General features: G+C 66.5%; 107 protein-coding genes (2 of these 107 cut by a window edge). 46 read left to right on the top strand and 61 right to left on the bottom strand.

The window, feature by feature from the left end:
• Together BSY239_RS16080 and BSY239_RS16075 are read right to left on the bottom strand one after the other, a co-directional pair.
• Window positions 1-365 carry the 5' end (the start) of an extracellular catalytic domain type 1 short-chain-length polyhydroxyalkanoate depolymerase gene (locus BSY239_RS16080; protein ID WP_069047681.1) on the bottom strand. The gene continues 760 nt to the left of window position 1, outside the view, so 365 of the gene's 1,125 nt are visible here — the first part of the coding sequence; its start codon is at window positions 363-365; its stop codon lies off the left edge, out of view.
• Window positions 366-378: 13 nt separating this feature from the next.
• Window positions 379-1,200 (bottom strand): alpha/beta fold hydrolase, encoded by an 822-nt coding sequence (locus BSY239_RS16075; RefSeq protein WP_069047680.1) that lies wholly within the window; start codon window positions 1,198-1,200, stop codon window positions 379-381.
• A gap of 157 nt (window positions 1,201-1,357) precedes the next feature.
• Between BSY239_RS16075 and BSY239_RS16070 the strand changes: the two genes are divergently transcribed.
• Window positions 1,358-2,044: a cupin domain-containing protein gene (locus tag BSY239_RS16070; protein ID WP_069047679.1), complete on the top strand. Its 687-nt coding sequence runs from the start codon at window positions 1,358-1,360 to the stop codon at window positions 2,042-2,044.
• Here BSY239_RS16070 and BSY239_RS16065 read toward each other — a convergent pair whose 3' ends face one another.
• Both BSY239_RS16065 and BSY239_RS16060 read right to left on the bottom strand, forming a co-directional pair.
• Window positions 2,045-4,555 carry an ABC transporter permease gene (locus tag BSY239_RS16065; protein WP_069047678.1) on the bottom strand — a complete coding sequence of 837 codons (2,511 nt, stop codon included), beginning with the start codon at window positions 4,553-4,555 and terminating at the stop codon, window positions 2,045-2,047.
• A complete protein-coding gene (locus BSY239_RS16060) occupies window positions 4,539-5,237 on the bottom strand; it encodes an ABC transporter ATP-binding protein (RefSeq protein WP_069047677.1) in 699 nt (232 codons plus the stop codon). The genes BSY239_RS16065 and BSY239_RS16060 overlap by 17 nt, the downstream gene beginning before the upstream one ends.
• Window positions 5,238-5,535: 298 nt before the next feature.
• Between BSY239_RS16060 and BSY239_RS16055 the strand changes: the two genes are divergently transcribed.
• The 4 genes from BSY239_RS16055 to BSY239_RS16040 are packed head-to-tail and all read left to right on the top strand — an operon-like array spanning window position 5,536 to window position 10,032.
• Window positions 5,536-6,486 (top strand): ABC transporter substrate-binding protein, encoded by a 951-nt coding sequence (locus tag BSY239_RS16055; RefSeq protein WP_069047676.1) that lies wholly within the window; start codon window positions 5,536-5,538, stop codon window positions 6,484-6,486.
• Complete coding sequence (locus BSY239_RS16050) at window positions 6,483-9,134, top strand: PAS domain S-box protein (protein WP_069047675.1); 2,652 nt, start codon at window positions 6,483-6,485, stop codon at window positions 9,132-9,134. The genes BSY239_RS16055 and BSY239_RS16050 overlap by 4 nt, the downstream gene beginning before the upstream one ends.
• A complete protein-coding gene (locus BSY239_RS16045) occupies window positions 9,131-9,562 on the top strand; it encodes a response regulator (RefSeq protein ID WP_069047674.1) in 432 nt (143 codons plus the stop codon). The genes BSY239_RS16050 and BSY239_RS16045 overlap by 4 nt, the downstream gene beginning before the upstream one ends.
• Before the next feature lie 17 nt (window positions 9,563-9,579).
• Window positions 9,580-10,032: a universal stress protein gene (locus BSY239_RS16040; protein ID WP_069047673.1), complete on the top strand. Its 453-nt coding sequence runs from the start codon at window positions 9,580-9,582 to the stop codon at window positions 10,030-10,032.
• 45 nt (window positions 10,033-10,077) lie between these two features.
• On the opposite strand, the gene BSY239_RS16035 is transcribed toward BSY239_RS16040, so the two are convergent.
• The 5 genes from BSY239_RS16035 to BSY239_RS16015 all read right to left on the bottom strand — a co-directional run bounded on the left by BSY239_RS16035 (window position 10,078) and on the right by BSY239_RS16015 (window position 16,875).
• The gene (locus BSY239_RS16035; protein WP_069047672.1) at window positions 10,078-11,565 is read right to left on the bottom strand and encodes a sensor histidine kinase; all 1,488 of its coding nucleotides are present in this window, start codon (window positions 11,563-11,565) and stop codon (window positions 10,078-10,080) included.
• Window positions 11,562-12,590 (bottom strand): sensor histidine kinase, encoded by a 1,029-nt coding sequence (locus BSY239_RS16030; RefSeq protein WP_069047671.1) that lies wholly within the window; start codon window positions 12,588-12,590, stop codon window positions 11,562-11,564. The genes BSY239_RS16035 and BSY239_RS16030 overlap by 4 nt, the downstream gene beginning before the upstream one ends.
• Window positions 12,591-12,737: 147 nt before the next feature.
• Window positions 12,738-14,318: a methyl-accepting chemotaxis protein gene (locus BSY239_RS16025; RefSeq protein ID WP_069047670.1), complete on the bottom strand. Its 1,581-nt coding sequence runs from the start codon at window positions 14,316-14,318 to the stop codon at window positions 12,738-12,740.
• A 190-nt stretch (window positions 14,319-14,508) separates the two neighbouring features.
• On the bottom strand, window positions 14,509-15,906 hold the full coding sequence (locus BSY239_RS16020; protein ID WP_156775506.1) for a hypothetical protein: 1,398 nt from the start codon (window positions 15,904-15,906) through the stop codon (window positions 14,509-14,511).
• A gap of 75 nt (window positions 15,907-15,981) precedes the next feature.
• Window positions 15,982-16,875: a YihY/virulence factor BrkB family protein gene (locus tag BSY239_RS16015; RefSeq protein WP_069049036.1), complete on the bottom strand. Its 894-nt coding sequence runs from the start codon at window positions 16,873-16,875 to the stop codon at window positions 15,982-15,984.
• 208 nt (window positions 16,876-17,083) lie between these two features.
• Here BSY239_RS16015 and BSY239_RS16010 point away from each other — a divergent pair, with 208 nt between their 5' ends.
• Window positions 17,084-17,767 carry a hypothetical protein gene (locus BSY239_RS16010; protein ID WP_069047668.1) on the top strand — a complete coding sequence of 228 codons (684 nt, stop codon included), beginning with the start codon at window positions 17,084-17,086 and terminating at the stop codon, window positions 17,765-17,767.
• A 97-nt stretch (window positions 17,768-17,864) separates the two neighbouring features.
• Here BSY239_RS16010 and BSY239_RS23015 read toward each other — a convergent pair whose 3' ends face one another.
• Window positions 17,865-19,415: a methyl-accepting chemotaxis protein gene (locus tag BSY239_RS23015; protein ID WP_269465944.1), complete on the bottom strand. Its 1,551-nt coding sequence runs from the start codon at window positions 19,413-19,415 to the stop codon at window positions 17,865-17,867.
• 290 nt (window positions 19,416-19,705) lie between these two features.
• On the opposite strand from BSY239_RS23015, the gene BSY239_RS16000 reads away from it, so the two are divergent.
• The gene (locus tag BSY239_RS16000; RefSeq protein ID WP_069047666.1) at window positions 19,706-22,012 is read left to right on the top strand and encodes an MHYT domain-containing protein; all 2,307 of its coding nucleotides are present in this window, start codon (window positions 19,706-19,708) and stop codon (window positions 22,010-22,012) included.
• A gap of 258 nt (window positions 22,013-22,270) precedes the next feature.
• Here the strand turns inward: BSY239_RS16000 and BSY239_RS15995 are convergent, their stop codons facing one another.
• From BSY239_RS15995 to BSY239_RS15960, 8 genes are all read right to left on the bottom strand, one after another.
• Window positions 22,271-24,526 (bottom strand): ATP-binding protein, encoded by a 2,256-nt coding sequence (locus tag BSY239_RS15995; RefSeq protein ID WP_069047665.1) that lies wholly within the window; start codon window positions 24,524-24,526, stop codon window positions 22,271-22,273.
• Window positions 24,523-25,029 carry a hypothetical protein gene (locus BSY239_RS15990; protein ID WP_069047664.1) on the bottom strand — a complete coding sequence of 169 codons (507 nt, stop codon included), beginning with the start codon at window positions 25,027-25,029 and terminating at the stop codon, window positions 24,523-24,525. Before BSY239_RS15990 ends, BSY239_RS15995 begins: the two co-directional genes overlap by 4 nt.
• Window positions 25,030-25,068: 39 nt before the next feature.
• A complete protein-coding gene (locus BSY239_RS15985) occupies window positions 25,069-26,160 on the bottom strand; it encodes a protein-glutamate methylesterase/protein-glutamine glutaminase (RefSeq protein WP_069047663.1) in 1,092 nt (363 codons plus the stop codon).
• 30 nt (window positions 26,161-26,190) lie between these two features.
• Complete coding sequence (cheD, locus tag BSY239_RS15980) at window positions 26,191-26,820, bottom strand: chemoreceptor glutamine deamidase CheD (RefSeq protein WP_069047662.1); 630 nt, start codon at window positions 26,818-26,820, stop codon at window positions 26,191-26,193.
• Between the two features lie 9 nt (window positions 26,821-26,829).
• Window positions 26,830-27,720: a CheR family methyltransferase gene (locus tag BSY239_RS15975; RefSeq protein WP_069047661.1), complete on the bottom strand. Its 891-nt coding sequence runs from the start codon at window positions 27,718-27,720 to the stop codon at window positions 26,830-26,832.
• Between the two features lie 61 nt (window positions 27,721-27,781).
• Window positions 27,782-29,905 carry a chemotaxis protein CheA gene (locus BSY239_RS15970; protein ID WP_069047660.1) on the bottom strand — a complete coding sequence of 708 codons (2,124 nt, stop codon included), beginning with the start codon at window positions 29,903-29,905 and terminating at the stop codon, window positions 27,782-27,784.
• A gap of 40 nt (window positions 29,906-29,945) precedes the next feature.
• On the bottom strand, window positions 29,946-30,308 hold the full coding sequence (locus BSY239_RS15965; RefSeq protein WP_069047659.1) for a response regulator: 363 nt from the start codon (window positions 30,306-30,308) through the stop codon (window positions 29,946-29,948).
• A 66-nt stretch (window positions 30,309-30,374) separates the two neighbouring features.
• Window positions 30,375-30,839: a hypothetical protein gene (locus tag BSY239_RS15960; protein ID WP_236944086.1), complete on the bottom strand. Its 465-nt coding sequence runs from the start codon at window positions 30,837-30,839 to the stop codon at window positions 30,375-30,377.
• 159 nt (window positions 30,840-30,998) lie between these two features.
• Between BSY239_RS15960 and BSY239_RS15955 the strand changes: the two genes are divergently transcribed.
• The 4 genes from BSY239_RS15955 (at window position 30,999) to BSY239_RS15940 (ending at window position 35,470) form a co-directional block, all read left to right on the top strand.
• Window positions 30,999-32,138: a hybrid sensor histidine kinase/response regulator gene (locus tag BSY239_RS15955; protein ID WP_069047658.1), complete on the top strand. Its 1,140-nt coding sequence runs from the start codon at window positions 30,999-31,001 to the stop codon at window positions 32,136-32,138.
• A complete protein-coding gene (locus tag BSY239_RS15950) occupies window positions 32,116-32,745 on the top strand; it encodes a response regulator (protein ID WP_069047657.1) in 630 nt (209 codons plus the stop codon). The genes BSY239_RS15955 and BSY239_RS15950 overlap by 23 nt, the downstream gene beginning before the upstream one ends.
• A gap of 233 nt (window positions 32,746-32,978) precedes the next feature.
• Window positions 32,979-33,701, top strand: a complete 723-nt coding sequence (locus tag BSY239_RS15945; RefSeq protein ID WP_069047656.1) for a PEP-CTERM sorting domain-containing protein — start codon at window positions 32,979-32,981, stop codon at window positions 33,699-33,701.
• A 188-nt stretch (window positions 33,702-33,889) separates the two neighbouring features.
• Complete coding sequence (locus tag BSY239_RS15940) at window positions 33,890-35,470, top strand: MFS transporter (RefSeq protein ID WP_069047655.1); 1,581 nt, start codon at window positions 33,890-33,892, stop codon at window positions 35,468-35,470.
• Window positions 35,471-35,482: 12 nt separating this feature from the next.
• Here the strand turns inward: BSY239_RS15940 and BSY239_RS15935 are convergent, their stop codons facing one another.
• Complete coding sequence (locus tag BSY239_RS15935; protein WP_069047654.1) at window positions 35,483-35,878, bottom strand: VOC family protein; 396 nt, start codon at window positions 35,876-35,878, stop codon at window positions 35,483-35,485.
• A gap of 144 nt (window positions 35,879-36,022) precedes the next feature.
• On the opposite strand from BSY239_RS15935, the gene BSY239_RS15930 reads away from it, so the two are divergent.
• Entirely contained in the window at window positions 36,023-36,457 is a 435-nt protein-coding gene (locus BSY239_RS15930) for a hypothetical protein (RefSeq protein ID WP_069047653.1), read from the top strand.
• A 6-nt stretch (window positions 36,458-36,463) separates the two neighbouring features.
• The gene (locus tag BSY239_RS15925) at window positions 36,464-37,210 is read left to right on the top strand and encodes a sulfite exporter TauE/SafE family protein (RefSeq protein ID WP_069047652.1); all 747 of its coding nucleotides are present in this window, start codon (window positions 36,464-36,466) and stop codon (window positions 37,208-37,210) included.
• Between the two features lie 7 nt (window positions 37,211-37,217).
• Here BSY239_RS15925 and BSY239_RS15920 read toward each other — a convergent pair whose 3' ends face one another.
• From BSY239_RS15920 to fliF, 15 genes are all read right to left on the bottom strand, one after another.
• Entirely contained in the window at window positions 37,218-40,070 is a 2,853-nt protein-coding gene (locus BSY239_RS15920; RefSeq protein WP_069047651.1) for a toll/interleukin-1 receptor domain-containing protein, read from the bottom strand.
• A gap of 51 nt (window positions 40,071-40,121) precedes the next feature.
• Entirely contained in the window at window positions 40,122-41,684 is a 1,563-nt protein-coding gene (locus BSY239_RS15915; RefSeq protein ID WP_069047650.1) for a methyl-accepting chemotaxis protein, read from the bottom strand.
• A gap of 117 nt (window positions 41,685-41,801) precedes the next feature.
• Window positions 41,802-42,569, bottom strand: coding sequence for a flagellar biosynthetic protein FliR (gene fliR, locus BSY239_RS15910; protein WP_069047649.1), 768 nt, complete (start codon window positions 42,567-42,569; stop codon window positions 41,802-41,804).
• 120 nt (window positions 42,570-42,689) lie between these two features.
• Complete coding sequence (gene fliQ / locus BSY239_RS15905; protein ID WP_069047648.1) at window positions 42,690-42,959, bottom strand: flagellar biosynthesis protein FliQ; 270 nt, start codon at window positions 42,957-42,959, stop codon at window positions 42,690-42,692.
• Window positions 42,960-43,068: 109 nt separating this feature from the next.
• Window positions 43,069-43,866, bottom strand: a complete 798-nt coding sequence (fliP, locus tag BSY239_RS15900) for a flagellar type III secretion system pore protein FliP (protein ID WP_083240013.1) — start codon at window positions 43,864-43,866, stop codon at window positions 43,069-43,071.
• On the bottom strand, window positions 43,853-44,209 hold the full coding sequence (locus BSY239_RS15895; RefSeq protein ID WP_156775505.1) for a FliO/MopB family protein: 357 nt from the start codon (window positions 44,207-44,209) through the stop codon (window positions 43,853-43,855). Before BSY239_RS15895 ends, fliP begins: the two co-directional genes overlap by 14 nt.
• A 3-nt stretch (window positions 44,210-44,212) precedes the next feature.
• Window positions 44,213-44,641: a flagellar motor switch protein FliN gene (gene fliN / locus BSY239_RS15890; RefSeq protein WP_069047646.1), complete on the bottom strand. Its 429-nt coding sequence runs from the start codon at window positions 44,639-44,641 to the stop codon at window positions 44,213-44,215.
• Entirely contained in the window at window positions 44,631-45,635 is a 1,005-nt protein-coding gene (fliM, locus tag BSY239_RS15885; protein ID WP_069047645.1) for a flagellar motor switch protein FliM, read from the bottom strand. The genes fliN and fliM overlap by 11 nt, the downstream gene beginning before the upstream one ends.
• Window positions 45,636-45,650: 15 nt before the next feature.
• On the bottom strand, window positions 45,651-46,226 hold the full coding sequence (locus BSY239_RS15880) for a flagellar basal body-associated FliL family protein (protein WP_069049033.1): 576 nt from the start codon (window positions 46,224-46,226) through the stop codon (window positions 45,651-45,653).
• Between the two features lie 134 nt (window positions 46,227-46,360).
• Window positions 46,361-47,659, bottom strand: coding sequence for a flagellar hook-length control protein FliK (locus BSY239_RS15875; RefSeq protein WP_069047644.1), 1,299 nt, complete (start codon window positions 47,657-47,659; stop codon window positions 46,361-46,363).
• A complete protein-coding gene (fliJ, locus tag BSY239_RS15870) occupies window positions 47,656-48,129 on the bottom strand; it encodes a flagellar export protein FliJ (RefSeq protein ID WP_069047643.1) in 474 nt (157 codons plus the stop codon). Before fliJ ends, BSY239_RS15875 begins: the two co-directional genes overlap by 4 nt.
• Window positions 48,126-49,601: a flagellar protein export ATPase FliI gene (gene fliI, locus BSY239_RS15865; RefSeq protein WP_069049032.1), complete on the bottom strand. Its 1,476-nt coding sequence runs from the start codon at window positions 49,599-49,601 to the stop codon at window positions 48,126-48,128. Before fliI ends, fliJ begins: the two co-directional genes overlap by 4 nt.
• Window positions 49,594-50,289, bottom strand: coding sequence for a FliH/SctL family protein (locus tag BSY239_RS15860; RefSeq protein ID WP_069047642.1), 696 nt, complete (start codon window positions 50,287-50,289; stop codon window positions 49,594-49,596). Before BSY239_RS15860 ends, fliI begins: the two co-directional genes overlap by 8 nt.
• Window positions 50,290-50,308: 19 nt before the next feature.
• The gene (gene fliG / locus BSY239_RS15855) at window positions 50,309-51,307 is read right to left on the bottom strand and encodes a flagellar motor switch protein FliG (RefSeq protein WP_069047641.1); all 999 of its coding nucleotides are present in this window, start codon (window positions 51,305-51,307) and stop codon (window positions 50,309-50,311) included.
• Window positions 51,308-51,468: 161 nt separating this feature from the next.
• Entirely contained in the window at window positions 51,469-53,148 is a 1,680-nt protein-coding gene (fliF, locus tag BSY239_RS15850) for a flagellar basal-body MS-ring/collar protein FliF (protein WP_069049031.1), read from the bottom strand.
• A 183-nt stretch (window positions 53,149-53,331) separates the two neighbouring features.
• Here fliF and fliE point away from each other — a divergent pair, with 183 nt between their 5' ends.
• Window positions 53,332-53,646: a flagellar hook-basal body complex protein FliE gene (fliE, locus tag BSY239_RS15845; protein WP_069047640.1), complete on the top strand. Its 315-nt coding sequence runs from the start codon at window positions 53,332-53,334 to the stop codon at window positions 53,644-53,646.
• Window positions 53,647-53,658: 12 nt separating this feature from the next.
• Here the strand turns inward: fliE and BSY239_RS15840 are convergent, their stop codons facing one another.
• The 8 genes from BSY239_RS15840 to BSY239_RS15805 form a co-directional block, all read right to left on the bottom strand.
• Window positions 53,659-53,961, bottom strand: a complete 303-nt coding sequence (locus tag BSY239_RS15840) for a flagellar protein FliT (protein WP_069047639.1) — start codon at window positions 53,959-53,961, stop codon at window positions 53,659-53,661.
• Window position 53,962: 1 nt separating this feature from the next.
• Window positions 53,963-54,373: a flagellar export chaperone FliS gene (gene fliS / locus BSY239_RS15835; protein WP_069047638.1), complete on the bottom strand. Its 411-nt coding sequence runs from the start codon at window positions 54,371-54,373 to the stop codon at window positions 53,963-53,965.
• Window positions 54,374-54,492: 119 nt separating this feature from the next.
• Complete coding sequence (locus tag BSY239_RS15830; protein ID WP_069047637.1) at window positions 54,493-55,689, bottom strand: flagellin; 1,197 nt, start codon at window positions 55,687-55,689, stop codon at window positions 54,493-54,495.
• A 198-nt stretch (window positions 55,690-55,887) separates the two neighbouring features.
• Complete coding sequence (locus BSY239_RS15825) at window positions 55,888-57,036, bottom strand: flagellin (RefSeq protein WP_069047636.1); 1,149 nt, start codon at window positions 57,034-57,036, stop codon at window positions 55,888-55,890.
• A 237-nt stretch (window positions 57,037-57,273) separates the two neighbouring features.
• The gene (locus tag BSY239_RS15820) at window positions 57,274-58,428 is read right to left on the bottom strand and encodes a flagellin (RefSeq protein WP_069047635.1); all 1,155 of its coding nucleotides are present in this window, start codon (window positions 58,426-58,428) and stop codon (window positions 57,274-57,276) included.
• 35 nt (window positions 58,429-58,463) lie between these two features.
• Window positions 58,464-59,648 (bottom strand): flagellin, encoded by a 1,185-nt coding sequence (locus tag BSY239_RS15815; protein ID WP_069047634.1) that lies wholly within the window; start codon window positions 59,646-59,648, stop codon window positions 58,464-58,466.
• Between the two features lie 201 nt (window positions 59,649-59,849).
• Window positions 59,850-61,259 carry a flagellar filament capping protein FliD gene (gene fliD / locus BSY239_RS15810; RefSeq protein ID WP_069047633.1) on the bottom strand — a complete coding sequence of 470 codons (1,410 nt, stop codon included), beginning with the start codon at window positions 61,257-61,259 and terminating at the stop codon, window positions 59,850-59,852.
• Window positions 61,260-61,424: 165 nt separating this feature from the next.
• Window positions 61,425-62,612 (bottom strand): flagellin, encoded by a 1,188-nt coding sequence (locus BSY239_RS15805; protein ID WP_069047632.1) that lies wholly within the window; start codon window positions 62,610-62,612, stop codon window positions 61,425-61,427.
• A 478-nt stretch (window positions 62,613-63,090) separates the two neighbouring features.
• Between BSY239_RS15805 and flhD the strand changes: the two genes are divergently transcribed.
• The 12 genes from flhD to BSY239_RS15745 all read left to right on the top strand — a co-directional run bounded on the left by flhD (window position 63,091) and on the right by BSY239_RS15745 (window position 74,452).
• A complete protein-coding gene (gene flhD / locus BSY239_RS15800) occupies window positions 63,091-63,426 on the top strand; it encodes a flagellar transcriptional regulator FlhD (protein WP_056268595.1) in 336 nt (111 codons plus the stop codon).
• Between the two features lie 47 nt (window positions 63,427-63,473).
• Window positions 63,474-64,010 carry a flagellar transcriptional regulator FlhC gene (gene flhC / locus BSY239_RS15795; protein WP_069047631.1) on the top strand — a complete coding sequence of 179 codons (537 nt, stop codon included), beginning with the start codon at window positions 63,474-63,476 and terminating at the stop codon, window positions 64,008-64,010.
• 154 nt (window positions 64,011-64,164) lie between these two features.
• Window positions 64,165-65,025 carry a flagellar motor stator protein MotA gene (gene motA / locus BSY239_RS15790; protein ID WP_069047630.1) on the top strand — a complete coding sequence of 287 codons (861 nt, stop codon included), beginning with the start codon at window positions 64,165-64,167 and terminating at the stop codon, window positions 65,023-65,025.
• Between the two features lie 147 nt (window positions 65,026-65,172).
• Window positions 65,173-66,171, top strand: a complete 999-nt coding sequence (motB, locus tag BSY239_RS15785) for a flagellar motor protein MotB (protein ID WP_069047629.1) — start codon at window positions 65,173-65,175, stop codon at window positions 66,169-66,171.
• A 48-nt stretch (window positions 66,172-66,219) separates the two neighbouring features.
• The gene (gene cheY, locus BSY239_RS15780) at window positions 66,220-66,606 is read left to right on the top strand and encodes a chemotaxis response regulator CheY (RefSeq protein ID WP_069047628.1); all 387 of its coding nucleotides are present in this window, start codon (window positions 66,220-66,222) and stop codon (window positions 66,604-66,606) included.
• Between the two features lie 12 nt (window positions 66,607-66,618).
• The gene (locus BSY239_RS15775) at window positions 66,619-67,230 is read left to right on the top strand and encodes a protein phosphatase CheZ (protein ID WP_069047627.1); all 612 of its coding nucleotides are present in this window, start codon (window positions 66,619-66,621) and stop codon (window positions 67,228-67,230) included.
• Window positions 67,231-67,468: 238 nt separating this feature from the next.
• Window positions 67,469-68,626, top strand: coding sequence for an EscU/YscU/HrcU family type III secretion system export apparatus switch protein (locus tag BSY239_RS15770; protein WP_069047626.1), 1,158 nt, complete (start codon window positions 67,469-67,471; stop codon window positions 68,624-68,626).
• Window positions 68,623-70,698 (top strand): flagellar biosynthesis protein FlhA, encoded by a 2,076-nt coding sequence (gene flhA, locus BSY239_RS15765; protein ID WP_069047625.1) that lies wholly within the window; start codon window positions 68,623-68,625, stop codon window positions 70,696-70,698. Before BSY239_RS15770 ends, flhA begins: the two co-directional genes overlap by 4 nt.
• Window positions 70,695-72,227, top strand: coding sequence for a flagellar biosynthesis protein FlhF (gene flhF / locus BSY239_RS15760; RefSeq protein ID WP_069047624.1), 1,533 nt, complete (start codon window positions 70,695-70,697; stop codon window positions 72,225-72,227). Before flhA ends, flhF begins: the two co-directional genes overlap by 4 nt.
• Window positions 72,220-72,993, top strand: a complete 774-nt coding sequence (locus tag BSY239_RS15755) for a hypothetical protein (RefSeq protein ID WP_069047623.1) — start codon at window positions 72,220-72,222, stop codon at window positions 72,991-72,993. The genes flhF and BSY239_RS15755 overlap by 8 nt, the downstream gene beginning before the upstream one ends.
• A gap of 2 nt (window positions 72,994-72,995) precedes the next feature.
• Window positions 72,996-73,712, top strand: a complete 717-nt coding sequence (locus BSY239_RS15750; RefSeq protein ID WP_069047622.1) for an RNA polymerase sigma factor FliA — start codon at window positions 72,996-72,998, stop codon at window positions 73,710-73,712.
• A 110-nt stretch (window positions 73,713-73,822) separates the two neighbouring features.
• Window positions 73,823-74,452 carry a DUF6891 domain-containing protein gene (locus BSY239_RS15745; RefSeq protein ID WP_069047621.1) on the top strand — a complete coding sequence of 210 codons (630 nt, stop codon included), beginning with the start codon at window positions 73,823-73,825 and terminating at the stop codon, window positions 74,450-74,452.
• A 4-nt stretch (window positions 74,453-74,456) separates the two neighbouring features.
• Here the strand turns inward: BSY239_RS15745 and BSY239_RS15740 are convergent, their stop codons facing one another.
• The 4 genes from BSY239_RS15740 to BSY239_RS15725 form a co-directional block, all read right to left on the bottom strand.
• On the bottom strand, window positions 74,457-74,915 hold the full coding sequence (locus BSY239_RS15740; RefSeq protein WP_236944085.1) for a CHRD domain-containing protein: 459 nt from the start codon (window positions 74,913-74,915) through the stop codon (window positions 74,457-74,459).
• 108 nt (window positions 74,916-75,023) lie between these two features.
• Window positions 75,024-75,443, bottom strand: a complete 420-nt coding sequence (locus BSY239_RS15735) for a VOC family protein (RefSeq protein ID WP_069047620.1) — start codon at window positions 75,441-75,443, stop codon at window positions 75,024-75,026.
• Window positions 75,444-75,475: 32 nt separating this feature from the next.
• Entirely contained in the window at window positions 75,476-76,228 is a 753-nt protein-coding gene (locus BSY239_RS15730; protein WP_069047619.1) for a YoaK family protein, read from the bottom strand.
• Between the two features lie 34 nt (window positions 76,229-76,262).
• Window positions 76,263-76,934, bottom strand: a complete 672-nt coding sequence (locus tag BSY239_RS15725; RefSeq protein WP_069047618.1) for a FadR/GntR family transcriptional regulator — start codon at window positions 76,932-76,934, stop codon at window positions 76,263-76,265.
• Window positions 76,935-77,091: 157 nt separating this feature from the next.
• Here BSY239_RS15725 and BSY239_RS15720 point away from each other — a divergent pair, with 157 nt between their 5' ends.
• The 7 genes from BSY239_RS15720 to BSY239_RS15690 all read left to right on the top strand — a co-directional run bounded on the left by BSY239_RS15720 (window position 77,092) and on the right by BSY239_RS15690 (window position 83,848).
• Window positions 77,092-77,964 (top strand): fumarylacetoacetate hydrolase family protein, encoded by an 873-nt coding sequence (locus BSY239_RS15720; protein WP_069047617.1) that lies wholly within the window; start codon window positions 77,092-77,094, stop codon window positions 77,962-77,964.
• 28 nt (window positions 77,965-77,992) lie between these two features.
• Entirely contained in the window at window positions 77,993-78,967 is a 975-nt protein-coding gene (locus BSY239_RS15715; RefSeq protein WP_069047616.1) for a tripartite tricarboxylate transporter substrate binding protein, read from the top strand.
• Window positions 78,968-79,170: 203 nt separating this feature from the next.
• Window positions 79,171-79,932 carry an ABC transporter ATP-binding protein gene (locus BSY239_RS15710; RefSeq protein WP_069047615.1) on the top strand — a complete coding sequence of 254 codons (762 nt, stop codon included), beginning with the start codon at window positions 79,171-79,173 and terminating at the stop codon, window positions 79,930-79,932.
• A gap of 61 nt (window positions 79,933-79,993) precedes the next feature.
• Window positions 79,994-80,698, top strand: coding sequence for an ABC transporter ATP-binding protein (locus tag BSY239_RS15705; RefSeq protein WP_069047614.1), 705 nt, complete (start codon window positions 79,994-79,996; stop codon window positions 80,696-80,698).
• A gap of 28 nt (window positions 80,699-80,726) precedes the next feature.
• Complete coding sequence (locus tag BSY239_RS15700; protein ID WP_069047613.1) at window positions 80,727-81,962, top strand: ABC transporter substrate-binding protein; 1,236 nt, start codon at window positions 80,727-80,729, stop codon at window positions 81,960-81,962.
• A 72-nt stretch (window positions 81,963-82,034) separates the two neighbouring features.
• Entirely contained in the window at window positions 82,035-82,922 is an 888-nt protein-coding gene (locus tag BSY239_RS15695; protein ID WP_069047612.1) for a branched-chain amino acid ABC transporter permease, read from the top strand.
• On the top strand, window positions 82,922-83,848 hold the full coding sequence (locus BSY239_RS15690; RefSeq protein WP_069047611.1) for a branched-chain amino acid ABC transporter permease: 927 nt from the start codon (window positions 82,922-82,924) through the stop codon (window positions 83,846-83,848). Before BSY239_RS15695 ends, BSY239_RS15690 begins: the two co-directional genes overlap by 1 nt.
• 66 nt (window positions 83,849-83,914) lie before the next feature.
• On the opposite strand, the gene BSY239_RS15685 is transcribed toward BSY239_RS15690, so the two are convergent.
• The 4 genes from BSY239_RS15685 to flgA all read right to left on the bottom strand — a co-directional run bounded on the left by BSY239_RS15685 (window position 83,915) and on the right by flgA (window position 85,868).
• Window positions 83,915-84,133 carry a (2Fe-2S)-binding protein gene (locus BSY239_RS15685; protein ID WP_069047610.1) on the bottom strand — a complete coding sequence of 73 codons (219 nt, stop codon included), beginning with the start codon at window positions 84,131-84,133 and terminating at the stop codon, window positions 83,915-83,917.
• A 155-nt stretch (window positions 84,134-84,288) separates the two neighbouring features.
• The gene (locus tag BSY239_RS15680) at window positions 84,289-84,657 is read right to left on the bottom strand and encodes a hypothetical protein (protein WP_069047609.1); all 369 of its coding nucleotides are present in this window, start codon (window positions 84,655-84,657) and stop codon (window positions 84,289-84,291) included.
• Window positions 84,658-84,683: 26 nt separating this feature from the next.
• The gene (gene flgM / locus BSY239_RS15675) at window positions 84,684-85,007 is read right to left on the bottom strand and encodes a flagellar biosynthesis anti-sigma factor FlgM (protein ID WP_069047608.1); all 324 of its coding nucleotides are present in this window, start codon (window positions 85,005-85,007) and stop codon (window positions 84,684-84,686) included.
• A gap of 126 nt (window positions 85,008-85,133) precedes the next feature.
• Window positions 85,134-85,868: a flagellar basal body P-ring formation chaperone FlgA gene (gene flgA, locus BSY239_RS15670; protein ID WP_069047607.1), complete on the bottom strand. Its 735-nt coding sequence runs from the start codon at window positions 85,866-85,868 to the stop codon at window positions 85,134-85,136.
• Window positions 85,869-86,044: 176 nt separating this feature from the next.
• On the opposite strand from flgA, the gene flgB reads away from it, so the two are divergent.
• The 13 genes from flgB (at window position 86,045) to queC (ending at window position 98,418) form a co-directional block, all read left to right on the top strand.
• A complete protein-coding gene (flgB, locus tag BSY239_RS15665) occupies window positions 86,045-86,446 on the top strand; it encodes a flagellar basal body rod protein FlgB (RefSeq protein WP_069049029.1) in 402 nt (133 codons plus the stop codon).
• A gap of 17 nt (window positions 86,447-86,463) precedes the next feature.
• Window positions 86,464-86,868: a flagellar basal body rod protein FlgC gene (flgC, locus tag BSY239_RS15660; RefSeq protein ID WP_069047606.1), complete on the top strand. Its 405-nt coding sequence runs from the start codon at window positions 86,464-86,466 to the stop codon at window positions 86,866-86,868.
• Window positions 86,869-86,894: 26 nt separating this feature from the next.
• The gene (locus BSY239_RS15655; RefSeq protein WP_069047605.1) at window positions 86,895-87,557 is read left to right on the top strand and encodes a flagellar hook assembly protein FlgD; all 663 of its coding nucleotides are present in this window, start codon (window positions 86,895-86,897) and stop codon (window positions 87,555-87,557) included.
• A gap of 56 nt (window positions 87,558-87,613) precedes the next feature.
• The gene (flgE, locus tag BSY239_RS15650) at window positions 87,614-88,834 is read left to right on the top strand and encodes a flagellar hook protein FlgE (RefSeq protein ID WP_069047604.1); all 1,221 of its coding nucleotides are present in this window, start codon (window positions 87,614-87,616) and stop codon (window positions 88,832-88,834) included.
• A 32-nt stretch (window positions 88,835-88,866) separates the two neighbouring features.
• The gene (flgF, locus tag BSY239_RS15645) at window positions 88,867-89,604 is read left to right on the top strand and encodes a flagellar basal-body rod protein FlgF (protein ID WP_069047603.1); all 738 of its coding nucleotides are present in this window, start codon (window positions 88,867-88,869) and stop codon (window positions 89,602-89,604) included.
• A 17-nt stretch (window positions 89,605-89,621) separates the two neighbouring features.
• The gene (flgG, locus tag BSY239_RS15640; RefSeq protein WP_069047602.1) at window positions 89,622-90,404 is read left to right on the top strand and encodes a flagellar basal-body rod protein FlgG; all 783 of its coding nucleotides are present in this window, start codon (window positions 89,622-89,624) and stop codon (window positions 90,402-90,404) included.
• A gap of 20 nt (window positions 90,405-90,424) precedes the next feature.
• Window positions 90,425-91,114 carry a flagellar basal body L-ring protein FlgH gene (locus BSY239_RS15635; RefSeq protein ID WP_069049028.1) on the top strand — a complete coding sequence of 230 codons (690 nt, stop codon included), beginning with the start codon at window positions 90,425-90,427 and terminating at the stop codon, window positions 91,112-91,114.
• Window positions 91,115-91,126: 12 nt separating this feature from the next.
• Window positions 91,127-92,284: a flagellar basal body P-ring protein FlgI gene (locus tag BSY239_RS15630; protein ID WP_069047601.1), complete on the top strand. Its 1,158-nt coding sequence runs from the start codon at window positions 91,127-91,129 to the stop codon at window positions 92,282-92,284.
• A gap of 1 nt (window position 92,285) precedes the next feature.
• Entirely contained in the window at window positions 92,286-93,155 is an 870-nt protein-coding gene (gene flgJ, locus BSY239_RS15625) for a flagellar assembly peptidoglycan hydrolase FlgJ (protein WP_069047600.1), read from the top strand.
• Between the two features lie 10 nt (window positions 93,156-93,165).
• A complete protein-coding gene (flgK, locus tag BSY239_RS15620) occupies window positions 93,166-95,085 on the top strand; it encodes a flagellar hook-associated protein FlgK (protein ID WP_069047599.1) in 1,920 nt (639 codons plus the stop codon).
• A 33-nt stretch (window positions 95,086-95,118) separates the two neighbouring features.
• Window positions 95,119-96,339, top strand: coding sequence for a flagellar hook-associated protein FlgL (flgL, locus tag BSY239_RS15615; protein ID WP_069047598.1), 1,221 nt, complete (start codon window positions 95,119-95,121; stop codon window positions 96,337-96,339).
• 13 nt (window positions 96,340-96,352) lie between these two features.
• Window positions 96,353-97,594: an HDOD domain-containing protein gene (locus BSY239_RS15610; protein ID WP_069047597.1), complete on the top strand. Its 1,242-nt coding sequence runs from the start codon at window positions 96,353-96,355 to the stop codon at window positions 97,592-97,594.
• 86 nt (window positions 97,595-97,680) lie between these two features.
• Entirely contained in the window at window positions 97,681-98,418 is a 738-nt protein-coding gene (gene queC / locus BSY239_RS15605) for a 7-cyano-7-deazaguanine synthase QueC (RefSeq protein ID WP_069047596.1), read from the top strand.
• Here the strand turns inward: queC and BSY239_RS15600 are convergent.
• The 11 genes from BSY239_RS15600 to gspI form a co-directional block, all read right to left on the bottom strand.
• Entirely contained in the window at window positions 98,391-100,169 is a 1,779-nt protein-coding gene (locus BSY239_RS15600) for an ABC transporter ATP-binding protein/permease (RefSeq protein WP_069047595.1), read from the bottom strand. The genes queC and BSY239_RS15600 overlap by 28 nt on opposite strands.
• Window positions 100,170-100,189: 20 nt before the next feature.
• Window positions 100,190-101,086 carry a 5'-nucleotidase gene (locus tag BSY239_RS15595; RefSeq protein ID WP_069047594.1) on the bottom strand — a complete coding sequence of 299 codons (897 nt, stop codon included), beginning with the start codon at window positions 101,084-101,086 and terminating at the stop codon, window positions 100,190-100,192.
• A gap of 2 nt (window positions 101,087-101,088) precedes the next feature.
• Complete coding sequence (gene gspF / locus BSY239_RS15590; RefSeq protein ID WP_069047593.1) at window positions 101,089-102,318, bottom strand: type II secretion system inner membrane protein GspF; 1,230 nt, start codon at window positions 102,316-102,318, stop codon at window positions 101,089-101,091.
• Window positions 102,319-102,415: 97 nt separating this feature from the next.
• Window positions 102,416-103,858 carry a type II secretion system ATPase GspE gene (gspE, locus tag BSY239_RS15585; RefSeq protein ID WP_069047592.1) on the bottom strand — a complete coding sequence of 481 codons (1,443 nt, stop codon included), beginning with the start codon at window positions 103,856-103,858 and terminating at the stop codon, window positions 102,416-102,418.
• Between the two features lie 10 nt (window positions 103,859-103,868).
• Window positions 103,869-106,049: a type II secretion system secretin GspD gene (gene gspD, locus BSY239_RS15580; RefSeq protein ID WP_069047591.1), complete on the bottom strand. Its 2,181-nt coding sequence runs from the start codon at window positions 106,047-106,049 to the stop codon at window positions 103,869-103,871.
• A 43-nt stretch (window positions 106,050-106,092) separates the two neighbouring features.
• Window positions 106,093-106,887, bottom strand: a complete 795-nt coding sequence (gspN, locus tag BSY239_RS15575) for a type II secretion system protein N (protein ID WP_069047590.1) — start codon at window positions 106,885-106,887, stop codon at window positions 106,093-106,095.
• Between the two features lie 3 nt (window positions 106,888-106,890).
• Window positions 106,891-107,436, bottom strand: coding sequence for a type II secretion system protein GspM (gene gspM, locus BSY239_RS15570; RefSeq protein ID WP_069047589.1), 546 nt, complete (start codon window positions 107,434-107,436; stop codon window positions 106,891-106,893).
• A gap of 4 nt (window positions 107,437-107,440) precedes the next feature.
• The gene (gene gspL / locus BSY239_RS15565) at window positions 107,441-108,793 is read right to left on the bottom strand and encodes a type II secretion system protein GspL (RefSeq protein WP_083240012.1); all 1,353 of its coding nucleotides are present in this window, start codon (window positions 108,791-108,793) and stop codon (window positions 107,441-107,443) included.
• 70 nt (window positions 108,794-108,863) lie between these two features.
• A complete protein-coding gene (gene gspK, locus BSY239_RS15560) occupies window positions 108,864-109,850 on the bottom strand; it encodes a type II secretion system minor pseudopilin GspK (protein ID WP_236944084.1) in 987 nt (328 codons plus the stop codon).
• An 83-nt stretch (window positions 109,851-109,933) separates the two neighbouring features.
• Entirely contained in the window at window positions 109,934-110,632 is a 699-nt protein-coding gene (locus tag BSY239_RS15555) for a PulJ/GspJ family protein (RefSeq protein ID WP_069047588.1), read from the bottom strand.
• Window positions 110,632-110,760 carry the 3' end of a type II secretion system minor pseudopilin GspI gene (gene gspI / locus BSY239_RS15550; protein ID WP_069047587.1) on the bottom strand. It continues 240 nt past the right edge of the window, so 129 of the gene's 369 nt are visible here — the last part of the coding sequence; its start codon lies off the right edge, out of view — the gene reads right to left on this strand; the stop codon is at window positions 110,632-110,634. The genes BSY239_RS15555 and gspI overlap by 1 nt, the downstream gene beginning before the upstream one ends.

The raw sequence follows: 110,760 nt of genomic DNA, 5'->3' as shown, positions 1-110,760 counted from the left end.
AGGCGGTCTTGCTCGGGGTAGAGAACCAGAAAGCGCTCGCGTCTGGCCAGCGCGTTCATGCGGGTGCTTTGCGCAAAACCCGCCGCATCCTGGCCGCAGCCGTGCAGCATGACCAGCAGCGGCAGGCGCTCGCCGGCTTGCAACGCGGGCGGCCGGTAAAGACGGTAGCGGCGCGCGCCGCCGGGGCCGATCGCCATGCCGCTGAGCCAGTCGCCCGGTGTGGCCGGTGGCTGCTTCGGGGTGGCCGCGCGTTTCACGGCGGTTTTGACGGCGCGCGTCTGCGCACGGCGCGTGTTGCGCGTGAGCGTGGCCAGGTTGCGGTTGAACAGCTTCAACCAGCTGGACGCTGCCGTGCGCTGGGCCATGGCGTGAAGCCTCTCAGGCTTTCAGAAACGCCAGCAGGTCCTTGGCCAGGCGCTGCTTGTGGCTGACGAACAGGCCGTGCGGTGCGCCTTCGTATTCGATGAGCTGCGACCCGGCGATGCCCGCAGCCGCGAGGCGGCTCGATGCCGCGATCGGCACCGTTTTGTCGTCGGTGCCGTGGATCAGCAGCGTGGGCACCGTGAACGCGGCGAGGTCGGGGCGGAAGTCGGTGCTGGAGAACGCGCGCATGCTGGCCACGGTGGGGCGCAGGCCGGCCTGCATGGCGGTGTTGTGCGCCCAGCGCAGGGTCTCGTCGCTCACGCGGCTGTCGGGGGAGGCGTGGCTGAAGAAGTCACGGAAGAAGCCGGTGAAGAATTTGGCGCGGTCGTCCCCCAGGGCCTTGGCGGTCTTGTCGAAGGCGGAGGCTTCCGCGCCCGTGGGGTTGTCGGGGGTCTTCAGGCGAAACGGCAGCACCGACGAAATCAGCGCGGTGCGCGCCACGTGCTTGCCGTTGTGGCGCGACATGTAGCGCGCCACCTCGCCGCCGCCCATGGAAAAGCCCACCAGCGTGACGTCTTCCAGCTTGAGCTGCTCCATCACCTCCCACAGGTCGTCGGCCAGGGTGTCGTAGTCGTAACCGTTCCAGGGTTGTGACGAGCGGCCGAACCCGCGCCGGTCGTACGAGATGACGCGGTGGCCGGCCTCGACCAGCGACATGGCGAGATCGTCCCAGCTGTCGGCGCTCAAAGGCCAGCCGTGGATCAGCACGACGGGACTGCCCTCGCCCCAGTCCTTGAGGTAGAGCGAGGTCTGGTCGGCGGTGGTGATGCAGTTCATGGAATCTTTGGAACTTGAAAACGAAAGCTTCCAGTGTCCGAAACGCCCCGGTCCGTGTCTGTTCGACACCGCACGAAGCCGTGGTGGCGACAAAGGCCCACACGTGCAGGGCCGTCGCTGCCGTGCTGCAATCCCCCCTGGCAACAGACTTTTGGCCATGAACCTCAACAACGACTTTTCCCTGCGCGCCACCGACCGGGCAGACACGGCCATCTGGCAGCCCTCGCCCTTGCCGGGGGTGGAGCGCCGCCTGCTCGACCGCGTGGGCAACGAGGTGGCACGTGCCACCAGCGTGGTGCGTTATGCACCCGGCTCGCGCTTTGATGCGCACACCCACGGCGGCGGCGAGGAAATCCTGGTGCTCGAGGGTGTGTTTTCGGACGAGACCGGCGACCACCCGGCCGGCACCTACCTGCGCAACCCACCCGGCACGCGCCACGCGCCGTTTTCGGTGCCCGGCTGCGTGTTGCTGGTGAAGCTGTGGCAGTTCGCCGCCGACGACCTCACGCCCGTGCGCATCAACACGCTCACCGAACCCTGGCGTCAGGGTCTGGTGCCGGGACTCACAGTGATGCCGCTGCACGAGCACGACGGCGTGAGCACGGCGCTGGTGCGCTGGGCGCCCCACACACAGTTCAACCCGCACCGCCATCCCGGTGGTGAAGAGATCTTTGTGCTGGAAGGTGTGTTTCGCGACGAGCACGGCACCTACCCGCGCCACAGCTGGCTGCGCAACCCGCGCTGGAGCCAGCACACGCCCTTCACCGGCCCCGAGGGCGCGTTGATCTGGGTGAAGGTGGGCCACCTGGGCGCCACCTTCCTGGAGCCTGCGTTCGCCGCTTGATCAGGTGCCGCTGCGCAGCAGCATGGCCGGGTTCAGCCGCATCTGCGCGAGCAGGTAGCGCGCACCCAGCCCCAGGCTCACACCGCTGACCCCCAGCGCGGTGAGCGCGCCGGTCCAGTACAGGCCCATGGGGTCCAGGTCGAGCCGCCAGCGCAGCAGGCCGGTGGCCAGCGCGCTGCCGGCCAGCATGGCAAAACCGGCGGTCACCACCGCGAGCAGCAGGTATTCCCAATACAGCACACGCCGCAGACTGGTCAGGCGCGCACCGACGGCGTGCATCACCGTGGCCTCAAACACCTGGCGCGCGCGGCTGCTGGCCACCACGCTGGCGAGCACCAGCAGGCTGGCCGCCAGGCACACGCCGGCGATCACCGCCAGACCCGTGCTGGCGCGGCCCATGAGCGCACGCGTCTCGCGCAGCAGCGACTCGGTGCGCACGGTGGCGATGTTGGGCGCGGCGGCGGCCAGCTGGTCTTGAGCGGCCAGGGCCTGGTCGGCGGGCAGCCAGGCGGCGCCCACGTGGCGCGTGATGTAGGGGTCGAGCACACCGTCGCTGAAGATGCCTTCCAGCCACAGGCGCGCCTGCATCCGCTGCTGGCTGTAAATGGCGGCGAGCTCGGCCTGCACCGGTGCGCCCAGGATCTCGAAGGTCAGTTGGTCGCCCACCTTCAGGCCCAGCTGGTCGGCCTCGCGGTCTTCCATGGCCACCAGTGGAGCGCCGCTGTGGTCGGCCGGCCACCAGGCGCCGTTGCGGATCACCACGTCGTCGATGTTGCCGGCGCGGCTGCTGAACTTCTGCTCGTCGCGCGCTTCGCGCACGCGCTCACCATCGCTGCTGTCGCGCAGCACTTCGCCGTTCACCTCGATCACACGGCCCAGCACCAGCGGGGCCGTGGTGACCTCGCGCAAGCCAGGCTGCGCTTCGAGCGTGTCCTGCAGCAACGGGATCTGCTCGGTCTGCACGTCGTAGAACACCATGGCCGGCGCGTTGGCGGGCACGGTTTCGTTCACCGTGCGCAAGAGCGAGGTGACCACCAGCGTGCAGGCCACCAGCAGCGTGAGCGCGGCACCCAGCGAGAGCAGGGCCGCGCGCAAGGGTGAGTCGCTGCGCTGCAGGCCGGCCATGGCCAGGCGCAGTTCAAACGGCATCGTGGCCCCGGGCCGGTGGAGCTGGCGGCGCGCCAGGCCACGCAGCAGGCGCGTCACGCCTTCGAGCAGCACCAGCAGCAACACCGTGGCCACCACAAAAGCGAAGCCGAAACGTGCGTCGGGCACGCTGGCCACCACCAGCACACCCACCACCGCAGCCACACCGCCGGTGAGCCACCACACGCGTCGGGGCGTCTTGAGCGTGTTGCCGTCGATGCCGCGAAACAGCGCGGCCGGCGATACCGAGAGTGCGCGGCCCAGCGCGGGCAGCGCAAACGTGAGCGCGGTCAACACACCGAAGCTCAGGCCCACCAGCGAGGGCAGCCACAGGCTGGCCACCAGCGGCGCCAGCGGCAGCTGCTGCGCGGCGGCCAGCGTGCCGCCCAGGGCGAGCGCGTTGCCGATGAGCACACCACCCAGGCTGGAGAGCAGCGCCAGCATCAGGATCTGCAACAGCACCAGCGCGGCCAGCCGGCCGTCGCGCAGGCCCACGGCGCGCAGCGTGGCCAGCGTGCCGAGCTTGCCTTGCAGGTAGGCCTGCACGCTGTTGAACACACCAAGTCCGCCAATGAACAGCGCGGAGAAACCGATGAGCAGCAGCCCCGAGCCGATCTGGCCCAGCACCTCGGCCATGCGGTCGCTGCGTTCTTCAAACGTGCGCACCTCGGCCTGCAGGTCGGGCCAGGCGGCGATGAAGGCGTCGCGCCACGCGGCGGCGGGCTGTGGCGTGCGAACGCGGTAGTGGTACTCCACGCGGCTGAGCGGCTGCACCAGGCCGGTGGCGGCCAGCGCCCCGTCGGCCACCAGCACCGGGGCACCACCCCAGTCGGCGCGCAGGCTGCGGTCGGGCTGGCGCACCACAAGGGCGCGCACCTGCAGGCGCAGGTTGCCCACCTCCACCGTGTCGCCGGGTTGAAGGTTCAGGCGTTGGGCGAGCGTGGCGTCCAGGGCCGCGCCCCACACACCGTTGCGCTCCAGCAGCGCCGCGGTCAAGTCACCCGCGGGGGCCAGTTGCACCGTGCCGTACAGCGGGTAACGCGCGTCGGCGCTCTGCAGCTCGATGAGCTGGGCCCGGCCATCGGACGTGCGCAGCATGGTGCGCAGCTCCACCAGGCGCGACACATCGGCGCGCCCGTTCATCCAGGCCAGCACGTCGGGGGGGAGTGGCGCGGTCTGCTCCACCTCCACATCGCCACCGAACAGCAGGCGCGCGTCGTTCACGAGCGCGCCAGCCACCTGGCGGTAGAGGCCGCCACCGGCCGTGACCAGCGCCACGCCCAGCACCAGGCAGGCGCAGAAGATCCACAGGTGTCGGCCGCTGGCGCGCAGGTCGCGCCAGGCCAGACTAAACAGAAACGGCATCGGGGGCCCGCACGGTGGTGTTGACTTCGTTCAGGTGGCCATCGTGCAGGCGCAGCACGCGGTCGCAGCGCGTGGCGAAGTCGGGGTCGTGCGTCACCAGCACCAGCGTGGTGCCGGCCTCGGTGTTGAGTTCAAACAGCAGTTCGCGGATGGCTTCGCCGGTGTGGTCGTCGAGGTTGCCGGTGGGCTCGTCGGCGAGCAGCAGGCGCGGGCGGTGCACCAGCGCGCGGGCAATGGCCACGCGCTGTTGTTCGCCGCCCGAGAGCTGGCTCGGGTAGTGGCCCTGCCTCTCGCCCAGACCCACGCGCTGGAGCAGTGCGGCCGCGCGCTCGTGCGCGTCCGGGCGGTTGGCCATCTGCAGCGGCAGGGCGACGTTGTCCAGCGCGCTCAGGCTGGGCAGCAGGTGGAACGACTGGAACACGATGCCGATGCGGTCGCGGCGCAGGTCGGCCAGGGCATCGGCGTCCATGCCGCCCAACTCGGTGCCGTCGATGGCCACCCGCCCGCTGGCCGGGCGCTCCAGGCCCGAGAGCAGCAGCAACAAGGAGGTTTTGCCCGAACCCGACGGCCCGGTGATGGCCACGCGTTCACCGGCGGCCACCGAGAGGTTCACCGCGCGCAACACGTCGATGCGTGCGGCGCCCAGCTGGTAGTGCATGGACAGGTCTGAAATTTCAATCATGCGGGGTGAGTTCACGTTCAAGGGCAAAGGTTCAGTATGCCGAGCGGGATGCCAGGCCGCGTGGATGTGGACTTTTTGCGCGCCGAATGGGCCTGTGTTGTGGTCGCCTGACGCGAACGCGACCACAGGCCCCTACACTGGGTACGGTATCTGCAACAGAATGTTGCGGGTGTTCCTGTGCTTGCAGGCGGACCGACAACACGTGCTTATGAAACATGGCGCAAGCCCTTCGAGGGCGGGTGGACAAGGGAGGGGTGATCTGCCGGGCAGATGGTTGCGCCGTGGCTGGCGAGTGCTGATGGCGGCCATGCTGCTGTCGCTGGCGGCCTGTGGTGAGTCGGTCGTACCGCCCATCACGGTGGGCATGAACCCCTGGGTCGGTTACGACCCGCTGGTGCTGGCGCGCGACCGTGGCCTGGCCGATGCAAAACAGCTGCGGGTGGTGGAACTGGCGTCGGCATCCGAAACGCTGCGCCACCTGCGCAATGGCCTGCTCGACGCGGCCACGCTCACGCTCGATGAAACCCTGCGTCTGGTTGACAGCGGTGTGCCGGTGCGCATCGTGGCGGTGCTGGACGAGTCCACCGGCGGCGATGCGGTGCTGGCGGCGCCGCGCATCACCTCGGCGGCACAGCTCAAGGGTGAATTCGTCGCGGTGGAAGACTCGGCCGTGGGCGCCCTGCTGCTGCAACGCACCTTGCAGAAAGCCGGTCTGACACGCGCCGACGTGAAGGTGACCAACATCGAAGTCGCCCGCCATCTCGAGGCGCTGCTGTCGGGCCAGGCCGCGGCGGCCGTGACCTACGAGCCTCTGGCGGGCGCGATCGAAGCCGCCGGCTTTCGTCGGATCTTCGACAGCCGCGAACTCCCGGGCGAGATCCTGGATGTGCTGGTGGTGCGCACCGACGTGCTGGAGCAGCGCCCCGAAGCGGTGGACGCTTTGCTGCGAGCCTGGTACGCCGGCCTGGACCTGTTCACGCGCGACTTGCCCGGCGCAGCGGAGTTGCTGTCGCGGGGCACCGACCTGTCGCCGGCTGCCTACCAGGCGGTGTTGGGGGGACTGGCATTTCAATCCGCCGGCGCTTGCGCGCAAGAACTGCAGGGCGACCCACCACCGCTGGTGGAAAAAGCCTTGATCGTTGCCGGCGCCCTGCAGTCGATCGGGCTGCTCCAGCGCACGCCACGCTGGCAAGAACTCATCGACGGCGCGCCCATGCAGCGCCTGCAGGCGGGCGGCAAAGCGCCATGAAGTCGCTGTTTTCCCGCATGACCTTGCCCGGGCGTTTGCTGGCGCCCCTGGTGCTGGTGCTGTTCGCTCTGACCGCGTCCGTCATCAGCCACGTGGTGCAGGTGGGCAATCTGGACGTGCAGGTGATTGACCAGGAGACCCGGCGCCTGCGCGAGCGCATGAGTGTCGAGCAAAGCCGCCTGGACTCCTCGGCTGCCGTGGACAACCCGACGCTGTTGCGCCGCCTGGTCGGAGGACTTGGCCTGTACAGCGGCATGCGCCACATCTACCTGCTCGATCGCGACAGTCTGGTGGAAGCTTCGCTGGTGCGGTCGGACATCGGCCTGGCCTTCGGCGAGGTACTGCGCCAGCGTGCCGACCTCGCCGAGGTCAACAACGTCGTGTTCAGCGACCTCTCGAATGTGGCCATCCGGATCCTGCACCTGCCGTCCTCGCAGCAGTTGGTGGGCATTGCCCCCCTCACCACAGGCCGGCGCCTCGTCACCGTGGTCGACCTGAGCCTGCCGCGGGCGGTGCGCCTGGCCGACCTGCGAGAAGACGCGTTGCGCGAAAGCCTGACGCTGCTGGGTGTGGCCGCGTTGTTGGCCCTGCTGATGCACCTGGTGTGGTTTCGTCGGGCCCAGCACCTCGCGTCGACCCTGCAGCGCATGGGCAACGGCGAACTGCAGGCGCGCGTGGCACTGCAAGGGCGCGACGAACTCGCCATGATCGGCAGTGAGGCCGACCGCATGGCCGAGCGGCTGCAGGCCGGTCAAGGCCAGCTCCGGCACCTGGTGGACCTGGTCGATCGCTCGCCCGTGGTGGTGGTCGAATGGAACAACGAGCCCGGTTGGCCGATGAGCTATGTGAGCGAGTCGGTGGACCAGTGGGGTTACCAGCCTGCCGACCTCTTGCGCGGTGATCGGCACTACGCAGGCCTGATCCACCCCGACGACATCGAGCGCGTGAAGCTGGAGGCGGCCCGTTATTTCAAGGACGGCCCCGACGAGCACCGCCAGGAATACCGGTTGCGCTGCGCCGACGGAAGCTGGGTCTGGGTGGACGACCGCACCACGCTGAGCCGCGATGCACAGGGCACCATCACCAGCATCAGTGGCGTCTTGCTTGACATCACGGTGCAGAAAGAGGCGCAGCTCGCGCAGCAGGAACAGGCCGAGTTCCTGCGCCTGTTCTACGAGCTGCCTTTCATCGGCATGGCCATTTCGGCGCCAGGCTCCACGCGCTGGGTGCAGGTCAACAGCCAGCTCTGCACGATCCTGGGCTATTCGCGCGAAGAGCTGCTGCGCATGACCTGGTCCGAGATGACGCCCCAGCCCGACCTGGACCGCAACCTCGCCCTGCGCGACGCGATGCTGACCAACGGGACCGACAACTACATGATGCAGAAGCGTTTCGTGCGCAAGGACGGCAGCTTCGTGCACACCGAGCTCGACGTGCGCGCAGTGCGCAACCCCGACGGCACGCTCAAGCACCTGTTCGCGACCGTCAAGGACATCACCGAGCGGCTGCAGGCCGACGCCGCGATCGGCAAACAAAAAGACCTGCTGGAGCTGGCCGAGTCCATGGCGGGGCTGGGCAGCTGGGAGTACGACACCCAGAGCCACAGCATCTGGTGGTCGCGCCAGATGTACCGCAACACGGGGCGCGACGAAGCGCTGGGGCCACCGTCCGATCTCGCCGCCTACCTCGCCTACATCCACCCCGACGACCAGAAGCGGGTGGACCTTTTCATGCGTGCCATCCCCCACGACACGTCCATGAGCACCGCCGAGTTCCGCCGCCACCCCGACCTGGGACCCCTGCGCTGGTTTCGCGGCAGCGTGCAGAGCCGGCCCATGGCCACTGCCGGGTTCTACAGTTACAGCGGGACCTTGCTGGACATCACCCAGCTCAAGCAGGCGCAGGCCACGCTGGAACAGACCAACGCCGCGCTGGAGCAACGCGTGAACGAACGCACCGCCCAGCTGCGCGGTCTCAACGAGGAACTCGAAGCTTTCTCGTACACCGTGTCGCACGACCTCAAGGCGCCGCTGCGCGGGATCGATGGCTACAGCCAGCTGCTCGAAGAAGAGCACAGCAGCCTGCTCAACGAAGAAGGTCGCCAGTTTCTGACGCGCATCCGCCGCGGCGTGCGGCAGATGGGCGACCTGATTTCCGGGCTGCTCGACTATTCGCGCATGGAGCGCCGCGCCATGGAGCACCAGCGGGTGGACGTGCCCGCGTTGGTGGCCCAGGTGATCGAAGGCCACAGCGCCGATATTGAAACCACCCGGGTGCGCCTGAGCCTGCAGTTGGAGCCCATGGAGTTGCGGCTCGACCGCGAGGGCATGGCCGTGGTGCTGCGCAACCTCGTTGGCAACGCCATCAAGTTCAGCCGCACCCGGGCGCAGCCCGAGGTGGAAATCGGTTCCCGCACCGAAGGCGAGCGGCGCATGCTCTGGGTGCGTGACAACGGCGTGGGTTTCGACATGAAATACCACGACCGCATCTTCGGCATCTTTCAGCGCCTGCAGCGCGCCGAGGACTACCAGGGCACCGGCCTGGGTCTGGCGCTGGTGGCCAAAGCCGTGCAACGCATGGGTGGACGCGTGTGGGCCGAGAGCCAGCCCGGACAAGGCGCCACCTTTTTTCTGGAGTTCCCGTCATGAACAAGCCCTCCACCATGCCGCCGATCCTGCTGGTTGAAGACAACCCGATGGACCTGGACCTCACGCTGCGCGCCTTCAACAAAAAGAAGTTCTCCAACACCATCCAGATCGCGCGCGATGGTGAAGAAGCGCTGGCCTACTTTCCACGGTGGGAAGCGGGCGAGCCCCTGCCCGCCGTCATACTGCTGGACATCAACCTGCCCAAGGTCAATGGTCTGGAGGTGCTGCAAAAACTCAAGAGCCACTCCGAGTTCCGGCGCATTCCGGTGGTGGTGCTCACGTCGTCGCGCGAGAATTCCGACCTCAAGACCGCTTACGACCTGGGCGTGAACTCCTACATCGAGAAGCCGGTCAGCTTCAGCAAGTTCATTGAAGTGGCCGAGCACATCGAACTCTACTGGTGCCTGCTCAACGAGCGGCCCGTCTGACAACCAAGGAATTCGCTATGATCAAGATCCTCATCCCCGTCGACGGCTCGGCCCAGTCCATGCACGCGGCCTACCACGCCATGCGCCTGGTCAGCTCGGGCCTGAAGGCGCGCTTCGTGGTGGCCAACGTGCAGGAAGGCCCCAACCTCTACGAGCTCGTGGTCGCCCACGACCCCGACGTGTTGCACGAAGTGAGCGACGCCGCCGGCCACGACCTGGTGCGCCCCGCCGTGGCGCTGTTCACCTCGGCCAGCCAATTGGTGGAAGAAGCCGTGGCCAGCGGCGACCCCGCGCACACCTTGCTGGAAATGGTGGAGAGCCACGACTGCGACGCCGTGATCATGAGCGCCCACGGCAGCGGCGAGGGCGAACGCGGCCTGGGCTCGGTCGCGCAGCATGTGGTGCAGCACTGCGCTGTGCCCGTGACGATCGTGCGGCCGGCGCGTGCGGAGGCGTCTGAGGAGGCCTGAATTCGATCTCTGTTGTCGGTCGAGGCTGGGAAGGACCGTCCGTCCTCAACCCTGAAGCGTGAAGAAAAAGGTCGAACCTTCGCCCGGGACCGATTCGGCCCAGGCGCGGCCGCCGTGGCGCGCCACGATGCGTTTGACGATGCTCAGGCCGATGCCCGAGCCGCTGAACTCGTTGTGGTTGTGCAACCGGTTGAAGGGGGCGAACAGCCGTTCGGCGAACTTCATGTCGAAGCCGCAGCCTTCGTCCCGCACGAAGAACGCCGGGCCCTCTTCGTGCATGAAGCCGCCCACCTCGATGTGGGTGGTCTCCTTCCTGGCGCTGAACTTCCAGGCATTGCGCATCAGGTTGTCGAGCACACAACGCACCAGGGTGGGGTCCGCCAGCGCCGTCAGGTCCGGGGCAACGGTGATCACGGCCCGTCTGTCGGGCTCGGACGCCATGAGCAACTCGCCGAGCTCGCTGGCCATCTGGCTGATGTCGACCTCGGTCACGCTCATGGCCGAGCGCGACAGGCGCGACATTTCCAGCAGGGCATCGATGAGGGCACCCATGCGCGTGGCCGAGGCGCCCATGGTCTTGAGCAGCTTGACGCCCGGCGCACCCAGCCCGTCGGCATAGTCTTCGATCATCACCGTGCTCAGCCCGGCGATGGCGCGGATGGGTGCCCGCAGGTCGTGGGCCGCGGAGTAGGTGAAGGTCTCCAGCTCGCTCAGGCTCTGTTGCAGCTCGCTGGTGCGCTCGCCCACCTGCAGCTCCAGGCTGTCGTTGAGCTGGCCCATCTGGATCTCGGCGGTCTTGCGCTGGGTGATGTTCTGCACGATGCCGCTCAGCCGCTGACCGGGCAGCGGGCTGGCGTCGATCTTGATCCATCGGTCGCCATGCGCGTCCTTACCCACCCGGAACTCTTCGCTGAACTTGTGCAGAGGCGCGGTGGACGCGTCCATCTGCGCAGCCATCGCGGGCCGGTCCGCCTCGTTCATGCTGGAGAGGAATTCCGCGAACGTGAGTGCGCAGTTGTTCGGTTGGCCCATCAGGCTTGCCGAGCCGGGTGAGAGGCGCACCTGGCCGCTGGTGCAGTCGAATTCGACCGTGCCCATGTGGGCGGCGTCCAGCGCCTGCTGCAGAAGGCGCTGGCTCTCGGCCAGGGCTTCTTCAGCCAAATGCCGCTCCAGAGCCATCTGGATGGTGGCGTGCAGCTCGCGTTCGGAAAACGGCTTGATGAGGTAGCCGTAGGGGCGCGTCTTGCGTGCGCGATCCAGCGTGGAATCTTCCGAATAGGCGGTGAGGTAGATCACCGGCACCGGGCTGGTTTCGTGGATGCGCGCGGCCACATCGATGCCATCCATGCCGCCTTCGATGTGGATGTCCATCAGGATCAGGTCGGGCCGGGTCTTGGACACCAACTGCAGCGTCTCCTTGCCCGAGACGGCGACATCGGGCACGTGGTAGCCCATCTGGGTGAGGCGCTGCTGCAAGTTGAAAGCGACGATGGCTTCATCTTCGACGATCAGGATGTGTGCCGTGGCGTTCATGGTTTGTCGCCCATGCGGAAGGTGAGGGTGAACCGGGTGGGGTGGCTGCGCTGCACCTCCAACTGGCCGTGCAACTGCCGCGTCAGCAGGTTCACCAGTTGCAGGCCCAGCGACTCGGACCTGGCCAGGTCCATGCCGGGGGGGATGCCCTGGCCGTCGTCGCTGATGGAGAGGTGGACCACCTGGTCGGCATCCTGGTGGATCTCCACCACGACCGAGCCGACCTGATCGTTGGGAAAGCCGTGCTTGAGCGCATTGCTCACGAGCTCGTTGACGATCAGGCCGCAGGGAATGGCCTCGTTGATCGGCAGCTTCACATCGCGCGCCTGGATGTCGATGCGCACCTGCCGCGACCGCGCGCCGTACGACTCGGTGAGCCGCGGCAGCAGCTCGCCCAGAAAGCGCTGGAAGTCGACCTGGGCGAAGTTTTGCGACTGGTAGAGCGTCTGGTGGATCAGCGACATGGAGCGGATGCGGTTCTGGCTGTCGCGCAGAAGATCGACCATGTCGGTGTCGCTGATCTTGAGGGCCTGCAGGTCCAGCAGGCTGTGGATCACCTGCAGGTTGTTTTTCACGCGGTGGTGCACTTCCTTGAGCAGCAGGTCTTTCTGCTGCAGCGCGTCCTGGATGCGTTTTTCACTTTGTTTGCGCTCGCTCAGGTCCAGGATCACCGACAGGATCATCGGACCCTCGCCCGTCTCCACCGGGTTGATGCCGATCTCCACCGGAAATTCACTGCCGTCCTTGCGCAGGCCGCTGAGATCTCGACCGGCGCCCATCGGTCGCGCGCTGGGCTCCGACAGGAAGCCGCCCCGGTAGCCGGGGTGCCTGTGGCGGTAGCGCGAAGGAATGAGCGTCTCGACCTTCTGGCCGATCAGTTCTTCGCTCTGGTAGCCGAAGGTCGTTTCCGCCAGATCGTTCATGCGGATGATGTCACCTTCCCTGTTGACCACGATCATGGCCACCGGAATGCGGTTGAAGGCCTGTCCCAGGTACTCGTCCAGCGCGATGCGTTGGGTCGTCATCGGTGCCTTCTCCTGTGCGAGGAAGCCCGTTGGCAGAAGGCTTCGCTTCGTTGTTGTCGGTGCGGCCAGTGTACGCTAGCGAACATATGAAAAGGCGTGATCAAGTCGACGCGGCTTGCGCTCAAACCTCAATTGGCGAACCCGTGTTCAGGCGGCCTGCTTGCGGTTGTCGAGGCGGAAAATCTTCACTGCGTCGTTCATCACGCGCGCCTGCGCCTGCAGCGAGCTGGCCGCAGCCGACAGCTCCTCCACCATGGCCGAGTTCTGCTGCGTCACCGAGTCGAGTTGACCCACCGCCTGGTTGATCTGCGCCAGGCCCATCGACTGCTCGTGCGTGGCACCGGTGATTTCGGCGATCAGGCCGTTGACCTGTTCCACCGAGCCCACCACGTTGGCCATGGTCTGCCCGGCGCTGTGCACCAGCTGGCTGCCGTGCGTGACCTTGTCGGCCGACTCGTCGATCAGCACCTTGATCTCCTTGGCGGCGCTCAGCGTGCGCTGGGCCAGGCTTCGCACCTCGCCGGCCACCACGGCAAAGCCGCGGCCCTGTTCGCCCGCGCGGGCAGCTTCCACCGCCGCATTCAAGGCCAGGATGTTGGTCTGGAAAGCGATGCCGTCGATCACGCCGATGATCTCGCCGATGCGCCGCGACGACTTGCTGATGTCGTCCATGGTGGCCACCACCTGGTTCATGGCTTCGTTGCCTTCGCGCGCCACGGTGGCCGAGCGCTGCGACAGCACCGAGGCTTCGCGCGACGAGTTCGCGCTTTGCTGCACGGTGCTGGTGAGCTGCTCCATCGAGGCGGCCGTTTCTTCCAGGCTGCTGGCCTGCGATTCGGTGCGCGAGGACAGGTCGGAGTTGCCGGCGGCGATCTCGTTGGACGCCACCTGCACACCTTCCACCTCGTGGCGCACGTCGGACACCACCGCCTGCAGGTTCACATTGAGCTGGTTCAGCGCGCGGCTGAGTTCACCGAACTCGCCACGGCTCTCGCCCTTGAAACGCGCCGACAGGTCGCCCGCCGCCATCTGGTTGGCAAAGGCGATCGATTGTGTGAGCCGGTTCAGGATCTGGCTGCGCAGGCTCAGCGCGGCGAAGGTGGCGATCGTCAGCAGCAATGCGCCCGCGCCCACATGGGCCACAGTGCCCTGCGCGGCGGCGTATTCACCGATCACCAGGCCCACTGCGGCCAGGCCGACGGAGGAAATGGCGATGCGTTTGCCCAGGGTGAGCTGCGCCATGCGCTGCAGCCGGCCGAGCAGGCCTGTGCTCACCACTCGGCCCTGGTGCAGGGCGATGCTGGCGTGGCCCGATGCGGCTTCGCTGCGCATGCGGGCATAGAGCGCCTCGGCGTCCTTCACCTGATCGCGCGTGGGTTTGGTGCGCACCGACATGTAACCCACCGCCTGGCCGTTTTCCATCACGGGCGTGGCGTTGGCCACCACCCAGTAGTGGTCGCCGTTCTTGCGGCGGTTCTTCACCAGCGCCGACCACGGCTTGCCACTGGCCAGCGTGGCCCACATGTCGCGAAACGCCTCGGTGGGCATGTCGGGGTGGCGCACGAGGTTGTGCGGTTGTCCGATGAGTTCCTCGCGGTCAAAACCGCTGACCGCGACAAAGGCGGGGTTGCAGTAGGTGATGCGGCTTTGCAGATCGGTCGTCGAGACGAGGGTCACGCCCTCGGGGATGACGAACTCCTGGTGGGTGACGGGCAGGTTGGTGCGCATGGGGCTCTCGCTGGTGGGTTGACGACAGGGCACCAAGCACGTCGAGCGCCTGTGTTCGGTACCGTACAAATGAAGTATCGGCAATACCCACAAACAATGAAGGGCTGATATTGGTGGTCTTTCCGGCCCAATACCACCCCATGCACCGGGCGACCGGACGGTTTTGCGAGGCCGCCGCGGTCGGGGGACTTCAGCCCGCGTAGCCCGCGGGCAGGAAGTTCAGGCGGCCGGTGGTGGTGGCGAAGTGCACCACCACCGCCTTGTCCGCCGGCAGCAGGCCCATGCCGCGTGGTCTCAGCGAATTCAGCAGTTCCAGGCAGTCCTCCTGGCAGTTGGACCGCATGAGTTGCAGGATGGCCTCTCGCAGACCAGCGCTGCGCACTTGCACGCCACCCGCCTGGGTGGCCTTGCACAGCAGGGCGACGATGGCGCCGCAGTAGGTTTGCTCGTAGGGCGTGGCGTACAGGTACCTGGCCACCTCGGTGCCCACTTCTTTGGGCGCGCCCTTGAGCCGCATGAACTCGCCCAGGGCTCCGCGGATGAAGTCTTGGGAGAACCAGAGGTGGCGCTTGGCATTGGCCTCGATGGCCAGTCGCATGGGACGGCTGAACTCACCCCGGGGGCCCAGCGCCGTGAGCGACCGGTTGCGTTGAAGGCTGTCTTCGAAGTTGTGCCGGAACGCATCGCTGCACAGCGCAACGCCGGGAAGCTCCAGGGTCTGCAGGGTGGAGTTCTCCGCCATGGCGTGGGTCACGCATTGCATGCAGAAGGCGGCAAAGGGGAGGTTGCCCGGTGTCGCGACCTGGAAGTTGAGCTGGGTGAGACCGGTGCGGTTGGTCCTGAACATCTCGAACAGGATGACCGGGTTGCCCGGCGAGGGGTGTCCGGCGGCGCCCAGCGAGCCTGGTGCGGTGTTGCAGTGCAGGTCCAGCGACGTGATGCGGGGGTTGGCCAACAGCGTGGCGGTGATGGCGGCGTAGTTCAGCGGCGCACCCAGGCTTCGCAAGATGGCGCTTTCGAGCTTGCGCCAGTGGGCCAGCGCTGGCAGAACGCGGTCCATCTCCAGCGCCTGCGGCATCTGGTCGTATTCATGGGACCAGGTGAATTCTTCGATCGTGGGCGCGTCGGCGACGAAGTTGACGTGCGCGTCGGCAAAGCGGCAGTTCACGAAGCCCAGTTCCGTGAGCTCGCAGCCCGGGGCGGTAAGGGTGGCCTGGAGCTTGGCGCAAGCCGGGGCCGTCAGCACCGCCTGGGTGACGGTGAAAGACGACACGCAGGGCACCTGGTTGATGTGTTCGGCAAAGAACTCGAACAGGCCGTCGGGCAAGGGCGGCATGTCGTCCTCGGCGTCGTAGGCGCCGCTGAGCACCACATTGCTTTCGCCGGTCACGCCGATGAGGTCCAGCAGGAGGGCCGGTTCGTTGGCCAGCACCAGCTTGCGTTCGAGCGAACGGTATTTTTTGGTGTCGGGTTCCTGGCCGTCCAGAAAGTCCTGCACCGTCTGACCTTGCAGAAATTCCGATTGGGGGTTGCGCACCATGGCGCGGCGGTTGTGGACGGGGTGGGCGGTGTCGGTGGAGCGTTTCACGGCGGCCTTCGGGTGGTTGGGGCCCCGTTGGACTCGCGTGGACATGGCACCGGTTCCGCCCCCCGGCGATCGCGCCTAGGTTGGTGAATGGGGCGGGTTCCGGGGCATGGGCTGCGGCGCCCAGCCCTTGAGCGAGCCGTGCCGGTGGGCATAGACGCTGGTGAATTCGGCACCCAGCAGGAACACCTGCGCCGAGTAGTACACCCACAGCAGCAGCACCACGATGGACGCCGCCGCGCCGAACACCGAGGCCACGCCGCTGCGCCCGATGTACTGGCCGATCAGTTCCTTGCCCACCGTGAACAAGAGCGCGGTGATGGCCGCGCCCAGCCACACATCGCGCCAGGCCACGGGCACGCGTGGCATCCACTTGTAGATCATGGCGAACACGGTGGTGACGAAGAGGTAGCTCAAGCAGAAGTTGATCAGGTCGGCAATGAGCGCCAGCGCACCCAGCCACGGCGCCCACCACTTGCCCAGCGCCGCCATGGCCGCACTCAGCACCAGCGAGACCATGAGCAGAAAGCCGATGCCCAGCACCATGCTGGTGGACAGCAGACGCACTTTCAGAAAGCGCAGAAAGCCGCCGGTTTCGGGGTGGGGGGGAGCGCGCCAGATGCGATCCATGGCGTCCTGCAGCTCGGCAAACACGGTGGTGGCGCCCGCGACCACCACCACGATGCCCACCAGCGTCCCCCAGATGCCCGCCTCGGGGCGGTCCAGGCCTTTGAGCAGGGAGTCCACCGCCACCGCGCTGTCGGTGCCCACCAGCTGGGTCAGCTGGGCCAGGATCTCGCCGCGCGCGGCCGGCTCACCAAACAGCAGGCCGGCCACCGAGATCACGATCAGCAGCAGCGGCGCGATGGAAAAGAGGGTGTAGAACGCCAGCGCCGCTCCCATGCTGGGCGCGTAGTCGTCCAGCCAGGCGTTGATGGTGTCTCGGATCAGGGCCCATGCGGTGTTCAGCATGGTGTGGGGCGCGGGAAGAGGTGCATGCAGCGCATTTTCGTGGCCCATCAGCCTCTGGATGTGTTCGCTGGCGCACGGTGGGGCGCCTGTGCCGGTGTGTTTGCCGAAAAGAAGACGCCAGTCGGCCTCAAGTTCGCGCGAGGCGAGCCGATAGAGAGCCAAGAACACCGGGCATGTTTCCGCCCGGTGGCCCTTTGAGAGGTCCGCCATGATCAACATCTCCACCACCAGCCCCGTGTCCTGGCCCACGCCGCCGTCCGCCGCCGTGGCGCCGGTGGCGGCCACGCCGCCGATCCAGCCGGTGCAGTCGGGTGGGCGTGAAGCACAGCACGATCTGGAATCCCGGCGCGAGGCGCGCCGAACGCGCGCCCAGGCGGATGACGAGGCCAGCCCGGCAGCACCGCAGCGCGCTTCCGACGCCGAGCCGAAGGCCAGCGCGCAGGTCCGTCAGGAAGCGGCGGCGCAGCGCGCCGAGCAGGCGATCAAGAAGGCCGAGGCCGACAAGGCCAGCCACCGCAAGGCCATGGACCGTTTGCAGGAGGTGCTGGCCAGCATGTGGGCGGCCAGCGCCGCGGTGGTCGACCAGGCCCTGGGGCTGGAGCCCAAAGCCGAGCCCCTGCCCGGCAACCAGAGCGACACTGCGCCCGACCTGTCGGCCGTGGCGGCGTCCACCATCTCACGCCGTTTGTTGCCCAGTGCCAAAGTGCCCGGGTCGCCCGAGCAGGCCGAAGCAGACAACATGCCCTGGCCGGTGATGCCGCAAGCCGCGGAAGAATCTGCGGCCGAGGTCGCACCTCAGGTGCCTGGCGGCGAAGTGATTGCCTACGACGAGAACGGCCAGAACAGCCTGGCACCGCTGGAGGTGGGCACGCTGCTCAGCGAGAAAGTCTAAAACTGCTGGGGCGCCGACCGATTCGCCGCCGGGCCGCCCCAAGACGAATCAGCCCCCTTGGGGGGCAGCGACCCGCGCAGCGGCGGAGCGTGGGGCTTCAGCCTTTCAACTTGAACACCGCGACGGCGCTCACCAGATCGGCCGCCTGCGTGCTCAGGCCCGTGGCGGCTGCCGCCATCTGCTCCACCAGCGCGGCGTTCTGCTGGGTGGCCTGGTCCATCTGGGTCACGGCTTCGCCCACCTGACCGACACCGGCGCTTTGTTCGGCGCTGGCGTTGCTGATCTCTTCCATGATCGAGGTCACGCGGCGGATCGCCGCCACCACCTCGGTCATGGTCACGCCGGCGCGGTCCACCAGGGCGGTGCCCTGGCCCACGCGCTCGGCGCTGGTGGAGATCAGGCTCTTGATCTGCTTGGCTGCCTCGGCGCTGCGCTGCGCGAGGTTGCGCACCTCGCCGGCCACCACCGCAAATCCGCGGCCTTGTTCTCCCGCGCGGGCCGCTTCCACCGCTGCGTTGAGCGCGAGGATGTTGGTCTGGAAAGCGATGCCGTCGATGACACCGATGATCTCGGCGATCTTCTGGCTGCTGTCGTTGATGTCCTTCATGGTCGAGACCACCTGGTTCACCACGTCGCCGCCCTGCGTGGCCAGGGTCGATGCCGACTGCGCCAGTTGGTTGGCGGTGCGGGCGTTGTCGGCGTTCTGCCGCACGGTGGAGCCCAGCTCCTCCATCGAGGCCGAGGTCTGCTCCAGCGCGCTGGCCTGGCTCTCGGTGCGGCCCGAAAGGTCCGAGTTGCCCGAAGCGATCTCCGAGCTGGCGTTGGACACACCTTCGGCTCCCATCCGGACCCGGCTCACCGATTGCGCCAGCCGCTGGGTCATGGTGTTCAGGGCGGCCATCGCACTGGTGGTGTCACCTTGCTTCAGGTCAATCGTCACACTCAGATCGCCTTGCGCCACCGATTCGGCCACGCGCTTGAGCTGGTCCGGGTCGGCGCCGAGTTGTCGTGTCACCTGGCCGAGGTACCAGGTCATGCCCAGCAAGCCTGCGGCCACCACCAGCACCGCGCCGATGACCACGTCGCGGTCCAGCTCCGAGAACTCCTTGACCTCGCCCACGCGGAACTTCAGCCGCTCACCTTGTCGCTGTTTCTCCAGCGCCAGCGGCGCCAGCAGCGCATTGCGTGCGGGAATCGTCTTGTCCACCAGGAACACAAAGGCTTCTTCCTTTCTGCCTTCCTGGATCAGCGCCACGTTGGCCGAACCCTGTTTCCAGAACTCGTCCATCAGACCGGGCAGCGGAGCGAAGGCCTTGCGCCCGTCTTCGTCGATCATGCCGCTGCCGAACGCCTCGAGCTTCTCCATCAGCAGTTTCTTCTTGGCGGTCACGTCGTCCAGCGTGGCCTGCAGCTCCTGCGGGTTGCGCGCGAGGATGGCGTGGCGCACCTGCAGCGAGGCACGGGTGACGTTGAGTTCCAGCTCGGCGATCAGCTCGAGCTGTGGCACGTTGGTCTTGCTGATGCGGTCGGCCGCGGCCATGACCTTGTCCATCATGAACCAGACCGTGAGGGACACGAGGATCAGCAAGCCGATCAGGGTCGTGTTGATGAGCAAGAGACGTCTTGCAAGCGTCATGCGACCGGACATGGTGGCTCCTTGGTGGGGGGGTCCGGGGTTTCGCCCGGTCGGCGACTTTCTCGATCGCCTGACCGGATCATCCCGCGTGGGTGGAGCTTGAAACCCCTTATGAATCGGGGGTTTTGGGGCTTGTTCGCGGGTTTCACCGGCTTCCCGAGATTTCGACCCGTCGCGCGCCAACTTGATGGTGTGAGGCGATTTGTATGTTCGGTATCGAACATATGACTGTGTGAACTTGTTCCTCAAGTTCAACGCGGATCGAGTCGAGGTACAGACAACACTGGCCAGCCATTGCGCTCATGACCGATTCCCTTCCGCTCCCGGACGATGTTTCCCTGTTGTTGCTGGGTCATCACGAACCCGCCTTGGTGGTGCTGTCGGTGGGACTGGCCGTGCTGGCCGGGGTGGCCGCCATGGTGGTGTCGTCGCAGGCCGACCGCTTTCGAGGCGTGTCCGCCTTGTGCATGGTGCTGGCCGGTGGCCTGGCGCTGGGTTCGGGCGTTTGGGCCATGCACTTCGTGGGCATCCTCGCGCTCGACCTGTGCCGTGCGGCGGGCTACAGGGTGGACATCACCCTCCTGTCCATGGTGCCCAGCGTGCTGGCTTCGTCGCTGGCGCTGTGGTTGCTCATGCTCAAGCGACAAAGCACCACCACGCTCTGGCTCGGCGGGGGGCTGTTCGGCCTTGGCGTGGGGGCCATGCACTACACCGGCATGTTCGCCCTGGAGGGCATGGACGGCCTGCACTTCGATCCCGTGATGGTGGCGGTGTCGGTGGTCGTGGCGGTGCTGCTGGCCGTGTGGGCACTCTGGGTGCGTCAGGCCTTGCAGCGTTGGCGCCCGGAGCTCTCCGCGGCATGGCGCAATGCGCTCTCGGGCGTGCTCATGGGTCTGGCGGTTTCCGCCATGCACTACTGCGGCATGGCTGCGGTGCACTTCACCGGCACCCCGCCATCAGGCGATGCCTCGCAGGCGGGCTCGCCGTGGTTGATGGCCGGCATCGCCGTCACCGTGGCCGCGATCTCGCTTCTGGTGGTGCTGCTGTCCATGGTGATCCGCCTGCGCGGCCTGACCGCCCGACTCCAGTACATGCAGTCGGTGGTGGCCAGCTCGCACGACGCGATCGTCACCAAGACCACCGAGGGTGTGGTCCTGACCTGGAACCAGGGTGCCACCGAGATCTTTGGCTATTCGTCCGACGACATGGTGGGGCAGCCCATCACCCGCCTGTTCAAGCCGGAGGACCTGCACACGGAGAAAGACCTGCTCCAGCGCGTGCTGGCGGGTGAATCGGTGCCCAATGCCGAGGTCGTTCGCCTGCGCAAGGACGGCAGCGAAGTCCACCTGTCGGTGACGGTCTCGCCGATCCGCGACGAGGCCGGGCGCATCGTGGGTGCGTCCAAGCTGGCACAGGACATCTCGGACCGCAAGGCCGTGGCCGACCTGCAGCTGGCCAGGTTGCAAGCCGAGAAGGTGGCCGAGGCGCGGCGCACTTTTCTGGCCAACATGAGCCACGAGGTGCGCACGCCCATGAACGCCATCCTGGGCTTCATCACGGTGTTGCTCGACGGCCCGCTGCAGCCGGAGCAGCGTGAGCAATTGCAGGTGGTCGAAAGCTCCGCCCGGTCGCTGTTGCGCCTGCTCAACGAGATCCTGGACACCGCCAAGCTCGACAAGGGCCTGGTGGAGTTCGAGATCTGCCCCTTCAGCGTTGACGCGCTGGTGCGGGAGTTGACGCTGGTGCACGGCGCGTCGGCCCAGGCCCAGGGCATCGAGCTGCAGGTGACGGTGCAACCCGGGGTGGCGCCGTTTTTCGAGGGCGATGGTTTTCGCATCCGACAGGTGCTGGGCAACTTGCTGGGCAATGCCATCAAGTTCACCCCCTGCGGTCACGTGAAGCTGGACATCTCGTCCGAGCGGGGCGGGCTGCTGTTCAAGGTCATCGACACCGGCGTGGGCATGCCCGCGGCCTACCTCGACCAGATCTTCGAGCCGTTCAGCCAGGTCGATTCCTCCACCACGCGACGCTTTGGTGGCACGGGCCTGGGTACCACCATCTGCAAGAAGCTGGTCGATCTCATGGGAGGCACCATCACCGTGGTCAGCGAACTGCATCAGGGCAGCACCTTCACCGTGTGGCTGCCGCTGGCGGTGGCCCACATCGAGGAACTGGTGTCGCCGGTTCTGGCCCGCGAGGTCGCCTTGCCCCGACTCAACATCCTGATTGCCGACGACGTGCTGTTGAACATCGAGGTGCTGCGGTTGATGCTGGGCAAGGCGCACCGGGTGGTCTGCGTGGGCTCGGGCGCCCAGGCGGTGCAGGCAACGGCTGAGGAGCGTTTCGATGTGGTGCTCATGGACGTGCAGATGCCCGAGGTCGACGGCCTGGAGGCGACCCGGCGCATCCGCCTTCAGGAGCGGGCCGCAGGACAGCGGCCGGTGCCCATCATCGCGCTGACCGCCAGCGCGCAGAACCAGGACGTCGTGGCCACGGCCGCCGCGGGCATGAACGGCTTCGTCACCAAGTCGTCCCGGCTGCCGGTGTTGCTGGAGGAAGTTTCCCGCGTGCTGGCGCTTGAGCAGACCGAGCCCGCGGCGGTTTGCTGATCTCGACCCGGTGAACTGCAAAGAACCGTTGTGCCGCTCCGTGCCGCGCGCCGGTCGCGGTTGTCCGCCCCGGGAATGAACCTCGGCAGCTCCGTCTGCCCTTCTCTGTGGGTCAACGGGACAAACTTCCTGACCATTCCTGACCAGCAGCCCGGGTCTGCAGTGCCTGCGGGCGTTGGGTGACCTGGAGCGCGTGGCCCGGCAAACCCGATCCCTGGCCTAGGCCAGGGCGCCCACCTTGCTGGCGCGCGCCGGAGGTCAGGCCTGCTCGGCCGTCGCGAACTGCTGCAGGGCCAGCTGCGTGCGGGTCATGTCGGCCAGCAGCTGGGTGCCCAGCTCGCGGCGCAAGGCGGCGTTGTCTTCCGGGGCCAGGCGCTCGATCTGGGCCGAGGTCCGCACCAGCGCTCGAAAGCCCAGCAGCATGGCCGTGCCCTTGAGCTTGTGCGCGTCGTAGGCGATCTGATCCGCGTCTCCTGCCGCCAGTGAGGCCAGCAGCACGTGCACGCTGCCCTCGGGCGGCTCGAACAGGGTGGACAGCAGTTCGTCCATGGTGTCGGCCGGCATCATCGCCACGATCTCGGTGTACGACTCCGTGTCGATCAGCCCGGCCGCGCTGGCATTGAGCTCTTCCGGTTCGGGTGCCGCCAGCTCGGCGCCTGGCGCCGGGTCGCTTGCCGGGGCGGTCGCGGCATCGAGCAGACCGCAGCGCTGCAAGGCTCGCTGCAGGTCTTGTGCCTGCAGGGGTTTGCTGGCGAATTCGCTGACGCCCACATCCAGCGCCTTTTTGCGCGTGTCGTTCACCACGTCGGCGGTGACCAGCACGACCTTGATGTCCTTGTTGGGACCCTCAAGAGCGCGAATGGCCTCGGTGGTGGCCATGCCGTCGAGCACCGGCATGTGGTAGTCGAGCAGCACCACGTCGAAGCTCTGGCGCTCCAGCAGCTGCAGGGCTTCCTGGCCGTTTTCGCAGAACACCGCCTCATGGCCCATGCGCTCCAGCAGGATGTGCATGTACTTGAGGTTGATCGGGTGGTCTTCGGCCACCAGCACGCGCAGCCGGCGCGTGTGGCCCGGCTGGTCGCTGACGTGCTCTGCCTGCGCGGGCGCGACGGTCTCGGGCAGGATCAGGTGCACGGTGAACAGCGAGCCCTGGCCCGGTTCGCTGTGGACCTCGATGCTGCCGCCCATCATGTTGGCGAGGTTACGCGAAATCTCCAGCCCCAGCCCGCTGCCGCCGATGCGCCGGCGCACCGAGTTGTCGGCCTGGTAGAAGCGGGTGAAGAGCTGGGCGACGGTGGCCCGGTCCATGCCCATGCCGGTGTCCTGCACGGTGATGCACACACCGGCCGGTGTGTTGTCCAGTCGGGACAGTCGGGCCGTGACGCTGCCCTGGCTGGTGAACTTGACGGCATTGCCCAGCAGGTTGAAGAGGATCTGGCGCACGCGCGTGGGATCGGCCATCACCCACTCGGGCAGATCGTGCGCGGTGTCGACCTGCATCGTGAGGCCCTTCTCGCGCGCCGCGGCCCGCATCAGGCCTTCAACCTCCTGCACCAGCGAACGCAGGCGCACCGGTTCGGGCGCCAGGCGCAGCGTGCCGGACTCCATGGTCGACACGTCGAGGATGTCGTTGAGCACACCCAGCAGGTGTTGCGCCGAGTCGCGCGCGGTCTGCACGTAGTCGCGCTGCTGGCCCGAGAGCCGCGTTTCGTCGAGCAGGTTGAGCATGCCCAGCACACCCTGGAACGGTGTGCGGATTTCGTGGCTCATGTTGGCGAGGAACACGCTCTTGCCGTGGTTGGCGGCCTCGGCCTCGTCCCTGGCCACGGCGAGTTCGCGCGAGATGGCTTGCAGATTTTCGTACTGCACGACCTGGCGGCGCAGGTGACGCACCAGCAGCGCCACGAACAACAACAGCACACCCGCCTGCACGCCGGCCAGGGCAATCACCAGGCGGCCCTGCTCGCGCAGCTGGATGTTGCGTTCGTCCACAAAACGTGCGGTGGCCCGGTTGGCCTCGCGTGTGAGTTCGCCCAGCGCCGGCTCCGTCTGTTCGATGGTCTGAATCAAGGCCAGCCGCGTGGAGCGCTGTGCCAGCAATCCGGCGGGGTCGGCAAAGACCGGGTCGGCGTCGGTCACGAAGGCGTTCACCAGCCGGATGGCTTCGAGATAGGCCGGCGTGGTGTTGAGCAAGTCGCTGCGCGGCATGTCGGTCACCAGCGCGATGCGGCTCACAAACACGTCGTATCGTTCGACCAGGAAATCGGGCTCGACCGTGGATTCGGGGTCGAGCGAGCTGTGCATCGCGTAAGCAAGGTGACCGAGTTCACGCTCGAGCTGGTAGGACTGCCACATGATCGAGTCGATCTGGTTGACCGCCACGTCCTGCATCAGGTTGAACTGCTTCCACTGGATGTAGCTCAGCGGGGTCAGGGTCACCAGCAGCGCCGCACCGATCGCGGCCACCCAGTGCCCCACACGCCAGCTTCCCAGGCCGGTGGGTCTGGTGTTCATTTCACGTCCAGTGCCTTGAGCTGCCAGATCGAGCGCTCGTAGTAGACCGACGTGCGCAGCTCAGCGGCGTTGTCAAACGGATAGACCACGAACAAAGGGCCCTTGCTGCGCACGGGAATGGGCTTGTCGTCGATCAGGCGCGCCATGAGCACACCGTGCTTGTTCACGTCCTCGACCGGAATGTTGATCGCGTAGTCGTTGATCGCCACCGCGCTCACGGTGGCGCCGCTGGCTTTCACCGCGGCGAGAACGTCGGCCAGCAGCGGGCCGGTGAACTTGACCGGCTTGTCGTACCAGGGTGTGCGGGTGGTGAAGCTGTGCTGGGGCAGCTTCTCGATCATGGCCATGTCGAACACGGCGAGTTCACCCTTGTTGGAGGCGCCGATCTTGCCGCTGACGCTGAGCACGGTGCGGCCCTTGGGCATCTCCAGGCTCTGGGCAAAAACCAGGGGGGTGGCCGCGGCCAAAGCCAGCAGCAAGGTGAAGCAACGACGCGTGTTCATGGTGGTGTGTCCTGAAGACGTTTGGGGAGATTGGGGAGGTCAGATGCGGTGGCGCACGCCAGCGGGTGCGCTGGCCAGGCGGTTGAGCACGGCCGAGGCGATCTGTGTCAGCGGCAGGATCTCGTGCGCGGCTCCGTACTGGATGGCCATGCGCGGCATGCCGAAGACGACGCAGCTGGCTTCGTCCTGCACGTAGTTGTAGCTGCCGGCATCTTTCATCTCGCGCATGGCCTGCGCGCCGTCGGCGCCCATGCCGGTGAGCATGATGCCCAGCGCGTTGGGGCCCAGCACGCGTGCGGCCGACTTGAACAGCACTTCCACCGAAGGACGGTGCCGGTTCACGGGTTCGGTGTCTTCCACCACGGCCACGTAGTTGGAGCCGCTGCGGTCGATGCGGAAGTGGTGGCCTCCGGGGGCGATGTAGGCGTGGCCGGGCAGGATGCGCTCGCCGTGCCGCGCTTCCTGCACGCGGATGCGGCACAGCGTGTTGAGCCGGTTGGCAAAGCTGGTGGTGAAGCCCGGCGGCATGTGCTGGGTGATCACGATGGCAGGCGCGTCGGCCGGCATGGGCATGAGCACCTCGCGGATGGCTTCCGTGCCGCCGGTGGAGGCGCCGATGCAGATGATCTTTTCGGTGGACACCCGCGGCAGCGCCGCGCGCGGTGGCTCCGCAGCGCCGCCACCAGCTGGGGCAGAGCCGGCACCCGACGCGGGCGGCAGGCGCTTGACGTGAGCGCCCGCCGCCACGCGGATCTTGTCCACGATGTCGCCGGCGAGCTCCTGCAAACCACTGCTCACGCCGATGCGCGGCTTGGCCACGAAATCGACCGCGCCCATCTCGAGTGCGCGCAGCGTGGTTTCAGCGCCCTGTTCGGTGAGGGTGGAGACCATCACCACGGGCATGGGCCGCAGGCGCATCAGGCGCGAGAGGAATTCCAGCCCGTCCATGCGCGGCATCTCCACGTCCAGCGTGATCACGTCGGGGTTGGTTTCGCGGATCATCTCGCGCGCCACCAGCGGATCGGCCGCAGCACCCACGCAAGTCATGTCGGCCTGGCGGTTGATGATTTCGGTGAGCAGGCTGCGCACGAGGGCGGAATCGTCCACCACGACCACTTTGATCTTTGCCATGGTCCTCTCCTTGTCTTCTTGTCGCTTGTTTCAGAACAGGTCCACCGAGCCGCCGGTGATCGCCTTGGCGACCACGGACGCGCTGCTCTTGCGTTCCTGTGTTTCCAGTGTTTCGGGGTGCGAATGGGCCAGCCGCTTGACCATGGCCTTGCCGGTGGCCGGGAAGTAGCAGACCTTGCGCGGGTGGATGTCCAGCACGTCCTTGGAGATCACCGCGATGCGTTCGGTCTGCAAATAATCCAGCACGAACTGCGTGTTGCGCTCGCCCACGTTCATGGTGGTGAAGGTGTGCATCACCTGACCACCACCGAACACCTTGGCCTGCATGGTCTCGCGCCGGGCGCCGAGCTTCATCATTTCGTTGATCAGCAGCTCCATGGCGAACGAGCCGTAGCGCCCGCCCGCGTCCATGCCCCCGTCGGGCAGCATGAAGTGGTTCATGCCGCCCACGCGGACACGCGGGTCGTAGATGCAGGCGGCGATGCAGGAGCCCAGCACGGTCATCACCAACATGTCGTCGGCGGTCACGAAGTACTCGCCGGGCAGCACCTTCACCGCGTCCTGGTGGAAGTGGTGGTCGTGGTAGAAAAAACTCGCCTCCCCAGCCTTGCGCTTGCTGGCCTTGAGCTGGTCGAGTTTTGAGAGGGGGGCTGCGATCATGCCGTTGCCTTACAGGCGCTCGTACACGGTCTTGCCACGCAGGGCAAACAGGTTGCGGGCGTCGCTGAAGTTCTCGGCGTGGCCCACGAACAGCATGCCGCCGGGTTTCATCACACGGTGGATGCGCTCGAGCACCTGGCGCTGCGTGGCGGCGTCGAAATAGATCATCACGTTGCGGCAGAACACCACGTCGAACGGTTCACGAAACGGCAGATCGTGGATCAGGTTCACGGTCTGAAAGCTCATGTTCTTCTGCAGCTCGGGTTTCACCCGCATGAAGCCTTCGTTGCTGCCCTTGCCGCGCATGAAGAAGCGCTGCATGCGTTCCGGGCTCAGGCCCTTGGTGCCGTCGGCCTTGTACACACCGCGTTGTGCGGTGGCCAGCACCTTGGTGTCGATGTCGCTGTTGACGATCTCGAACGAGCCGCTGGCACCCAGGCCCTCGGTGGCGGTGATCGCGATGGAATACGGCTCTTCGCCGGTGGAGGCGGCCGAGCACCAGATGCGCCAGTTCTGCGAACGTTTGGCGGCAAACATCTGCGCCAGGATCTCGAAGTGGTGTTGCTCCCGGAAGAACGCGGTGAGGTTGGTGGTCAGCGCGTTGATGAACTCCTGCCACTCGGCGCCGTCGTGGTGTTCGAGCCAGTCCAGGTAGGTCTTGAAGCTGTCATGGCCGGTTTCGCGCAGGCGGCGCGAGACGCGGCTGTAGACCATGGCGTGTTTGCCGTCGTGCAGGCTGATGCCGGCCTTCTTGTAGATCAGCGCCTTGATGCGCGAGAAGTCGGCGTCGGACCAGACGAACTCACGGCCCTCGGCCAGCGGGCCGTCGTCGGACGCGGGCGTCCTGGGGGGCGGCACCGGACGCGCAACGCGTTGGGGGGAAGGGCTTTGCTGCAGCATCGGGTGTCCTGACCGGTTGGGGACTGGGGCGCGCCAGGCGCGCTGATTGTCTTGAAAGGCTTCAGTGCCGCGAGCGGCGCACGAGGCTGGAGGTGTCCAGGATCAGCGAGACCTTGCCGTCGCCGAGGATGGTGGCGCCCGATACGTTGGGCACGCGCCGGTAGTTCGATTCCAGGTTCTTGATCACCACCTGCTGCTGGCCGAGCAACTCGTCGACCATGAGCGCCACGCGCTGGCCGTCGGCTTCCACCACGACCATGATCGGGCTGGCGCCGCTGTGCTCGAAGCGCGGCACCTGGAACACACGTTCCAGCTCGATCACCGGCATGAACTCGTCGCGCACCTTGACCACCTGGGCGCCTTGCGCCAGCGTGTTGATGTCGGTCGGCTTGATCTGGAAGGATTCGATGACGCTGGACAGCGGCAGGATGTAGACCTCGTCGCTCACCCGCACCGACATGCCGTCCATGATGGCCAGGGTGAGTGGCAAGCGCACCGAGACGCGCATGCCGTAGCCTTCGGCGGAATCGATCTCCACCGTGCCGTTGAGCGCGGCGATGTTTTTCTTGACCACGTCCATGCCCACACCGCGACCGGACACATCGGTCACCTGGTCGGCGGTGGAGAAGCCGGGGGCGAAGATGAGGCCCCAGACCTCGGCATCGGTCATCGAGTCGGGCGCGTCAATGCCTTTCTCGCGCGCCTTGCTCAGCAGCTTGTCGCGGTTGAGGCCTTTGCCGTCGTCGCGCACTTCGATCAGGATGGAGCCGCCTTCGTGTGTGGCCGACAGCGTGATGGTGCCGTGCTCGGACTTGCCCTTGGCGCGGCGCTCGTCGGGCATTTCAATGCCGTGGTCGCAGCTGTTGCGGATCAGGTGGGTCAGCGGGTCGGTGATCTTCTCCACCAGGCCCTTGTCGAGTTCGGTGGCTTCGCCGTGCGTGACCAGCTCGACCTTTTTGCCCAGCTTGGTGGCGAGGTCGCGCAACATGCGCGGGAAACGGTTGAACACCACCGACATCGGGATCATGCGGATCGACATCACCGCTTCCTGCAGGTCGCGGGTGTTGCGGTCGAGGTCGGCCAGACCCGCCAGCAGCGGCTGGTTGGCGCCGTCGTCGAGCTCTCGGCTCTTCTGCGCCAGCATGGCCTGGGTGATCACGAGTTCGCCCACCAGGTTGATCAGCTGGTCGACCTTGCTGACCGAGACGCGCAGCGTGCTCGACTCCATGGCAGCAGGTGCGGCGGCGCGGGCGTCGGCCTTGGGCGCTGCCGCGGCTTTGGTGGTGTGTTCGGGCGCGTTGACCACCGCCTGGGCAGCGGCCACGGCATGGGCGGGCACGCCGGGTGCGCCGTCGAAAAAGCCGAAGTCCTGACCGGCGGCCGGCACGGGCGCGGCCGGTTCTTCCTCGGCGGCGGCGGGAGCCAGATCCACGATGCGGATCTCTTCCTTGCTCACATGGAAGGTGAACAGGTCCATCAGGTCGGCATCGGACGAGGTGGTGGTGGCGCGGTAAACGCGCTTGTTGGCCTGGTCGCAGGGCAGGGCTTCGATGGTGCCCAGGCCGGGGATGTCGCGGAAGAGTTCGGCCACACCCTCGGCTTGTGCCACGTTGTCCACCGGGCCGATGTGGATTTCCAGTTCGCGGGTGGCCTTGACCACGGGCTTGTTGATCACGCGTGCCGGGGCGGCGGCGGGGGCCTCCACCACAGGGGCGGCCACCACCGGTGCGGGAGCGGCTTCGGCAACGGGGGCCGCGGCCTCTTCACCGTTGGCCAGCGTGTAGATGCGGGCGACCAGGTCGCCGGTGGCGGGGGTGTCATTGCCGCGGCCCTGGTGGTGGGCAAGTTGCAGGCGCAGCGCGTCGCTGGATTCGAGCAGCACGTCCACCATGGCGGCGGTGGGGTTGAGTTCGTGGCGGCGCAGCTTGTCCAGCAGCGACTCCATCTGGTGCGTGAGTTCGGCCACGTCGGCAAAGCCGAAGGTGGCGGCACCGCCCTTGATCGAGTGGGCGCAGCGGAAGATCGCGTTGAGCTCTTCGTCGTCGGCTTTTTCCACGTCCAGTGCGAGCAGCATCTGCTCCATCTGGTCGAGGTTTTCGCCCGCTTCCTCAAAGAAGATCTGGTAGAACTGACTCAGGTCAATGTCGTTGGCCAGGCTTTGACCTTCGTTCATCATTTCACCCATGTGGGGTCTCCTTGGCTGCTGGTGAGCGGCGCGCGATTGTTTAACGAATGACTTTTTGGATGACTTCGATCAACCGGGCGGGATCGAAGGGTTTGACCAACCAGCCGGTGGCGCCCGCGCTGCGGCCGGCCTGCTTCATCTGGTCGCTGGACTCGGTGGTCAGGATCAGGATGGGCGTGGTCTTGAATTTGGGGTGCTCGCGCAGCTTGCGCGTGAGGCTCAGCCCGTCCATGTTGGGCATGTTCTGGTCGGTCAGCACCAGGTCGATGCTGTGGGTCTGCGCTTTGTCGAAAGCATCCTGCCCGTCCACCGCCTCGACCACGTGGTAGCCCGCTCCGGTGAGGGTGAACGCCACCATTTTTCGCATGGAAGCCGAATCGTCGACGGCAAGAATGGATCGCATGGCTAACTCCGTGTTTCAGTCAAATATCGGCAGATACCGGGGGGTCTTGAATCGGGGCCTGTTTGCTCAGAACAGGTCGATGGAGCCGGCGTCCATCTCGCTCTGTGTCACCGGGCTGGGACGCTCGGGCATGGGGTCCAGGCCCAGCGGTATCTCGCCCTCTTCGGGCTCCATGGCCTCTTCGGCCAGGCGCCAGGCGCAGCTCTGCAGCACCTTGCTGGTGTGCACGATCAACTGGGTCGCCATGTCGTGGAACTGGAGTTCGGTCACGGCCTGGTGCAGGTTGGTGCGGATGGGGCCCAATTCTTCCTGGTGTTCCTCGGGCAATGTGCCCAGGGCCGCGTTGGTCGCGCCGAAGCGCTCCATGAGGTTGGCGGTGGCGTGGTCCAGCAGGCCTTCCAGGCGCTGCAGGTCGGTCACGGCCATGAGCAGTGCGTCCTGAAGGTTGGCCACCAGATTCACGGGCAGGGAGACGCACGGCGGGGCATGCTGCATCGTCAGGTGGTCCATGGAGTTGCTCGTGTAGGGCATGTGGAATAGGGTGGGCAGTACAATTTTCGAGGTCTGTAAGAAGCTGTATCGGCAGATAACGGGCCAAATTCAGCGCCATTTCCCGGGTTGCCCGGCTGCCGCTGCCGACCATCGGCCAGCGCAGACCGGCCCACCACCTTCCCAACATTCCAAACAGGCATGTCCGAGAACCTCGACAAACCCCCGGTTCACATCCTGCATCTGGAAGACTCGCGGGTCGACCACGCGCTGGTGAAGTTCGCCCTGCAGCGCAGCAAGCTGCCCAGCGAGGTGGTGCTGGTCGACACGATTGATGATTTCAAGCGCGAACTGCTCACCGGTCGTTTCGACGTGGTGCTGGCCGACTACCACCTGCCCGGCTTCACCGGCATGGACGCCTGGGACGTGGTGCGCGAGATGAACATCGAGATTCCGTTTGTCATCCTCTCGGGCGCCATCGGCGAGACGGCGGCGGTGGACGCGATGCACCGTGGCGTGAGTGATTACTTGCTCAAGGACAGCATGCACCGGCTCTCGCACGTGATCGAACGTGCGATCGAGGTCTCGCAGACCCGACGCGAACGCGCGCGCGCCGCCGAAGAGCTGGCCGAGTCGCGCCGCCGTCTGGCCGAGCTGGCCGAGCACCTGCAGACCAGCATCGAACAGGAACGCGCCGACATCGCCCGCGAGATCCACGACGACATCGGTGGCGCACTGGCCGCCGTGAAGCTCGACCTGGCCTGGGTCGGTCGGCACGAAACCGACCCCGACGTGCTCCAGCACGTGGGCACCGCCATGGAAATGCTGCAGCACGCCCTGGGCGCGAGCCAGCGCATCATGATGAACCTGCGCCCGCCCATCCTCGACCAGGGCCTGGTGGCCGCCGTGCAGTGGCTGGCCGGCGGCTTCGAGCGCCGCAGCGGCCTGCGGGTGACCATCCGCCGGTCGTCCGACCAGATCGATGTGCCCATGGACGTGCAGCTGGTGGCCTACCGCACGGCGCAGGAAGCCCTCACCAACATTGCCAAACACACCCGGGCCACCGCGGTCGAGATCGACCTGAGCGACGGCGAAGGCGTGTTGACGCTGGAAGTCACCGACAACGGCCAGGGCATGGGCCCGGACGCCTTGCGCAAGACCAAATCGTTCGGGCTGCTGGGCCTGCGTGAGCGTGCCGCCAAGGTGGACGGCTGGCTCGACGTGAGCACTTCTCCCCGGGGCACATCGGTCATTCTGTCGGTGCCCCTGACATCACCCAACAAACCGGACAGCGCGGTGAAAGCCGCCGAGGAAGCCCATGATCAAGGTGATTTTGTGTGACGACCACGCGGTGGTGCGACGCGGGATCCGCGACACCATCTCGGAGGCCACCGACATCCAGGTGGTGGGCGAAGCGGGCAGCTACCCCGAACTGCGCGAAGCCATGCGCAAGACCGAGTGCGACGTGCTCGTGCTCGACCTCAACATGCCCGGGCGCGGCGGGCTGGAGGTGCTGGCCGCGCTGAAGGAAGAGGGCTCCACCGCGAAGACGCTGGTGGTGTCCATGTACCCGGAAGACCAGTACGCCATCCGCTGCCTGCGGGCGGGGGCACGCGGTTACCTCAACAAGGCGGGCGAGCCGGCCGAGCTGGTGGCCGCCATCCGCACCGTGATGCAGGGCCGCAAGTACGTGACGGCCGAGGTGGCGCAGATGCTGGTGGACAACCTGCACGCGCCCGAGAGCGAAGAGCTGCACGCCAGCCTGTCGGAGCGCGAACTGCAGACCCTGCAGAAGATCGCCTCGGGCAAGAAGCTCTCGGACATCGCCGAAGAACTCATGCTCAGCCCCAAGACGGTGAGCGTGTACCGCGCCCGCGTGCTGGAAAAACTGCACCTGGCCAACAACGCGGAATTGACCGTGTACGCCATTCGAAATGGCATTGTCTGAAGGCTTGCGGGGCTGTTGGGCAATTGAATGTGCGCCAACGCACATTAATCGATGTCGGGAAACTTGACACTTCTGACAAAATTGAACCGGGCAATTCCGGCCCAATTTGTCAAGTCGTTGGTACATAGAAGGATTCGGTGTCTGGCACGCTAACTGCGTACGGTGGTACCAGTCGGGGGAATTTGATATCCAGAAACCCCCTGACCTTCTCCCAAATCCAACGGAACAACCCCATGATCAAACTTTCCAAAATCGCTGCTGCTGCAGTTCTGGCCCTGTCTTTCGGCGGCGCCCACGCGCTTGTGATCGACAGCTTCACCGTGCCCCAAGGCATGGAGATCAGCGACAAACTCACCGACGGCAACACGGTTTCCGCTGCGCAGGTCGGCGGTGGCGACATCCTGGGCAGCTTCCGTGATGTGTACGTTTCCAAGCAAGGCAACGTGGCAGCCGATCCGAACGCTGGCGTCAGCGCCAACGTCTTCTTGGGTGGTGACGGCGGCACGCTGAGCTACAACGAACAGTCGGGCCAGAACGGCTTTGGCACCGTGCGTTGGGACGGCATCAGCACCGGCGGCGCCATCGACATCGATGGCCTGGGCGGCCTGGACCTGACGGCTTTCGGCACTTCGTTCAAAGTGGACCTGATCCGTGCCGACGCCGGTCTGCCCCTGACGTTCTTCGTCTGGAGCGACGTGATGAACGACAACGTGTACAGCATGTCCTCGCTGATGCTCACGGCCACCGGTGCCGGCAGCTACATCTTCAACTTCTCCGATTTCATCGGTGCCAATTTCGCAGATGTCGGTGCCCTGGAGTTGCAGATCAATGGTGGACAGATGGGTGATCTGGACGCCCAGGTCGACATGGTCAGCGTTGTTCCAGAACCCGGTACCCTGGCATTGGCCGGTATTGCCCTGTTGGGTCTGGGCGCGATTCGCCGCCGCAAGTCCTGATTCCCTGGATTGCAATTCAAGATTGCAATCCGGTTGAATTGAAAAGCAGCCTTCGGGCTGCTTTTTTATTGCCGGTCGAATTTCAATCGGCCAGACAGGCAGATATTCTTTCCTTGATTCATAAGGGATTCGACACCTGAATGCCGCCAGCGCGACAAAAGCGGCTGTTGGCTGGGGAATAATGGCCCATGACCACCGCCTCCTCCATCTGGAGCCCCCTGCGCCAACCCGCCTTTCGCGGTTTGTGGATTTGCGGCGCCATCTTCTTCATTGGCGCCGGCATGCAGACCATGGCGGCGGCCTGGCTCATGGTGGAGCTCACCGGTTCGTCGTTTCTGGCCGCACTGGTGCAAACGGCGGTGTTCCTGCCCATGTTCCTGCTGGCCTTGCCCGCCGGGGTGCTGGCCGACACCACCGACCGCCGGCGCCTGATCTCGGGCGCGCTCATCGCCCAGGTCGCGGCTTGCGCTTTGTTGGCGGCGCTGGTGCTGGGCGGCTGGGGCGGGCCGGGTTCGGTGCTGTTTCTGGTGTTTGTGTGCGGTTGCTGCACGGCGGTGCTCACGCCGGCGTGGAATTCCTCGGTGGTCGACCCGGTGCCGCGCGAGGAGTGGCCGCAAGCCATCACCGCCATCGGCATCGCCTACAACGCCGCGCGCGCCATCGGCCCCACGCTGGCCGGTTTGCTGTTCGCGCGGCTGGGCGCGGGCTGGGTGTTCGTGGTCACGGTGTTCACCACGCTGGTGATGTGGGAGTCCATCCGCCGCTGGCCGCCGCGCGCGCACCCGCCGTCGAGCCTGCCGCCCGAGCGCCTGTGGGGCGGCACGCTGAGCGGCCTGCGCTTTGCTTGGCACTCGCGCATCATCCTGGCGCAGCTGGTGCGGGTCATGGCGTTCAGCGCAGCCGGCTCGGCGCTGTGGGCACTGCTGCCGGTGATCGCGCAGCGCCAGCTGGGCACCGGCGCCGAAGGCTTTGGTCTGCTCATGGGTTGCCTGGGCACGGGTGCGGTGGCCTCCGGTCTGGTCATTGGCCGGCTGCGTGCGCGCTTTGCGCTGGACGCCATCGTGTCGCTCAGCTGCGCGGTGTTTGCCGTGGTCATGCTGCTGGCCGCGTGGGTGCGGGTGCCCTGGGTGGTCTACATCGCCATGGCCTTTGGTGGTGCCGCCTGGATGGCCACCATGTCCACCTTCAACACCGCCACCCAGGCCAGCGCGCCGCCCTGGGTGCGCTCGCGGGCCGTGGCGCTGCACATCGTCTCGGCGCTCGGCGCGTTCGCCATCGGCTCGGCCTTCTGGGGCGCGGTGTCCGACATCGCCGGCCTCACCGCCGCGCTGGTGGCCGCGGGCGTGGTGATGGCTGCCGGCCTGCTGCTGGTGCGGCCGTTTCCGCTGCGCATGGGTGGGCTGCACGAGGTGACGCAGGGCACGCCGTGGGACGAGCTGTTTGTGGTGGACGAACCCAGCCCGGCGGCCGGCCCGGTGGCGGTGGAAGTGGGCTACCGCATCCGGCCCGGGGTGGACCAGGCGTTTCTGGACACCATCGCCCGCATGAAAGCGCCGCGCCGGCGCGACGGCGCGAGCTTCTGGCGCGTCTACCGCGACCTGGGCGAGCCTTCGCGCTACGTGGAGCGCTTCATCGTCGCTTCGTGGGCCGACTACCTGCACCAGCGCGCCCGCGCCACCGTGGCCGACCGCGCGCTGGAAACCGAGATCCGCGCGTTTCTCGCCGAGGGCGAGAGCGCGACCATGTCGCACTACATCGCGGAGCGCTGAGACCGTGTGGCTTCAGCGCGTCGCGTCCGGTGCCAGGTCTTCGTGCAGGCAGAGGTAATTGCCTTCGGTGTCCTTGAACCAGGCCGCCTTCTCCGAGCCCAGCACACACACGTGGTCGATCGTCTTCAGGCCCGGAAAGTCGTAGTTCTCGAAGACCACACCCGCGCGCTGGAGTTCGGCGATGCTGGCGGCGATGTCGGCCACCTGGAAACTGATCGCCGTGTGGTCGGCCCGGGTGCCCTCGGGCTTGGGGAACAGGGCCAGCGTGCTGCCCCCCACCGCATAGACGAACTTGCCGTCGGGCTTGAGGCCACCGGGCTGGAGGCCGAGGCAGCCCTCGTAGAAGGCGCGGGCGCGTGCCATGTCGATGACAGGCAGCATGGTCGTGACGGATGCATGGGTCAACATGTGCAGTCCTTTCACCCGGCTCGACCGGTGTGGGGGCCGGGTCTGCGAGCATAGGCCGAACGCTTGGGCGTGGCCAGTTCCGCAGCGGCCAGAATGCGCCCTGTGCCCATCCCGTTGTTCAACCCCGTTTCTGAAAGACCGACGATGTACCGACGATCCTTGCTCGCCCCGTTGCTGCTCGCACTGGCGTTCACCTTGTCCGCCTGCGGCAAAGCCGATCCTCAGGCCCAGCTGGAAGCCGCGGTGCAGAAGCTGCAGGACAACCTGGAAGCCAAGGACACCAGCGCCGTGATCGACCAGCTCGATGCCGGTTTCCAGGCGCAGGACGGTCTGGATCGCGATTGGGCGCGCAAGACCATGACGCTCATGTTCCTGCGTTATGCCAGCGTCAAGGTGATCGCGGTCACGCGCAAGAGCAGCATCGACCCGACTGCGCCGCAGTCCGGCCTCACCCAGGCGCAGGTGCTGGTCACCGGTGCGCAAGGTTTGATTCCGGAGCGGGCCGAGCCCTACAGCGTGAAGCTGGAATGGCGGTATGTCTCGGACGACTGGAAGCTCACACGTCTGTCCTGGGACTGAAAAAGCATGACGCCCGAACTCTGGTTGTTGGTGGTCGGTGCGGCCGTGGCCGGTTTTGTGCAGGGTCTCTCGGGTTTTGCCTTCAGCATGGTGGCCATGTCGTTCTGGGTCTGGGGCATCGACCCGCGCGTGGCCGCGGTGCTGGCGGTGTTCGGCTCGCTCACCGGACAACTGGTGGCGGTGTTCACCACCCGGCGCGGTTTTCGCTGGCCGGCGCTGTGGCCGTTTCTGGCCGGCGGCGCGGTGGGTGTGCCCATCGGCGTGGCGGTGTTGCCGCACCTCAACGCCGATCTCTTCAAACTGATCCTGGGCAGCGTGCTGGTGGTGTGGTGCCCGGCCATGTTGCTGTCGTCCCAACTGCCGCGCATCACACGCGGCGGGCGCCTGGCCGATGGCGTGGCCGGCGCGGCGGGCGGTTTCATGGGCGGCATCGGGGGCTTCACCGGCGTGGTGCCCACGCTGTGGTGCACATTGCGCGGCATGGAGAAAGACCGCCAGCGCGCCATCGTGCAGAACTTCAACCTCGCGGCCTTGTCGGCCACCATGCTTGGCTATGTGGCCACCGGTGCGGTCACACGCGACATCTGGCCCCTCCTGCCGGTGGTGGCCGTGGCGCTGCTGGTGCCGGTGCTGCTCGGTGCGAAGCTCTATGTGGGTTTGAGCGAGGCGGCGTTTCGCAAGCTGGTGCTGTCCCTGCTGGCGCTTTCGGGCGTGGCCATGCTGGTGGCGGCGGTGCCGCGTCTGCTGGCGTAGGGCCGGTTCAGCGGCTTTCGCCGACCACCTCCCCGGGTTCCGCCACACCCGGGCAGGTGGGTCGGTATGGCTGGTTGCCCAGGTAGGCGCTCCAGGCAGTTGGCCCCAGGTTCAACGACACGCGTTCGCAGGCGCGCGCCACCAGGTCGGCGGGGCGCAGCAACCACACGCGGGTGCGCCCATCGCTCTCGGCGGTGGCGAGGTAGCGGCTGCCGGGACTGAAGACCAGATCGCTCACCGCGGCCAGGCCTTCGAGGCGGCCGGTCTCGGCGCCAGTGGCCAGGTTCCACAGCCGCACCGTGTTGCCGGTGCCCACCGCGAGTTGCTGGTTGTCGGAGCTGAATGCGCAGGCCGGTGCGCCGCCGGTGTGGTCCACCTGCAGCAGCACCTGGCCGTCGGTGGTGTCGCGCACGGCGATGCCGCCGCCGCGGTGCTGGCTGGCCACGCGCCGGGCGTCGGGGCTGAAGCCGCAGGGGTTGATGAAGAAGCCGGAGCGGTCCCTGTCGAGTGCGAAGTCGGCCACGGGTTCCGCGGCCGGCGGCTGCCAGCGCAGCACGCGCCAGGTCTGGCCCGCGCGGCTCACCGGGCCGGGCACACCGGCCAGCACCGATGCCCCCTGCGTGCCCACCGCCAGATAACCCGGCGGCACTTCACCGGGCGTCTTCAGCCGCACGGGCGCGGCCTGCGAACCGCTCCACCACCACACGCCACCGCCTTGAAGCGCCATGGCGAGCGACTGTCCGTCGGGCCCGAGGGCCAGCGCCGACGGTTGTCCGTCAAAGCCGATCTCGCGCACCAGCGCGCCGGTGGCGGTGTCGAGCAGCTGCACTCGCTGGCCGCTCGCCACAGCCAGCACACGGCCGTCGGCGCTGTGGGCCGCCAGACTTGCCTGCGCGGGCAGGGCGCGGCTGGCGCTGGCGGCGGCATCGGATGGGCGGTCCAGCGGCCAGCTGCGCAGCGCCTTGCCGCTCACCGCCTGCAACTGCGTCTCGTCGCTCGTGAAAGCCAGGGTCTTGCGCGCCAGCACCCCGGCCACGTCCAGCACGTCGCTGCCGCCCTGGTCGAGTCGCCACAACCGCACCACCGGACCGCCGGCGCTGGTGCCGGTGGTGGCCAGGGTCCGGCCGTCCGGGCCGAAGGCCAGCACGTCGCGGTCGCGGTGTTCCAGTTGCGCCAGCTCGCGGTCGCGCACGAGGTCGCGCACCTGCAGCCGGTTGTCGCCGGCGCGCCCCACGGCCAGGCGGGCCTGCGGACCGACGGCCATGGCGGAGAAGGGCGGCTCGCCCGCCAGCACGCTGCGCGTCTGGCCCACCGGCCACATTTCCAGACCACCGACCTCGAGGTTGGCCACGAGGTGGCTGCCGTCGGCGCTGAACAGGATCTGCCAGACCTCGCGCTGCGCCGGCTCCAGCGCGACCGGCCGCAGGCCGAGGGCGGGTTGGCGTTCCAGCGCCCACAACTGCACCCGACCGGCGATCAGCAACGCGAGCCAGCGCCCGTCGGGGCTCAGCGCGATGCCACTGGCGTGGGGCAGCTGCGCCACCACGGGCAAGGCGGTGTCGGTGAGGTCGACCACCTGGGTGTGGTCGGGCGTGCTCTGGTTGGTCTTGGCGTCGTAGCGGTCGTAAGACGCCACCAGCACGCGGGCCTGCGCATCCACCGCGAACGCCGTGGCATCGCCGGTGGGGTGTGGCACGGAAGCCCGGGTCTCAAGGCTCAGCGCGTCGCGCACATCGAGTCGACCCCGTTCGCCCAGGTCGGAGCGTGTCACGACAAAGCGCCCGCCGGGCGCGAAGGCCAGGGCTGCGATGGAGGGGGCCGTGATCTCCACAGCAGGGTGCACAGGTTCACCCGCCGCGTTCCAGTGGTCCAGCCGCAGGCCACCGCTGACCAGCAGCACGCTGCCGTCGCCGGGCAGCGCGAGCGCGCGTTCGCCCCGGGGCTCCATGAAGCCCTGGCGCACGGGCCACTGGAGTGGCAGCAAGGCCAGCGCGCGCCGCAGGGCACGGTCGGTCTGCAGGGCCTGCGTGCCCAGGGTGTCGAGCTGGCGCGCCGACTCCGCCGCCAGCAGCAGGCTGCGCTCCAGCGAGGCACCCGGCATGCCCAGCGCCGATTGCTCACGAACCAGGTCGGCATCGGCGGCCAGGCGGCCGGCAATGGCCAGCGTCTGCTGTTGCGCGGCGTTGCGGCGTTCGACGAAGGTGGCCACACCCAGCACGGCCACCACCACCAGGGCCGCACCCGCCGCGCCCAGCACGGTGAGGCGGCGCCGGTCGGCGCTGCGCCGGCTCTGCAGGATGAAGCGTGTCTGCAAGGCGGTGGGGTGCGGGGTCTGCGCCGCGCCCTCGGCCAGCCATCGTTCGGCCGCGGCGAGTGCCGCGCCGCGCAGGGTCAGGCTGGTGTCTTCGCCGCGGCTTTGCCAGTCCACCGCGCGCAGCAGCAGCTGGGTGTGGGCCTGTACGTGCGCCAGATCGGTGTCCACCGCCTGCACCAGCAGGCTCATCGCCGCCTCGAAGTCGTCCTGCTCGCGGCAGTACACCCAGTTCAGACGCGCCAGCGCCTCGGGCACCTCGCTGGCCACCACGTCGCGGCACACCACCGGGATCAGGCGCTTGCCTTGCGCCACGGCGTGTTCGAGCTCCTCGCGGCACACGCGCGAGGCCAGCGAATCCGGCGAGAGCACGAAGGCAAAGGCCTGCGCCGCATCGATGGCGCCGCGGATTTCCTGCATCCATTCGGCAGTGGGCGGGATGCCCTCCCAGTCGACCCAGGTCTGGCGCTCGCGCGCCGCCAGCGCCGCGTGCATGCGCCGCACCGGCCCGATGTCCTTGCGGGAGTACGAGATGAAGACCTCGCTCATGCCGGCATGATCGGCGCGCGGCGCGGCGCGATCAAGTCCCGGCTGCGGTTGTCAGCCCGTCGGCGACATCCCCAGGCGCGGTTCGCGGTTGAGCTTGAAGACAGCGACGGCCTGCACCAGCTGCAGGGCCTGCGTCCTCAGGCTTTCGGCGGCCGCGGCACTTTCTTCGACCAGCGCGGCGTTCTGCTGCGTGACCTTGTCCATCTGGCTGATCGCCTCACCCACCTGGCCCACGCCCGAGCTCTGTTCGCTGGTGGCGCTGCTGATCTCGCCCACCAGGTCGGACACGCGCCGGATCGCGCTCACCACGCCCTGCATGGTGGTGCCGGCCTGATCGGCCAGCGCGGTGCCGCTGGCGACACGCTCCACGCTGGTGTCGATCAAGCCCTTGATTTCCTTGGCGGCTTGGGCGCTGCGCTGCGCGAGGTTGCGCACCTCGGCCGCCACCACGGCGAAGCCACGGCCCTGTTCGCCTGCCCGCGCCGCCTCCACCGCCGCATTCAGCGCAAGGATGTTGGTCTGGAAGGCAATGCCGTCGATCACGCCGATGATGTCGGCGATCTTCTTCGAGCTGTCGTTGATGCCCTTCATGGTTTCCACAACCTTGCCCACCACGTCGCCGCCCTCGACCGCGACCTGGGACGCGTTCAGCGCGAGTTCGTTGGCCTTGTTCGCGTGGTCGGCGGTCTGGCGCACGGTGGTGCCCAGTTCCTCCATCGACGCGGCGGTTTCCTCCAGTGCCGAGGCCTGCTGCTCGGTGCGGGTGGAGAGGTCGGTGTTGCCCTGCGCGATCTGCGCGCTGGCGTCCGAGACCAGCGCTGCGTTGTCCTGCACGTGGCTCACGGTCTGGCTGATGCGCTGCTGCATGGTGCGCATGGCACCCAGCAACTGGCGTGTGTCGTCGTTGCCCACCAAAGCGATCGGCACGGTGAGGTTGCCATCGGCCAGGTGGCCCGCCGCGGTGACGGCCTGGCCCATCGGGATGGACATCAGGTGCGCCACCCACAAGGCGCCGATCACCAGCGCGACCGTGGCCGCGAGCACCGCGATGGTGATTGTCCACAGCGATTGCGCAACGCTGGACGCCGCCGCCTCGGAGATGGTGGCACCGTCTTCCTCGATCATTCCGGAGAGTTTTTCCAGCTCGTCTTCCAGCTGGGCAAAGGTCTTGTTCAGCGCGGGTGTCTGGGCTTCGGCCTGGTCCACGCCCTGCGACGCGCCGCCGACCACCGCCTGGGCGGCCTGCACGTAGAGCTTCACCACCGGCAGGGTGCTGTCGAGCGCCTTTTGCGCGTCGGCGTCGATGCCGGATTCAGAGATCTTCTTCAGTGCCGCGTCGAGTGTGGTGACGTGGTCGTCCAGGTCGGTGCGCGCCGCGTTGATGGTGGCGGCGTCGCCTTTCATCACCGCGAGCAGTGCGCGCTGTGCGTCGCCGCGCAGGGCATCGTGCATCATGTCCGCGAGCTGTGCGGCCTGCAGCGCCTGGCTGGAGAGAGCCGAGGCTTCGACCTTGGTGGCCATGGACGAGACGGCCAGCAGGCCAATGCCACCGGCGGAGGACACCAGCGCGGCGCCAGCCAGGCCGAGGCAAAGGATCTGGGTGCGAAGTTTCATGGGAGTCTCCAGAAAAACGGACAGCGCGGCGGAGGTGCTGGCGGCCCTGGTCCTGAAGGTTTCGACGCGTGGCCGGGCTTGTGAAGCACTGACTGACCGGCGGCGGGCGAAGACGCGTCAGCCGCCCGTGAAGATCTCGGTGGCCAGCTTCATGAGCGCGGCCACCGGCGTATCCAGCATGGGCAGGGTGAAGGCGATGCCCACCAGGCCGGCAGACAGCGTGAGCGGGAAGCCGATGGCAAAGGCGTTCATCTGCGGCGCGATGCGCGAGACGAAACCCAGCACGATGTTGACAAACAGCAGCATGCCGATCATGGGCAGGGCAATCCACAGGCCGTAGCGGAACACCACGGAGCCGAGTTCGTGCAGCTGCATGCGGTTGACCGAATCGAGCGCGCCGCCGCCCACGGGGAAGGTGTTGAAGCTGGCGATCACCGCTTGCAGCAGCATGAGGTGGCCGCCCATCACCACGAACAGCAGCATGGTGGTGTTGCCGAAGAAGCGGCCCACGGTGCTGGACTGCGCGTTGGTGGTGGGGTCGAAGAAGCCGGCGAAGTTCAGGCCCATCTGCAGGCCGATGATCTCGCCCGCGAGCTCCACCGCCGAGAACACGATGCGCACCGCCAGACCGATGGCGATGCCCACCACCACCTGCTGCATGACCACCGAAAACGCCTGCGGGTCGTTGAGCGCCACCATGGGTTGATCGCCCAGCCCCGCCTGTGCGCACACAGCCACGATGAAAGCCAGCGCCACGCGCGTGCGCAGCGGCACCGAGCGCGACGAGAAGATGGGCGCACTGGAAAAAACCGCGAGGATGCGCAGGAAAGGCCAGAACACCGGCGAGACCAGCGCCATCACCTGCGCTTCGGTGAACGTGGGCATGCCTGCTCAGTCTTTCCGGAGCGAAATGTCCAACCCAGTGGCACCGAGGAACCGGCTCTGCCGGGCCTCAGGTGCCGCCCCCTTGAGGGGGTCGCGCGCAGCGCGGCGGGGGTGTTCCATCTAGATGGCGTAGTTGGGGATCGACAAGATCGTGCTGCGGATGAACTCGACCATGGTGGTCATCATCCACGGCCCGGCGATGGCGAACACCGCGATGGCCGCGATCAGCTTGGGCACAAAGGCCAGCGTGGCCTCGTTGATCTGCGTGATGGCCTGGAACAGGCTCACCACCAGACCCACCGCGAGCACCGTGGCCAGCACGGGCGCGGCCACCATGAGCAGCATGAAGAGCGCGTTCTGCGCCATCGTGAGAGCGGCTTGCGGATCCATCAGGCAACCTTTTCCGAAAGAGGGCGGCGGGACGCCGCCGGGCCGCTCCCAAGGCGGCCCAGCCCCCTCGGGGGGCAGCGACCCGTGCAGCGGTGGAGCGTGGGGGCCTTCATTGCGCAAATGAAGCTGCGAGGGAGCCGATGAGCAGGTTCCAGCCATCGGCCAGCACGAAGAGCATCAGCTTGAACGGCAGCGCCACCAGCACCGGCGACAGCATCATCATGCCCAGCGACATGAGCACGCTGGCCACCACCATGTCGATCACCAGGAAGGGGATGAAGATCATGAAGCCGATCTGGAACGCGGTCTTGAGCTCGCTGGTCACGAATGCCGGCACCAGCACACGAAACGGCGCCGTCTCGGCGGTCACCTCGTTCGGCAGCTTGGCCAGCTTGGCGAAGAGTTCAAAGTCGGACTGGCGCGTTTGCTTGAGCATGAAAGCGCGCATGGGCGCCTGGCCGCGATCGAGTGCCTGGTCAAAGGTGATGGCATTGCGCGAGTAAGGTTCGTAGGCGTCGGCGTACACCTTGTCCAGCGTCGGGCCCATCACGAACAACGTGAGGAACAGCGACAGGCCAACGATCACCTGGTTGGGCGGGGCCGACTGGGTGCCCAGCGCCTGGCGCAGGAGCGAAAGCACGATCACGATGCGGGTGAAACCCGTCATGAGCAGCAGCACGGCCGGCAGGAACGAGAGCGCGGTGAAGAACAGCAGGGTCTGGATCGGCACCGAGTAGCTGGTGCTGCCACTGCCCTGGCCAATCATCAGCGGCAGCGAGGGGCCGGCGGCGGCGGGGGCGGAAGGCGGCGTGGGCAGTGGCAGGGCCTGGGCCCACGCGCCGACGGCGCACAGCGCCAGCGCACCAAAGACGAGACCGCCCTTGATCCAAGGGTTAACGGGGCGCATTCGGGGCTTTCATGAGTTGCGACAAACGCGCGGCGAAGCCGGTGGCGGGCGCAGAGGGATCGGCAGGCACGACAGGCAACTCGGCGGGCAAGGGCATCTGGTGCAGCGCGGTCACGCTGCCCGCGGCCACGCCCAGCACCAGGCAGACGCGCTCGGCGCCTTCGCCCACCTGCACCGTGACCACGCGTTGCTGCGGGCCCAGCGACAGGCTGGAGAGCACGTGCAGCGCCGGGCCGCTGTGGCCGGCAATGCCCGGCAGGCGGCGGCGCGCCCACTTCAGGGCGAAGGCCAGGCCCACCATCAAGGCGAGCAACAGCAGCGCGGGCATTGCGTTTTGCAACATGGATCAGGTCCTGCTCACACGCTTCATGCGCTCGGACGGGGTCACGATATCGGTCAACCGGATGCCGAACTTGTCGTTCACCACCACCACCTCGCCCTGGGCGATCAGGTAGCCGTTGACCAGGACGTCCATGGGTTCACCGGCGAGCGCATCCAGTTCAACGATGGAGCCTTGGGCGAGCTGGAGGATGTACTTGATCGGCACGCGGGTGCGGCCGAGTTCCACCGACAGCTGCACCGGGATGTCCAGCACCATCTGGATGTCGTGCATCGGGTTGCCGCTGACATTGCCGGCGCCCGCCGGCACGGTTGTGGCGGTGGCGTCGAACACGTGCGGGCCGTCGCTGGCGCCGCCGCTGGTGACCGCCTGCTCTTCCAGGGCCTGCGCCCAGTCGTCGGCGATGGATTCTTGTGAAGGGGTGTCAGTGGACATGGTTTTCTCCGAGCCAGTTCGTATCGATTCCGCGCAGATTGCGCTCCACGCGAAGTGCGTATTTGCCTTTGTGGGTGCCGTATTGGCCTTCAAAGATCGGCACCCCGTCCACATGCGCCTGGATGGTGGGGTTGCGATCGAGTTCGATGAAGTCGCCGATCTGCATGGCCAGCAGTTGCTCCACCGTGGCATCGGTCTGCGCGAGCTCGGCGACCATGGTCACCTCGGCGGCCTGGATTTCGTGGCTGAGCAGCTTGACCCAGCGGCGGTCGACCTCGATGGCGTCGCCCTGCACGCTGGAATACAGCACGTCGCGAATGGGTTCCAGCGTGGCATAGGGAATGCAGATGTGCAGCGATCCGGTGATGTCGCCGATCTCCAGCGTGAAGCTGGTGGAGACCACGATCTCGCTGGGTGTGGCGATGGTGGCGAACTGGGGTTGCATTTCCGAGCGCTGGTAGGACAGCTCGATCGGGTACACGCCGCGCCAGGCTTTTTTGTACTCCTCGGCCACCACGTCCACCAGGCGGTTGATCACGCGCTGTTCGGTGGGTGAGAAGTCGCGGCCTTCAATGCGGGTGTGGAACTTGCCGTTGCCGCCAAACAGACTGTCGATCACGCCGAACAGCAGCGTAGGTTCGCACACCACCAGACCGTTGCCGCGCAGCGGGCGGATGGCCATGATGTTGAAGTTGGTCGGCACCACGAGTTCGCGCAGGAAGGCGCTGTACTTCTGCACCTGCACCGAGCCCACCGAGATCTCGGGGCTGCGGCGGATGAAGTTGAACAGGCCCAGTCGCAGGTTGCGCGAGAAGCGTTCGTTGACGATCTCCATGGTGGGCATGCGCCCACGCACGATGCGCTCCTGGCTCTGCAGGTTGTAGTCGCGCACCGCACCGGTGGGCGCCTCTTCCTTGGCGAGCTTCTGGCTCTCGCCCGTGACGCCTTCGAGCAGGGCGTCAATCTCTTCCTGGGACAGAAATGCGTCAGCCATGGTGGTGTGTCCGGATCACTGAACGATGAGGCTGGAGAACAGCACGGCCTGCACCGGGTTGGGTGCCGCCTTGGGCTTTTTCTTCTTGGGCGCGCCGGTTTCTGCGGCGGCCGGCTCGGGCATCTCGTAGCCCATCTCGTGGGAGACCGCCGCGATGATGTCCTTGGCCAGTTTGGCTTTGCCCTGCACCTGCAGCATCTCGTCGGCGGTGCGCTGCGAGATCAGCAGCAGCACCTGGCTTCGGATGCTGGGCATGTAGATCTTCACATCGGCTTCGGTCTTGGCGTCCTGAAGCTGCAGGGTGAGGCCGAGTTGAATGAACCGTGTGCCACCGGGGTCCGCCAGGTTGACCACCATGTTCTCCAGCGGCATGAAGACCGGCGCGGTCTTGGGGTCCTTGGCCACGTGGGCCGCCGGCTCGTCGTCGGCGAACTCGTCGTCTTCGGCGGTGTTTTTCTTGAGCACGAACAACGCGCCAGCACCGGCGATCAGCGCCAGCACCACCACACCGACGATGATGAACAGCAGCTTCTTGCTTTTCTTCGGCTTCTCGGCGGGAGCAGCGGTGGCGGTGGCGGCGGCAGCAGACATGGTCATCCTTCAAAGGGCCCCCGCTGGGAGGAGGGCGTCACACGCGGGAAACGTGTGGGGTTTGAAGAATTATTGGGCGGGGGGGTGGGGGCCGGTCGCCGGATAAGCGCCTGAAAAGGCGCTTATTCAACTGTTCAGGCGAACACGTCCAGCGGCTGGCTGCCGTCGGCGCGAGGGCTGATCTGGGCTTGTCTGGCTGGCGTTGCTGCTGATGCGTTGGTCGCTTGTGCCACTCCCCGAACACCGTTCTGCCGCGGTGCGTCGTTGTCACCGCGCGATCCACTTTGACCGTGCGAACCCACCGACACACCACCCAGCTGGATGCCGCTCTTGTTCAGCAGGTCGCCCAGCGACTCGCCCGCGTTCTCGCGCAGCGAGGCGCGCGCTTCGGCGTTGTCGGTCTTGAACGCCACCTGAACTTCCTGCCCCTTCATCGAGAGCTGGATGTCGATGGCTTGTTCGCCCGCTTCGCCGCCCACGCTCAGGCTGGCGTGGCGCAGGTGCTGGGTGCCCCAGTGGGTGACGGTGGGCTCCTCGGTGGCATTCGCGTCGGCGAAGGGGTTGCCGGCCTGGCCGTCGGCCTGGTCAAAGGCGCTGGTGTCCGAGCCCGTGTTGTCCGAGCCCATGTGGGCGTCGCCCGCCGTGGCGCCGGGCAGGGCGTTCGTTCCATCGGCCGTTCGGTGGCTCGCAGTCGATGAGCCATTCAGGCCCAGGCCATCGGTGTTGACATCGCGCAACTCGCTGGGGGCCAGCGGCACGCCAGGCGTGAGACCAAAACGCTCGTTGAGCGCGACGGTGCTGCGCACCTGTGCGCCATGGTTCGCCGCTTGCTGGATCGCCACGGTTTCGGTGCTGGCCAGGGAGGCCTGGCGCCAGGGCGTTCCGGTTGTGGATGTGAATGCAGTCGACACGCCTTCGGAGGCTCGCGTGGGCACGTAGGGCGCACCGGGGCGCACCGCGTTGGCCGGCAGCGCGACCTGGCCCTTGGGGGCTGTCTCCAGCGGCGTCGGCTCCACCGGGGTCATGTCGGCGATATCGATCGTGCCTTCGCTGGCGGTGCCTGTGGCGCGCTCGGTGGCGGCAGCAGCGACAGTAGCGGCAGCAGGGGCTGGCAGCGCTGGGCCTTCGGTGCTGGTGGGCCGGCCCATGGCGTCCTTGCCGCTGCCGGGCAAGCCCCAACCCAGCAGCGCAGCAAAGGGGTTGTCGGTGCCGTCGGGTGATCTGGTGTCGCTGACGGGCGTCTCAGCCGGCGCCGCGCTGCTGAGCGTGGCGGCTTCCGGCAGCACCTGCGCGCTGGCCAGCAAGCCGAGCAGGCTGGCGAACATGTCTTCGCCCTCGGTTTTGTCCTTGGGCGTGCGTGCGTTGGCCTGCGCCGGTTTGGTGGAGCTCTCCACCGGCTTGGGGGCGCTGGCGGTGGCGGTGGTGCTGCTCATGTGCGAAGGCCTTCCTGTTGCGCCCGCGCCAGGCTCTGGCGCAGGTGGATGGCCAGCGCCATCTCGTCTGTGTTTTTCTGGTCCTGGCGCTGCACGCGGTGCTGCACCGCCATCTGCTTGCGTTCGGTGAATTTGCGCAGGCCGGCCACGTCGCGTTCGCACACGTGCACCTGGCCCTGGCAGCGTTCGATGATTTCCAGGCGCTCGCGCAACACGCCGCGCTGGAAGTCCAGCGCGTGGTCGATCTTGGCCATGAACTGGCGGTGGTGCATGAGCAGCGCACCGTCCACACCGGTGGCGCTGCGCACGGCCCAGCGCTGCTCGGCCTCCTGCGCGTAGGACTGCAGCTGGTCCATCTGGTCCTGGGCGATCTGCAGCTCGCGCTGCATCTGGCCCAGTGCGCCCAGCGCCTCGTCGCGGCGCTTCTCGGCGATTTCAACGACCTTGTTGAGCGTCTGGATCGTGGTCATGCCTGTTTGCCTTCATAGGGATTGTGGTGGGGGCGGGACTGGCGCTGGGCGTTGCCGGGTTTGTCTTCCTGCAAGGCGGTCTGCAGCTGCTGCAGGCTCTCGGGCAGGGTGGCGGCTTCGTTCATGTCCTGCATCAAGAAGCGCTGCAGGGCCGGGTACAAGACGATGGCGCGGTCGGTCTCCGGGTCGCTGCCGGGCACGTAGGCACCGAGCTGGATCAGGTCGCGGCTCTTGATGTAGCGTGAGTAGGCGCCGCGGAACTTGCGCGCCAGCTCCAGGTGGACGGCGCCGGCCACGTTGTGCATCACGCGCGAGGCTGAGGCTTCCACGTCGATGGCCGGGAAGTGGCCCGACTCGGCGAGCGAGCGCGACAGCACGATGTGGCCGTCCAGGATGGCGCGCGCCGCGTCCGCAATCGGGTCCTGCTGGTCGTCGCCCTCGGAGAGCACGGTGTAGAAGGCGGTGATCGAGCCGACGCCGTTCAGGCCGTTGCCGCTGCGCTCCACCAGTTGCGGCAGCTTGGCAAAACACGAGGGCGGGTAGCCTTTGGTGGCGGGGGGCTCGCCGATGGCCAGCGCAATCTCGCGCTGCGCCATGGCGTAGCGGGTGAGCGAGTCCATGAGCAGCAGCACGTCGAGGCCGTCGTCGCGAAAGCGCTCGGCAATCGCCGTGGCATAGGCCGCGCCCTGCATGCGCACCAGCGGCGGTGCGTCGGCGGGTGCTGCCACCACCACCGAGCGCTTGCGGCCCTCCACGCCCAGGATGTCTTCAATGAATTCCTTCACCTCGCGCCCGCGTTCGCCAATGAGGCCCACCACGATCACGTCGGCTTTGGTGTAGCGCGCCATCATGCCCAGCAGCACGCTCTTGCCCACGCCGGAGCCGGCGAAAAGGCCGATGCGTTGGCCGCGGCCCACGGTGAGCAGCGCGTTGATCGCGCGCACGCCGGTGTCCAGCGGTGTGCGAACCGGGTCGCGGTCCATGGCGTTGAGGGGTGCGCGGTCCATCGGTTCGATGTCCACGTCGGTGATGGGGCCCATGTGGTCCATGGGGTTGCCGTGCGAGTCGACCACGCGGCCCAGCAGACCTTTGCCCAGCGGCAGGCGCAGCGTGCCGCGGTCGTCGGGCGAGGGCGGTTTGTTGGTCTGGCCCACGCGCGGCACGGTGCGGTAGGGCGCCAGCGGTGTCACGCTCGCGCCGCTGGAGAGGCCGTGCGTGTCGCCGGCCGGCATGAGGAAAGCACGGTCGTTGGAGAAGCCCACCACCTCGGCCAGCACCGGCGGCTTGCTGCCGTTGCCGATCAGGCATTGCGAACCCACCGGGACCTTCAGGCCCACGGCTTCGAGCACCAGACCGGCCAGGCGGGTGAGCGTGCCGCGCACTTCCAGCGGTGTTTCCACGCTGGCGTTGACCCGCACGTCGTCCATGAAGTTGCCCCAGCGGCTTTCGGTGCCGAACGTGCTGTCAGACATCTTCATTTCCCGGGTTCCAGGCCACGTTCATGCCAAGGTTGCCCACGGCGCGCGACCAGCGTTTTTCAATCGTTGCGTCCACCGCCGAGGTGCTGGACTCGATCAGGCAGCCACCGGGGCTGATCTGTGCGTCGGCCACGAACTCGGGCAGCGGGCTGTTGAGCGTTTCCTGCAGCACACCCTTCATGAGCGCGAGGTCGCCCGGGTTCATGCGCACGGTGGCGGGCAGACCGTCGTCCACCAGTTGTGTCAGGGCTTCCGCGATCACCGGCTTCAAATGCTGCGGGTCGCTGGCAATGGCCTGGCGCACCACCTGGCGGGCGAGGTCGCAGGCCAGTTCGAGGATGTGACGCGAGATCTTCTCTTCGCTCTTCTTCAGGTGGTCTTTGGTGTTGTGCAGCAGCTGCGCCATGCGCACCGCGGTTTCTTCGGCGGTCTTGCGCACCGTGGCTTCCAGGGCTTCACGCACCTCCTGGCCACCGGCTTCGTGCCCACGCCCGAAACCCTCGGCATACGCCTGCTGGCGCGCCTCCTGCAGCACCTCACTCGTCACGCCTTCGTTCTTGTCGCTGGCGGGCGCATGCAGGTGCTCGTCGCTGCCGTCCACCGCAGCGAAATGCCAGGCGGCCACGCCTTCGATTTCCTCGCGCGGGATGAAGCGGGAATGGGGGTTGGGTTTGGAGGCCATGGTCAGTTACGCATCCAGGTCATACAAACGCTTCATCTTCGCCACCACCACCGATCATGATCTGGCCTTCGTCGGCCAGGCGGCGCACGATCTTCAGGATTTCCTTCTGCTGCATTTCCACTTCCGACAGGCGCATCGGGCCGCGCGACTCCAGGTCTTCGCGCAGCGCTTCGGCCGCGCGGGTGGACATGTTGGCCAGCACCAGTTCGCGCAGTTCGTTGGTGGCGCCCTTGAGCGAAACCACCAGCGCGTCGGTGGACACTTCCTTGAGCACCAGCTGCACCGACTTGCCGTCGAGCTTGAGCAAATCCTCAAAGACGAACATCTTGTCCATGATCTTCTGCGCCAGTTCGGCGTCGAACTCGCGGATGGAGTCGATCACCGAGGTCTCGATCTGCGAGCCCATCATGTTGATGATCTCGGCCGCGGTCTTCACACCGCCCATGGAGGTCTTGCGGATCTTGTCGCCACCGGCGAGCACCTTGAAGAGCACCTCGTTCAAATCTTTCAGGGCGGTGGGCTGGATGCCTTCGAGCGTGGCGATGCGCAGCATCACCTCGTTGCGGGTGCGTTCTGTGAAGTTCTTCATCACACCGGCGGTCTGGTCGGATTCAAGGTGCACCAGGATGGCGGCCACGATCTGCGGGTGCTCGTTGCGCAGCAGTTCGGCAATGGAGGCCGGGTCCATCCACTTCAGGCTCTCGATGCCCGAGACATCACCGCCCTGCAGGATGCGGTCGATCAGCAGCGAAGCCTTGTCGTCGCCCAGCGCGCGCTTGAGCACGGCGCGCACGTAGTTGTCGGTGTCGGACACCAGCAGGCTCTGCGAGGAGGCCGCGCCGGTGAACTTCTGCATCACCTGGTCCACACGGTCGTGCGAAACCGATTTCGTCTTGGCGATCGTCTCGCCAAGCTTCTGCACTTCCTTGGGGCTGAGGTGCTTGAACACCTCGGCCGCTTCTTCCTCGCCAATCGACATGAGAAAGATCGCGGCGTCCTGGATTCCCTGGTCTTCCATGTTCTTGTTCCTTGTCTATGCGAAGAAAAATTCGGTCGGAGCGGCGTGCCCCCTACCAGGGGCACCGAGGATCTGGCTTTGCCAGGCCTCAGGTGCCGTCCCCCTCCCGCCGAAGGCGAGAGAGGGGGAAGCCGCGAAGCGGCGCAGGGGGTGGCGCCGGCTCATGCCGGCGCCTCACCATTGACCCAGCCCTTGACGATGTTGGCGACGGCCATCGGGTTTTCGAGCGCCAGGCGCTTGGCATCGGTGAGGCGGATGCTTTCGGGCGTGGGTTCGTTGCTGGGCATCGGCAGACCCGGGCGCTCCGGCGCTTCGTTGAGCATGGCGCTCAGGGGCTGCAGTTCGGTCTGGTCCCGGCGCACCACGGGCGTCTTGAGCAGCTTGAGGCCCGGGCGCACCATGCCCATGAGCACCAGCAGGCCCAGACCCACCATGCCCAGCGGCCAAGCCAGGCCACGCAGGAACTCCTGATTCTCGGCCTGCTGCCACCACGCGATGGTCTCCACCTCGCTGGTCTTCTCCACATTGAAGGGCGCGTTGACCACGTTGACCGAATCACCTCGGACCTGGCTGAAGCCGATGGTTTCGCGCACCAGGGCCGTCATCTGCTCCAGCTGCGCCGCCGGGATGGCCACGGTGGTCTCCTTGCCGGCCTTGTCCACGGTGGTGCGGTGGTTGATCACCACGGCAGCGCTCAGGCGCTTGATCTGGCCGCTGGACTCGCGCACCACCTTCACCGTCTTGTCCACCTCGTAGTTCACCACCGACTCGCGGCGCATGGAGCCGGGCTTGTCGGTTCCACCCTGGGCGGCCACGCCCACGGGCGCGGCGGCACCGTTGATGGGGGCGGTGCCGGTGGCGGGCGGCTGGTTGGTCACGGCACCGGGTACGCCGGCGGGCTGGGCCGCGCCGGGTGAGCCGTCTTCCACGGTCTGCTGGCTGCGCACCGCGCTGGTGTCGGGGCTCTGGTTGGGCTTGTGCTCTTCGCTGGTCGACTCGACCAGTGAGAAGTCCACGTCGGCGCTCACCTGCGCCTTCACGTTGTTGCGGCCCACCAGTGGCTCCAGCATGTCCATGATGCGGCGCGTGTAGAGCTGTTCGATCTGCTGGGTGTACTGCAGCTTCTGCGTGTCGGCGCCCTGGGCCTGTGCGTCGGCCGGGGCCGAGAGCAGGCTGCCCGCGTCGTCCACCACGCTCACCGCCTTGGGGTTCATTTCGGGCACGCTGCTGGCCACCAGGTGCACGATGCCGGCCACCTGCGCGCGGTCCAGCGTGCGGCCGGCGTGCAGGGTCAGCAGCACGGAGGCGCTGGGTTTTTGCTGTTCGCGGAAAAAACCGTTCTGGTTGGGCAGGGCCAGGTGGATGCGCGCGCTCTGCACGGAGGAGAGCGACTGGATCGAACGGGTGAGTTCGCCCTCCAGGCCGCGCTGGAAGGTGAGCCGCTCCTGGAACTGGGTCATGCCGAAGCGGTTGGCTTCCATCTGCTCGAAGCCCGAGATCGAACCCTTGGGCAGGCCTTGCGAGGCCAGGCGCAGGCGCGTGTCGTGCACCTTGTCGGCCGGCACCAGGATGGCCTGGCCACCCTCGGCGTGTTTGTAGGGCACGTTCATCTGCGAGAGCTGCGCCACGATGGCGCCGCCGTCCTTGTCACCCAGGTTGGCGTAGAGCACGCGGTACTCGGGTTGGCGGCCCATGAAGAAGAAGGCCAGTGCGATCGCCAGCAGGGCGAGTGCGCCCAGACCGAGCTTGATCTTCTGGGCCTGGTCCATGCGCGAGAGGCCTTCGCCGAAAGCGCTGCGGCTCGCGGGCTGGAGTTCTATCGGTGCCAGGGTGGTGCTCATGGGTGCAGGGCTCGGGTAGAAGGTCGGTTTCGGGACGATGTACATCCCGTTGCAACCGATTATTCGGCCCCACCCCCTGCGCCATACCCATGAAAAGGCCGTGCTTTGTGCCCTTATTCCCGCCGCGTCAGCGGTGCCCGCCGCCTAGCATCAAGGCGTCAACTTTTGTCGAAGGATTCAGCCATGGACATGCGCATCTCTCCCCTGACCAGTCAGGCACTCACCGGCATCGGCCAGACCCAGCTCAAGCGCCCCGGTGGCGTGGGCGGTGCCGAGGGAGGCATTGCCGCCAGCTTCAAGGACGCCCTCAAGAGCGTGAGCGCTTCGCAAGACGAGGCTTCGCGCCTGCAGACCCAGGTGCAACTGGGCAACCCCAAGGTGAGCCTGGAAGAAACCATGCTGGCGATGCAGAAGTCGCAAGTGGGTTTCCAGGCCACGCTCCACGTTCGAAATCGAATGGTTCAGGCCTACACTGACATCATGAACATGGGGGTCTGACCCCCCCTCTGTTCAATGCATGGGCTGCGGCTGATTTCTATCGATCAGTTGAGCCAGGTCGTTCAACCACGGCTCGGCCAGATTGCGGATCTCGGCATCCGTGCGCAGGATGCGCTGCATGATCTTCGTCTTCTCTTTGCGGTCTTCCGGCGCCAGTGCGTCGGTCTTGGACTTGTAGCGCAGTTGGGCAATCAGCACCGCGCACGCGCCCTCAAGCCGCACCACCTGGTCCCAGTTCTCCGTCTTCGCCGCGTCGAGCATCTGGCTGCTCGTGCGTTCGATGGCTTTGTAGTAATCCAGCAAGCTGTGCTCCATCTCAGGCTCCCTGCAGGGCGCCGGTTCGGATCTGTTTCCAGGAATCCGCCAGCGGTTCGATGAGGTTGAGCACCTCGTGAATCGGTGCCGCGTCGTCGCGCAGGTTGGCCAAGGTGAGGCGCTGCACGCTGTATTCGTACAGACCCTTCAGGTTGCCGGCCAGTTCCCCGCCTTCCTGCAGGTTCAGACCGGCCTTGAGGCCCTCTTCGATGATCCGGATGGCCTTGCCGATGGCGGTGCCCTTGCTGACCACGTCCTGGCGTTCCATGGCGCCGCGCGCCAGGTTCAGGCTCTGGATCAACGCGTCGAACAACAGACTGACCAGCTGGTGCGGGTCGGCGGTCTGCACGCCGGTGTCGACGGACACACGTTTGTAGGTGGAAGCTGCGCGGGTGTTGACAGAGGTGAACATGGCTGGGTTTCCTGGTGGCTTATACCCATCTGTATCGACAACCAGCGGGCGGACTGTAGGCATGAGCGGCGGCATTTGCGGGGAGAAACGTGTGCTTTACACCGTCTTGCACAACACGATCAGCGCAGCAGGGACAAGACGCCCTGTTGAGCCTGGTTGGCCTGGGCCACCATGGCGGTGCCGGCCTGCTGCAGGATCTGGGCGCGCGAGAGGTTGGAGGTTTCCTTGGCGAAGTCGGCGTCCACGATGCGGCCGCGCGCAGCGGAGATGTTCTCGCCGGTGATCTGGATGTTGGCCACGGCGTTCTCGAAGCGGCTCTGCAGGGCACCGAGGTCGGCGCGAGCCGAGTTGATGGTGGTCAGTGCCTTGTCGGCGATCGTGATCGCCCGGCCTGCGCCGATCACGTTGCTGACGTCCAGGTCTTCCAGCTGGTGGACCGGGAGACCTGCGGGGCCACCAAACAAGCCAAAGGTACTGAGACCCGCGGCGCTGCTGGTCCCCGCGTCGATGCTGAAGCCCGCTGCTGCGCCGCTGCTGTCCACCCATTCGGTGATGGAGTCGAGCGACATCTGGGCGGTATTGGGGACCGCGCGCGCGATCAACCCGGTTTCCGAGGTCGCAGCGTTGAAGGCTGCCTCCAACTTTTTCGTGACCTGCGCTGCCGTGTCGCCCAGCGCAACCTCCACATTCCCCACAGGGATGATGTTTCCCTTCGGGCCGGTCACCGATATGCCGGTGATGGTGCCAGCCGCAGTGGCCGTTCCTGTGGCCCAGGTCATTCCCACCGTGGCGAGGAATGTGGCGCTCCCGAGACTCTCGGCGCGCACGTCAGCCGTGCTCTGGACAGAGATCGCCTCACCGGCGTTGGCCCCGACCTGGAATGTGGCGTTGGCGAACGAACCGTCGAGCAGCTTGGTGCCGTTGAAGCTGGTGGTCTTGGCCACGCGGTCGATTTCCGAGCTCAGCTGTTTCACTTCGGCTTGCAGAGCCGTGCGGTCGCTGGTGTTGTTCGAAGCGTTGGCCGACTGCACGGCCAGCTCACGCATGCGCTGCAGCATGTCGCCCACTTTGCCCAGTGCGCCTTCGGCGGTCTGCGCCAGCGAGATGCCGTCGTTGGCGTTGCGGGCAGCCACGTTGAGGCCGCGCACCTGGGCGTTCATGCGCTCGGAGATGGCGAGGCCAGCGGCGTCGTCCTTGGCGCTGTTGACGCGCAGGCCGGATGAGAGGCGCTGCATGGAGGTGGCCAGCGAGCTGGAGGTGGTGCCCAGGTTGCGCTGGGCGGTCATGGACATCACGTTCGTGTTGATGGTGGTCATGGGGCGACTCCTGTGGCGTGAAAGCTGGGTGGTTCGACGGGCGAACCATCACCGGTCCACTGCACATGATTTCGGTAGCGTGGCCCGAATCTTGATATCTCAAGTGCCCGGGTCTCAGCCAACAAGCAGAATGAAAAAGGGCGGTTGCACGGGGTTACCGCGCAACCGCCCTGGGGGCGATGCCTTGGGCGTGCGCGATCAGCGCAGCAGGGACAAGACGCCCTGTTGAGCCTGGTTGGCCTGGGCCACCATGGCGGTGCCGGCCTGCTGCAGGATCTGGGCGCGCGAGAGGTTGGAGGTTTCCTTGGCGAAGTCGGCGTCCACGATGCGGCCGCGCGCAGCGGAGATGTTCTCGCCGGTGATCTGGATGTTGGCCACGGCGTTCTCGAAGCGGCTCTGCAGGGCACCGAGGTCGGCGCGCGAGCTGTTGACCGCATTGATGGCGCTGTCGATGACCTTCAGGGCCTTCTGCGAGTCGCCAAAGCTGCTGACGTTGATGTCGTTGAGCTGGCTGGAGGCAGCGGCACCGATGGCGCCGGTGCCCGTGGTGGCGGCGGCGAAGTTGCCGAAATCGGCTACGGCAATGGCGCTGTCGGAGAAGGATTCAAAGCCCGTGGCCACACCGGCGGCGTTGACCACCGCTTTGGCGTAGACACCGGTGTCCGACGATTTGGCGTTGATGGCGTCCACCACCTGGAAGGTGCGCTCGCTGGCCGAGGTGGCGGCGGCGATCGGGCCCAGGGCCACGCCTTTGATGTTCAGGGCACCGGCGGCGATGGCGGCGTTGGCGCCGGCCGTGGTGGTGATGGTGCCGACGCTGGTGATCAGCGAGGTTTCGCCCAGTGTGGCGGAATTGGCGCTGACGATGGAGTCGATGGCGATGCCTTCACCGGCGTTGGCGCCGACCTGGAAGGTGGCGTTGGCGAACGAACCGTCGAGCAGCTTGGTGCCGTTGAAGCTGGTGGTCTTGGCCACGCGGTCGATTTCCGAGCTCAGCTGTTTCACTTCGGCTTGCAGAGCCGTGCGGTCGCTGGTGTTGTTCGAAGCGTTGGCCGACTGCACGGCCAGCTCACGCATGCGCTGCAGCATGTCGCCCACTTTGCCCAGTGCGCCTTCGGCGGTCTGCGCCAGCGAGATGCCGTCGTTGGCGTTGCGGGCAGCCACGTTGAGGCCGCGCACCTGGGCGTTCATGCGCTCGGAGATGGCGAGGCCAGCGGCGTCGTCCTTGGCGCTGTTGACGCGCAGGCCGGATGAGAGGCGCTGCATGGAGGTGGCCAGCGAGCTGGAGGTGGTGCCCAGGTTGCGCTGGGCGGTCATGGACATGACGTTGGTGTTGATGGTGGTCATAACTAACTCCGGTTGAGGTGGTTGGGCTGACTGCCCGGTTGCCCGGGCCACGAACCCATGGAGAAGTTCGTTGAATCTAATTTCGGTGGACTTGGAAGAATCTTTAGCGTTCTGTTGTCGCCGCGTGTCGTGTCAAGCCCCGCCCGTCGTCCGCTGACCACCATCCAAGAAAAAAGGGCGGTTGCATGGCCATGGCCATGCAACCGCCCTTCGAGGCGATGCCTTGGGCGTGCGCGATCAGCGCAGCAGCGAGAGGACACCCTGTTGTGCCTGGTTGGCCTGGGCCACCATGGCGGTGCCGGCCTGCTGCAGGATCTGGGCGCGCGAGAGGTTGGAGGTTTCCTTGGCGAAGTCGGCGTCCACGATGCGGCCGCGCGCAGCGGAGATGTTCTCGCCGGTGATCTGGATGTTGGCCACGGCGTTCTCGAAGCGGCTCTGCAGGGCGCCGAGGTCGGCGCGCGAGCTGTTGACCGCGTTGATCGCGTTGTCGATCACTTTCAGGGCCTTTTGGGCGTCGCCGAAGCTGGAGACGTTGATGTCGTTGAGCTGGCTGCTTGCGGCCACGCCTGGGCCGGCTGGTGCCGCACCCGTGGTGGCGGCGGTGAAGCCTGCGTTGAAGTCGGCTGCGGCAATGGCAGTGTCGGAGAACACTTCCCAGCCCGTGACCGCACCGGCCGTGTAGGTGGCTCGGGCGAACACGCCGGTGTCAGAAGACTTGGCGTTGATCGCGTCCACCACCTGCTGCGAGCGCTCGCCAGCCGAGGTGGCGGCGGAGATCGGGCCGAGAGCTGTGCCCTTGACGGTCAGGGCGCCGGCTGCGATGGCGGCGTTAGCACCGACCGTGGTGGTCTGCGTGCCGGCGACGGTCAGCAGCGAGGTCTCGCCCAGCGTGGTGGTGCTGGCGCTGACGATGGAGTCGATGGCGATGCCTTCACCGGCGTTGGCGCCGACCTGGAAGGTGGCGTTGGCGAACGAGCCGTCGAGCAGCTTGGTGCCGTTGAAGCTGGTGGTCTTGGCCACGCGGTCGATTTCCGAGCTCAGCTGTTTCACTTCGGCCTGCAGGGCCGTGCGGTCGCTGGTGTTGTTCGAAGCGTTGGCCGACTGCACGGCCAGCTCACGCATGCGCTGCAGCATGTCGCCCACTTTGCCCAGTGCGCCTTCGGCGGTCTGCGCCAGCGAGATGCCGTCGTTGGCGTTGCGGGCAGCCACGTTCAGGCCGCGCACCTGGGCGTTCATGCGCTCGGAGATGGCGAGGCCAGCGGCGTCGTCCTTGGCGCTGTTCACGCGCAGGCCCGAAGACAGGCGCTGCATGGAGGTGGCCAGCGAGCTGGAGGTGGTGCCCAGGTTGCGCTGGGCGGTCATGGACATCACGTTCGTGTTGATGGTGGTCATGTTGGACTCCGTTCAGAAAATGGGTTGGTGAGCAATCAACGCAGCAGGGACAAGACGCCCTGTTGTGCCTGGTTGGCCTGGGCCACCATGGCGGTGCCGGCCTGCTGCAGGATCTGCGCGCGCGACAGGTTGGAGGTTTCCTTGGCGAAGTCGGCGTCCACGATGCGGCCGCGGGCTGCGGAGATGTTCTCGCCGGTGATCTGGATGTTGGCCACGGCGTTCTCGAAGCGGCTCTGCAGGGCGCCCAGGTCGGCGCGCGAGCTGTTGATGGCGTTGATGGCCTTGTCGATCACTTGCAGCGACAGCTGGGCATCCCCGAAGCTGTTGACGTTGATGCCGGAGAGGGTGGCCAGCGTGGCGGGAGGCGCGGTGTCGCCAGGATCACCCGTGGAGGTTGCGGTAAAGGCCGCACCAAAAGCCGTGGCGCCGGTCAAGTCGCGGTTGGAGAAGACTTCGTAGCCGCCGCCAGACGCTTCGCGGGCAAACACGCCGGTCTCGCTGGACTTGGCGTTGATCGCGTCCACCACTTGCGTGGTGCGCTGTGCGGCGGTGGTGGCGGCAGCGATGCCACCCAGGGCCACGGCGTTGCCGGCGGCATCCTGAACGGTCCAGCCGGTGGTGCCGGCGGGAATGGCGGCGCCGTCGGCGGGCATGGTCGCCAACGTGGGCGCTGCGACCGTCGCCACAAAATGCTCTGTGGCGCTCAACTGGCCCAGAGCGGTGGACTTGGCCGACACAATGGAGTCGATGGCGATGCCTTCACCGGCGTTGGCGCCGACCTGGAAGGTGGCGTTGGCGAACGAGCCGTCGAGCAGCTTGGTGCCGTTGAAGCTGGTGGTCTTGGCCACGCGGTCGATTTCCGAACGCAGTTGTCCCACTTCGGCCTGCAGGGCCGTGCGGTCGCTGGTGTTGTTCGAAGCGTTGGCCGACTGCACGGCCAGCTCACGCATGCGCTGCAGCATGTCGCCCACTTTGCCCAGCGCGCCTTCGGCGGTCTGCGCCAGCGAGATGCCGTCGTTGGCGTTGCGGGCAGCCACGTTGAGGCCGCGCACCTGGGCGTTCATGCGCTCGGAGATGGCCAGGCCGGCGGCGTCGTCCTTGGCGCTGTTGACGCGCAGGCCGGATGAGAGGCGCTGCATGGAGGTGGCCAGCGAGCTGGAGGTGGTGCCCAGGTTGCGCTGGGCGGTCATGGACATGACGTTGGTGTTGATGGTGGTCATAACTAACTCCGGTTGAGGTGGTTGGGCTGACTGCCCGGTTGCCCGGGCCACGAACCCATGGAGAAGTTCGTTGTCATCTATTTCGGTGTCTTCTCCGATTACTTGAGGGCTTCAGCTCCAGCCGGCCACGCCGTTGGCCAACACGCGAAAAAAAGCCCTGGTCGCAGAGCGCCAGGGCCGATGTGGAGCAGAGTCGCCGTTTTACGAAGACGCCTTGTTCCATTGGGCAATTTGTTGCGTCACGAACGAATTGAGCGAGTTGAGCTGGCCCACCATCGCATCCATGGCGTTGTATTGCTTGAGGTAGCGGGTTTCGGCGCGGGCCGCGCGTGCGATCACTGTATCTTGCTGCACGGTGTTGCGCTTGACGGCTGCGCGCAGCGAATCAGTGCGTGCGGTCAGCGTGCCGCTGGCGCCCGAAAAACCTTCGGCGAAGCTCTTGAGCTTTTCGCCGAAGCCTTGGGCCGTGGGGTCGGTGTGGTCGGCGTTGAAGAGGTTCTGCACAGCCTCAGGGTTGTCCAGCGCAGCGCCCAGCTTGGTGCTGTTGATGCTCATCTTGCCGCCCGACTTGATCTCGATGCCGATGTCGGCCAGCGTGGTGAAGGCGCCACCAGGGGTCACAGAGCGCATCATGCCGCGCAGCGCATTCTGCAGGCCCACCGCGGAACTGTCACCCTGCAGCGACCCGGCCACCTTGGTGTCGGGGTTGTAGCCGGTGGTGCTGGTGAGCATGTCGTTGAGCGAGTTGTACGCGTCGACAAAGGACTGGATGGTTTTGGTCATCGCGTCCTTGTCGTTGGTCACCGCAACCTCCACCGGCCCGGTGGTGACCTTGGAGAACTGCAGGGTGATGCCGGGCAGGCCGTCCTTGTAGGTGTTGCTGGCGGACTCGATGTCGATGCCGTTGATGGTGGCCATCGCGTTGGCGCCGTGCGTGATCTGCACGCCCGAGGCCACACCACCCTGCACAGCCAGGCGAGAGAGACCGGTGTTGTCGACACCGTCGCTGTCGGTGGCCTGCATCTCGAAGCCCAGGGCTTCCCCGGTGTCCTTGGAGCGCATGAGAAGACGTTCGCCCGAGGCGTCGCGCAACACGGTGGCGGTGACGCCGGCGCCGGCCGCGTTGATCTTGGCTGCGATCTGGGTAAGGGTGTCCTCGCCAGGGCCGATCGTGATGTCCACCGCTGGTGCACTGCCTGCGGCAAAGCTGCCCGAGCTCCAGTCGCCCAGCGTGATCTTCAGGTTGCCTTCGCCCATGGCCGTGTCTTTCGGCACCGCCAGCGTGGCCGTGGACTGCGCTTTGGCCAGTTGTTGCACCTCCACCGCCATCGAGGTGGGTGCGGTGCCCGTGGCCACCGTGATGCCCACCGCGTCGCTGGTGGACGAGCTGCCCTTGACGGCCTTGAACGCGTTGGGGTCAGCGAGTTTGGTGCCCAGTTCGCCCAGTGAGTTCATCATCGAACTCAGGGTGCCGAAGACAGAAATCTTGCTCTGGAACTTGGTGGCCTGCGTCTGCAGTGGTGCCAGTGGTGCCCGCTCCAGCGCGACCAACTGCGAGACGATGCTCTGGATGTCGACGCCGCTGGCCAGGCCCGTGGAGGTGATGGGCATGTCAGACCTCTGCGCCGACGGCGTGCGGCTTTGCGTGGATGGGCGAGCGATGTGTCATGGTCTTTCCTGTCCGGGATGTACGCACCACACGCGGGTCGCATGCGGTCTGTGCATCCCGCAATGGCCGCGTGTGAAGGCACGGCACTTGCGGATGAGCGCTCTCGATCAGGAGCGCAGCAGCGAGAGCACCCCCTGTGGAACCTGGTTGGCCTGCGCCACCATGGCTGTGCCGGCCTGCTGCAGGATCTGCGCGCGCGACAGGTTGGAGGTTTCCTTGGCGAAGTCGGCGTCAATGATCCGGCCGCGTGCAGCAGATATGTTTTCACCGGTGATCTGGATGTTGGCCACGGCGTTCTCGAAGCGGCTCTGCAGCGCACCTAGATCGGCGCGCGAGCTGTTCACCGCGTTGATCGCGTTGTCGATCACGCGCAGTGCCAGTTGCGAATCGCCAAAAGAGGTGACGTTGATGTCTTCCACGAACGAGTCGGCAGCCGCGGCGGTGTTGACGCCGGCACCCGTGGTACCCGCAGCGAAGTTGCCGAAATCGGCGGCCACGATGGCGCGGTCAGAGAAGACTTCATAGCCCGTCACTGCGCCTGCGGTGTAGACAGGGCGCGCAAACACACCAGTGTCGGTGGACTTGGCGTTGATCGCATCCACCACCTGGCCAGCGCGTTGCGCGAGCGTGGTGGCTTCGCCGATGGGGCCGAGGTTGATCGGGTTGCCGGCAGCGTCGTCGATGCTCAGCGGCGTGGCGCCGCCGGCGGGAATGGCGGGCAGCACGGCAGGGGCCACTGGCGTGGCGGGCGGAATGATCGCAGGTGTGGCGTGCACGGCGGTTTGACCCAGCGAAGCGGAGTCCGAGTTCACGATGCTGTCGATGGAGATGCCTTCACCGGCATTGGCACCCACCTGGAAGGTGGCGTTGGCAAACGAGCCGTCGAGCAGCTTGGTGCCGTTGAACGAGGTGGTCTTGGCCACGCGGTCGATTTCCTGGCGCAGCTGTTGCACCTCCGCGTTGAGGGCAGTGCGGTCGCTGCTGTTGTTCGAGGCGTTGGCCGATTGCACAGCCAGTTCGCGCATGCGCTGCAGCATGTCGCCCACCTTGCCGAGTGCGCCTTCAGCGGTTTGCGCCAGCGAGATGCCGTCGTTGGCGTTGCGCGCGGCCACGTTCAGGCCCCGCACCTGGGTGTTCATGCGTTCGGAAATGGCGAGGCCGGCGGCATCGTCTTTGGCGCTGTTCACGCGCAGGCCCGAAGACAGGCGCTGCATGGACGTGGCCAACGAGGCGGCCGAGCTGCTCAGATTGCGCTGAGCGTTCATCGACATCGTGTTCGTGTTGATGGTGGTCATAACTAACTCCTGTAAATGGACTTTGAAAGTGATCCCGCGTGACCGGTGCCAGCGTCCTGCTCTGCAGGGGGTGTGCTGGATACCGATGGCTGGTCGACCCCTTCGGGTCTCCACCGTCAAAACTCGCCGCCTTCTCGGGCCGGACGACGAACCCATTTGCAGTTCGTTGAGTTGATTTCGGTGATAGCTGTGAATTCTTGAGGGTTTGCTGCAAGCCGAGCGTCGGAAAAGAAGGAGCGATTGCCGCTTGTTCCTTCCTTTGCCCGTTGGCTGGCTGGTCAACGCCTGCACAGGCAGGACCGTTTTGAGAACCAAAGACGTAGGCGTTTGGATGACACGCAGGTGCTGCACACCTGACACGCGGTACAGCCGTTTACCGATTCAAGTTTTTTTACCGCTCGACACAATTACACACATCGGGTCAGGAGTTGTAAGCAAGTCGCCAACAACCCAGGCCCCCACACCGAAGGAACACATCATGGACAGCGAACAACTCCTGGCAGAAATCCGCGAAGCCAACCTGACCTACCTGATGCTGGCTCAGAACCTGATCCGCAAGGACCGCGCCGAAGCACTGTTCCGCCTCGGCCTGACCGAAGAAGCCGCCGACCTGCTGGGCATGCTGTCCACCGCGCAGCTGCTGAAGATCGCCTCCAGCAACATGTTGCTGTGCCGCTTCCGTGTGGACGACGACCTGGTGTGGAACCTGCTGACCAGCCACAACGTGAAGAAGGTGGACAACGCCACCACCACGCAGCTGCACGCCAGCATCTTGATGGCCGGCAAGTTCGCCGAGTCCATGGCTGCTCACTGAGCTGCACGGTTACACGTTTCCCTTCCCACACGCTCCAGGAACACACCATGGCCGTCGGCAAAAGCATCCTCAACGAGTCCCGCGACATCGAACGTGCGGTGGCCCTGATCCAGCTCGGTGCGCGCCTGCAGGTGCTGGAGTACGAAACCTCCCTGTCGTACGAGCGCCTGTTGCGCCTGTACAAGGAAGTGGCGGGCAAGAGCCCTTCGAAAGGCCAGTTGCCTTTCTCCACCGACTGGTTCCTGACCTGGCAGCCCAACATCCACGCCTCGTTGTTCCTCAACATCCACGAGTACCTGAGCAAGACCAGCGAACTCGAAGAGATCGACACGGTGATCAAGGCCTTCCGTCTCTACAACGACCAGATGACGGCCAGCGCGATCGAGCCCATTCTCTCGGTCACCCGCGCCTGGCGCCTGGTGAAGTTCGTGGACAACGGCATGCTGACCCTGACCAAGTGCAACTGCTGCGGCGGCCACTTCGTGACCGAGCCCTACGAAAACCGCCACTTTGTGTGCGGCCTGTGCCAGCCACCGGCGCGTGCCGGCAAGGGCGCGGCTTCAGGTGGGCTCCGCTTGCACTGATCACTGCTTTCCCAAAACTTGAAATGGACCCCGATGCGGGTCCATTTCGCGTTTATGGGTCCCTTCAATCGCACCTAGAGTTGGTCGATAGAAAAGGCATCCCCCCAAAGTCACGCGTCACCCGGGTGCCGCGTCCTCTTTCAGGCCCACACACATGTTCGTCATCATCGGTTTTGTCGTTTCGATGCTTTGCATCTTCGGCGTCTACATCTTCCACGGCGGCAACATCGCGGTGGTGCTCAAGGCCTTGCCGTTCGAGATGACGACCATCCTGGGCGCGGCCATCGGCGCTTTCCTCATCAACAACCAGATGAAGGTGATCAAGGCCTCGGTCAAGGGCCTGGCGGGTTGCTTCAAGGGCAGCCGCTACACCAAGGCGCGCTACATGGAACTCATGGCGCTGCAGTTCGACATCCTGCAGAAGGCGCGCAAGGAAGGCCTGATGGCGATCGAGCAGGACGTGGAGAACCCGCACGACTCGCCGGTGTTCAAGAAGTACCCCACCATCGCCGCCGACCACCACGTGGTCGAGTTCATCACCGACTACCTGCGCATGATGGTCTCGGGCAACCTGAACGCACACGAGATCGAGTCGCTCATGGACAGCGAGATCGAAACCCACCACCAGGAAGCGCACGCGCCGGTGGCCGCCATCGGCCGCCTGGCCGGTGGTCTGCCGGCCTTCGGCATCGTGGCCGCCGTGCTGGGTGTGGTGAACACCATGGGCTCGGTGGGCCAGCCGCCCGCGGTGCTCGGCGGCATGATCGCCTCCGCCCTGGTCGGCACCTTCCTGGGCATCTTGTTGGCCTACGGCGTGTTCGAGCCACTCGGTGGCCTGATGGACCAGAAGGTGGAAGAGAGCAGCAAGGAATTCCAGTGCATCAAGACCACGCTGCTGGCCAGCATGCAAGGCTACGCGCCCGCCACCGCCATCGAGTTCGGTCGCAAGGTGCTGCTGTCTGATGTGCGCCCGACCTTCAATGAGTTGGAAGCGCACGTGAAAGGCAAGAAGTGAAGACGATGACCGGCAGTCGCGTGGCTTCCTGCGACACACAACGAACGAAGAAGCCCAAGCCAAGGGCAGCGCGGAACCGGCTTTGCCGGGCCGCAGATGCCGCCCCCTTGAGGGGGTCGCGCGTAGCGCGGCGGGGGGGAGCTTGACATGGCGGACGGCAAAAAACTTCAACCCATCATCATCAAGCGCATCAAGAAGAGCGGCCATGCTGCTCACGGTGGCGCCTGGAAGATCGCCTACGCCGACTTCGTGACGGCCATGATGGCTTTCTTTCTGCTCATGTGGCTGCTGGGCTCCACCGCCAAGGGAGAGCTCGACGGCATCGCGAGCTACTTCCAGTCACCGGTGAAGGTCTCGCTCATGGGCGGGGCGGGCACGGGCAACAGCAGCAGCATCCTGCCGGGTGGCGGGCGCGATCTGAGCAAGTCGTTTGGCCAGATGGACAGCGGCGCGGCCGAGCGCGCTGCCAAGGTCATGGGCGCCCAGATGGCCGAAGAAATCAAGGCCCGCCAGGAAGCCGCGCGCCTGGACGCGCTGGAGAAAAAAATCGAGGTGCTGATCGAGAGCAATCCCAAGCTGGCCGAGTTCGGCAACCAGATCCAGCTGGAAAAAACCACCGACGGCCTGCACATCCAGATCGTCGACCAGCAGAACCGACCGATGTTCGACACCGGCAGTTCGCTGGTGAAGCCTTACATGCGCGACATCCTGCGCGAGATCGGCAAGGCTTTGGGCGATGTTGAAAACCGCATTGCGCTCGCGGGCCACACCGACGCCACGCCCTATGGCAGCGGCGAACGCGGCTACAGCAACTGGGAACTCTCGGCCGACCGGGCCAATGCCTCGCGCCGCGAACTGATCTCCGGGGGTCTGCCCGACGACAAGCTGCGCCGCGTGGAAGGCCTGGCATCGAGCCGCTTGCTGCGGCCCGAGGCACCGACCGACCCGATCAACCGGCGCATCAGCATCGTGGTGATGACGCAGGCCGCTGAAGACCGCATGGCGCCCACCTCGCTGCCCGCCGTGCTGCCGCCGCCCTCGGCGCCCGCGGCGACCCCTGTGCCCGCGGCAGAAGTCTCGTCCATCGTGCCCGCGCTTCAGATTCCCGTCGAAGTGACGAAAACAACCTCAGGGAGCGGTGGCTGAGAAGCCGCCGTCTCCACCCCACCTTCCCACCTGCCCTCGGAGGCTCGCATGTCCACCCCGATGAAATTCCTGATCGTTGACGACTTCTCCACCATGCGCCGCATCGTGCGCAACCTGCTCAAAGAGATCGGCCACACCGATGCGGACGAAGCCGAGGACGGCGCCATCGCGCTGGCCAAGCTGCGCAACGGGGTCTTCAACTTCGTGGTCTCCGACATCAACATGCCCAACATGAACGGCTTCGAGCTGCTCGCCGAGATCAAGAAGGACGAGAAGCTCAAGCACCTGCCGGTGCTGATGGTCACGGCCGAAGCCCGCAAGGAAGACATCGTGCTCGCCGCGCAAAGCGGCGCAGCCGGCTACATCGTCAAGCCCTTCACCAAGGCGACGCTGGAAGACAAGCTGGCCAACATCTTCAAAAAGCTTGGCATTTAAAGGACCGCTGCCATGAACCACGATGAAGCAGCGAATCCGGGCGCTCCGCAGATGTTCCAGAAACTGGGCTCCATCACGCGCCAGTTGCACGACGCGCTCAAGGAGCTGGGCTACACCGACAAGCTCAAAGGCACGGTCGACCAGCTGCCCGACGCACAAAGCCGCCTGTCCTACATTGCCCGCCTCACCGGCGAAGCGGCCGACAAGGTGCTCAACCACGTTGAACTCGGCAAGACCGAACAAGGCCTGATCGCCGAGCGTGGCCGTCAGCTGGCCGATACCATCTCCCGCGTGCCCGCGCTGGCCAAGGCCATGCCCGAGCTGATGGAGTGGACGAACGACATCATCACCACCAGCGAACAGACCGACGCTCGCCTGACCGACATCATGATGGCGCAGGATTTCCACGACCTCACCGGCCAGGTGATTGCCCGCGTGGTGCAGCTCGCCGGCACGATAGAAGAACAACTGCTGAGTCTGTTGCTGCAGTCGGCACCCTCGGGCCAGCCCGGCCAGGACCACGCCTACGAACTGGCCGGCCCGGTGGTGGACGGCGACGGCCGCACCGATGTGGTCAATGACCAGCAGCAGGTGGACGACCTGCTCGCGAGCCTGGGCTTCTGATCCGATAGCGCGCGTAAGCCACCCACCTCGCAAGCTCGGGACGGTCGGGTGCGCTGCGCAGCGAAATAAAGGAGGAGGGGCCAACGGCCCCGGGGGACATTCGCGGAGCAGCGTGCCCAAGCGCCACGAGCCCGACGAGGTGCATCCGAGAAAAGCACCCCTACACGGCGTCTTATTCCCCTTTAGTTTTCCGCAGCGGATTCCAGAATCGGATTCACCGATCAAGTGAGCCCGCTCCATGGATTCCTCCAGCCAAGACAAGACCCTACCCGCCACCGCGCAGCGCCTGAAGAAGGCGCGCACGGACGGCCAGGTGCCGCGTTCCAAGGACCTGTCCAACCTCATGGTGCTGGGCGGTGGTTCGCTGATCTTGCTGACGCTGGCCCCCACCGGTTTCGAAAAACTGCGCACCACGCTGCAAAGCCAGCTGCGCTTTGACAACGCATCGCTGCAACAGCCTGGCCAGATGCTGCAACGCCTGGTGGACGGCTTCTCGCAGGGCCTCATGCTGTACCTGCCGCTGGGCCTGCTCGTGCTCGCCGTGGCGATCGCCGCCACCGTGGCCGCCGGCAGCTACGCGCTCAGCACCAAACCCCTCGTGCCCGACATCGGCCGACTCAACCCACTCAAAGGCTTTGGCCGGCTGTTCTCCAAACAACAACTGGTCGACACCGGCAAGCTCTTCGGTGTGACGGCCGTGGTGTTCGTGGTGGCGTGGCAGTTCATCGGCTCACACGCCGAGCTGTTCGCCACGCTGGTGATGCAGCCGCTGGAGTCCGGCATCGGGCAACTGGGCACCTGGATGGTCTCCGGCGTGGGTCTGCTGCTGTTGGTGGTGGGCTTCTTCGCGCTCATCGACGTGCCGATGCAGAAGTTCCTGCACGGCGAGCAGCTCAAGATGTCTCACCAGGAGGTGAAGCAGGAGCACAAGGAAGCCGAAGGCGACCCGCACATGAAGGCACAGCGCCGCGCGCGCCAGCGCGAGATGGCCCAACGCAACAGCGTGGGCGCCGTGCCCAAGGCCGATCTGGTGGTGATGAACCCCACCCACTACGCCGTGGCCATCCGCTACGACGAAACCTCGATGAACGCACCCCGCGTGGTGGCCAAGGGTGCCGACCTCGTCGCCATGAAGATCCGCGACGTGGCCAAGGCGCACAGGGTGCCGGTGCTGCAGTCGCCCATGTTGGCGCGTGCGCTCTACGCGCACGCCGAGCTCGACGGTGAGGTGCCCTCGGCCCTCTACACCGCCGTGGCCCAGGTGCTCGCCTACGTGTACCAGCTCAAGGCCGCCCTCAAGGGCCAGGGCGCCATGCCTGGCGAGATGCCCACGCCGGTGGTGCCGCCCGAACTCGATCCGCATTTCAAGAAATCCGCCACCAAGGACACTGAATGAACGCCCTCGCGCCCTTGCAGCAATGGATGAACCGCAACGCGGCCTGGGCCGGTGGCCTGGCCGCGCCCATGCTGGTGATCACCATCCTGTCGATGATGGTGCTGCCATTGCCGCCCTGGTTGCTCGACACCTTCTTCACGCTCAACATCGCACTCGCGCTGGTGGTGATGATGGTCGCGTCCTACATGAAGCGCCCGCTGGACTTCTCGGTGTTCCCCACCGTGCTGCTGCTCACCACGCTGCTGCGTTTGTCGCTCAACGTCGCCTCCACCCGTGTGGTGCTGCTCGAAGGCCACACCGGACCGGGCGCGGCCGGTGCGGTGATCGAGGCCTTTGGCCACTTCCTGATCGGCGGCAACTTTGCCGTGGGTTTTGTCGTGTTCGTGATCCTGGTGGTGATCAACTTCATCGTGATCACCAAGGGCTCGGAGCGGATCGCCGAGGTGTCGGCCCGCTTCACGCTGGACGCCATGCCCGGCAAGCAGATGGCGATCGACGCCGACCTGAACGCCGGCCTGATCGACGAGAAGCAGGCCAAGAAGCGTCGCCAGGAAGTGGGCGACGAGGCCGAGTTCTTCGGCTCCATGGACGGTGCGTCCAAGTTCGTGCGCGGCGACGCCATCGCCGGCATCCTGATCCTGATCATCAACATCATTGGTGGCTTTGCGGTGGGCGTGATGCAGCACGGCCTGTCGGCCGGTGAAGCGGCCAGCACCTACATCCTGCTCGCGGTGGGCGATGCGCTGGTGGCGCAGATCCCGTCGCTGCTGATCTCGGTGGCTGCGGCCATGGTGGTCTCGCGTGTGGGCAAGGACGAAGACCTCGGTGGCCAGGTGATGCAGCAGATGTTCATCTCCGCCAAGATCATGGGCATCGTGGCCGCGGTCATGTTCCTGCTGGGCATCGTGCCCGGCATGCCGCACGCGGTGTTTCTGAGCTTTGCCGCGATCTTTGGAGCCCTGGCCTGGTGGCGCACCCGGGTGGACGCGCGGCCCGTGGCCGAACCCGAGGCGCCCGCCGCGCCGAGCGACGGCGAAGCCACCTGGGACGACCTGCAGCCGGTGGACCTGCTCGGTCTGGAACTGGGCTACCGCCTGATCGCCATGGTCGACAAGAGTCGCCAGGGCGACCTGCTGACCCGCATCAAGGGCGTGCGCAAGAAGTTCGCGCAAGAGGTGGGTTTCCTGCCGCCGGCCGTGCACGTGCGCGACAACCTGGAACTGCGCCCCAGCGCCTACCGCATCACGTTGCGCGGCGTGGTGGTGGGCGAGGGCGAGGTGTTCCCCGGCATGTTCCTGGCCATCGATCCGGGGGGCCTCGGCACCCCGCTGATCGGCACCCCCACCACCGACCCGGCGTTTGGCCTGCCCGCGCACTGGATCGAGGAAAAGCAACGTGAAAACGCGCAGATGGCCGGTTTTACCGTGGTTGATTCCGAGACTGTGCTGGCCACGCATCTTTCACACTTGATGCAAGTCCAGGCAGCCAAGTTGCTGAGCCGGACGGAGACCCAGGACCTGGTTGAACACGTCACCCGACTGGCCCCCAAACTGATTGAAGAAGTCGTGCCCAAGATGATCTCTGTCGCCACCTTCCAGAAAGTGCTGCAGCTGCTGCTGGAAGAGTCGGTGCATGTGCGCGACATCCGTACCATCATCGAAGCGATCGCCGAACACGCCACCGCCACCACCGACTCGCAAGAGCTGGCCCGCCGGGTGCGCATGGCGCTGGCGCCGGCCATCGTGCAGCAGATCTACGGCCCGGTGAAAGAGCTCGAAGTGATCGCCATCGAGCCCGGTCTCGAGCGCCTGCTGATGCAGGCCCTGAGCGGCGCGGCCAACGGTGCACTCGACCCCGGGGTGGCCGACATGCTGAGCAAGTCGGCCACCGACATCGCCAACAAACAGGAAGAGAAGGGCGTGCCCGCCTGCCTGCTGGTGCCCGACGCCATCCGCAACGCCATGGCGCGCCTGCTGCGCCGTGCCGCGCCCCGTCTGCAAGTGCTGGCGCACAGCGAAATTCCTGAAACCCATCTGATCCGCATCGGCCCGATTCTTGGAGAACTCGCATGAACATCCAGCGCTTTACCGCCCCCACCTCCCGCGAAGCCATGGCCAAGGCCCGCATGGCCTTTGGCGACAGCGCCGTCATCCTCTCGACCCGCTCCACCAGCGAAGGTTTCGAGGTGATGGCCGCGGCCGAGGAGAGCCTGGCGTCCTTGTCGAGCAACAGCAACGCCGCACCGGCGCCGATCGCCACGCGCCCCGCCGCTGCACCCACGGCTTTTGCAGCCCGGACCAAGGCCACGGCCACCCTGGCCCAGCCCGAGTCGGTGGAAGGTGATACTGAAGCGCTGGCCATGAGCACGCTGTCGTTCCAGGAATATGTGCGTGAACGCATGCTGCGCAAGCGCCGCGAGATGTTGCAGGACGCCGCACCGACCGAGCAGCCCGCGCCCCAGCGCAGCGCTCCGGTGCAGGTCGCACCCATGCCCATGCCCGCCGCCGAGCCCATCGTGGTGCCGGTGCAGCGTTTCAACCAGCCCGCGCAGGCAGCTTTTGGCAGCCGCCTGGGTCAGCCGGCCATCCGCACCCGCGAAGAAGAGCCCAGCTGGGAAGACTCGCAGCCGTCGGTGCGTTTTGCGAGCAACGAAGACACCCGCATGGCGGTGGAACTCTCCGCACTGAAGGACATGATCGAAGAGCGTTTCAACACGCTGGCCTGGCTCGGTTCGTCCAAGCAGAACCCGATCCAGTCCAACCTGATGCTCAAGATGATCCGCGCCGGCTACTCGCCCGCCATGGCCCGCGCCGTGCTGGACCGTGTGCCGGTGGATGCCGGTGCACCCGAAGCCTTCCGCTGGCTCATGGACGTGCTCACGCGCAACCTCAAGGTGAGCGCCCCCACCGCCGGCCTGTGCGACGAAGGAGGTGTGGTCTCGCTGATCGGTGCCACCGGTGTGGGCAAGACCACCACCGCTGCCAAGCTCGCCGCCCAGTGCGTCAAACAGTACGGCGCCGCCAGCGTCGGCATGATCACGCTCGACACCTACCGCGTCTCGGGCTACGAGCAGCTGCGCGCTTACGGCCGCATGCTCGGTGTGGTCGCCCACCTGGCCCACGACCGCGCCGCGCTGAAAGACCTGCTCAACCTGCTCTCGGGCAAGCGTCTGGTCATCATCGACACCGCGGGTCTTGGCCAGCGCGACCAGCGCATCCAGGACATGCTCGATGTGCTGGACATGCCCAAGGTCAAGAAGACCCTGGTGCTCAACGCCGGCTCGCACGGCGACACGCTCGATGAGACCCTGACCTCGTTCAAGGCCAGCTCGCTGCACGGTGTGGTGCTCTCCAAGGTGGACGAAGCCGTGAAGCTCGGCCCGGCGCTGGACGCACTGATCCGCCACCAGGTGACGCTGCGCGGTGTGGCCAACGGCCAGCGCGTCCCCGAAGACTGGCAGAACCCCGACGCCTCGACCCTGGTGCGCATGTCCATGGGCACGGCCGGCAAATCGGCCTACGACCCGGTCGCCACCGATATGGGCTTCTATTTCGCACCGACCAGCGCACGCGGCGTGAACCTGGGGGCATCGCATGTTTGAACACGGTTTTGACCAGGCCGCCGGTCTGCGCGGCGAGAGCCGCAGCGGCGGTCCTGCGCTGCTGCCGGTGGCCAGTCCGGCCCAACCCGCACGCGGCCACGAATGGCTGTACATGCTGGCCGGTTGCCTGGCCAACCAGGGCCGCTCGGTCGTCATCGTGGACGGCACCGCCAACGAGTCCACCAGTTTTCAACGCGAGAGCGGCAGCCACCTGGGCCTGTTGCGCGCGCTGCAGGACCCCTCCATCGGGCACCTCGAACACCCCAACGACATGGCCGACTGGCTGGTGATGCCCGGCGCGCGTGGCCTGCAGGCCTTGCAGGAAACCGCGCAGGCTGCGAGCTCCGCGGTGGCGCTTTCGCGCCTGCTGGCACCGTTCGCCCCGGGCGTGATCGTGCTGCTGTTCGCGCCGGCCTTCGGCCTGGCCAGTTTGCTGCCGGGCCTGAACGCGCGCGCCCTGGTGCCGGTGATCGACCAGCCGCAGGCCAGCATCGATGCGTACGGCGCGGTCAAGCTGCTGCACGCCGCGGGCCTCGCCCCTGTGTTGGCACCGCTGGCTTCGGGTGGTGCGCAAGCCTTGCAGCCACTGGTGACCTCGGTCACCGACTGCGCAGCCAAGCACCTGGGCTTGAAGCTGGAGAACTGGCCCGCCCACACCTGGGGCCACCGCGCCCAGGCCAGCGCCATCACCTCAACGGCCGACACCGGCCTGCACGGCTACCCGGGCATTGCCCGCGTTGCCTCGACGTCACCCCTCTGGAGCTGAAGATGTACACCGCCAAAGGCACGCTCAACCGCGACGACCAGCTGCGCAAATACAGCCCGCTGGTGCGCCGGCTGGCCCACCACATGATCGCCAAGCTGCCCCCCAGCGTGGAGCTCGACGACCTGATCCAGGTCGGCATGATCGGCCTGACCGAAGCGATTGCGCGCTTCGAGCCCACGCAAGGCGTGCAGTTCGAAACCTTCGCCAGCCAGCGCATCCGCGGCGCCATGATCGACGAGTTGCGCGAAGGCGACTGGATGTCGCGCGGTTCGCGCAAGAGCCAGAAAGACATTGAGCAGGCCGTGAGCCGCCTTCAGCAAAAACTGCAGCGCGTGCCCAAGGAGTCGGAAATTGCCGCCGAGCTGGGCATGGAACTGGCCGACTACCAGCACCTGCTGGCCAAGGTGCGCGGCACGCAACTGGTGTACCTCGAAGACATCAGCGGCGGCAACGACGACGAAGACGGTTTTCTGGACCGCCACATGGGCGACAGCGAAGCCGACCCTTCAGCCAAGCTGCAGGACCACCGCATGCGCACCGCGCTGGTGGCCGCCATCAACGTGCTGCCCGAGCGCGAGCAGCAGATCATGAGCATGTACTACGAACACGACATGAACCTGAAGGAAATCGCAGCCGTGCTGGGCGTGACCGAATCGCGCATCTGCCAGCTGCACAGCCAGTCGATCGCGCGGCTGCGGTCCAAGCTGCGCGAGCACTGAAACCGGCGCAATACCGCACTGGCAGTAGCCGTTGGGGAGCGGCAACGGCCGCTGGTGTGCAGCGTTCGGCGTGGCTAGCATCGACAGCCCACGCCCGACACCGCCGCACCATGACCGACGCCCAGACCCCCCCGATCGACGAGAACCACGACCGTGCCAACGACGACGCCACCGACGACATGGCGGCCCAGGTTGAAAACTGGATCTGGTACGGCTTTCAATCGGCCGACGAGATCGATGCGCTGATCGACGCGAGCGCCGCCCCCGGCGACGGCTTCGATGTGGCCCGGGTCAAGGCCTTCGCTGTCTCGACGCTCGCCCGCAAGCGCGCCACCGAAGCCACTTGGCCCAAAACCACCGATTGCGACCAGCTCGACCGCGCCTTTGCCCGTCTGCACGAGCAGGGCATCTGCGCCCTGCACGGCGCCGGCGACACCCAGGACGACGGCTTTGAAGCCGTGGTCGACGCGCTGAGCGAAGAAGGGGTGCCGGACGACCGCTACCACGGCTATTGCTTCTACGTGAGCCAGGACATTGACCACGCCCTGGACGACGAAGGCTTGCAGCTGGCCTACGGTCACCTCGGCCGCAGCGAGGCGACAGACGGCGAGCACGTCGCGGTCGGGCAACGTGTGTGTGAAGCCCTGCGCCAGGTGGGGCTGGAGGTCGCCTGGAACGGTTCGGCCAGGCGCCGCATCGCACTGCCCCAGCTGAGCTGGCGGCGGCGCACACCGGGTTGAGCGCTCAGGGCTTGAGCTGCGCGCGGATCTCGCCGCCCTTGTGGGCGTTCGAGTGCACGTTCACGTACAGCGAACCCATGTTGTAGGCCGCGAGCTGCGCAGGTGTGAGCTTGGCACCGGCCGGCACCACGTAGCTGTTGTCCCCGGTCTTGGTGAGCGTCACGATGACCGGACCGTTCTGGCCGGCGGGGCCAATGTGGATGTGCGCCATGGTGCTCGCCACGCCGGCGGTGGACACGCTGCCGCTCACCGAGCCGTCGGCGGTCACCTTGATGTTGGCGGTGCCGCTGGCGCTGGTGGTCACGGGCGGCACTTCCTGTGCGCCGCTGAGTTTTTCGTCGCCGCGCACGGCGCTGGTCACGGAGGTGGTCATCTTGTCCACGGTGGCGCAGCCCATCAATGTGGTGAGCGCGGCGGCGGCGATGACGCCCAGCAGGGGCTTGAGGCGAAGGGCAGTGGTCATGAAGGTCTCCTGGGGATGGGTGAAGCGGGCCGTTTCAGTATGGATTCGGCCAGCCCGCCCGTCATGGGGATTGACCCTGCCCTCACGCGCAGTGGGGCTGCCGGGCCTTCACCAGCTGCCGCTGTTGGCCATGTCCACCCAGGGCTGGCTCGGTGGCAAGGCGTCCCCCTTTTGCAGCAACTCGATGGAAATGTTGTCGGGCGATCGCACAAAAGCCATGTGGCCGTCGCGCGGCGGCCGCAGGATGGCCACGCCGTGGGACTGCAGGCGTTCGCAGGTGGCGTAGATGTCGTCCACCAGGTAGGCCAGGTGGCCGAAGTTGCGTCCGCCGGTGTAGGTCTCCGGGTCCCAGTTGTGCGTGAGTTCGATCTGCGCGCTGTGGTCGCCCGGGGCGGCGAGGAAGGCGAGCGTGAAGCGGCCTTGCGGCACCTCGCGGATGCGCACGACTTCCAGGCCGAGGGCGTCGCGGTAGAACTTCAGGGAGGCTTCAAGGTCGGTCACACGGACCATGGTGTGCAGGTATTTCATGGCGCCAATTGGACCCGTGTTGCAAAACCTTGTCAGCCCCCGGCTTTTCTGGGACGTATCAGGTCGTCGACCGTGGGCACCAGCGCGAGCACCGCCAGCAGCAGGGCCATCGGCACGGTGAAGCCGTAGCCCACCTGCTTGAACCCGTAGGCACCGGCGATGCCGCCGACGGTGAAGGCAGCTAGCAGCCCGGCCAGCACGGCCATGCGTTTGCGGTCGGCTCGCACCTTCAAGGGGTGGTCGGTGTTGCGGTTCCAGTAGACGAGCTTGCCGAGTTCGATGCCCAGGTCGGTCACGATGCCGGTCATGTGGGTGGTGCGGATCACCGCATTCGAGAGCTTGGTGGCGATCGCGTTCTGCAGCCCCATGATGAAACACAGCAGCACCACGGTGAAGGGAACCAGCAAGCCTTCGAATCTGGACAGCTGAGCACCCAGCAACCCGAAGCACAGGATCAGCGCCGCCTCCAGCAGCAGGGGCAGGGCGTATTCGCTGGAGAGCTGCCGGCGCCTTGCGAAGTTGACCATGACCGCGCAGCACATGGCGCCCAGCAAGAACGACAAAACGCCCACGCCCGCATCCACCACCAGGCCGAGCTGGCCGAGTGCCAGGTTGTCCGCCAGCGACGACACCATGCCGGTGACGTGCGAGGTGTACTGCTTCACCGCGAGGAAGCCGCCGGCGTTGATGGCGCCGGCCACAAAGGCCAGCACAAAGCCCAGTTCCCGGTTGGATTCGGCGGTGCGCTGGGTGCCGATGAGGTAGCGGGCGTAGTTGGCGGGCATGCTGCGACGTTACACCGGCACCAGAGCGGCCCGTTCAGTGGCCCAGCAGGTTGTGCCGCACGTGCAGCAAATGGTCGAGCGTGCCGGCCTTGGCGCGGGTGGCGTCGCGGTCGCGCAGGGCGTCCACCAGATGGCGGTGTTCGCGCTGGTAGGCCAGCCTGCGCTCGGGCGTGACGCTCTTCTTTTTCAACTGGCCCCAGTCGCCCTGGGCGCGCACCTGTTTCATGAGCTTGAACACGCTGGAGACAAAGCGGTTGTGTGCGGCGTCGGCAATGGCTTCGTGAAGCTCACCGTCCCAGTGTTCGAACTCTTCCAGGCTGGTGGCGCGCTCGGCGCTGGTGCAGCAGGCCAGCATGCGCGTGAAATCGGCTGCGGTGGCGTTGCGCACCACCAGGTCGATGATGGCCGGCTCCAGCGCCAGGCGCGCCTCCATCAGCTCGGCCGGGCTGGTGTGCTGCGCGGAGTCCTGCCGGATCTGGCGGTCCAGGCTGGACGGGGCCTGCTGCGCCACAAAGGTTCCGCTGCCCACCGTCTGTTCGATCAGACCTTGCTGCTTCAGATCCGCCAGCGCCCGGCGCACGGTGGTGCGGCTCACGCGGTAGCCCTCGGCCAGTTCACGCTCGGTGGGCAGGCGGTCGCCGGCTTTCCAGTGCCCCTCCCGCAACTGGGTCAGGATGGTTTCGCGCAGGGAGGTCGAGATGGTCATGGTGTTCGCAATATACCAAAGCAGACCAATCGGCGCCATCGGGCGGTGAGCCCACGGGCATCGGTAAAAACCCGCTGTGACCATGTGGGTGTCTGGTCTAACATCGGTTCATTCTGGTATCTCTTGGTACCTATTGGTATTAACTCAAGGAGTCTCTGTGCGCATTGCAACGTTTGTTCATGAAGGTCAACGCCATGTCGGGCAGGTTGCTGCCGACGGCCAGAGCGTCACGGCCTTTGCGCTGGACGCAGCCCAGGCGGCGCGCGGCGCCTTGCCGCTGATCGAAGCCGCTGCCAGCGGCGCAGCACTGCCCGCGCTGACCGGCCCAGCCATCCCGCTGGCCTCGGTGCACGTGGAGGCGCCACTGCCGGTGCCGCGGCGCAACCTGTGGTGCGTGGGCCGCAACTACCACGAGCACGCCAAGGAATTGCAGGCTTCCGTGTTCAAGGACAACAACGCCAACCCGGCCACCTGGCCCATCGTGTTCACCAAGGTGCCGGAGTGCGTGATCGCCCACGGCGACGACGTGGTCTTGCCCGGTGCGGCGGTGTCCGAGCAGATCGACTACGAAGCCGAGCTGGCCGTGATCATCGGTGTGGGTGGCAAGAACATCACGCGCGAGGACGCGATGAGCCATGTGTACGGCTACACCATCGTCAACGACGTGACCGCGCGCGACGTGCAGATGCGCCACCAGCAGTGGGACATGGGCAAGAGCTTCGACACCTTCTGCCCCATGGGCCCGTGGATCGTGACCGCCGACGAACTGGACGGCCAGCACACACGCGTGCGCTGCTGGGTCAACGACAGCCTGCGCCAGGACGGCCGCACCGAAGACCTGATCTTCGACATTCCCACGCTGATCGAGACCATCTCGCGCGGCATCACCCTCTACCCCGGTGACGTGATTGCCACCGGCACGCCCGCCGGCGTGGGCCTGGGCCTGAAGCCGCCGGTGTTCCTCAAAAAGGGCGACGTGGTGCGCATCGAGATCGACGGCATCGGCACGCTGCAGAACGCCTTCGTCTGAACCCTCACAACAACTGGAGACACACCGCATGAGCCGACATTTCAGAAGCCTTTGCCTGGCCGCCGTGGCCGCCACCGCCGCCGTGTCCGCGCTGGCGCAAGACGCCTACCCGAACAAGCCGATCACCATGGTCGTGCCGTTCCCGCCCGGTGGCGTGGCCGACACCGTGGGCCGGCCGGTGGCCGAGGCCATGGGCAAACACCTCAACCAGACGGTGGTGGTGGTGAATCGGGGTGGCGCCGGTGGCGGTATCGGCATGGCGCAGGTGGCCAAGGCCGCGCCCGACGGCTACACGATGCTGATGGCGCTGTCGTCGGTGGTGGTGCTGCCCGAGGCGGACAAGATCCTGAACCGCGCGCCCATGTTCGAACTGAACCAGCTGCTGCCGATCGCCCGCATCACGGCCGACCCGACCGTGCTGGTGGTGCGCGCCGACAGCCCGTGGAAAACCTATGCCGATTTCATTGCCCACGCCAAGGCCAACCCCAGCCGGATCACATTCGGTTCGTCGGGCAACTACGGCACCATGCACGTGCCGATGGAACAACTCAAGTCGGCCACGTCCACCTTCATGCTGCACGTGCCCTACACCGGCGCCGGCCCGGCCCTGCTGGGTCTGCTCAGCGGCCAGATCGACGCCGTGGCCAGCGGCCCGGCCAGCGTGGCGGGCCAGATCAAGGCCGGTAAGATGCGGGCGCTCGCGCACTGGGGCGAAGGCCGCCTGGCGCTGTTGCCCGATGTGCCGAGCTTCAAGGAACTCGGCGTGCCGATCAGCTACTCGCAGTGGTCTGGCATCTTCGTGCCGGCCGGCACGCCGCCCGATGTGGTGGCCAAGCTGCGCGAAGCCGCACGCGCTGCGACGCGTGACGAGCGCACCATCCAGGTCATGACCACCGCCGGCACGTCGTTCCAGTTCCAGGACGCGCCCGAGTTCGACCGGTTCGTGAAGGACGACGCCAGCACCATGCTCAAGGTGGTGAAACAGATCGGCCGCGTCAACTGATTCGGTGTCCACCCGCTTGTAAAGGCGGGTGGACAGGGTGAATTCCCTAGGTTGAAAAGTCCGTAAGTTCGCTAACAATGCTGCAACGAAAACCTCCGTTGACCGGTCGAACGAGACGACCGCAACGACCGACACAGGAGCACGGATTTCCAACAGGCCCGCCGGCCTCCAGCCCGCGGGTTTTTTGATGGTGATCGACATTCATGAGCACGGACTACATTCTCGAAACGCGGGACCTGACCCGCGAATTCAAGGGATTCGTTGCGGTTGACAAGGTCAACCTCAAGGTCAGGCGTGGCTCCATCCACGCGCTGATCGGCCCCAACGGCGCCGGCAAGACGACGATGTTCAACCTGCTGACCAAGTTCCTGCCCGTGACCTCCGGCAAGATCTTCTACAAGGGCGAAGACATCACCAGCCGCAAGGCGGCCGAAGTGGCCCGCACCGGCATGGTGCGCTCGTTCCAGATCTCGGCGGTGTTTCCCCACCTCACCGTGCTGGAGAACGTGCGCATCGGCCTGCAGCGCAAGCTGGGCACTAGCTTTCATTTCTGGAAGTCCGAGTCCAGCCTGTATGCGCTCAACGACGAAGCCATGGCCCTGCTGGAGCAGGTCGATCTGGGCAGCTTTGCGCAGACCCAGACCGTTGAGCTGCCCTACGGCCGCAAGCGCGCGCTGGAGATCGCCACCACGCTTGCGCTCGACCCCGAACTGATGCTGCTGGACGAGCCCACCCAGGGCATGGGCCACGAAGACGTGGGCCGTGTGGTGGAGCTCATCCGCAAGGTGGCGGCCAACCGCACCGTGCTGATGGTGGAGCACAACATGAACGTGATCGCCAACCTGTCCGACACCATCACGGTGCTGGCGCGCGGCTCGGTGCTGGCCGAAGGCCCTTACGAGACGGTGTCCAAAGATCCCCGCGTGCTCGAAGCCTATGTGGGCACGGTCGAGGAGATTGAATGAGCGCCGCGCCGGGCCGCCCCAAGCAAGCTCGCACCGCAGTGCGCAGCACGGAGGTTTCCAAATGAGCAAGGTTCTCCTGAAGGTCGCCGACCTCAACACCTGGTACGGCGAATCGCATGTGCTGCACGGCATCAACTTCGAGATCCGCGAAGGCGAACTGGTCACGCTGCTGGGCCGCAACGGCGCGGGCCGCACCACCACCGTCAAGTCCATCCTCGGCCTGGTGGGCAAACGCACCGGCTCGATCCAGATCGACGGCGTGGAAACCATCCACATGCCGACCAACAAGATCGCTCGCCTGGGTCTGGGCTACTGCCCCGAAGAGCGCGGCATCTTCTCGTCGCTGAGCTGCGAGGAGAACCTCATGTTGCCGCCCAAGGTGGGCGAGGGCGGCATGAGCGTGGAAGACATCTACGACATGTTTCCCAACCTCAAGGAGCGTCGCAACAGCCAGGGCACGCGCCTCTCGGGCGGTGAACAGCAGATGCTCGCAATGGCGCGCATCCTGCGCTCGGGCGCTCGCATCCTGCTGCTCGACGAGATCACCGAAGGCCTCGCCCCCGTGATCGTGCAGACGCTGGGCCGCGTGATCCGCGCGCTCAAGGCCAAGGGCCTGACCATCGTGATGGTCGAACAGAATTTCCGGTTTGCCGCGCCCCTGGCTGACCGCCATTACGTGATCGAGCACGGCCAGATCGTGGCCACGGTCAACAAGAACGAGCTCGAGAGCAAGTCCGACATGCTCAATGAGTATCTGGGCGTCTGACGCCCTTCCACCAAGAGGAGACTTCCGCATGAAACGCAAACTGATTTCGACCGCCGTGACCACCGCCATCGCCACCGTGCTGGCGGGTGGTGCATCTTTTGCCGTGGCCCAGCAGGGCAAGCTGACCGGTGACGCCGTGAAGATCGGCGTGCTGACCGACATGTCGGGCGTGTACGCCGACTACGGCGGCCCCGGTGCCGTGGCCGCCGCCAAGATGGCTGTGGCCGACTTCGGCGGCACCATGTTCGGCAAGCCGATCGAGGTGGTCAGCGCCGACCACCAGAACAAGCCCGACATCGCCAAGAACGTGGCCCAGGGCTGGTTCGACCGCGACGGCGTGGACATCTCGGTGGAAAACCTGAACTCCGCCGTGGCCCTGGCCGTGCAGGCCCTCGGCAAGGAAAAGAACAAGATCACCATCACCACCGGTGCCGCCTCGGCCCGCCTGACCAACGCCGACTGCGCACCCACCACCGGCATCCACTACCTGATGGACACGATCGCGCTGTCCAACGTGGTGGGCAAGGCCATCGTGAAAGACGGCGGCGACAGCTGGTACTTCCTGACCGCCGACTACGCCTTCGGTCACTCGCTGGAAAAAGACACCGGCGATGTGGTGAAGGCCTCTGGCGGCAAGGTGCTGGGCGCTGTGCGCCACCCGCTGTCCACCGGTGACTTCTCGTCCTTCCTGCTGCAGGCACAAACCTCCGGCGCCAAGGTGGTCGGTCTGGCCAACGCCGGTGGCGACACGGTGAGCAGTGTGAAAGCCGCAGCCGAATTCGGCCTGACCAAGAAACAGAACCTGGCCGCGCTGCTGATGCTGCTGACCGACGTGCACGCCATCGGCCTGCCCACGGCGCAAGGCCTGTACCTCACCGAAGCCTGGTACTGGGACCTGAACCCCGAGACCCGCGCCTGGGCCGACAAGTACAGCAAGGCCATGAACGGCCGCAAGCCGAACTCCAACCACGCTTCGGTGTATTCGTCGACCATGCATTACCTCAACGCCATCAAGGCCGCCGGCACCGATGACACCGCGGCTGTGATGGCCAAGATGAAAGAAACGCCGATCAACGACATGTTCGCCAAGGGCGGCAAGATCCGCGAAGACGGCCGCATGGTGCACGACATGTACCTGTTCCAGGTCAAGAAGCCTTCGGAATCCAAGGGCGCGTGGGACTACTACAACCTCAAGGGCACCATCAAGGGTGATGATGCATTCCAGTCGCTGGCACTGAGCCAGTGCCCCGGCATCAAGAAGTGATCCTGGGCTGACTTGAACTGAGCCGACCGGGCGGGCCGTGATTCACGGCCCGCCCCTTTTCCCCGGACTGCAATGACTGAAATATTTGGTGTGCCGACCGCAGCCTTCATGGGGCAACTCATGCTGGGGCTGGTCAACGGCTCGTTTTACGCGATCCTCTCGCTGGGCCTGGCCGTGATCTTCGGCATGCTCAACATCGTCAACTTCGCGCATGGTGCCCTCTACATGGTGGGTGCCTTCTTCGCGTGGATGTTGCTCAATTACCTGGGGGTGAACTACTGGTTCGCCCTGCTGCTCGCACCCATCGGGGTGGGCGCCATCGGCGCCCTGATCGAGATGACCATGCTGCGCCGCCTGCAGCAGCTCGACCACCTCTATGGCCTGCTGCTCACCTTTGGCCTGGCCCTCATCCTCGAAGGTGCGTTCCGCGAGTTCTACGGCTCGTCCGGATTGCCCTACGAGCTGCCCGAGATCTTTCGCGGCGGGTTCGACCTGGGCTTCATGTTCCTGCCCAAGTACCGCGCCTGGGTGGTGTTCGTCTCCATCTTCCTGTGCCTCTTCACCTGGTACGTGATCGAAAAAACCAAGCTCGGCGCGTATCTGCGGGCCGGCACCGAAAACCCCAACATGGTCCGCGCTTTCGGCATCAACGTGCCGCTGATGGTGACGCTCACCTACGCGTTCGGCGTGGGCCTGGCCGGTCTGGCCGGTGTGATGGCCGCGCCCATCTACCAGGTGAGCCCGCTCATGGGCTCCAACATCATCATCGTGGTGTTCGCCGTGGTCGTGATCGGCGGCATGGGATCGATCCTCGGCTCCATCCTCACGGGTCTGGCGCTCGGCCTGATCGAGGGCCTCACCAAGGTCTTCTACGCCGAGCTCTCGTCCACCGTGGTCTTCATCATCATGGTCATCGTGCTCATGATCCGTCCGGCAGGTCTGTTCGGCCGGGAGAAATAATGTCCAAAGCCACCCGCAACATATTTGTGGTGCTGTTCCTGGCACTGCTGGTCGCCCCTTTCGTGGGCTACCCCATCTTCCTCATGAAGGTGCTGTGCTTCGCGCTGTTCGCCTCCGCGTTCAACCTGCTGATCGGCTTCACCGGATTGCTTTCGTTCGGTCACGCCATGTTCTTCGGCTTCGCAGCCTACGTGGCCGGCCACGCGGCCAAGGTGTGGGGGCTCACGCCCGAACTGGCGATCCTGGCGGGCACCTTGAGCGCGGCTTTCATCGGCCTGTTGACCGGCTGGCTGGCGGTGCGCCGCCAGGGCATCTACTTCGCCATGGTCACGCTGGCGCTGGCGCAGATGATCTATTTCATCTGTGTGCAGGCGCCGTTCACCTACGCGGAAGACGGTATCCAGAGCATCCCGCGCGGCAAGCTCTTCGGCCTGATCGACATGACCAACGACACCGCGATGTACTACCTCGTGGCGGCCATCTTCGCGGCGGCGTTTGCACTCATCTACCGCATCATCCATTCGCCGTTCGGGCAGGTGCTCAAGTCGGTGCGCGAGAACGAACCCCGTGCGCTCTCGCTGGGCTACAACGTCGACCGCTACAAGCTCGTGGCCTTTGTGCTCTCGGGCGCCATCGCCGGCCTCGCGGGTGCCACCAAGTCCATCGCATTCGGCATCGCCACCCTGACCGACGTGGGCTGGCAGATGTCGGGCGAAGTGGTGTTGATGACGCTGCTCGGCGGCATGGGCACCATCCTGGGCCCCACCGTGGGCGCGACTATCATCGTGACCATGCAGAACTACCTCTCGGGTCTGGGCTCCATGGTGTCCATCATCATGGGTGTGACCTTCGTGGTTTGCGTGCTCATGTTCCGTCGCGGCATCGTGGGCGAGATCGAACACCGCTTCGGTGCCAAGAAGGGCTGAGAGCCTTCGACCGCCAACAAAAAACCGGCCTTGGCCGGTTTTTTTGTCGGGTGGGAAGGGCAGGCTTCAGGCGGCCATGGCCTGCTGCGGTGCCGGCTCGCGCGAGATGTGGGCCACCGACTGCTGAGGTGAACATTCCGACCACAGCGCACGGGCACATCCTTCGCATTGGCCGCACTGCGTGGCCACACCCAGTTCCAGCTGGATGTCGTCAAAGCCCATGCCCGAGCGGGCGCACTGGGCAATGGTCTTGTCGCTGATGCGGCGGCAGATGCAAACAATCATGGTGTGGCGGTTCCGTGGTTCTGAGCGAATAATAATGAATCGCATTCAGATCCGCAATGCCGCTCGGCGGATGAACCGCTGTTCCGTCGCGAGCTGAGGGGGTCGCAGACGCAAAAAAACCGGCCAGGGCCGGTTTTTGCTGGAGCGAACAGGGATCAGGCCGAAAGATAACCTCGGCCGGCGCCGCTCATGGACGACGCGCCGACCTGGCGGCCGTAAGTGGGTTGCATCGCGTGCTGGGGCAGCAGGCTGGTCACGGCGCGCTGGCTCTGCGCATTGGCGCGCAGCACGGCCTGGCGCAGGCGGGCAAAACGCTCCGCGGCCGACAGCAAGGCTTGTTGCTGCTCGCTGCCCGGCTCGCCCAGCGCAATGACGGGTGGTGCCTGCAGCAGCACCTTCTGCATGGCCGCACTGGCCAGTTCCACCGCGGGTGCATCGCCGCGCAACAGGGCGGCTTCCAATGCATCAAGCTCCACCTGCAACGAGCCGATCCAGGGGTGGTAGTTGGTCGAGAGAGTGCTCATGGTGGGCCCGGGTGGTGGGTTGGGAATCAGGTGCGCGGGCCGAGCATTTCGGCGGCGTTGGCCAGCATCTTGTCGGCAATGGCGCCGGCATTGACCTGGAAGCTGCCGTTGGCAATCGCCTCTTTCATCGCAGCGACCTTGTCGGCGTTGAACACCTCGCTGCCGCCCGAGACCGCGCGGGCCTCGGTGGTCGACGCCGAGAGGGTCACGGTGACGCCCGCCTGGGGTTTGTTGGCCGCGCTGGCTGCCGAGGCGGCTGCGCCGGCTTCAGCGGCCGCAGGCGCCGTGGCCTTCTGGGGGCCGCCGGCCACAGAACCAATGTACGAATCCGGTGATGAATCGACTTTCATGTCACGCTCCAAACCCCGAAGTCGGGGCCTTGTCCTGACTGTATCGGCCCGTGTTTCGTGAACTTTAGTGATTCCGGTGCGGCGTTCGTCACGAATTTGCCGCCGTCTGGTCCCCGAAAGGGGTTTTCAGAGCGCCAGTTCGACGGTCTGGGCGTCCCGCACCACACCGGTGATCACGCGTCCGCCGGGCAGTTTGACCCGGGCGGTTTCGCCCACCATGCCGGCGGTGAGGGCCTTGCCCGTGGCCGAAATGCTGAAACCGCCGCCTTCGCCGCTCACCCGCACCTGGGCACCCGGTGCGAACGCCTGGGGTGCGCGCACCATGTTTTCGCGCAGCGCGAGACCGGGCGTCAGGGGAAATGCGGCCAGCTGGCCCACCCAGCGCCCGGGCACGGCCAGCACGCTGGAGCGCTGCTCGGCCCAATCGATTTCGGCGATCTCGGCGTCTTCTTGAGCCAGCGTGTCGCCCGCGGCCACCGCGCGCTTGAGCACCCAGGCCGGTCCCCAGGCCTTCACCGTGACCGGCACATACACATTCCAGCGCCTGGGGCCGTCCACACAGCGCAGGCCGATGCGGCTGCGGCCCCAGAGGCTGGAGCCCTTGGGCAGGTGGGCCTCGACCTGGTTGCAGGGCGCGAGCTTGAGCCGCGGGTCCAGGGAACCCATGACCACCTCGGCGCGCAGGGGCGAGGCGGCGTTCTGCGGGAGGGCGGTGGCCAGGGCGGGTGTCAGGAAGTCGTGCGCCATCTTTTCCAGCACAGCGGGCTCAAAGGCGTGTGCGCTCCAGCCGCACAACAGCAGCGCCATCAGTGTCAGGCGGGCTTTCATGACGGACAAGAAGGAGGGCAGGTGCTTGGGCATGGCCTGCACTGTAGGCCGCGGTGGTGGGCAGGAAAGCCGGGAAAAGGCCGCTTAAGGGGTCTTTGTTCCGGCCATTGAAGACCCTCAAGATTTCCATAATTCGTCCAACGCCCCGGTGTCCGTGCCCTCTGAGGAAGGCCAGTCACCCGCCCCGCAACCCGTGCCCTGAGGTGAACATGCTTGAACAGATGACCGCCCGGCTGGACTTTCATGCCAACGCCCTGCTGCTGCGCTCGCAGCGCCAGCAGGTCATTGCCAGCAACATCGCCAACGCCGATACCCCCGGCTACGTGGCGCGCGACTTCGACTTCGCCGCCGCGCTCAAGAACGTCTCGGGCGGCGCCGCCCGTGCCGACGTGAGCCTGACCAGCGCCGGCCACATGATTCTCGGGACCACCAGTGCGCAGGACCCCCGGCTCGCCTACACGGTACAGACCCAGCCCAGCCAGGACGGCAACTCGGTCGACCTCGACCGCGAACGCGCCAGCTTCGTGGACAACAGCGTGCGCTACGAATCGACGCTGCGTTTCATCAATTCGCATGTCAAAACCATGCTCAGCGCCATTCAAGGCCAATGAGCTGAAAGGAATCGATCATGTCGATGTTTTCCATCTTCAACGTGTCGGGCAGTGCGGTCAGCGCGCAGTCCCAGCGCCTCAACGTGGTGGCCAGCAACCTGGCCAACGCAGACGCCGTGGCCGGGCCCGACGGTCAGACCTACAAGGCCCGCCACATCCAGTTCCAGACCGTGCCCATGGGGGGCTCGGGCAACGCCGGTGTGAAGGTGAAGGACATCGTCGAGAGCCAGGACCCTGGCCGCCGCGTGCACAACCCCACCCACCCCAGCGCCGACGCTGAAGGGTATGTGAACCATTCCAACGTGAACCCGGTGGAAGAGATGGTCAACATGATCTCGGCCTCGCGTTCGTACCAGAACAACGTCGAGGTGATGAACACGGCCAAGTCGCTGCTGCTCAAGACCCTCCAGATGGGCCAGTGAGCCCGGCGAACCTCAGGACCTGACCCATGTTCATCCAGCCCATCGACACCACCAGCCTCGGCAACGCCGTGGGCAGCACCACCGGCACGGCGGCGAAAAACAACATGGACCCGGCGGCCTCGCAGGACCGGTTCCTCAAGCTGCTGGTCGCGCAGCTCAACAACCAGGACCCGCTGAACCCGATGGACAACGCACAGATGACGACCCAGATGGCGCAGATCAACACGGTCAGCGGCATCCAGGAACTCAACGCCACGCTCAAGGGCATGGCCACGCAGTTCGGCTCCATGCAGGCGCTTCAAGGCACCTCGCTCATTGGCCGCGAAGCCTTGTTGCCCGGTGAATCGCTGGCCTTCAAGAACGGTCAGGGCAAGGCGGCGTTCTCACTCGACGGCAAAGCCACCGACGTGAAGGTGGACGTCATGGGCACCAACGGCGAGGTCATCGACACCATCGACATGGGCGCCCTCAATGGCGGCCTGCACGGCTTCAGCTGGGACGCCGAAGGCGTGGACCCGGCGTCGGTCAAGGGCTTCCAGGTGCGCGCCTACAGCGGCAACGAACGCGTGGACACCGTGTCGCTGCAGCGCCTGTCGGTCGACTCGGTGAGCTTCTCCGGTGGCTCCATCTACATGTTGCTCCAGGACGGCAGCACGCGCGCCTACAACGACGTGCTTGCGTTCATGTGAACCGCTGACAACCAGCTTTTCCCACACATCTCTTTCCCCACCCCAAGGACATCACCATGGCATTCCAGCAAGGACTCTCCGGTCTGAACAGCGCCAGCCGCAACCTCGATGTGATCGGCCACAACATCGCCAACGCCAACACGGTCGGCATGAAGAGCTCGCGCGCCGAATTCGCCGAGCTCTACGCCAGCTCGATCAACTCGGGCGGTGGCAACAAGGGCATCGGGGTGACCGTGGCCACCGTGTCGCAGATGTTCACGCAGGGCAACATCACCGTCACCGGCAACGATCTGGACCTGGCCATCAACGGCAACGGCTTCTTTGAGGTCACCCAGCCCAACGGCACCATGGCCTACACCCGCGCCGGCATGTTCAAGCTCGACCGCGAAGGCAACATCGTCAACCAGCAGGGCGGCCAACTCATGGGCTACCCCACCGACGCCGACGGCAACCGCCTGAGCTTCGACAGCCAGCCGCTGTCGCTGCCCACCAGTGCGCCGATCCCTGCGCGCCAGACCAGCAACCTCGTGGCCCAGTTCAACCTGGACGCCCGCGCGCCCGTGGCCGCCAGCGTCACACCGCCCACGCCGATCACCACCTACGGCACCTCGGTGGTGGCCTACGACCCGCAAGGCATGGAAGTGCCGGTGGCCCTGGCCTTCACCAAGACCGCCAACAACACCTGGGAGGTCTACGCCAGCGTGAACGGCGGCACGCCTGCGCCGCTGGCCCCGCCCGTGAGCCTGAACTTCAACGCCGACGGCACCATCGACCCGGCTTCGATCACGCCGCCGCCCACCATCACGCTGGCCTCGCCGAACGACCCCACCGTGACCTTCCCGGTCACGCTCGACCTCACCGCGGCCAGCCAGTTCGGCACCGACTTCGCGGTGTTCGACCTCGACCAGGACGGCTACTTTCCGGGCGAGTTCGTGGGCCTGAGCATCGACGAATCCGGTGTGGTCACTGGCCGCTACTCCAACGGCGAGACCCGCGCGGCCGGCCAGGTGGCGCTGATCAACTTCCGCAACTCGCAGGGCCTGTCGCCATCGAGCGGCGGCAACTGGTCGGCCACGTACGCTTCGGGCGAGCCGGTGCGTGGCGAACCGGGCACGGGCAACTTCGGTGGCATCCGTTCGGGCGCGCTGGAAGACTCCAACGTCGACCTCACCGCCGAGCTGGTGAACATGATGACCGCACAGCGCGCCTACCAGGCCAACGCCCAGACCATCAAGACGCAGGACCAGGTGTTGAGCACGCTGCTCAACATGCGCTGATTGCGTCCCTGAATTGATCGAAGGAGCCCCGCATGGACCGCATGATCTACACCGCGATGACCGGCGCCAACGCCGCGCAGCATCGCCAATCGGTGCTGGCCAACAACCTGGCCAACGTGTCCACGCCGGGCTTTCGCGCCGAGCTCTCCACCTTCCGCGCGGTGCCGATCCGCGGCGACGGCGCCAGCACCCGCGTGTTTGCGCTCGAAGCCACGGCCGGCCACTCCGACCTGCCGGGCGCCATCACCTCCACCGGCCGCAACCTGGACGTGGCCGCGCGCGACAACGCCTACTTTGCGGTGCAGGGGCTGGACGGCACCGAGGCCTACACCCGCGCCGGCGCACTCGAAGTCAACCAGGACGGCACGCTGGTCAACGCGCAGGGCCTGCCCATGCTGGGCGACGGTGGCCCGATCGTGATCCCCGAAGGTGCGCGTGTGGACATCGCCGGCGACGGCACGGTCAGCACCCGCGTGGGCAACCAGCCTTCCGAACAGGTGGGCAAGCTCAAGCTGGTGTTGCCCGATGCGGACAACCCGCTGCGCCGCAGCGCCGACGGGCTGTTCCGCGGCCCGCAGGGCGACCCGCTGCCCGCCAGCGACGTCGCACGTCTGCAAGACGGAGCGCTTGAAGGCTCCAACGTGAATCCCATGGAGGCCATGGTCGGAATGATCGCCGTGGCACGCCAGTTCGAGGTGCAGATGCGCATGCTGCAGAACGGCGAAACGAACGACAAGACCGCCAGCCAGTTGCTGAGCATGAATGGCTAAACCCAGGAAGAAACACCATGATCAATTCACTGATGATTTCCAAGACCGGCATGCAGGCACAGCAGATGCAGCTGGACGTGATCTCGAACAACCTGGCCAACGTGTCCACCAACGGCTTCAAACGCGCCACGGCGGTGTTCGAAGACCTGATGTACCAGAACCTGCGCCAGGTGGGTGCCAACACGGCCGAGCAGGCCGAGCTGCCCACCGGACTGCAAGTGGGTCTGGGTGTGCGCACCGTGGCCACCTCGCGCAACTTCTCGCAAGGCAGCATGCAGCAGTCGGACAACCCGCTGGACATCGCGGTCAACGGCAACGGCTTCTTCCAGGTGGAGCTGCCCGACGGCACCACCGGCTACACCCGCGACGGCAGCTTCAAGCCCGACGCCCAGGGCCGCATCGTTACCTCCAGCGGTTACCCGCTCACCGCCGGCATCACGGTGCCGGCCGAAGCGCAGAGCATCACCATCTCCAGCGACGGTGTGGTCACCGTGAAGCTGCCGGGCAACCCCGCGCCGCAGCAGGTGGGCAACATCGAACTGGCCACCTTCATCAACCCGGCCGGCCTGGAGCCCATGGGCCAGAACCTCTACACCGAGAGCCTGGCCTCGGGCGCCCCGATCGCCGCCGCGCCCGGCACCGCCGGCACCGGCACCGTGATGCAGGGGTTTGTTGAGACCTCCAACGTCAACGTGGTGCAGGAACTGGTGACCATGATCCAGACGCAGCGCGCCTACGAGATGAATTCCAAGGCGATCCAGACATCCGACCAGATGCTGCAGCGCCTGAGCCAGCTGTGACCGTGAACGGAGACACCACCATGTTCCGAATTGCCGTCGCGTTGACCCTGGCCGTGCTCGCCACCGGCTGCGAAACCATGAGCACCAAGGTCGACCTGGAGCCCGTGAAACCCGTGACCTACACCCAGGTTGCGCCCACGGCCAACCCGGTGAACACCATGGGCACCGCGCCCAGTGGCAGCCTGTTCCGTGCCGCCAACTACCGGCCGGCCTTCGAAGACCCGCGCGCGCGTTTGCCGGGCGACACGCTCACGGTGCAGATCACCGAGCGGCTCAACGCCAGCCAGACCTCGTCGGCCTCGATCGACCGCAGCGGCGAGATCTCGGGCGGTGTCTCGGCCTTCCCGTTCCTCAAGAACCCGCTGCTCGACAAGCTCAACCTGGGCGCGCAGTCGGACAACAGCTTCTCCGGCGACGGCAAGAACCAGAACAACAACAACTTCTCGGGCTCCATCACCACCACGGTGCAGGAGGTGCTGCCCAACGGCTACCTGGTGGTGGTGGGCGAGAAACAGATCGGCGTGAACCAGAACGTGGACGTGCTGCGCTTCTCGGGCACGGTCGACCCCAAACAGATCCGCGCCGGCAACACCGTGGCCTCGACCCAGATGGCCAATGTGCGTGTGGAGTCGCGTGGACGCGGCGCGCAGGGTGAAGCGATGGCAATTGGCTGGTTGGCACGGTTCTTTTTGAGCGTTATCCCCTTCTGATCCCCTCCCACAATGGGTCTCGTTCTGCCCACTGAGGAATTTGCGGTGAAGTCATCTCTCTCCCCCCTGCGTTTGCTGACCCTGGCCCTGGTTTCACTCACCATGGCCTGGCCCGCCGCCGCCCAGTCGATCCGCATCAAGGAGATCGCGGCGGTGCAGGGCGTGCGCAGCAACCAGCTCACCGGCTATGGCCTGGTGGTGGGCCTGGACGGCACGGGCGACCAGACCACGCAGATGCCCTACACCGCGCAGAGCATGAACAACTACCTGCAGCAGCTGGGCTTGTCGCTGCCGCCCGGCGCCAACATGCAGCTGAAAAACGTGGCGGCCGTGCTGGTCACCGCGCAGCTGCCCGCCTTTGCCCAGCCCGGCCAGGCCATCGACGTGACCGTGTCCTCCATCGGCAACTCCAAGTCGTTGCGCGGCGGCACGCTGATCACCACGCCGCTCAAGGGCGCCGACGGTGAAATCTACGCACTCGCCCAGGGCAACCTGCTGGTGGGTGGCGCCGGCGCGTCGGCCGGCGGCAGCAAGGTGCAGATCAACCACCTGAGCGCGGGCCGTGTGCCCGGTGGCGCGCAGGTGGAGCGCGCGGTGGCCACACCGTTTGCGCTGGGCGAGACCATCGACCTCGGCTTGAATTCGAGCGACTTCCAGACCGCCAGCCGCGTGACCGACGCGATCAACCGCGTCATGGGCGCGGGTGTGGCCAGCGCGGTCGACGGCCGGGTGGTGCGCCTGCGCGCGCCGGCCAACCCGGGCGATCGCGTGGGCTTCCTGGCCAAGGTCGAAGAGATCCGCCTCGACGCTGCCATCCCCATGGCCCGCGTCATCATCAATTCGCGCACCGGCTCCATCGTGATGAACCAGGCCGTGAGCCTGGGCGCCTGCGCCGTGTCGCACGGCAACCTCTCGGTGAGCATCAGCTCCACGCCGGTGATCAGCCAGCCCAACGCCTTGTCCACCGGCGGCCAGACCGTGGTGGCCGAGCAGGCCAACATCCAGATCAGCCAGGACAAGGGTTCGCTCATCAAGCTCGACACCGCGCCGCAACTCGCCGATGTGGTGCGCGCACTCAATTCGCTGGGTGCCACGCCGCAAGACCTGCTGGCCATCCTGCAGGCCATCAAGGCCTCGGGCGCCATGAACGCCGAACTCGAGGTGATCTGACGTGAACCCGAGCAGCGCCCTGTCCAACAACGGCCTCGCGGCCGACCCCACAGCGCTCAACGCGCTGCGCTACGGCGCGGGCAAGGGCAACGACAAGGCTGCGCTGAAAGAGGCGGCCAAACAGTTCGAATCGCTGTTCATGCGCGAACTCATCAAAAGCATGCGCGAGGCCACGCAGAAGTCGGGTCTCATGGACGGCGAGGGCAGCGACCTCGGCACGGATTTGCTCGACCAGCAGTTCGCGGTGCAGCTCTCGGGCCTGCCGGGCGGCTTGTCCGAAGCGATCGAGCGCCAGCTCGGCAAACAGATGCAGAACAACGCTGCCGAGAAAGCCGGTGCAACAGATGCACTGCCCGGCAGCAGCGACGCCAGCACCGTGGGCCGCGCCAGCGTCGGCCCGCGCCAGGCCGGCTTTGTGGACCAGCACAGCGAGGCTGCGGCCACGGTTGCGCGCGAGTCGGGCATTCCGGCCAGCTACATGATCGGCCAGGCCGGCCACGAGACCGGCTGGGGCAGGAGCGAGATCCGCCACGCCGACGGCACGCCGTCGCACAACCTCTTCGGCATCAAGGCCACCGGCGGCTGGAAGGGCAAGGTCGCCGAGATCACCACCACCGAATACATCAACGGCGAGCCGCGCAAGGTCACAGCCAAGTTCCGCGCTTACGACTCGTACGCCGACTCGTTCCGCGACTACGCCAGCCTCATCGGCAACAGCCCGCGCTACGACAAGGTCATGGACCAGCTCGGCTCGGTGCAGGGTTTTGCCACGGGCCTGCAAAAGGCCGGCTACGCCACCGACCCCCAGTACGCCGCCAAACTCAGCCGCGCCATCAACACCACGCTGAGCCTGCAACGCGCTCAGGGCTGAGGAGCCCACCATGTCAGCACTCAACATCGGCGCCCGCGCCCTCAACGCCAACCTGGCGGCCCTGCAGGTCATCGGCAACAACATTGCCAACGTCAACACGCCCGGCTACTCGCGCCAGAACGTGCTGCAGCAGACCTCGGGCTACCAGCAGATGGGCAACGGCTTCTTCGGCAAGGGCATGGAGATTGCCACCGTCGAACGCTCGCACAACGCCTACCTCACGCGCGAAGCGCAGATGGCCGGCTCCGTGGCCGCGGCCGACGCGCTGCGTTACTCGCGCCTGCAGGCGCTGGAAGGTGCGTTTCCTTTGGGCACCACCGGCCTGGGCGCTGCGCTCAACGACACCCTCAACGCCTGGGCCGACGTGTCCTCCTCGCCCGGCAACCTCACCGCACGCGTGGTGGTGATCGCCAAGGGCGAAGAATTCGCTGGACGCCTGCGCAACACGGCCAGCCAGCTCGATGCGCTTGCACTCAGCACGCAGCAGCAGGTGAAGGGCTCGGTCGACGTGGTCAACGGCCTGGCACAAGACCTGGCCAAGGTGAACCAGAAGATCATCGAATCGGCCGGCAGCTCGCACACGCCCAACGACCTGTACGACCAGCGCGATGCGCTGCTGGGCGAACTCAGCAAACACATCCAGACCAGCCCGGTGGCCAACAAGGACGGCTCGGTGAGCGTGTTCGTGGCCGGCAGCCAGCCGCTGGTGCTGGGTCAAAGTGCCAACCGCCTGGCCGTGAACCCCGACCCGGCCGACAACTCGCGCATCGCCTTGTCGTTTGTGCAGGGTGGAGTGGCCACGCCCTTGTCGGAAGCCACACTGGGTGGCGGAGAGCTGTCGGGTCTGATGACCTTTCTGACCAAGGACCTCACCGCGGTGCAGAACCAGCTGGGCCGCCTGGCGCTGGCCTCGGCCACCACGGTGAACAACCAGCACGCGCTCGGTGTGGACCTGCAAGGCAACCCGGGCCAGGACTTCTTCATCCCGCCCGCGGCCGCGCTGGGCAAGACCAACCCGGCCAACACCGGTACCGCGCAGGTGAGCGCCAGCGTGAACGACCCGGCTGCCTTGATGGCATCGGACTACGAGATGCGTTTCTCCGCCGGCAGCGTGAGCGTGGTGCGCTTGTCCGACGGCGACAGCACGTCGTTTGCCGTGCCGCCCACCGCCTTCAACAAAGACGGCCTGACCTTCAACATCGATTCCGGCGCCGGCGCCCCGGGCGACCGCATCCTGATCCGGCCGTTTGAAGCCGCCGCACGCAACCTGCAGGTGGCCATCGGCTCACCCGACCGCCTGGCCGCGGCCAGCCCGGTGATGGTGACACCCGGCGTGAGCAACAGCGGTGGCCTGAGCGTGGAGAGCCTGTACGCGGTGTCCCCGTCGGCCAACCTCACCGACCCGGTGTCCATCACCTTCCAGGCCGACGGCACCTATGTGGCCACCGGCCTGGGTCCCGGCAACCCGCCGCCTGACAACGTGGGTCCGCCCGCCAGTTACAACTTCAAGCCCGGTGAGGCCATCGTGCTCAACGGCTGGAGCCTGACCTTGCGTGGCAGCCCCGGCGCGGGCGACACCTTCAACATCGACCCCGCGCCCCCGGGCTCCATCGCACAGAACGCCGGCAACGCCAGCGCCGTGCTGGCGCTGCGCGACCGTCCCACCTTTGAAGGCGTGGCCCTGGCCGACGGTTATGTGAGTCTGTTCTCCGACGTGGGCACCCGCGTGCAGGGCGCGAAGTTCGCCACCGAGTTTTCGGGCCAGATCGCCACCGCAGCCGAGACCGCACGCTCCAACGTGTCGGGCGTGAACCTGGACGAAGAGGCCGCGCGCCTGCTGCAGTACCAGCAGGCCTACCAGGCCTCGGCCAAGTTTCTGCAGATTGCCCAAAGCACTTTCGACAGCCTGCTGGCAACCGTGGGCCGCTGAACGCCACGCGCACCGGCCTGACAGGAACACACCATGCGAATCTCCACCGCCAACAGCTACGACAACACCGTGAGCCTGCTCGCGCGCCGCCAGGCCGAGCTGGCCGCACAGCAGGAAAAAATCGCCACCGGCAAGCGCGTGCAAAAGGCCAGCGACGACCCGGTGGCCGCCACGCTGGCCGAAACCGCGCAGAACCGGCTGTCGCGCACGCAAGCCGACCTGCGCGTGCTGGACAACGCGCGCAGCAGCCTGCAGCAGGCCGAAAGCGGCCTGGCCGAATCGGGCGAACTCATCCAGAAGGTGCGCGACCTGCTGGTGAGCGCGGGCAACGCCACGTTTGGTCCGAGCGAGCGCGAAGACATCGCGCGCCAGCTCGAAGGCCTGCGCGAACAAATGATTGGCGTGGCCAACCTCAAGGACAACGCCGGGCGCACGCTGTTTGGTGGTCTGGGTGGTTCGGCCACCCCGTTTGTGGACCTCTACGACCCCAGCGGCAACGGCGTGCAGTTCAACGGCCAGCGTGGTCAGGCCGCGGCGGGCAACACCTCGCTGCCGCAGGCGCTGGACGGCGACGCCATCTGGATGCGCGTGCCCCAGGGCAACGGCAGCTTCACGCTCAGCCTGGACGCCGGCAACACCGGCAGCGTGAGCACCAGCGTGGGTGAGGTCAGCGACCCGACCGCGCTCACCGGTGACGACTACCGCATCGACTTTGCCCAGGTGGCCGGGGTCATGCAGTACACCGTGACCAACGTCACCACGCCCGCCGCCAACCCCATGCCCGGCCAGACCGGCGTGCCCTACACCAACGGCATGACCATCGAATTCGATGGCCAGTCGCTGCAGATGAATGGCCAACCCGCCGCGGGCGACCAGGTCGACCTGGTGCCCAGCACCAACACCGACATCTTCAGCGTGGTGGAAGACGCCATCGCCGCCCTGCGCTACACCGGTGCCAACAACAGCGCCCACCGCACCCAGGAACTCGCGCGCACCATCACCGAGCTCGACGCCGGGCACGACCGCGTGTTGCTGGCCCGCGGTCGCGCCGGCGAATGGCTCAACCGCGGTGACTCGCTCGACGCCCTGATGGAAGACCGCAGCGTCGACCTCAAGACGGAAAAATCCCGCCTGGAAGATCTGGACATGGTCCAGGGCATTTCCGATTTCCAGACCCAGCAGCTCGGCCTGGAGGCCGCGCTCAAGTCGTACGCGCAGGTGCAGCGCCTGTCGCTGTTCCAGGTGATCAATTGAAACGTTTGCACCCATGTTGAGCCACACCGTTCTGGACAGTCTGGCGCTCGGCTACGAACCGGTGTGGAACCGCGAACGCCAGCTCGCCGCGGTGCGCCTGTGTGTGCACCCCATCCACGCCGCAGCGGTCGACGCTGCCCACCTCATGCAGGCGCTGGGCGACGACTGGCCCGAGAGCGCGCCGGTGCTCATCATCTCCATCGATTCGCCCCGGTTGCTGCAACAGGCGCTGGCCTGCGCGCCGGTGCACAACACCTGGCTCGAAGTGCCCGCCGCGCCGTTCGAAGTGCCCGAGAGCCTGGCCGGGCTGTCGGTGGCCAACCGGCGCGGGCACCGCCTCGTGCGACGCACCGATCTGGCCGCACTGCGACAAGGCAAGCCACCCGGTTTCGACGTGCGCAACCTGCTTCAGCTCAGCCCGCAAGAAGCGGCCGACATCCTGCAAGCCCAGTCCACCCCCGGCCTGCACCAGCGCAGCCAGGGCCTGCCGCCCGCGCAGCTCTTTCATGGCGTGCAGACCCAGACGCTGGCCCGCCACCTGCTCGACGATGCCGGTGCCTGGGGCCTGCTCGGCTGGCCCGATGCCGACGTCTTGTTCGCCCACCGCCACCAGCCCATCTCGTGCGACCCACGCGTGATCCGGCAGATCCTGCAGGCCATCGACGACGACTGTTCGCTCGAACGGCTGGAGCGCCTGGTGCGGCAAGACCCGGTGCTGGTCTACCGCATCCTGCTGCTGGTGAACTCGGCCGCGTACGGCGGCCGCCACGAAATCGGCTCGCTGCGCCACGCACTCATGATGCTGGGCTTTCGCGAACTCGGCCGCTGGCTGTTTGAACAGGCTCCCGGCAGCGAAACCGACAACGACCTGCAACCCGTGCGCGCGGCCATGGTCATGCGCGCGCGCCTTGCGCAGCACCTGCTGGCCACCGGCTCCGAAGACAACCTGCGGCTGGAGGTCTACACCACCGCGCTGTTTGCCCACCTCGACAAACTGCTGCACGCGCCCTTGAGCGAGCTGCTGCACAAGCTGCCGCTCTCGGGCCGTTTGTACGACGCGGTGCTGCGCCACGACGGGCCGTACCACCCGCTGCTGGACGTGGCGCGCGCCCAGGGCGAACCGGCCCAGTTGCACCGCCTGAACGCGGTGTGCGACCGCAACGACGTGAGCCTGGAACAGGCCAACCGCGCACTCATCCGCATGCTGGCCACCAGCCGCGATCACGCGGGTGTGCGCTCCGAGCGACTCGTTTAACGGGACAGCTTTACCGGAGAGGGGTTTCACTCCCTCTCCCTCCGGGAGAGGGCAGGGGTGAGGGCTCGCGCGCTACGATCTCCCTCATGACCGCAGCCACCCCCCACAACACCCCCCACCACACCAGCGCCCTCGTGCTGTTTTCCGGCGGGCAAGACTCCACCACCTGCCTCGCCCACGCCTTGGAGCGTTTCCCGCGCGTGGAAACCCTGGGCTTCGACTACGGCCAGCGCCACAGCGTGGAAATGACGGCCCGCCCCGTGGTGCTGCGCGAACTGCGCGAGCGCTTCCCGCAGTGGGCCGACCGCCTGGGCGAAGACCATGTGCTCGACCTCGCCGTGCTTGGCAAGGTCAGCGAAACATCGCTCACGCGCGACATGGCCTTTCGCATGGAAGAGAACGGCCTGCCCAACACCTTCGTGCCCGGCCGCAACCTGCTGTTCCTCACGCTCGCCGCCGCCCTCGCTTACCGCCGTGGCATCCAGGTCATCGTCACCGGCGTCTGCGAGACCGACTTTTCGGGCTACCCCGACTGCCGCGACGACACCATGAAAGCGCTGCAAGTCGCGCTGTCCCTCGGCATGGACCACCGCTTCCTCATCGACACCCCGCTCATGTGGATCGACAAAGCCGCCACCTGGCGCCTGGCCGAAACCCTGGGCGGCAAAACGCTGGTGGATTTGATCGTGGAACACACCCACACCTGCTACCTCGGCGACCGCGAGCACCGGCATGCGTGGGGGTACGGGTGCGGGACCTGCCCGGCTTGCGAGTTGCGGGCGCGGGGGTGGATGGGCTACGTGGGCGAAGCCAGCAGCTTGTAGCGCGCGTCCCCCGTCGAATCAGGCGTGAACGACCACTGCGTGCGGTGAAACGCCGCCACGCCCGGCCGGTGCGCGATGGACACCAGCGCGCCGTTGCTCTCTTTCACCAGCGCCTGCAGCCGCGCGTACAGCGTGGCTTCGGCCGCCTCGTCCAGCGCGCTCGTGGCTTCGTCCACAAACAGCCAGCGCGGTTTCTTGAGCATCGCGCGGGCGATGGCCAGGCGTTGTTGTTCGCCTCCCGAGAGCTTCTGGCCCCAGGCGTCGTGTTCGTCCAGCCGCGTGGACAGGTCGGGCAGCAGCGCCTCGCGCAGGGCGTGTTGCAGCTCGTCGTCGCTGTAGCGCCCGGCGGGTTCGGGGTAGGCCAGGGCATCGCGCAGCGAGCCCAACGGGAAGTAGGGGCGCTGCGGCAAAAACATCACCTGGTTCGCAAAGCCCGCGGGCGTGCGCAGGCTGCGCTGGGCCCAGGGCCAGATGCCGGCGAGGCCGCGGAACAGCGTGGACTTGCCGCTGCCCGACGGGCCTTTGACCAGCACCGTGTCGCCAGGTGACACCCGCAGGCCGTGCACCGCCAGCAGCGCCACGCCGCCGGGCAAGGCGAGTTGAAGGTCGTCGATGGCGAGCGTGTCGTCGGTGTTGGGCAGCGGGGCGGCGACGTGTTCGGAGGCTTCCAGCGCCTGGAAACTTTCTTCAAAGCTGGTGATGCGGTCGGTGGTGGCGCGCCAGGCGGCCAGGCTGCTGTAGTTGTCGACGAACCACGAGAGCGAGTCCTGCACGCGGCCAAAGGCCGAGGAGATCTGGATCAATTCACCGAGCTGGATCGCGCCACTGAAGAAGCGCGGCGCTGCCACGATGAACGGGAACACCACGGCGGCCTGCCCGAAGCCCACGGTGAACCAGGTCAGGCGTTTCTGCGCGTTGATGAGCTTGAGGTAGTTGCCGATGACGTCGCCGAAGCGTCCGCCGAGCTGCCGGCGCTCCACCGGTTCACCCCGGTCGAGCGCGATCGATTCGCTGTACTCGCGCACGCGCACCAGGTGGTGGCGGAAGTCGGCTTCATAGCGCTGCTGCTTGAAGTTCAGCGCGATCTGCGAGCGGCCCAGGTAGTGCGTGATCACGCTGCCGAGCGCGCAGTAGAGCACCGCCATCCACACCATGAAGCCGGGGATGGTGTATTCGCCACCATTGAACGAGAAGGCAAAGCTGCCCGAGAGCGTCCACAAGATGCCGACAAAACTCACCAGCGTGACCGCGGCATTGAGCAGGCCCATGGTCAGGCTCACCGAGTAGCTGGTGAAGAGGTTCATGTCTTCCGCGATGCGCTGGTCCGGGTTGTCGGGCGGGGCGTCCTCGCCGCGGGCGAAGCGCGCGAGTTCGAGGTGGTAGAAGGCCTTGTGGGAGAGCCAGCGGTCGAGGTAGTGGCCGGTCATCCAGGCGCGCCAGCGCATTTCGAGCAACTGTGTGAGGTAGAAGCGGTAGACCGCGATGATGATGAAGCCGAAGGCCAGATACGTGAAGCGACCGAGCTCGCGCCAGAACACCGCAGCGTCCTTGTTCTGCAGCGCGTCGTAGAACACGCGGTTCCACTCGTTGAGCAGCACCAGCATGTAGACCGAGCCCAGGTTGAGCGCCACGATGGCGGCCAGCAGCGCTCGTGCTTTCCACTTTTCTTCCGACTGGAAGTAGGGCACGGTGAGGCGGCCCACCTTGCCCGCGAACGCGCGGAAGCTCTGGAATTTTTCGCTCAGGGTCATGGAGACCTCAAGGTTGGGAGTCAGGGGTTGGAGATGCCGCTGGCGACATGGCCCGCAGGCACATGCAGCGACGCCGATTCGATGTGCCCGGTCTGGTCGTCAAAGAAAAAGTCGGGCTCGAACTCGCGCAGGAATTCGCCCTTGGGCAGGCCGCCGAGGAACATGGCTTCATCGACCTCGATGTTCCAGTTCATCAGCGTGCGGATGGCGCGCTCGTGCGCCGGTGCGCTGCGCGCCGTGACCAGCGCGGTGCGCACGCGCATGAGCGGCGTGCCTTCGCTCTGCAGGCGGTGCAGGGCTTCGAGCAGGGGCTTGAACGGGCCGCCGGCCAGCGGCAGACCGGCCTTGCTCGCTTCGTGTTCCTGAAAGGCCGAGAGGCCTTGCGCCTGATAAACGCGCTCGGCCTCGTCGGAGAACAGCACGGCGTCGCCGTCAAACGCGATGCGCACTTCGTGCGGATGTGCGTCGCTGGCGTGCACCGAGTGGGGGTACACCTGCGCGGCGGGCACGCCGGCGTCGAGCGCGGCGCGCACGTCGGCCAGGTGGGTGGAGAGGAAGAGGTTGGCGCGCAGCGGGCGCAAATAGCGCCAGGGCGGCTGGCCACGCGTGAAGCTGCCGCGCTGGATGGGCAGTCCGTAGTGTTTGGCCGAGCGGAACACGCGCATGCCCGAGACCGGGTCGTTGCGCGAAAGGATCACCACCTCCACGCGCTGGGCATCGGCGTCGTTGAACGCGAGCAGCTTGTGCACCAGCGAAAACGCCACGCCGGGCTGCGCGGGGGTGTCCAGCCGCTCCAGCTGCAGCTTCATGTAGACGCGGTCGTCTCCGGTTTCGAACAGCCGGTTCTCTTCTTCAAAATCGAACAGCGCGCGGGAAGAGATGGCAACGACGAGCTTGCCCTCCAGGGTCACACCCATGTTCAAGTCACCAGTTGGTTGAGTTGGATGATCGGCATCAGCACCGCCAGCACGATCAGCATCACCACCAGACCCATGCCCACGATCAGCAGCGGCTCCAGGATGGTGGCCATGTGCATGGCGCGGCGCTGCACTTCGGCGCCCAGCTGTTCGGCGGCGCGGTCGAGCATGGCGGGCAGCTGGCCGGTCTGTTCACCCAAGCGCGCGAACATCGACACCAGCGGCGGAAATCGTTTCTTGCTCGCCAGTGCAGACGCCAGCGGCGCGCCTTCGCGCACCAGCACCAGCGCATCCAGCGCATCGGCGCGCATGGCCTGGTTGTTCAGGGTTTCAGCGGCGGTTTGCAGCGCCCGAAGGATGGGCACACCAGCGGCCGCGAGCATGGCCAGCGTGGCGGCAAAACGCGCTGCGTTGAAGCCTCGCGCCAGGCGCCCCACCAAGGGCAGGCGCAGCCACGCGGCGTCCATGCGCAGGCGCAGCGGCTCGTTGCGCCGCGCCACCACCAAAGCAAAGCTGCCGGCCACCAGCGCGCCCAGCATCAGCCAGCCGTAGCTGCGCACGAAGTCGCTCAGGCCCAGCATCATCACGGTGAGCAGGGGCAGGGCGCGCTTGCTGCCGGCGAACACGCTGGCGACCTGCGGCACCACGTATGACACCAGAAACACCACGATCACGATGGCCACCAGGGTGACGATGGCGGGGTAGAGCGAGGCGGCGACCAGCTTGTTCTTGAGCGCCTCGCGTGCTTCCAGGTCGTCGGCCAGGCGCTCCAGCACCGTGCCCAGCTGGCCGCTTTGCTCACCGGCCGCGATCACCGAGGTGTAGATGGACGAGAACTCGCGTGGGTGCTGCGCCAGCGCCTGGGCAAAGGGTGAACCCGCGTTGACCTCGGAGCGCAGCGAGGCCATGAGGTTGCGCTGTTTGTCGTCTTCGGCCTCTTCGGTCAGGGCCGAGAGCGCGCGCTCCAGCGGCAGGCCGGCGGCGACCAGACCGGCGATCTGCCGCGTCCACACCGCGAGCGTGGTGGCGCTGAAAACGCGACCGCCCCACAGCGTGATGTTGAGCCCGCTGCCCTGCACGTTGGTGCCACCCCCCGTGGCCGGCTCCACCAGCAGCGGCACCAGCGCACGGGCGCGCAGCAGGCTGCGCGCGGAGCGTGCGGTGTCGGCGTCGATCAGGCCTTTTTGGGTGGCGCCCTGGGCGTCGAGGGCTTCGAAGGTGTAGGCGGGCATGTCAGGTCAAAGTTTCGCCGCCGGGCCGCCCCAAGGCGAAACGGCTCCCTTGGGGTGGCAGCGACCCGCGAAGCGGTGGAGCGTGGGGGCTCATGTTTTAGTCGCGCGTGACCGACATGACCTCTTCGGGCGACGTGATCCCCGCATCGATCAGGCGTTGCCCATCGGCCCGCATCGATTGCAGACCCGCGGCCTCGGCGGCCACGAAGATCTTGCTTTCGGCGGCGCGGTTGTGGATCAGCGCACGGATCTTGTCGTCGGCCACCATGAGCTCGTAGATGCCGGTGCGGCCCTTGTAGCCGCTGTGGTTGCAGTGTTCGCAGCCCACCGGATGCCACAGGCCCTTGTCGTCCTGGCGGCGGCAGTGCACGCAGAGCTTGCGCACCAGCCGCTGCGCCAGCACACCCAGCAGCGACGAACTGAGCAGAAAGGGCTCGACGCCCATGTCGGTGAGGCGGGTCACGGCGCTGGGTGCGTCGTTGGTGTGCAGCGTGGCCAGTACCAGGTGGCCGGTGAGCGAGGCCTGGATCGCGATCTGCGCGGTTTCAAAATCGCGGATCTCGCCGATCATGATCACGTCGGGGTCTTGCCGCAGGATGGCGCGCAGCGCCTTGGCAAACGTGAGGTCGATGCGCGCGTTCACCTGCGTCTGGCCCACGCCCGGCAGCTCGTATTCGATCGGGTCCTCCACCGTCATGATGTTCTGCGTGCTGGCGTCCAGCCGCTGCAGGCCCGCGTAGAGCGTGGTGGTCTTGCCCGAGCCGGTGGGTCCGGTCACCAGGATGATGCCGTGCGGCTGGCCGATGAGCTTGCGGAACCGCGCCAGCACATCGCCCTGCATGCCCACCGATTCAAGGCTCAGCTTGCTCTCGCTCTTGTCGAGCAGACGCAGCACCGCGCGCTCGCCGTGCGCGCTGGGCAGCGTGGACACGCGCACGTCCACCGCGCGGGTGCCGATGCGCAGCGAGATGCGGCCGTCCTGCGGCAGGCGTTTTTCTGAAATGTCGAGCTCGGCCATGATCTTCAGGCGCGAGATGAGCGCGGCGTGCAGCGCGCGGTTGGGTTGCACCACCTCTCGCAGCGTGCCGTCCACCCGGAAGCGCACGCTGGAGGTGCGTTCAAACGGTTCGATGTGGATGTCGCTGGCGCCGTCGCGCGCGGCCTGCGTGAGCAGGGCGTTGAGCATGCGGATGATGGGCGCGTCGTCGGCCGTTTCCAGCAGGTCTTCAATGGCGGGCAGCTCCTGCATCATGCGGCTCAGGTCGGCGTCGCCCTGCACTTCGCTCACCACGGCCGCGGCACTCGACTCGCCTTGCGAATAGGCCACGCTGATGCGCTGCTTCAGGCTGTCGCCGTCTTCCCAGTGCAGGCCCTGCACCGGGTGGCAACGCAGGATCTCGGACAGGGCCGAAAGGCGGCGCGTCTGGGCGGCGGTGTCGGCCGCGGGCGTGCTGCTGCCCAGCAGGGTCTGGGTGGCGCCGTCGTCCTCGATCAGCCAGAGGTGTTCGCGCGCGAAGGCGTAGGGCAACGGGTACTTCACGGCCCGGGTCTCACTGCGCGGGGGCCACGGGGGGCAACGGCACCGCGGGCGGGTTCAGCGGCGGTGACGATTGCGGGTTGGCCAGCGAAGGCGCTTGTGGCGTGAGCGACATGGAGCCGGGCGACCCCAGCGGCGGCATGATCGGCGAGTCGTTGATGCCGAGCACGCTGCTGGGCTTGGGCTGCGCAGCCTGCTGCACCGAGCGCATGAGTTCGTAGCGGTCCAGTGCAAGGGTGCTGGTGGCTCGCGAATCGCGCACCACCACGGGCCGCAGGAACACCATCAGGTTGGTCTTGCGTCGCGAGCGGGTTTCGCTCTTGAAGAGGTTGCCGAACAGCGGCACGTCGCCCAGGCCGGGCACCTTTTCCTGGTTGCCGGAGTACTCGTCCTGCAGCAGGCCGCCGAGCACCACGATGGCGCCGTCGTCCACCAGCACGGTGGATTCGATGGTGCGCTTGTTGGTGATCAGGCCGGTGGTGGAGTTGATCGAGGACGCCTGCACGCTGCTGACCTCCTGGTAGATGGTCATCTTGATGGTGCCGTTTTCGCTGATCTGCGGCTTCACGCGCAGTGTCAGGCCCACGTCCTTGCGCTCGATGGTCTGGAACGGGTTGACCGAGCCTTCGTTGCTGCCGGTGTTGGTGAACTGGCCGGTGACGAAGGGCACGTTCTGGCCGATCACGATCTTGGCTTCTTCGTTGTCCAGCGTGAGCAGGTTGGGGGTCGAGAGGATGTTGCCTTCGCCGTTTTCCTGCAGGAACCGCGCGAGGAAGCCCAGCACATAGACACCGTTGGTCTGGCGGGCCAGGCCGAGGTTCAGGCCGGACGCCGGCGTGGTGTTGCCCTGGGCGAGGTCGATGATGTTGCGTGCGCCGGTGCCGAAGTTGGTGCCCAGAAGGCCGATCACGCGGTCGCCCGAATTGCCCAAGGCGCCCTGCCACTGGATGCCGAACTCGCTCGCCTTGTCCGCATTGACTTCGGCGATCAGGCTCTCCACATAGACCTGCGCGCGGCGCGAATCGAGCTGGTCGATCACGGCGCGCAGTTGGCGGTATTGCGGTTCGGGCGCCGTGATGATCAGCGAGTTGGTGGCCGGGTCGGCCTGGATCTGGCCGCCGGTGGACGGCTGTGCGCTGGCAGACACCGGGGTGCTGGACGGACTCGCGCCGGCCACGGCAATGGGTCGGCCCGCGGTGGCCAGGCCACCGGCTCCGCCGGTGCTGCCAGAGGCTGCCGACTCGCCCGCCAGCGCGGCGCGCAGGGTGGAGGCCAGCGCCACCGCATCGGCGTTCTTCAGGTACACCACATGGATGTTGCCGCTGACGTTGGCCGACGACGGTTGGTCGAGCCGGGCCACGAGGTTGCGCACCAGCGCCAGGCGCGCCGGGTTGGCCGCGCGCAGCACCAGGCTGTTGCTGCGCGGCTCGGCGATCAAGGTGGTCTTGTAGGAGGCATCGGCCGCGCCGGCGCCGCCGGCCGCCACCGCCGGATCGATCAGGCGCGACACCAGAGCGGCGAGGTCGGCCGCCACCGCATGTTGCAGCGGAATCACCTCCACGTCCGTGGCTCCCGCGACGTCGAGCGCGGTGATGATGCGGCCGATGCGTTGCAGGTTGTCGGCGTAGTCGGTGATCACCAGCGAGTTGTTGCCGGGATTCACGTTGATGGTGTTGTTGGGCCCGATCAGGGGGCGCAACACCGGCACGAGGTTGTTGGCCGATTCGTGGTTGAGGCGGAAGATCTGCGTGACGACCTGGTTGGAGGTGGGCAGTGCATTGACCGAACCCGCGTTGACCACGTTGCCCTGCAGCTTGGCGTCGGCCTCGGGCACGATCTTGTAGAGACCGCCGGTGTCCACGATGGAGAAACCCTGCAGGCGCAACACGGCTGCAAACTGGTTGAGCGCGGCGGTGGGCGACACGGGGCGCTCGGTGGCCAGGTTGATCGTGCCCTTGACGCGCGGATCGACCACCACGTTGCGGCCGGTGATGGTGGCCATGGTGCGCGCCACCGATTCGATGTCGGCCGCCACGAAGTTCAAGGTGACCGGCTCGGCGTTTCGATTCTGTGCCTGTACAGGTGCGCCGGTCCACAGGCCGAACACCATCATCGTGGCGAGCGCGATCGCCGTCGGGGTCTTGCCGCGGCGCAGGGTCCGGGCGAGGTCGGCGCGGGTGGGGTTCGGTTTCATGGCGCGATCGTAAGGGTAAGTGGAGGCTGCGACACGGGGGATGTCAGCCGATGTTCAGCAGCGAACGCGGGCCTTGCCGGCGTCCGATGATGTTGAGCAGGTTGTTCAGGGCGGCTTCGCTGTCGGGGGCCGCTTCGGCCACTCCCTGGAAACGCAGGCGTCCGCCCACCCACTGGCCCTGGCCCTGCAGTTGCAGGCGTCCGTTGAGCGTCTGCAACGCGAGGGTGGTGGTGTTGCTGTCGGCCTCGGAGCGCACGTCCATGCGGTAGCTGCCGAGCGGGCGCAGTGTCGACAGGCGCGAGGCCATGTCTTGCGCTTCCACCGCCAGGGCGCCCTGCATGCTGCCGCGGCCGCTGTCCCAGCGCAGCGTGAGGCCGCCGGTCTGCAGGCTGAGCTGGCCTTCCATGCGCAAGGTGTTCCAGGGGGTACCCAGACCGATCAGCAACTCGGCGGGCCAGCGGCTGCTGAAGGCCGCCAGCCGCACCTCGGCCCCGCCCAGCAGTGGCCGGGCGGTGAGGGCCACCGGCTGCGCCGTGCAGCAAGGGGCTGTCAGTTGCAGCGCCATGGCCGGCAGGCCCGAGACCAGGGTGGGGGAGATCCGCCACTGCACACCTTGCGGCAGCGTGGTGCGCGTCTGGCTGCCCTGGCCGCCGGTGAACATGAGGTCGGCCTGGCCGCGCCAGACCGTGCCGCGCGCGTTGACGAGCTGGAGCTGGTCGTTGGTGGCGGCGTTGATGCTGTTGGCCAGCCAGCGCGCCGGGGCGAACACAAGCAGCGCGCCCAGCAGGCCCAGCACGGCACCCGTCCAGGCCAGGCGTGAAGGCCAGCGTGCGTTCATGGCTCAGCCGCCCCCGGCCAGGCCGGGGCCGGACAGCACCACGGTGCCGTTCCAGCCCGAGGTGGCGGGGTCGCGTGTGAGCTGGGTTTCCAGCGGGAGCAGCCTTGCGTTGATGCGCACCTGCGCCAGCCACTGCGCCAGCGCGGCCGGTGGCGTGCCGCGCAGCGTGGCGGTGGCGCGGTCGCCCAGCACCGAGAGCTGGGCGGTGGGGCCCATGGACGCGGTGGCGGCCTCGAGCGCGCGCAAGACCTGGTCGCGGCTCGGCGGCTGGGCGGTGGATTCGCTGCGCAGTGCCGTGGCGGTGGCCGCCATGCGCTGCATCTGGCCCAGCTGGGCGTCGAGCCGGGCATGGCGCGCGGGCGCCTCGCGCAGCGTCGCCAGGGCCGGCGCCACCGCCAGCCACCACAGCAGGCCCAGGCCCACGACCCACAGCGCGATCAAGACGGCCTGGCGCTCGCGGGGCGAGAGCCGGTCCAGCGCGCTGGAGAGCGGCGCGGTGACGCGGGCGAGAGAGGCGCTGGCAGAGGGGGAACGTTGAAGGGTGGCCATGGGGTCAGGGTGCGGGTGGGCTCAAGGCCAGTTCGTTGCCGTCGAAACGCACCCGCCAACCGGCGCGTTCCAGGGTTTGTTGCAAGGCGCGCACCTGGTCTTCGGTGGCACGCCAGCCAGCGAAGCGGCCGTCGCCCGGTGTGTAGTTGATCGTGCCGGGCATCAGGTTGTCGCCACCGGACGCCTGATCGATCGCACCCAGCAGCGTTTCGAGATCGCCCAGCGAGAGCGCGCCGGCGGTCTGCTGCAGTCGGACCAGCTCGCGCTGCATCTGCACCGGCGCGTCGAGCACCAGCGTGACCTGCGGGAAGGTCTGTTGCAGGGTCTGCTGCACCGCCTGTTGTTTGGCTTGCAGTGCGCTGCTTTCGTGCCATGCGGCGGCGTTGAGCCCGACCAGTTGCACGCCCACCAGAGCCGCCAGCCCCCAGCGCGCCGGGCGCCAGGCTGGCGCGCTGCGCCATTGCCGCAGGCTGCGCCGCAAACGTTGGCCGCGGCGCGCGCTGGCCGACAGGCTGAGGTCGAACTGCGCCAGGTTCCAGTCGGACTGCGAGCAGCGCAGCAGCCACTGGGGCTGGGCCACCAGTTCGAAGCGCTGGTTCAGGATGCGTTCGGCCACCGTGGCCACGCTGGGATCGGCCAACCAGATGTCGTATTCGGCGGACTCACCCAGCGCGTCGGGCGAGGGCGGCATGAGCGCGGTGATGGCCGCCACGCTCGCGCTTCCACCAGCGCCGCTGTTGGCTTCCAGCAGCGGCGTGCAGCTCACCCCCAGCACGCTGGAACTGCCCAGCCACACCTGCCCGCTCTCGGCGTGGGCCCAGTGGATGGTGGACGGGATGTCGAGCTCAAAGCTGCGCGAAGCGCCTGCCGACGCCACGGGTGCTTCGGACTGCACCAGCGGCCACATCGACGGCACGATGCGCGTGACCGGACGGCCCGCGCCTTCAAGGATTTGCAGCCAGCTGCGCAGCCAGGTTTTCTGGCACACCGCGACCCACACCGCCTGGCCCGACTTGCCGCCCGGCTCCAGCGCGAAATGCAGCTCGTTCACGTCGGCCAGCAGGCGGTCTTCCAGCAGTCCTTCGAGTGCGGCGCGCAAGCGGGTTGACGCCACCTTGGGCAGCGCCACGCGGTGCCACGAGACGGCACGCGGTGGCAGCACCAGAACCACCTCGTCGTCGCGCGGCAGCAGCGAAGCGGCGCATTGGCCCAGGTCGTTGATCTGCTGCCCATTGCCCGAGGCAGCCCAGTCGAACAGGGCCGAGGTGGGCGTGGGGGTGGTGACGGAAAAATCCGCGGGGGTGAGGATCAGCACAATGGGGTGGGGTGCGTGGCGCAAGGCCACGGATCGCCCCATTCTAGAGAGCCTGTGTGACGTGTAGTCAAAAAGTTGCGGGGGAAAAGGCGGTCATTGTTGGCGCTGCGCGTCAGGGACGCGCGCCGGGTCGGGCGAAGCGCTCGCGCCAGCTCACCCGCACATCGAGGTTGTTGCGCACGACCAGCGAGCGTTCTTCGATGACGGCGCTCTCCAGCCGCAGGCGACCCCGCACCTCGAAGTAACGGCTGCGTGTGCCGTGGGCATCGTCATTGAGCTTGCCGGCGGTGGCCGGCACGGCCTGGGTCACGTCACTGAGGTTCTTGAACGGGTTGCGTTCGCGTGCGGCCACCACCTGGCGCGCCTGCGCCATGTCCAGGCCGGGCAGGCTGGCATGAATCGCCTGGGCGCTGGCGGTGTTGAGGTTGAGGCTGGAGCGTTCGGGCAACACGGTGACGTGGGGTTCCAGCGCCGCCAGGCTGGTGCGGCTGATGCCCAACCAGCCCAGGTGCGAGAGCTTGCGCGGTTGCAGTGCGGTGCGCGAGGGCAGGGGGTCCGTCAGGGCCAGCTGGGTGGTGTTGCGCAATTCGGCCGCGGCGTTGGTGAGCTCTGCCAGGGGCAGGCCGAGCTGTTCGAACAGTCGGCTGAAAGCGCGCAGATCGACTTCGGAGGTTTCCGCCTTGGCCGTGGCGCCGCCGCCGGTGGTGCGCACCAGGTTGTTGAAGTTCAGGCGCGACTGCATGTCGATCATTTCGCCGGAGAGAAAGGCCTCCAGGGTGTTGTCGGCGTTGTTGCTCTTGTCGGCGGCGAGAAAGCTGGAGAGGCGCGCCTCTTCCAGCGGCAGAGCCCAGGGTTCGCCCAGGTGGTCGGCGTTGCCGCTGTTCTGGTTGCTGCGCGCGTCCTCGCGCAGGATCAGGCGCGCCCAGTCGAGCGCCCCGGTCAGGATCCAACCCGCCTGCACGCGCTGGCGCTCGGCCTGCTCGACCTCGGTGGAGCGCCACTGCTGCCACAACGCGGCTGATGCCAAGGTGGCCACGAGCGTGACGGTGAGCATCGCAAGCAGAAGCGCGGCGCCCCGCTGGCGGTGGAGTTTGAGCAAGGTTTCGCCGCCGGGCCGCCCCAAGGCGAAACAGCCCCCTTGGGGGGCAGCGACCCGCGCAGCGGCGGAGCGTGGGGGCCACTTCATCTGCCCGCCTCCAACGTTGGACGCGCCCAGTCGCGCAGCAGCGTGCCGGTGAGCCCCTGGCCACCGGACAGGGTGAGTTGCAGGCGCACGCCGTTGGGCAGGCTGCTGGCAGCGGCGCCACCCGGTTCGGCGCCTTCGGTGCCCACGGAAGACAAGGGATTGCCCCAGGTCTCACCCCGGTGATAGAAGATTTGCCATTGGTCGACGGCGATGATCGCCAGCGCGCTGTCGGCGCCGGGGTTGTTGGAGCCGGTCGGGGACGGACCACCTCGACCCCAGTCGGCCGCGCGCTGCCAGGCGCGGGCCAGTTCGTCGCGCTGCAGCAGCGGCCCCGACTGCCAGCGTGTCCATTGCCCGCCGTTTGCCGACGGCAACAGCGCCCAGGCCACCACCCGAACGCCGCGACTGTCCAGGCCCGATTCCGCGCTGTCGCGTCGGGTGAGGCGCAGCGTCTGGCCGTTGAAATCGACCGGATTGACCTCGCCGGTGTCGAGTACCGCGTCCAGATCGGCGATCCACTGGCCCACCGCCGACTGCAACCGCAACAAGCCGTCGGAGCGCTCCTGCGTGATGTTCTGCGTGTGCGACATGCCGTCGATGGAACGCCAGCTCAGCAGCGCGAGCATGGCCATCACCGCGATGGCAACCAGCAGTTCGATGAGGGTGAAGCCCTGGGAGCGCGTGCGCCAGGTCATCAGTAGCGCCCCATGATGGTGGACAGCGACAGCAGCCGCACCGTGTTGCCATCCACATCGCCCTCCACCACCGCGTCGATGCGGCGGAAGTTCGGGTTCGGCGTGGGCAGGACCGCCAGGCGCACGCG

Origin of the sequence: Hydrogenophaga sp. RAC07, from assembly GCF_001713375.1 — a bacterium.
Lineage (GTDB): Bacteria > Pseudomonadota > Gammaproteobacteria > Burkholderiales > Burkholderiaceae_C > Hydrogenophaga.
Note: the sequence above shows the minus strand (reverse complement) of the source record. Positions and strands in the feature narration are given on the sequence as shown.

What these genes read in the sequence shown, in the direction of transcription:
- BSY239_RS23015 (WP_269465944.1), bottom strand. Translation starts at nt 19,415, where the DNA reads ATGTCCGGTCGCATGACGCTTGCAAGACGTCTCTTGCTCATCAACACG.
- BSY239_RS15975 (WP_069047661.1), bottom strand. Translation starts at nt 27,720, where the DNA reads ATGCTGCAGCAAAGCCCTTCCCCCCAACGCGTTGCGCGTCCGGTGCCG.
- BSY239_RS15635 (WP_069049028.1), top strand. Translation starts at nt 90,425, where the DNA reads ATGTTCCGAATTGCCGTCGCGTTGACCCTGGCCGTGCTCGCCACCGGC.
- BSY239_RS15710 (WP_069047615.1), top strand. Translation starts at nt 79,171, where the DNA reads ATGAGCACGGACTACATTCTCGAAACGCGGGACCTGACCCGCGAATTC.
- flgE (WP_069047604.1), top strand. Translation starts at nt 87,614, where the DNA reads ATGGCATTCCAGCAAGGACTCTCCGGTCTGAACAGCGCCAGCCGCAAC.
- cheY (WP_069047628.1), top strand. Translation starts at nt 66,220, where the DNA reads ATGTCCACCCCGATGAAATTCCTGATCGTTGACGACTTCTCCACCATG.
- gspM (WP_069047589.1), bottom strand. Translation starts at nt 107,436, where the DNA reads ATGGCCACCCTTCAACGTTCCCCCTCTGCCAGCGCCTCTCTCGCCCGC.
- gspF (WP_069047593.1), bottom strand. Translation starts at nt 102,318, where the DNA reads ATGCCCGCCTACACCTTCGAAGCCCTCGACGCCCAGGGCGCCACCCAA.
- fliD (WP_069047633.1), bottom strand. Translation starts at nt 61,259, where the DNA reads ATGCCCATCACCTCCACGGGCCTGGCCAGCGGCGTCGACATCCAGAGC.
- BSY239_RS15990 (WP_069047664.1), bottom strand. Translation starts at nt 25,029, where the DNA reads ATGAACACGCGTCGTTGCTTCACCTTGCTGCTGGCTTTGGCCGCGGCC.
- BSY239_RS15965 (WP_069047659.1), bottom strand. Translation starts at nt 30,308, where the DNA reads ATGCGATCCATTCTTGCCGTCGACGATTCGGCTTCCATGCGAAAAATG.
- BSY239_RS15750 (WP_069047622.1), top strand. Translation starts at nt 72,996, where the DNA reads ATGTACACCGCCAAAGGCACGCTCAACCGCGACGACCAGCTGCGCAAA.
- BSY239_RS15945 (WP_069047656.1), top strand. Translation starts at nt 32,979, where the DNA reads ATGATCAAACTTTCCAAAATCGCTGCTGCTGCAGTTCTGGCCCTGTCT.
- BSY239_RS15655 (WP_069047605.1), top strand. Translation starts at nt 86,895, where the DNA reads ATGTTCATCCAGCCCATCGACACCACCAGCCTCGGCAACGCCGTGGGC.
- BSY239_RS15915 (WP_069047650.1), bottom strand. Translation starts at nt 41,684, where the DNA reads ATGAAACTTCGCACCCAGATCCTTTGCCTCGGCCTGGCTGGCGCCGCG.
- flgL (WP_069047598.1), top strand. Translation starts at nt 95,119, where the DNA reads ATGCGAATCTCCACCGCCAACAGCTACGACAACACCGTGAGCCTGCTC.
- fliJ (WP_069047643.1), bottom strand. Translation starts at nt 48,129, where the DNA reads ATGACCACGATCCAGACGCTCAACAAGGTCGTTGAAATCGCCGAGAAG.
- BSY239_RS15600 (WP_069047595.1), bottom strand. Translation starts at nt 100,169, where the DNA reads ATGACCCTGAGCGAAAAATTCCAGAGCTTCCGCGCGTTCGCGGGCAAG.
- BSY239_RS15715 (WP_069047616.1), top strand. Translation starts at nt 77,993, where the DNA reads ATGAGCCGACATTTCAGAAGCCTTTGCCTGGCCGCCGTGGCCGCCACC.
- BSY239_RS15880 (WP_069049033.1), bottom strand. Translation starts at nt 46,226, where the DNA reads ATGTCTGCTGCCGCCGCCACCGCCACCGCTGCTCCCGCCGAGAAGCCG.
- BSY239_RS15745 (WP_069047621.1), top strand. Translation starts at nt 73,823, where the DNA reads ATGACCGACGCCCAGACCCCCCCGATCGACGAGAACCACGACCGTGCC.
- BSY239_RS15955 (WP_069047658.1), top strand. Translation starts at nt 30,999, where the DNA reads ATGTCCGAGAACCTCGACAAACCCCCGGTTCACATCCTGCATCTGGAA.
- BSY239_RS15925 (WP_069047652.1), top strand. Translation starts at nt 36,464, where the DNA reads ATGACGCCCGAACTCTGGTTGTTGGTGGTCGGTGCGGCCGTGGCCGGT.
- BSY239_RS15610 (WP_069047597.1), top strand. Translation starts at nt 96,353, where the DNA reads ATGTTGAGCCACACCGTTCTGGACAGTCTGGCGCTCGGCTACGAACCG.
- BSY239_RS15630 (WP_069047601.1), top strand. Translation starts at nt 91,127, where the DNA reads ATGGGTCTCGTTCTGCCCACTGAGGAATTTGCGGTGAAGTCATCTCTC.
- BSY239_RS15555 (WP_069047588.1), bottom strand. Translation starts at nt 110,632, where the DNA reads ATGACCTGGCGCACGCGCTCCCAGGGCTTCACCCTCATCGAACTGCTG.
- gspN (WP_069047590.1), bottom strand. Translation starts at nt 106,887, where the DNA reads ATGAACGCACGCTGGCCTTCACGCCTGGCCTGGACGGGTGCCGTGCTG.
- BSY239_RS16010 (WP_069047668.1), top strand. Translation starts at nt 17,084, where the DNA reads ATGATCAACATCTCCACCACCAGCCCCGTGTCCTGGCCCACGCCGCCG.
- BSY239_RS15995 (WP_069047665.1), bottom strand. Translation starts at nt 24,526, where the DNA reads ATGAACACCAGACCCACCGGCCTGGGAAGCTGGCGTGTGGGGCACTGG.
- fliS (WP_069047638.1), bottom strand. Translation starts at nt 54,373, where the DNA reads ATGTTCACCTCTGTCAACACCCGCGCAGCTTCCACCTACAAACGTGTG.
- BSY239_RS15595 (WP_069047594.1), bottom strand. Translation starts at nt 101,086, where the DNA reads ATGGGTGTGACCCTGGAGGGCAAGCTCGTCGTTGCCATCTCTTCCCGC.
- BSY239_RS15685 (WP_069047610.1), bottom strand. Translation starts at nt 84,133, where the DNA reads ATGATTGTTTGCATCTGCCGCCGCATCAGCGACAAGACCATTGCCCAG.
- flhF (WP_069047624.1), top strand. Translation starts at nt 70,695, where the DNA reads ATGAACATCCAGCGCTTTACCGCCCCCACCTCCCGCGAAGCCATGGCC.
- BSY239_RS16000 (WP_069047666.1), top strand. Translation starts at nt 19,706, where the DNA reads ATGACCGATTCCCTTCCGCTCCCGGACGATGTTTCCCTGTTGTTGCTG.
- flhC (WP_069047631.1), top strand. Translation starts at nt 63,474, where the DNA reads ATGGCCGTCGGCAAAAGCATCCTCAACGAGTCCCGCGACATCGAACGT.
- fliQ (WP_069047648.1), bottom strand. Translation starts at nt 42,959, where the DNA reads ATGGATCCGCAAGCCGCTCTCACGATGGCGCAGAACGCGCTCTTCATG.
- fliF (WP_069049031.1), bottom strand. Translation starts at nt 53,148, where the DNA reads ATGAGCACCACCCTGGCACCGATAGAACTCCAGCCCGCGAGCCGCAGC.
- BSY239_RS15840 (WP_069047639.1), bottom strand. Translation starts at nt 53,961, where the DNA reads ATGGAGCACAGCTTGCTGGATTACTACAAAGCCATCGAACGCACGAGC.
- BSY239_RS15825 (WP_069047636.1), bottom strand. Translation starts at nt 57,036, where the DNA reads ATGACCACCATCAACACCAACGTCATGTCCATGACCGCCCAGCGCAAC.
- flgM (WP_069047608.1), bottom strand. Translation starts at nt 85,007, where the DNA reads ATGAAAGTCGATTCATCACCGGATTCGTACATTGGTTCTGTGGCCGGC.
- BSY239_RS15735 (WP_069047620.1), bottom strand. Translation starts at nt 75,443, where the DNA reads ATGAAATACCTGCACACCATGGTCCGTGTGACCGACCTTGAAGCCTCC.
- BSY239_RS15950 (WP_069047657.1), top strand. Translation starts at nt 32,116, where the DNA reads ATGATCAAGGTGATTTTGTGTGACGACCACGCGGTGGTGCGACGCGGG.
- BSY239_RS15695 (WP_069047612.1), top strand. Translation starts at nt 82,035, where the DNA reads ATGACTGAAATATTTGGTGTGCCGACCGCAGCCTTCATGGGGCAACTC.
- fliR (WP_069047649.1), bottom strand. Translation starts at nt 42,569, where the DNA reads ATGCCCACGTTCACCGAAGCGCAGGTGATGGCGCTGGTCTCGCCGGTG.
- BSY239_RS15700 (WP_069047613.1), top strand. Translation starts at nt 80,727, where the DNA reads ATGAAACGCAAACTGATTTCGACCGCCGTGACCACCGCCATCGCCACC.
- motB (WP_069047629.1), top strand. Translation starts at nt 65,173, where the DNA reads ATGGCGGACGGCAAAAAACTTCAACCCATCATCATCAAGCGCATCAAG.
- BSY239_RS16035 (WP_069047672.1), bottom strand. Translation starts at nt 11,565, where the DNA reads ATGAACGCCACGGCACACATCCTGATCGTCGAAGATGAAGCCATCGTC.
- flgG (WP_069047602.1), top strand. Translation starts at nt 89,622, where the DNA reads ATGATCAATTCACTGATGATTTCCAAGACCGGCATGCAGGCACAGCAG.
- BSY239_RS16050 (WP_069047675.1), top strand. Translation starts at nt 6,483, where the DNA reads ATGAAGTCGCTGTTTTCCCGCATGACCTTGCCCGGGCGTTTGCTGGCG.
- fliG (WP_069047641.1), bottom strand. Translation starts at nt 51,307, where the DNA reads ATGGAAGACCAGGGAATCCAGGACGCCGCGATCTTTCTCATGTCGATT.
- gspD (WP_069047591.1), bottom strand. Translation starts at nt 106,049, where the DNA reads ATGAAACCGAACCCCACCCGCGCCGACCTCGCCCGGACCCTGCGCCGC.
- BSY239_RS15705 (WP_069047614.1), top strand. Translation starts at nt 79,994, where the DNA reads ATGAGCAAGGTTCTCCTGAAGGTCGCCGACCTCAACACCTGGTACGGC.
- BSY239_RS15820 (WP_069047635.1), bottom strand. Translation starts at nt 58,428, where the DNA reads ATGACCACCATCAACACGAACGTGATGTCCATGACCGCCCAGCGCAAC.
- cheD (WP_069047662.1), bottom strand. Translation starts at nt 26,820, where the DNA reads ATGATCGCAGCCCCCCTCTCAAAACTCGACCAGCTCAAGGCCAGCAAG.
- motA (WP_069047630.1), top strand. Translation starts at nt 64,165, where the DNA reads ATGTTCGTCATCATCGGTTTTGTCGTTTCGATGCTTTGCATCTTCGGC.
- BSY239_RS15920 (WP_069047651.1), bottom strand. Translation starts at nt 40,070, where the DNA reads ATGAGCGAGGTCTTCATCTCGTACTCCCGCAAGGACATCGGGCCGGTG.
- BSY239_RS15725 (WP_069047618.1), bottom strand. Translation starts at nt 76,934, where the DNA reads ATGACCATCTCGACCTCCCTGCGCGAAACCATCCTGACCCAGTTGCGG.
- BSY239_RS15985 (WP_069047663.1), bottom strand. Translation starts at nt 26,160, where the DNA reads ATGGCAAAGATCAAAGTGGTCGTGGTGGACGATTCCGCCCTCGTGCGC.
- BSY239_RS15755 (WP_069047623.1), top strand. Translation starts at nt 72,220, where the DNA reads ATGTTTGAACACGGTTTTGACCAGGCCGCCGGTCTGCGCGGCGAGAGC.
- BSY239_RS15815 (WP_069047634.1), bottom strand. Translation starts at nt 59,648, where the DNA reads ATGACCACCATCAACACCAACGTCATGTCCATGACCGCCCAGCGCAAC.
- BSY239_RS16025 (WP_069047670.1), bottom strand. Translation starts at nt 14,318, where the DNA reads ATGCGCACCAACCTGCCCGTCACCCACCAGGAGTTCGTCATCCCCGAG.
- flgC (WP_069047606.1), top strand. Translation starts at nt 86,464, where the DNA reads ATGTCGATGTTTTCCATCTTCAACGTGTCGGGCAGTGCGGTCAGCGCG.
- flhD (WP_056268595.1), top strand. Translation starts at nt 63,091, where the DNA reads ATGGACAGCGAACAACTCCTGGCAGAAATCCGCGAAGCCAACCTGACC.
- BSY239_RS16075 (WP_069047680.1), bottom strand. Translation starts at nt 1,200, where the DNA reads ATGAACTGCATCACCACCGCCGACCAGACCTCGCTCTACCTCAAGGAC.
- BSY239_RS15970 (WP_069047660.1), bottom strand. Translation starts at nt 29,905, where the DNA reads ATGGGTGAAATGATGAACGAAGGTCAAAGCCTGGCCAACGACATTGAC.
- fliI (WP_069049032.1), bottom strand. Translation starts at nt 49,601, where the DNA reads ATGTCTGACAGCACGTTCGGCACCGAAAGCCGCTGGGGCAACTTCATG.
- BSY239_RS15805 (WP_069047632.1), bottom strand. Translation starts at nt 62,612, where the DNA reads ATGACCACCATCAACACGAACACGATGTCGATGAACGCTCAGCGCAAT.
- BSY239_RS16070 (WP_069047679.1), top strand. Translation starts at nt 1,358, where the DNA reads ATGAACCTCAACAACGACTTTTCCCTGCGCGCCACCGACCGGGCAGAC.
- BSY239_RS15775 (WP_069047627.1), top strand. Translation starts at nt 66,619, where the DNA reads ATGAACCACGATGAAGCAGCGAATCCGGGCGCTCCGCAGATGTTCCAG.
- flgA (WP_069047607.1), bottom strand. Translation starts at nt 85,868, where the DNA reads ATGCCCAAGCACCTGCCCTCCTTCTTGTCCGTCATGAAAGCCCGCCTG.
- flhA (WP_069047625.1), top strand. Translation starts at nt 68,623, where the DNA reads ATGAACGCCCTCGCGCCCTTGCAGCAATGGATGAACCGCAACGCGGCC.
- fliE (WP_069047640.1), top strand. Translation starts at nt 53,332, where the DNA reads ATGGACATGCGCATCTCTCCCCTGACCAGTCAGGCACTCACCGGCATC.
- BSY239_RS15730 (WP_069047619.1), bottom strand. Translation starts at nt 76,228, where the DNA reads ATGCCCGCCAACTACGCCCGCTACCTCATCGGCACCCAGCGCACCGCC.
- BSY239_RS16015 (WP_069049036.1), bottom strand. Translation starts at nt 16,875, where the DNA reads ATGCTGAACACCGCATGGGCCCTGATCCGAGACACCATCAACGCCTGG.
- flgB (WP_069049029.1), top strand. Translation starts at nt 86,045, where the DNA reads ATGCTTGAACAGATGACCGCCCGGCTGGACTTTCATGCCAACGCCCTG.
- flgF (WP_069047603.1), top strand. Translation starts at nt 88,867, where the DNA reads ATGGACCGCATGATCTACACCGCGATGACCGGCGCCAACGCCGCGCAG.
- BSY239_RS15860 (WP_069047642.1), bottom strand. Translation starts at nt 50,289, where the DNA reads ATGGCCTCCAAACCCAACCCCCATTCCCGCTTCATCCCGCGCGAGGAA.
- BSY239_RS15680 (WP_069047609.1), bottom strand. Translation starts at nt 84,657, where the DNA reads ATGAGCACTCTCTCGACCAACTACCACCCCTGGATCGGCTCGTTGCAG.
- BSY239_RS16055 (WP_069047676.1), top strand. Translation starts at nt 5,536, where the DNA reads ATGGCGGCCATGCTGCTGTCGCTGGCGGCCTGTGGTGAGTCGGTCGTA.
- BSY239_RS15895 (WP_156775505.1), bottom strand. Translation starts at nt 44,209, where the DNA reads ATGTTGCAAAACGCAATGCCCGCGCTGCTGTTGCTCGCCTTGATGGTG.
- BSY239_RS16065 (WP_069047678.1), bottom strand. Translation starts at nt 4,555, where the DNA reads ATGCCGTTTCTGTTTAGTCTGGCCTGGCGCGACCTGCGCGCCAGCGGC.
- fliM (WP_069047645.1), bottom strand. Translation starts at nt 45,635, where the DNA reads ATGGCTGACGCATTTCTGTCCCAGGAAGAGATTGACGCCCTGCTCGAA.
- BSY239_RS15960 (WP_236944086.1), bottom strand. Translation starts at nt 30,839, where the DNA reads ATGCCCTACACGAGCAACTCCATGGACCACCTGACGATGCAGCATGCC.
- BSY239_RS15770 (WP_069047626.1), top strand. Translation starts at nt 67,469, where the DNA reads ATGGATTCCTCCAGCCAAGACAAGACCCTACCCGCCACCGCGCAGCGC.
- BSY239_RS15940 (WP_069047655.1), top strand. Translation starts at nt 33,890, where the DNA reads ATGACCACCGCCTCCTCCATCTGGAGCCCCCTGCGCCAACCCGCCTTT.
- BSY239_RS15690 (WP_069047611.1), top strand. Translation starts at nt 82,922, where the DNA reads ATGTCCAAAGCCACCCGCAACATATTTGTGGTGCTGTTCCTGGCACTG.
- gspL (WP_083240012.1), bottom strand. Translation starts at nt 108,793, where the DNA reads ATGGGGCGATCCGTGGCCTTGCGCCACGCACCCCACCCCATTGTGCTG.
- fliN (WP_069047646.1), bottom strand. Translation starts at nt 44,641, where the DNA reads ATGTCCACTGACACCCCTTCACAAGAATCCATCGCCGACGACTGGGCG.
- BSY239_RS15930 (WP_069047653.1), top strand. Translation starts at nt 36,023, where the DNA reads ATGTACCGACGATCCTTGCTCGCCCCGTTGCTGCTCGCACTGGCGTTC.
- BSY239_RS15740 (WP_236944085.1), bottom strand. Translation starts at nt 74,915, where the DNA reads ATGACCACTGCCCTTCGCCTCAAGCCCCTGCTGGGCGTCATCGCCGCC.
- flgK (WP_069047599.1), top strand. Translation starts at nt 93,166, where the DNA reads ATGTCAGCACTCAACATCGGCGCCCGCGCCCTCAACGCCAACCTGGCG.
- fliP (WP_083240013.1), bottom strand. Translation starts at nt 43,866, where the DNA reads ATGCGCCCCGTTAACCCTTGGATCAAGGGCGGTCTCGTCTTTGGTGCG.
- queC (WP_069047596.1), top strand. Translation starts at nt 97,681, where the DNA reads ATGACCGCAGCCACCCCCCACAACACCCCCCACCACACCAGCGCCCTC.
- BSY239_RS15935 (WP_069047654.1), bottom strand. Translation starts at nt 35,878, where the DNA reads ATGTTGACCCATGCATCCGTCACGACCATGCTGCCTGTCATCGACATG.
- BSY239_RS16045 (WP_069047674.1), top strand. Translation starts at nt 9,131, where the DNA reads ATGAACAAGCCCTCCACCATGCCGCCGATCCTGCTGGTTGAAGACAAC.
- BSY239_RS16030 (WP_069047671.1), bottom strand. Translation starts at nt 12,590, where the DNA reads ATGACGACCCAACGCATCGCGCTGGACGAGTACCTGGGACAGGCCTTC.
- BSY239_RS16060 (WP_069047677.1), bottom strand. Translation starts at nt 5,237, where the DNA reads ATGATTGAAATTTCAGACCTGTCCATGCACTACCAGCTGGGCGCCGCA.
- BSY239_RS16040 (WP_069047673.1), top strand. Translation starts at nt 9,580, where the DNA reads ATGATCAAGATCCTCATCCCCGTCGACGGCTCGGCCCAGTCCATGCAC.
- BSY239_RS15875 (WP_069047644.1), bottom strand. Translation starts at nt 47,659, where the DNA reads ATGAGCAGCACCACCGCCACCGCCAGCGCCCCCAAGCCGGTGGAGAGC.
- BSY239_RS15830 (WP_069047637.1), bottom strand. Translation starts at nt 55,689, where the DNA reads ATGACCACCATCAACACGAACGTGATGTCCATGACCGCCCAGCGCAAC.